Raw genomic sequence first — 115,343 nt, 5'->3', positions numbered from 1 at the left:
AGGCCATTCTGATACTGCGACCAATAGCCCACCGCTCTGGCGATTTCGGATGGGTCAATGCTCATTTGTTCGCGCCAGCCGACAATCATGGCGAAACCCGCCGCCCAGCAGGAGAAGCCTGTTTGTTGCGGCACCAGCTGCACGTTGTAGCGCACATCGAAAGACTGGTTCATCGCCATCGCCTGCCGGTGCGCAGCCAGCGCGTCGGTATAGTCAAAGGCGCGGCTGTGTCCAAAAGCCGCCGGCGCACTGAAGCTGCGGGACGGGGCTGGAAGACTGCGACCGTAGGACATCGCCCGCTGTTCGCTCACCGCGTCAGCCTGCCAGTGTACGACCTGAATGCGCATATAACCTGTGCGGCGCACTTCCTCTTCGTACTTGGGAATGAACACGGCGATCGATTCTTCATAGCGTCTGCCGCCCGCCGGATCGACAATCTTGAACTTGGTATTCTCCGGCGTGCCGTCGCCGTGAATGCCGGTAATAATGCGGGCGTGTATCGCCCAGGGCTCTCCCGGGGCTTCGTCGGTAGTCACCCACACCGGTCCGTAGTTGCGCAACAGACCTTCCCAGCCCTCCAGGCTATAGCTTTGCGGCGGCTCCGCCACCAGACCGGAGGTGGAGATAAAAGTGGGTTTATCGTCGCCAGCCAGACCGCCATTGGCGCGGAATATATTCACCCAGCGCTCGCCCACCGTCGCCAGCGCCTGCTCAATGGTCAACTGTCGTTGCGAACGCCAGCTTTTCAGCATGGTGAAGACCGTCGCCCAACAGGTCATCCCGGAAGGCTGCGCCATGACCCAGAAATTTCCGGGCACGTCATAGCTGATGGCGGAAAAGCTGCGCGCGGCGTGACGTCCCCGCCCCGGCCAACGGGATACCCGGGCGCTGAGCCCCTGCCCCACAGGCGGGGTACTGGGCGCCTGCGGAGTGGGTTGTGGCTGCTGCATACGATCCAGCGCGCTACGCATTTTCTGTTGCTTGTTGGGTTTGGAGCGAGCGGGCGCGCGCGGCGCCAGTGTTTGTTCCAGATCAGCCAGTCGGTTGCTCATTGTCGTCACCTGCTGTTTCTTCAGTGCGGTTTGCCTTGTTGTCTGTTTCGGTTTCCGTGATGGGGGGCTGCGGTGGGCACTCAGCGCCGATCTCCGCCAGTTCCGCCACCAGATCAAACTCATCCAGATTCATGGGGTCCACAAAAGGACTTTGCACAGTCGGCGGCGCCGACAGTTGCGATGGCTGCGGAGGCGCTCCCTGCAGCTCTCTCTCAAAATGATCGAAACGCTCCTTCAGGGGCACCGCCCCCAGGTCGAAGCTGTTCGCGTAACGCATGGCCAGCCCCATCTGATCAAAAACGTCATGAGTAGGATGGGCGGGCGCGGGCTCCTCGTTTGACGGCGTCCCCGGGGCGTTTGACGTCGGAGACGATGCGGGTTGCGCCTGCGACGTCAGCGGCGGCTCAGCAGGCGCGGAAGCGGCTGGCGCCGGTTGCCCGAGGATGGCGGCCAGATCCCGTTCAAAATCGTCTTTCGCCAACGCCAGTCCTGCATCCAGCGCCTGTTTGCTCGCCGCCGTCACCCGCTGCGGTTGCGACTCCGCCAGCCAGTTAAGGTCATCCTCTTCCTCCTGTCGGCTGACGACAGCGGGAGGCGCGGCTTGAACGCCATTGGGCGACTCTGTCCTTAAACTCGGCTGAGACGTTGGCGCGTAGGCGGGCGTGGAATTGGAAGGCGCTGGCGAGGCCACAGCGGGATCAGGCCGGAATAAGTCATCCGGTGAAGTGGGTCCGCTCAATGCCCGACTTTGAGACAGCGCCCGCGGCTCTTCAAAAGGCTCAACCCGAAAACGTCCGGTATCCGGAGCGGAGAATTCGGGAGCGTAAGCCAGAGAATCCACCGCCGGTTGAGGATAGTTCTGCGGATAGCTCTGCTGATGGCTTGTCTGGTAGCTTGCTTGATAGCTTGCCTGGTAATCGGGCTGATAACTTTGCGAAGCTCTCCTGGACTGCGCCGACGGCGTATTCACAGGAAGCGATGGCGCCTGCTCCTGATCCATTCGCAACATGGTGCGCTGCGGCGGTTTATCCGTCATCGCCGGCGCAGCGGGTCGGCGTCCCAGCACACGATCCTCCAGCGCTCTGAGGCTACGGGTCGGCTGCGCGACGCGTTGACCGCGCACGACCTCGATTTGCTCCCGATACCCAGAGGGCGGCGCTGACATGCCAGCACCCCGTCGTACGTCTTCACGTTTGAGTCGTCTGGCGTCGCTGCGTTCGGGATGGGCGTCCCGCGCCAACGATTGCTCCAGTGATCGCAGACTTCGTCCCATAGAGGCGTCCTCTCCGATGGTTCGTATCCAGTCAATAATTGTCTGGCGGGTATCGCTACCACGCCTCCGTTGGTCTTTTTCCTCTGAACGCAACGTTATCCTCAGGACTGCAGATTCAGTTGCATCACCGCATAGGGGTCCAGGGCGATGGCTAAGGCGTTGTCGCCGTCTTTAAGCGCCTGCCGCGGCACCTTCAGTCTCAACTCGCCGGCGTCCGCATGCAGCACTTCGGCTTTCTGGTTGTTTACCATGGCGGCCGGATAACTGGCGCTTTGCTGCAAAACAAAGTTGCTGCCGCGCAGGGTCAGCTCCACCGCTTCTTCCTGTTCTTTCGCGCTCAACGTCGACAGTTGCGGCGACAGTTTGCGCCGACGCGCCTTGTTGATCAGATTGGCGAGGTCGGAATAGTCGAGGCTTTTTTCGCCGCCGGTCTTCTCCTTCACCACGTTCTCAATATTCACATTGCGCTGATTCAATTTCTCCAGATCCCGAGTCGAGGTGACGCCCACCTTGCGCAGACTTTCCTTCACCTCGTCATCCACATCCTCCAGCGTATCCAGCTGCACGTCGTCCTTGCTGGGCGGCTCGTTGGCGTTTTCGCGAATCTGTCGATCGGTGATGGAGCCAAGTTGAAATGAGATGCGCGAGCCGCCGGTTTCCCCGGGCTTCGCCATCTGGAATTTCACCTTGCCGTCCTCCAGCACCGGGAAAATATTCAAGTCCAGCGCCACGTCTTTGACGGTGTAAGTCAGTTTGCGCGTCAACCCTTTCAGGGACAGGGTGTCTTGCGCCTTGTCCAGCTCCAGAATCAGGGAGTCCAGAAACTGCTCCAGATTCCAGGGTTTGGTTTCACGCGTCGTCATCGTCGTTTAACTCCAGAGTGACGCGAAGTCTGTGCAACACGGGCTGCACGCTGGTTTCGATCCATTGGGTCGGCGGCGCTACGCCCACAGTGAGAACGCCATGCTCATCCCGTCGCGGCTGCAGCTCAATGGGCAGATCCAGCGCCAGGCGTTCGACATACAACCCCAGCAACTGATCCGGCTGGGCCGGGTCGACATCCAGCGCCAGTTGCGGCGTCAGAAAATCCTCCAGCATGTCCGCCAGACCAGGAAACCGATCTTCCTCGACCAGCCCCTGCTGATCGGGCGCCAGCCAGGACTCCCGAGTCTCCTCTGGAGCATTGGTCGCCGCATTCGGGTCCGGGGCCATTGCGTCATTCATCGCCATTAAGCTCCAGCCTTAGTGCAGACTGCTTCTTAGTGAACGTCTGCGCTGCGGCGGCGTATTTCGCTCCACCTGCACGGGAAACAGCGTCACTTTGTCATTGAACTCCACTTCCAGTCCCTGGAATTGATCCGCGATATCGCGCTCGGATAACGACTTGGCGCGAAGCCGGGGGCGCGGCCGGGAATTGTTGTTCTTCATGCTTGTTTCACTCCCACAAAATGCACCATGGCGGGCATGGGAAAGCGTATGCGCTCTTCCGACAGGCCGCCGATCACGCCGTTTTCGTCGACATTTTCCGCCCTCACCATCACCAGGGTCTGCATCTTGAAGACGGGAAACGCCCACAATGCGGCGGACTCGCCGGGACGTCCGCGGATTTGACCTTGATGCTGCGCCGCCTGATTGAAGCGCTCGACAAAATCCGCGCCGTTAAGCGCCTCCAGCGCCGCGTCGCTCAGCGCTTCCTGATCCGGCTCCAGGCGCGTCATCAAATGATTCAGCGCATACAGGCTATATTCATAACCGCTGCGCAAACGGATAGTAGCCCGCGGCCCTTCCTGTTCCGTGCGCACGTCGGAATCCAGTCGGGCGTTGCGATTGCGTTCCGGGTTGAGGGTCAGGAAGTATCTGCTTTGGATATCCACTCGCCGCGTATCGCTGTCAAACGGCGCCTCCCACAGACGATGCCAGTAATCCCGATAGGTTTCCCGGTCGCTCAGGGGGATGAGTTCGCCGGTTTCCTCCACCCTGTCAAAACGATAATCCCCCATCAGACTGATGCTGTGCTGCACGGAGGTTCCCCGGCTCTGACCCTTGCTGTTGCGCCAGATCAGGGAGAGTACGACGATATAGTCTTTCTGCGGCGACAAGCGCGCCGAGACGTCCGCCTCCACTCGCGGAATGATCTCCAACGGGCCGGAGCTGACGTCGCCAATGGGCTCGGCGTCCTCGTGCACAATGCGCAGGTCGTCCGCCTGTTTGATCTGCAACATCAGCTCAGCGTCGCGAATAGACTGAGGCGTCTCCACGGACAGAGGAAACTGCAGCGGCGCGCCTTGCTGATACAGGGACACTTCCCGCCCGAACACCACTTGCGTCGGCGTATGATCCAACATCAGACGCACGCTGCTGACACGTTTATAGGCGCGCCCGCGTCGGGCGGTCATGCCCAGACTCAAACCCGCCAGCAATTGATGCAGCGCAGGATCGTCCACTCCCGGATTGAGCGCGCGCAGGTGTTCCTGCAATTGCTGGTCGGCCTGGAGCCCCAGGCGGGCGAAGTCGGTGATGCCGTTGATAATCTGGCCGGTCATGCGCTGCGGCGCGTCGATGATGCTCTGCACCGTCTGCGGGCTCAGCACCTGTTGCAGTAAAGGCATCAATGCAGGCAGCGCCGCCAGTAACGCCGGGGCGACTTGAGCCTGACTGTATTGAGAGCGCGCCAGACTCAGATGTCGACGTCTGGGCCCACGCCGCGATAGCCCACTGGCTCTGGCGGTCGCCCCGCCTTGCGCTGCGGCGCCGGCCTGAATCAACTGCATGATCTGGCGCATGTTTTCGGGAGTGAGTATTTGTTGCGAGGCAGGACCCGCCGCACGCAGAGCCTGTTCCGCCAGATTGGCGATTTGCGCTACGGCGGTCTGGGTTCCAGCGTCCGCACGCGGCGCGCCGCCGCCGGATACGCTGCGCACGACCTGTCCCGCCACTTGTCCCACTGCCGGCGCCACGCTGGCCAGTAATGAGCCGATCGCCGGCGCCAGCATAGGCAACAGGCTGGGCAACGCGCCCACAATCGCATCGATAAACATTGGTCGGCTCAAGCGCCTTTCCCGTAGATGAAAAGGCGCGTTATCCACTTGCCGCGCCATGGCTGTCTGTCTCTGATATGCAGGGGATACGGCTGTCATGATGCTGTCCTTTTTACTTGCCTGTGTCGCCCCTAACGCTAATCCCGCCGGTGGCGGCGGCTCACCGCCCAGGTCACTGAGCAGGGAGACCGGCAAGGTTTCCACCGCAGAGATAGCGGGACCGGCGCCGTTGTCATCCCGGTAGCTGGTGATTTGCAGCGCACGCTTCTCCCGCGACAGCATGGCGCGGGGGATCACGAACTCGCCGTGCCCCCTCGCCTCCGGCCGCAACGGACCAATCAGGCTGGAGCGCCCGGCCGCGCCGGTCAGACGCGGCAGTCCGTTGGCGGTCTCGCTCTCGCCCTCCCCCAGGCTCCAACGCAGATAACGGTTATGACCAATGTCGAACCGCACTGCGACGCCTTCGGGTCCGGGCTGTATCGCCAGGATCAGCGCCAGCGCCACGGTTTATCTTCCCGCTACCGGCGCTGGAGGAGCGGCTGCCGGCGCCGCACCGGGTTGCGCACCCGGTTGCGCAGCCACCTGCTGCGAGGGACCAAGGCGCGCGCCGCCGTCATTGCCGCCCTGATACAGCGCGGCGAAGTTATCCAGCTTGAAGTAGTCGGATTTGAAGGTGATATCCACCGAGCCCGCCACTTTCGCCGCCAGCTCCGTATTCGCCACGCTCTTGGCGCTGGCCACGGAGATTTTGGTTTTGCGCGTACTGGAGGTATGACCACCCTTGGGTCCGCCAAAGATAGCGCCGATCAGGCCGCCGCTGGCGCTGACGCTGTTGCTGGAGGACTTCAGTTCCTGCAACGCCGCCTTGTCCGCTTTTTGCACCTGTTCGGTGGCCTTGATGTCGAACAGCACGGAGGCCTTCACGTTGCCGCGCTCCACCACCAGACGGGTGATGCCCATCAGGATGGTCTCGCGCAGCATGGCGCGCTGTTCTTTCGCCATTTGAATCTTGGCGTCCATGATGCGGGCTTTGACCTGATTATCTCCCAGGTCCACCGGATCGCCATTCCTGTCGGTCAACACCACTTTGCGCGAGCCGTCGGCGTTTTCCTCATCGCTGAAGTCCAGGCCGAATTCATCGCTATTGTTCTCCGCCAGATAACCAAACGAAGCGGTATCGTCGATGGCGTTGATGAATTTAGAGACCGACTGGGTCGCCGCCTTCAACAGCTTCTGATAGGACTCCATCTGCGCCAGGGTGACTTCCAGGTTGGCGTCGAACACGCCTTTGAGCAGATCTTTGACGAAACCGGGAAAATCCACCTCGTCAATAAAGCCGCCCGCCAGTTCGCCAGCCTGATCGATGCGCTCGTTTTTATGGCGATCATCGTCGATCATGTCGCTGGCTTTTTTGGGATCGGCCATGGCCTGACTCTGCAGGCTTTGCTGACGGCCATAGGGCGCAGGATGATGCGCGCCGCCATTGGCGTTCAGCGCCAGCTGCTGATAGTTCTGCCGGTAAACGTCCAGATACAAGGCCTTTTGGTCTTCAATCCCCAACTGGTGAAATGTGGCCGACTGGGCCAAAGTCCTGCGCGTATATTCTCTTGCAATGTCTTTGATAGCCTGTTCACTCATGCGACTGGGCTCCCTGTTGGCCTGGGTTAGAAATCGTCGTCCTCGTCGGCGAACTCGAAGTCATCCTCTTCCGCAAACTCGTCAATTTCCTGATCCGACGCGGAGGTGAAGTTGAGGATGTAGGACTCAGCCGCCTGCAGGAAGGCGATGAAATCCTCCTGCCGCACCGCCGCTTCATTGAAGTTGGCGATCCACTGGAAGATGCGGTTGCCGTCCACCGCCAGAGAACGATGCGCGGCGATATTGGGGGAAGCGCCGAATTCTTCCTTGGACAGCCGTTCGATCACCGTCCACAGGCTCTTACGGCGATTGCCGCCGAAGTAGGACATGATTTCGTCATCCTTCAGGATTTCGAAGCACTCCTGCAGTTGCGCGTAAAATTCCCGCGCCTGCACGTGGGCCATGCCGGTGCAGTATTCGGTCAGGTTGTATTGCAGCTCGCGGGTAGCCTGGTAGATACGGGAGCGGGACACAGGAGAAAACTCCCCTGCGCCGTCATCGACTTTTTCGGTCTTGTCAATGTATTCCGCCACTTCCGCCATCAGGTTGCGCCACAGCAAGGGGAAAGGCTCGTTGACCACCATGCGCGACAGCACTTCGGTGGAGCCCTTACTCAGCACCCGGCGATACACCATGCCGCGTTCGTCGAGCGAGGCGCGCTCTTCCCGCAGCTTCCAGTAACGGTATAGACGGGCGGCCGCCGGACCTTCCACCACATCGATGGAGCCTGCGGCCCAATTCAGCACCAGCGCGTCCACCAGACGGAACACGCCGAGACGCTCGCCGAATTCGAAGATGTAATCCAACGCGCCCGCCGCCAGAATGTTCTCTTTGACGACGCCCTGTTCTTCGACGTCCTCAAAGTGATCGACGCTGAAGTCCCATTGTCCGAAACCGCGTCCGCCGCCTTTACGCCGCGCCGCGTCCAGGGGGTCTTCTTCGCCGCCGGCGGTGCTCAGCGCATAGTCATAGGCGAGCGCGAAATGTTCGTCGTAGCCACCTTTTTTGAGCTTGTCGATGTCGTCGATCTGTACGCCGCGATCCAGCAGATAGTCGATCATCGCGGCTTTAACTTCCGGCGTGAACCGGGACTTCTCGATCTCGTTGCTCTCGATGTAGATTTCGAGCAACGCCGGCAACTGCCCCTGCTCGTTCACCGAATTAATCAGTTTTAATACCGCGGCCTCCAAGGCGCCGGGGTTAAGCGAGATTTTTGTGTTGCTAGGCATGGTTGACGTCCCGTTCGCTGATTACAGGCCGGCGCGAACCTGATGCGCAATCAGGTCGCACAATACATTGTCTTCGGCAAAATTGATGCGGTGCTTGGCCCCCACCAGTTTCACCACCTCCTGGGCGAATCGGTCGAGGGGGCCGTCTTCGCGCTCCAGCTCGAACAACACCGAATCGGTGAATCCCATTTCGTCCTTCACTTCCTCATCCGCGCCGTTGCAACTCAGCAACTTGTTCAACAGCGCCGGATACACCGCCGCCAACACCACGCGTTTGCTTTCGCTGATGCGCAGGCTGTTGATGCGTTTGATCACCCGGTCCAGCTCCGTCGCCCAGCCCTTGCGGGTGATAAGCTTGCGCAGCGTGTTCTCATTGGTGGAATAGACTTCTTTCACCTTGCTGAGCGCCGCTTCCGCCAGCGGGTCGATCTTGCCGGCGCGGACGTTCACCTTGAGCAGGTTGCTCTCCGCGTCCGGCCGCTGCTTCTCCAGCAATTTGCTCCACTCGTTCTTCAAGTCGCCGAAGTCGAGAGCGGACGACGCCGTGACGGTGGTTCCCGCCGCAGTGCGGGCGGAGGACTCTTTCTTCTCTTCAGTGGTAGCCATATCGTTCTCTCCTTTGGCCAAGCTTGAACTCGAGATAACGCATCGCATCCGCCAGATTCAGTCTCCCGTATCCGGCTTTGCGGTGTTTGAAGCGATTGTCGATTTTGTCGCTGGTGTGCTTGAGGATATGTTTGATCTGCCCGTCGGACAGCGTGCGTCCGGCTTTGCGGGCATAGGATTTCAGCAACGCCACAGCGCCGGTTACGAAGGGCGCGGCGTGGGAGGTGCCGGTTGAAAACGCGTATTCGTTGTCCAGATAGGCGCTGTAGACGTCAACGCCCGGAGCGATAAAGGAGACTTGGTCTCCATAGGTGGAAAAGTCCGCAACGTGCCCTTGCGCGTCCATTGCGCCGACAGCGATGACTGTTTCAAACGCGCCGGGGTAATACATTTCCTGTAACCCGTCGTTGCCGGACGCCGCCACGATGGTGACTCCTTTCCGATAAGCGTAGTCGATAACTTCCTGGTGAGGTAGGCCGCCGCCCTCATGTCTTACGCCTAATGACATGTTGATCACATGCGCGCCTTGATCCACCGCATATTTAACGCCAGCGTTAATATTTTCGATGAGTCCGGCGCCGACCCGACGTCCCTGTTTTTCCATGGCGGCCAGCACGCGCACGGGGATCAGTTTGCAACGGGGCGCCACACCGCCCGGCATGCCCTGCCCTTTACCCACGATAATGCCCGCCACATGGGTGCCGTGGCCGACTTCGTCATCGGCGATGGCGTCCGCGTCGATATAGTCGCCGATAAACTCACTGGCGCCATCGAGTATGTTGACGAAGTCATAGCCGCCGCGGATAGCATGGCGCAGTTCGGGATGATCCAGCTCAACGCCGGTATCCAATACCGCCACCACAATGTCGCTGTCGCCCTGGCTGAACGCCTGCGCCTCTTCCAGGAATATGGCCTCCCGCGAGGAGCGGTCAGTGCGCGCGCTCATAGCTGCGCTGCGTGGATTCAGCTCCATTTGCCCGATATCGCCGGGCGCGGCTTCCTCCACCTCCGGCAGCAGACGAATTTCCGCGATCATGTCGGGAGGAATGTCGCCGTCGCGAGACAGGACCAACCGATAGACGCGGTTCAAGCCGCTGGCGATCTCGTCTTCAGACCAATTCGGCCCGGCGGGCTGATATTCCCGTGTGGCGAAAAAGGACAGTCGATGCCGATGAAAGATACGATCAACGTCCGGCAGAAAACGTTCATGCTCCAGCCGCCGATTGCCCAGCAACTGCTGCCAATGAGGCAGATCCTCCAGCGCCGCCACCGGCCGCCGCAATTTGATACGCACGTGGTTCTTCATTGTTATAGATTCGATCCGCTGAATTCTTGCGCATACGATCACTGATTTCGGTGAGCTATGCGTGAGCAAGCTTCATTCCACTTTTCCAGACAATCAGCAACGTCCGAATGCGCCGGGCGACACACGCGTTTCACGTTAAATCCAAGCAAAGATTTGGGACGAAAAGCGGGTCTATTCCGACCCGCAAAAACCAGACAGCTATCAGTATCCAGCCCCAACTTTCGACAGATTCGTCAAGCCAGAATCAGCATTGGAGTAACGCTGACCCGCACTGGGTGATTTTTCACCCAGACTGGGGCGCCAGTGCGCCAGTCTTTGCAGGATTAGAGAACAAGAACGCCTACAGAAAGTGGGATTGGAGACTCAAAATGAGTAAGATAGCGCCCTATCAGCGAACCGGCTCCTCGCCGGGAACACAATCGCCCAGCAACAGGACCATCCGGATACCCCCATGGACGAACATCCCATCAACAAAAACGGCGCCTTATTCAACGCTTTCCCTGACGCCGCGAACCTGTTCGCCTCCCCGACCCAATAATCGTTAGCAAAACAGTAGTAACAGGCAGTTGGAATTCCCCATGAACCTCTATGACCTTTTTCAAAACTTCAAAATCTCCCGAGCCCATGGCGAAGCGCGCAATGCCAAAACCAGGGCGGAAGGCATCGCCGTAGACGTGCGCCTGTTAGAGAAAAAAGTGGAAAAACTATCCCACCTTTGTCAGGCCATGTGGGAAATCATGGAAGAAGATGGCTGCTCCAGCGCCAGACTAAAAGCCAAACTGGCGGAAGTTGAAAAGAAATCCCAAACCTCAGCCGGGAAAACCTCCCTGGTTTGCGACGAATGCGGACGAAAAGTCAGCGCTCGGGCGATAAGTTGTTTTAACTGTGGGGCGAAGCTGAATGGCTAATCACGCACCCACTGGGCTTTTACTATGAATTACATACTCCATCGCCTCACACCTGAGGACTGCATAAGAATTCAACGTGACCTCAACGAAGATTTGCCAGAACACCTTTCTCATTTGGCCACTTCAGCAGGACCAACACCTGGAATAAGCTTTGAATATGCAACGCCCTATGGGGACGTCTGTCATCTCAATCCTTGGGTAACAGATACATCGAGAAATCACTATGCCGTAGAGATTGTTTATGTGTTGGGCGTGGGTAGAGTTTTCTTATATTTAGATGGCGAAAAATACCTCCTAGAAACCGAATATCAGACCCGCACCCTTAAACCGCTGGCAATCGAAGACAACGAGAAGAAGAATTGGGTTAAGACTGAAGCAGTTGAAGCCTTAGACGTGCTTAATCGTGGGAGGTATTATTTCGATGAGTGATAATCATAAATCAACACACATGGATGCAAGGGTACGGAATGCATAAGCTCAAAGATCGTCGCCAATAAAGCTCGGGATGAAGGAGATAACACTTTGTCCCTACGCTGCATAAGGAAAACTTTCCTATTTATCTCTGGCTTAAGTTGGGAGAACTTCATGGATACAGCGTCATAGTGCGACGCCCCCAAAGCAGACAGTACAGCAACACCGACTCCAGACCGGGCCAATGCCAGCTGTTGCGCCAGGCTCGAAACCTCAATTCCGATACTCATCCATGCCACCACATCCGAGCCGTTGACGCTAAGCAAATGATGAATACTGGTATCGTTACTTTCCTTAAGCAAAGGCAGGCTCGCCAGATCACTTACATCCACGTCAGTCCCAAGCTTGTACTGGGAGGGATCGGCAAGCAACCCCAGAGGAGCGCTTAACAACGGGGTGCACAACAACGCTCCAGTGTTTCCAACAGGGGTGCCAATACCGAAGTCCACTTCACTATTATCAACCCGTCGGGTAATCCCCTGACTGTTGTCATTGATGATCCTGACACGCACCCTTGGAAAGCTTTGGGCGAACACCTTAAGCACGGCTGGAAGCACTGTGCAGCCAAATGCCTCCCCCACCGCCAGACTTATCGAACCCTGCTGCCCTGTCGCTTCCCCTCGCACCATATCTATTGCAACAGTCATATCGTTGAGAAGCCGCTGGGCGACCGGCAGAAACCTTTCACCTTCCATGGTCAGATTAATTCTGCGGGTTGTGCGCTGAAACAGGGTGACGCCGAGCTGGCTTTCAAGCTCCTTCAAAGCCCGAGTCAACGCGGGCTGACTGATGTGCAGGGTTTCACTTGCCCGAGAGACATTACAATAAGCGGCAGTGGTAACGAACATCTGGAGATGACGCTGAGATAGATTCATAACTCTTAATTATTAATCAGCTCAATTAATGCATTAGACATCACTCAAACTGATTTTTAAAGTGGTGACGTCACTATTGGAGCTTGTATCGGAGCCGCGCCATGAAACTATCTCGCTTTCTTTTTGCCATGCTATATGCCTACGCCGTCCTTTCCCTGCAGGCGGAAGCCATAACACCACAGGGAGAAGTAAAGGGACATGCAAGCGCTCACGACGCTGCTTCATCCCGTAAGGCGATAAGTAACGCTCAGATAGCGCTGCCTGGCAGCGTCACTGGCGGCGATATCTATCTGGGATTATTAAAAAATGCGCCAAAGCTTTTGGACAAAAAGGTTCCCGTGGTGGTATTCCTGCATGGTTCCTCAGGTTTGGGTTTGCAAGCTATTGGTCAATGGCAACAGTGGCTGGCTGGCCTGGGAATCGCCAGTCTCGCCCCCGACTCTTACGCCCTGCCAGATAGACTGACCTATAAGTCGCCGGTCAGTAAGGATATCTACGAGAAAATCCATACCCTGCGCAGCTCAGAAATCAATCTGGCCATTCAGGCGTTGAAGACGATTCCCTGGGCTGACAATCAACGTCTGGCGCTGGCGGGAGCCAGTGAAGGATCGGTTGCGGTAGCCCGTTATAGCGGCGAGGCATTCGCAGGACGAATTATCTTTTCGTGGAGTTGCGAGAATAACTACTTTGTGGCTTCTCCCGATACTGCTGTGCTCGACGGGCGTCCCATCATTAACGTCATCAGCGCCAGCGACCCTTACTTCTCTTCCGCCAATGAATGGCTCGGAAATGCGTCCGCCAAGGGAAGTTGTATAGAGGCTTTCAAAGGGCACGCTAACGCCAGCGTCGTATTAATACCCGATGCGCCCCACACCCTGCTTAACCTGCCTATGGCCAGGCAACCGGTAGCCGCTTTTCTGGAGAATCTTTTCAGGCTCTAAGGCCCGTCACGATGGACACGGCTCACGCCAGGTCGATGAGCCGATGTCTGGGGTTTCGCTTTGTAATTGTCGGAGTATCCGCTGGCGGACTCATGATTGAATCTTTCTATTGGCGTACAAAGCCTTCATATGGGGCATTGTCTATGGCGTGGCGCTTTGGGGAAATTAGCCCCCAAAGCGCAGTATGTAAAATCCTTATGACTGTCTTGTTATGCTCTTAGCTTTCGGCCCAGACATAAACCAAGCCCCATTAACAGGAGGCCAATGGAAGATGGTTCTGGAACAGATACAGGATCTAATGCCCCAATACTAAAGTCAGTCGCTCTGTACGAGCCTGCAAACGAGGAAACAGTAAGACCTTGTGAAGCTAAATGCTTTACAACTCTACCGTCTCCTGGATAACGGTATGTGAAGCCTTGATAACTTCCCTCGCCCTCGTATGAATATTCACTGACTGTTGTTGAAGGTAAGAAGCCACTGATCGACTGGTCATGATAGCCGTATAAAATTATATCCGTAATATCAGTGACACCTAAACCAGAAATATTCCAATGTGTCGGTTCATACGAAGATAAAACAAGTGTAGTCGACTTACCATGTTGATCTCCAATTTCTACATTTGCATTACCCGTGGGGTGATAATCAAAAGAATGATCCTTTCTAGTCTCATATACACCGATAAAATATAGCGAGTAATCGCTATTAACTTCGGAAGACTCATAATAGCTAGTGCTATAACTTGGATCGTTAATAGTTATTGGGACCGCATGCGCCGCGGTTACAAAAAATACGGAAGATAGTGAAAACACTAATTTCTTTACGATACTCATTTTCAGTCCTTTTTTTACTGCTTAGTTTCATAAAATTTTGCCTGGCATCCGGCTCGCCAAGCAAAATTCCGGTATAGCCTTTGTTGAGGAAAATTACGCAAAAAAGCGATATCGGAATGGTATCCAATGGAAACATGAGGCATATAACTTCCCAGCATTATAATTCAATAAGCTGGCGCTTGCACTCATCAATACGTTTTTGAAGTTCAGATTCTCCTGTAAATCCCGTGGACATATAGTCAAAAGAAAGTAAAGTTAAGAACATCTTTTGATAGCGCGCCGCTCTCTCAAAAAAACCTTATTCTTGGCCAAATAACCATCAAGACTTGATAATTGTTATTCACCCACGCAAACCGTGGTCTGCAATGTACTTAGCCCCCCACAAAGAGCCTTTCGAACAAATTAATATGACGCCTAAAAAATAAGAAAGTGATATTTTAGTCCGATACGTTTATTATTTATGGCGCTCACAATGTATTCAAGATCGTCTTTAAATGTGGGCGTCGATGTTCATCGATTTGGCTACCTATTGTCTGCAAGTAAAATTTAGTTGTTATTCAACTTTCTGACGTGTAATCCTCAGTACTTACATAGCAGTTTATCCGCGAGCACAGTACAGTGCTCGCGACAGGTAGACATAGTAGCATCGGAGGTGAATTTGGGCTGATTTTGACATTCTTCTATCTCGAGTCATCATAGTAGAAAGGTAATTTTGGAGAGTCAAAGTCGCCTTCTCCATATTTTTCTTCAATGTGTTCTGGGAACATATTTCGCATTTTTTCGTAGATTGAGGTATGAAGCAGCTTAAAAGCGGCCTTATCATTTATAGACCCCATAAAACGATCAATATCTTCCGTATTTTGGTAGCGTAATGGCTGATGAAAGAACCGCAGGTATTCCTGTAAAGTAGAAAACACATACATCAGGTCTTTCAAGTTAACCTCTACCTTTTCATCAGGGTCGATCGCATCAAAGCCATAGGTTGCGATTTCTTCCAAATCCTCGGTGTACTCTTTATTCACTTACCACCTCGTGAAACGTGTGACTATTTAGTGCAGTTCGGCTTTACTGTTTACAAAAAGCTCCGGCGAATACAAATCCGCATGCGGCGCTTTATAGTAATTAGTCACTCTCCCAACAATTTAGCATTCTAACCTTGTCCGCTCCCACTAAGGCCATAAAAGATTCGTGGCATTCGGGGCATCTGACAATGCTGAAGCTGCAGCCATGTCTGGTTATAGAGCCATGATTTACATAAATAGAACCCCACTCTCCCTGAATAAAAATCTGCGCCAGCTCCTCAAGACGCTCTTCAGAAATAGATGCGCCATTTTCATAACGTAAATGATCGCCAATAAAATGGATGAGATATGGTGCTGCCTCTGAACCTTCTATCTGCTTATATTTCTCCATACATAGCTCGAAGGGCCAATCCCATGTTTTTAAAGGATTCATTTCATTGAACATTTTTAAAGCAGACTCTAATGATGCCTCTTTCAGTGAGATCTCATAGACCACGAAACACTCGTAATCGAGGTCTTCAGGATACTCCAGTAAGCTTGCCGTGCTTTTGAAAAAATCTGCTAGATGCTTCATAGCTCATTTCACTCAAAGCTTTGATAGGGAGGAAGGTCATTTTAAAGAAAATTACTAAAGCTACGCAGCAGTAGACCAACATAGCATGAAGTAGAGTGATTGCTCTTTCCACATTAAAGCCTTGCTATTCCAGTCGTTGCACACCAGCGTAAACTCTTTGCAGCGGTCTTGCCCCGAAATATCCAGTTTTTCTCTAAGTGATGCTGAAATATCTTTTACAAATCTCATATAAAAACCATAATCTCTTGGCGTCATTACTCTTTTCCCCCAAGCGTATTCCAAACATGCATCGGCAAATTCGTCTCCGGACTTCCAGCGATCCCACCTTGACTTTATTAACACTATTGCTTGCTCCGAACTCGCAGATTCAAAGCAATATTGATTGAACTCCTTAACTATCTTTATAGATGGCATATAAACTCTAATAGCTATCTTATTAACTCACAGGCGCTTCTCTAAGCGTAAAATACGACAAAACTACAACAGGTCCCATATCATTTTCAGCAATTCCAAATAGTTGCTATCTTTTTGTTATTATGAACCAGTAACACTCACCGTTCATACAGCCAAACGTCGGCTCCATCTCCAACTTAAGGGAGCAGCTTAAGCCCCCAGATAACAAAGCGGACTGCCTGTCAAGCATTACTGCTCGTACCCATCGCTTACTGATGCGGCAAGTTCCAATAGTTCCTGATAAGCCTCGTGATGATGGTCCGCTGATAGCATATTCTTGTCGAACTTTAAAAGCTGAGCTTGCATCTGCATTAGAGATTCAGGTGATGTAATTGAGTCTGCGATAATAGAAAATGCCGTGATAGACACCTCAAAGCTGCCAGTCAATACTATATCTACAAGAACTTCCACAAAAGCTTCGCAGTTGAATGCGCTTAAGGCGTATACAAGCGTTCCTCGGTGGTTAATATTCTCAGGCTTTGTGATTGCTCGAAAAAGCGGCTCGACTGCACGTTCATCACCAATATCCATTAGAGTTAACGCTGACCTGTCTCTAATTGAAGCGTCTGAAGACGCCAAATCGCGGATAAGTGCCCGGACTTCACACATAACTGATTAATACCTAAAAACTTGTACATTTCACCTTCAGCCCGCATAGAGTATACCGTAGAATTTCGGGCGGGCTAACTCACGAAACAACGTGCTTCCTGACTCAACAAAACTGATGGATTTCTGGACAAACCAGCAACATACTTGACTTCATTCAAAGGCTTTGTCATAGAGATCACAGCTTTAGTAGCACATATTCCTTAGCTAGCGCGCCACACGCCCCCATAACAGTGAATGACCTTCCATTAGAAGTTGCAGTTATTATCAAGCAGCTGATCTTTGAAAATATACTTTTCGAGTCTACTGACACTATTACTGAGTTATATACTGTCACTAGTGAACATTTATCAGTTTCAAAAATATGATCAGAATTTTGTAAAGGATTACATTTGAGCCTATGTATATACCTCGTCCCGATGCATCCAAAGCAATTATATTTGAGAGCCGCGAAGCTCCTTTATATAGGCCAATTCATTAAGCGCAGTATCATTCCCCGGCTCAATGGCCAAGGATTTTTGAAGGGCTTCTTCGGCCTCATCAAGCCTTTGCATTTCGATCAAAATAAATCCAATTCCACGCAGCGCCGCAGCCTTGTAAACAGATTGGCTTGAGTATCTGCCAGCTAGTTCAAGAGCATCTTGATAGGTTTCATGCGCCCGTGAAAGTTCATCCAACTGACCTAGTACGTATCCTTTCTCTATTTTTGCCCCAGCTGAGACTGGAGCTACAACATCTATTTTATCAAGCTCCGCCAAAGCCATTTCAAAATAGCGATTTGAAGAGTATATATACGCTTTAATTCGAAGTGCTTCTGTGTAAGACCAGTCTATTCTCTGAACAGATCCATCATTACGAGCGACAAACTCGGCATATTCCGCCTCTGACTTAAAAGCGTATTGTTTTAATTCTTCTTTAAATGTTTTTTCAATTTCTTATATCAACTCATCCGCAATAGCGAAGGCTTTTGAGTATTGTTCTTCACGAATGAGCTTCCATGCACTTACAATATCTTTTTGATACTGATTTCCTTCCAATTGTTCAGGAAAATGCTCTATATAAGTTGATACAGTTTCTGTACCTTCAAGAGCCATAGAGAGACCTGGATAAAGACACAAAACAAAGGCAAAAACACACAGCGATTTATTTACACTCATCAATTTACAACCAAAATTATTACTCACCAGCTTGGATTTTGAAAATTTTCTGACAATCTATCTTCAAACTCAGCATAATCGAATAGCAGACTTTGTGGTTCTTTAACTAGGGTTTCCGGGCCCATACTTCACCTATGTCTCTGTCAAATTCCATTAAGAGATTCCTTAGCTCTTTCGTCTTAGTGCTTGTATGCATCAATATCAACAAACGCACCGATTTCGCCTAAAAATCCTATAGTTTCAGCGTCAAAACCTATTGCCGGAGTTGAATGCTCTTCATTCATAGAAATCCACAAAACGACTTCCAATCTTGGCGAAACATTGAAAATCTCTTTTGCCTGAAGAATCAGATTCTTCTTGGGCTTGATCTTGTTAACAATTTCCGCAGACATTTCATAAATGTCAATGTAGTTGTTGACTATGTTCTCTGTTGACAATTCCCAAGAGTTTATTCTCGGAAGTATACCGGGAACCTTTGAACCTTTACGCGTGATCGAAGTAGGCTCTATCCCTAGAAATTCCGTCACTTTATCTGGATCAAAGTCATCTCCATCTAGAGCAAAGTATACTCTTCCTTCATTTGTTTCCACTCAGCACTCCCAGAGAATTACGTTTCTAACATCAGTTTGGTGAAGTTGGAGGCGATTTCTGGAGCAAAATAAGGACAACGGCATTGAAACCTCGTGTATTAACCTGTTATGTGCTTCTAACATGATCACCGGTATACCAAAGAACATCACAGGGTGCACATAGATATAGTATTGGAAGACCATCAATATCTTCGTGCTCTATTTTTCTTGGCAATACTTTTCTGCAGGTAGGGCAACTAAAATTGGCCCTCATATTTTCCGCGTAATCAGACAGCTTAACACCTTGCCTCTTATGATCTACACCTATAGAGAAAACGAGCACAAAGACACCAATGAAACCACACGAAGCTGCTACTAGCGGCTGATTTACATAGGCAAGCAAACCTATTGTTAGAGCTGAAAATATAAGTATCGTGAGTATACTGTAGATACTTAAAATTACAGGTGGTTTATATGCGCGCTTTACTTTCATAACCTCTCAACCAGTTCGCCATACGGATCAATTTTATCATCTTTCGGTCGCAGCGGTGCAAGAATGCTCTGGTGTTTACTCTCAATGCCACTTGACCTTGGAATGCAACTCCGTCTACATCCTTTGACAAATCAAACCAAGCAATCACTTAAGCGTCGTAAGGACCAATGTGCTTTTCGCCCTGCTTCGAGTCATAGTGCGGCTATGATGTCGTTTTTCAGCGCGTCGTCAACCCTGCCGCCGCTCCACATACGAGTAAAGCGAATCCTGATGATTTATTTAACACGGATTGCGCCTGTGCGCCGGCCAGCCACCGCCGGACACGGTTGGCCGCCATGGCGTATCCCGCCAGGATGAGGAAGACGATAACAAGGAACAGCGGCCCCAGCGTCATGAGTTGCGGGCCGACAGGCGTGTTGGCGTCGAGGAATTGAGGGAAAAACGCGATGAAAAAACCGATGATTTTAGGGTTCAGCAGGGTGACGCCCAAGCCTTGTTTGAATGGATTTTGTTTGGCGACTTCAGCGCCGGACAGATCTTCCGTTGAAGGCTGGCTGCAAAGCTGGCGTACTCCCAGATATGCGAGATAGGCTACTCCAAACCATTTCAGCAAATTGAACGCCAGTGCAGAAGTCTGCACCAACGCCCCCAAACCTGAGATAGTCAGGCACAGCAGCATTGCATCAGCGACCACCACGCCCAGACTGGTGAATATCCCCTGCCCCAGACCGCTGCGCAGCGTATTGGCGATGACCAATAGCATGGAGGGGCCTGGCGCCAATGTGATCAGCACTGTTGCGACAATAAAACTCACTAACATTTGGACTCCCCTTTGTTATTCGGGCCTTTGGATAGCATTTGCTGACGTCAGCGCAGCAGCCCCAGATTACCGGTGAATTTATTAACGATCTTTTTGGGTCCGCAAAGGGCGACGCCCAGATACTCGAGTTCATCAACCGGAGTGGAAAGCAACTTTTCCGCGTAGGCTTCATAGCTCTTGGTCGTCATGGTGGCGCTGGTGAGATCAATAACGGTCAATTGCGGCTCGTGCTCCTTCAATTCCTCCCGCAGACTGCGCAGGCGAACGCCTTCGGCGCGCAGTATTGGAATGGCGGTGGTGGTAATTCCCGCGCGAAGATGGCCGTTATGGTCCGGCAACGCGTCGCCAATTAATTCGGGAAAGGCTTTGCCCAGCGATAGCGCCAATACGGCGGCTGTATTGGCGATGGGGCCGATCGGCAGATTGGCGTCGATGACTATGACGCACTTCAGGTCGGCGATTTCGGTATCCGTCATTCGTTGTTTCCTCAGAAGATGTGATGATTAGTCGAGAAAACTATATGCGCACGGAATAGTGATGATAATATGGGCCAATTCATTTTCACTGATCGATAATATCGAATAATGATTGACGATTTACGCGCTCTGGCGGTTTTCGCCAAAACGGTGGAAGCCGGCTCTTTTCGCGCCGCGGCGAGTGCGCTGTCATTGTCGCCTTCCGTGGTCAGCCACCATATTTCAGGACTGGAGACACGGCTAGGCGTCGCCCTGCTCTATCGCTCCACTCGACGACTCTCGCTCACCAGCGAGGGCGAACGTCTGTTCGAACACGCCAAGGCCATGCTGGCGGCAGCGGAAGCTGGCTTGAACGCTATCGCCGAACAAGCGGCGGAGCCGACCGGCAAGTTGAGCATCACCGCTCCCGCCGTATTGGCGCGCGGCCCCTTTACCGAAGACGTCGCCGCTTTTGCATTGGCTTATCCCAGGGTTTCACTGTGCATTAACTACAGCGATATAAGACAGGACCTGATTCGCGACGGCATTGACTTGGCGATACGCATCGGCGCGATGCCCGACAGCGCCCTGAAATCGAAAAAGCTTTTCGACCTGACTCGACGTCTGGTGGCCTCGCCCCATTATCTTCAATCCAGAGCGACGCCCAGCAAACCGGAAGACTTGCTGGACTGGGAATGGATCGGACTGCAGATGCGGCCGAACTATAAGTTGCTGTACAACGCCACAGGAGAATGTCATCGCATTGACTATTCACCGCGCATTACCGTGGACAGTATTGATGCGGTTTGCCAGTTGGCCGCAGCAGGACTCGGCTTAGCCACACCGCCGGCTTTTCTGGTGAAGGAGGATCTGCGTGTCGGGCGATTATGCGATCCCCTGCCAGACTGGAACGTCGACGCCTTGGGCGTCTATGCGCTCTGGCCGCCCAACGCCGCCAGAGAAAGCCTGACCTATCGGTTTATTCAGTTTCTGCAGGAACGCCGCCAAGCCGATGCGAACACCGGCTAAATAGACAAAAGTCTATTTCCGCCAATTACTTATTGTTGCAAATGATCAGCACACTAATATCGAGACAAGGCTCCCCCCTTTTCCATTTCCCTGAGCCTGCTTGCGCTTAATAGCGCATTATTTTTTCTCTATATTATTTGATTGTTTGTTTAAGGAAGCTCCCATGAGGAACCTGTTATTTCTGCTCGTTTGCTTAGTCTTCTCTCATTCCACCCTCGCCGCAGGCTATGCGGAGACCACGTTCAAGATCATCAACGAGCGTTTGAGTTATATGAAGGATGTGGCGCTGTTTAAAGCCCAGAAAGGCGCGCCTATTGAAGACATTGAGCGGGAGCGCGTAGTGTTGGATAAAGCCAAAGACGGCGCCGCCGGACATGGGGTCGATCCAGAGTCCGTCAGCGCTTTCTTTACCGCACAGATCTCCGCCGCCAAAGCCATTCAGTTCCGATATCGCGCCGACTGGCTGTCAGATGCTGACGCCCTGAAGCAGCCCGCCCGTGATTTGCAGGCCGAAGTACGCCCGGCGCTGTTAAAGCTGGGTGACGCGATCATTATCGCTATCGCCGATAAACTGAAAAACGAAGGTCCCTTCACAGACGCTGAACGGGACCTGTTCAATGACACGCTGACCATCGAAAACCTGTCTCAACGCGACAAAGACATGATCTTCCAAGCGCTGAAACAGATTCGTCTGCAGCAATAAACCTGCGACCAGACGCCCCCCATGCAATGCGACAACGGGGGCGTCATATCAGACGGCCTTCCCTTATTTTTGTCCTTTGGTGATCTTGAACCAGTTCAGGTTCCAGCCGCCTGCAGGGGCGTAGATGCCGAAACGCTGCTTACCTGCTTCAAGCGTCACCTGATGCTTGATGGTTTTCCAGTTCTGCCAGCCGCCAGTATTCGGCACATCCACGCTGCCGTAAACGATATCGCCGCCGGCTTTCTCGAACTGCAGCACACCGCCGCCATACAGGCTCGCCACACGATATTCCACGGTATACACGCCGCTTTCCGGAATATCGACCTCTGGGTAGGACATCCAGTCATTGGCGTCGATGTAGCCCACGTTTTTGCCGCCGCCTGTGTCACTGGTGTCTTCCAGCTCCACACCGCTCATCACCAGATAATCTTCCGCCTGCACGGTAATGGCGTTTGGCGCCGGACCGCCTTTCTGAGTGACGTCAAACCAGTTGAGATTGAACCCGCCGGACACCGCCGCCAGTCCAATTCGTTGTTCACCCGCACTCAACTGAACGTCGTGTGAAATCGTTTTCCAGCTTTGCCAGCCGCCCGTGGATGGAATATCGATAGAGCCGTACACTGGCGAACCACCGGCCTTCTCCGCTTGTAAGATGCCGCTTCCGTTCAGACTCGCCACCCGATAGGAAAGCGTGTAAACCCCATCGCTGGGCACATTAATCTTATAAGTCATCCAGTCGCCGGAATCGATATAACCGAGATTCTGACCGCCGCCAGCATCAGAGGTATTTTCCTTTTTGACGCCTTCCATTTCACAGTAGTTTTCCGCCTGCACCTTGCCGGGCACGGAGACTGATCCGCAATCTGGACCAGGCCCTGGATCATCACCGCCAGGAATGGGGTCAGAGCTTTGGATAATGGATTTCACCAGCTTACCGGAAGGCGTCAGGTTTCCATCATTCCAACCGCCGGTTCCACTAGCCCCGGGCCAGAAAGTTGAAGCGCCTTCAGCTTTGTCATTCAGCGCCCAGTTGGCGTGGCTGATGCCGTGATTGCGCATGAAGTCGACCCAGGCCCAGGTTTCGCCCTCATTAACGCCGCCATCGCCGCTGGCGTCTACGGTTCCCCATTCCGTCACAAACAGAGCAATGCCGTTGTTCATGGCGCTTTGCGCTTTATCCCGCAGCCATTGTTTATGGGTTCCTGCATAAAAGTGCAGCGTATAGGCGATATTGTTCCTGTTAATAGGGTCCCAGGATGCTTCCTCCACTTCCTGAGACCACTGGCGCGTGCCGACGATAATCAGGTTATCTGGGTCAATTTGACGGATGGCGTCAATCACCGACTCGGCGTAGGGCTTGATAACGCCGCTCCAGGATACGTCCAGCGGTTCGTTATAGACCTCGTAAATAAGATTGTTTTTGTCGCCGTAACGGCGCGCCATGTCCTGGAAAAACTCGATAGCTTCGCTCTTGTGCTCATGAGCATGGTGTGAGTGCCAGTCGATGATGACATACATATCGTTGGCGATGGCGGCGTCCACCACGGAGATGACTTTATTACGATTGCCTTCGCGGTCCTGTATATAACCGCCGCCTTCATCCACGCCCATGGCGGCGCGTACGATGCTGGATTTCCAGTCGTTTTTGATAGCGCCTACCGCGCCAGAGTTATAAAAGCGCTCCCCTCCCCAGCCGTTGTTACTCCAAAACAGGCTGTTGCCTCCCAGACTGACTTGATTACCGCCACTGACGACTTTATTGCCCTGCACCGATAGCGGCGGCACAGCATGAGCCAACGTCGCGCAGCCGAACAACAAACCGAATATGAAAACGTTTTCATTTCGGCGCCAATTTTTACCAAGACGTTTTTTCAATGCGCCCTCCAACAGTCTGGAAAGCCTTTTTTCTGATCTCTTGCTCATAGTGATTTCCTGGATTCTTGTTGCTGTGGGCCAGAGCCGGCATGCAGGACCCGCCTCCGGTCTCCCTGACGCCTTCTCGAAACACATCCTTTTTCTGAAGACGTTGGAGAATTTTTAAGCGAATGCAACAGCGGGGTCAATCCCCCAATTTGCTTATCGTTTTCATCCGAATGGCAAGTGCGTCAGGTTTCTGGATTTGAGGGAAAAGCTAGAAGAAATGATTTTTAATCAGTCACCACGGGCCTCCAAAGGCAGCGTGAAACCAGCGACGCCCCGTCTTAAATAACGAAAAGGTTCGGTGTTTTATCTGTCTGAAACGTCATCAAAACGACCCATTCATGCGTTTCAACATGCACAATTTCTATTCTGCTGTTGTGTCATTTTTGAGAGTTTTTTATATGAAAAGGAATATTTTTCTTGCAGGTAGCGTTCTTTTTGCTTGCGCCGTAAACGCCCAGGCAGGCGTGATCACCCACTACGATGTCGACTTCAACTCCCCCATCCATACTCCTGGATCAACGCCGACCACTGGCTCAGGCGCCGACACTCCAACTAAAATTGGGTTCGGTTCACCAACGGTTAAAGAGCAATTCGGCGCTTTGGATGATCAACCTCTGGTGTTTAATTCAAACGGCAATACGGCTCCATATCTTTACGACCAAATTGGATTTCGGCTGGGTCGTGGCTATGACAATTACAGGTTCGAATACGATATCCTGGCGTCCAACCTTATCGGCTCCGAGTATCAAATGACGTTATTGTTGGATACGCCGACGGTTCAAAATGTTTACTTGCGACCAAATGGACAAATTGGACTGACCGGGCGCATACTCTCACCTCCCCCGGCCGCCGCCTATTTTGAAGAAGAGAGCATCCTTAAATTTGTCATCGACGTAGACCTGGCAGCATCCAGGTGGAACATTGCAGTAAACGGGTCTCACATAACCAGTTCTACTTTCCAAAGTTCAGGCGGAGACATAGATAACTTCCGGTTTTCGCTTGGGAAGAAAGGGTTCAATTCTCCAAGAAACGACGATGTATATGTCGCACTGGATAACCTCAAAGTCACCAGTTTTGTTGACGGTCCCGATCCCATTCCTGTCTCTGAACCTGGCGCGTTTGTGTTATTCGGGATGGCCTTATTGGGCTTATTTTCCAAAAAGCGACTCAGAACTCGTCTAACCGCCTAAACCGGACAATCGAAGAGTGGACCCCGTTTTTCACATCAGGGTTCACTCCTTGGAGGCATCGGGTTCAGATCTGCGCCAGACGAACGATTGAAAACGAACGCCGCCGTCAGGGCGTTCGTGAGAGGGAGAGAAAAGAGTGGTAAATCAGGCGTTGAGGCTTTTAAACAGCCGACGCGCCTCGGTGTAGGCGGAGCCCTGGCCATCCACCAGCACCTTGTCCGAGCGCAGCAAGGTTAAAACCTGCTCCGGTATATTGTCCTGCCCTATTTCCGCAATCAGATTATCGATTGCTTTTCTGAATCCGTCGCGCACTTGCGCCGCCTTTTCCGGCGAGGCGTCCGTCCAGTGTATTCCCTTATCGTTATACATCGCCATTGATCCTAACAGACCGATGATTTTTTCCTGTTCTTCAATATTCATCAAACAAATCCTGGTGTCGTACTAATCAAAAACAACCTGAACTACGATAAGCGTCCGTCGCCGGAAATCTCCGTAACAATTCTCGGAAGAACGGCATTGCAGCGGAGATAAACGGACGGCTTTCATTCGTGGTCGGGCACAATATGCACTATGCTCTCTTCCTGCAAGACGCCCAACACGGTTTCCGCTAAAAAACGGGCCCTCAGTTTGGTGATTTCTTTCAGAAGCGGCTCCTGCAGCGCCTCGTCGATTCCTTTCACTTCCGTCGCGGCGGTTTTGACGTAAACCTCCGCAAGACTTTTCAACGCGGCAAGATGTGGTTTGATACGAGGATCGGTCAGGCTCAATTCCAAGCCGTGAGCCTCATTGATCTCATGGAAGAAATAGCGCAGGACGTCTTCCGGAGAAATGTTGTCCTTGCGAAAGCTGATTACTACCCCCATCGATACATCTCCTTACGGGTTGCGCCGTTGCTTACTTCCATTCTATGCAGATTCGCAAGCGGCTGGGAACCATGCTGACGAGCTGCGCCCTCGTCTTTTGGTCTAATCCGCCTGAGTCTGGTCCTGATTGGGCACCAACAGTTGGTCCAAAACCGCGCCCAAGCGTACGCCCGCCTGATAGAGACGCATTTCAGCAACAGGGTATTCCCGCGCCAGCTCTTTTTTACTCCATTCGGAGCCTTGCGTTGGCAGCGATGCATAGACTTTTCGGGTAATGGCGAGCGACTCATTCGCCCAACTCTCCGCATCCTGTAGCGTCAGCGCGGTCACCGCCTCGCCACGATGCTTGCCGCGCACTTTCTTGCCCGCCTTGCGCCAATCCCGGGGCAAGCCTGACTCAGGGATATTCACATCCCATAAGCGGTGTAAATTGGTTTCTTCACCGGCGAGTTTATAGACAACCTTGTTGCCGCCGCGGTCATCGCCATAGGACACATGCAGGGGCTGATGAATATCTCCGATAAAATGCCCGATGAACATCAACGCCTGCGCAGGAGTGGCCTGGTAATCCGGGTGCGGCTTGCCTCTCAGGGCGTCCGCGTAGGCGTTGAGCGCCGTCAGCACGCAGCCTTCGCTTTGACAATCCTTAGCGGCGGACACTTCAGTGGCGGCGCGCTCGACATTCACGTAGTGATAGGAGCCTGTGTGCTTGAACTCTTTCTCGGACCTGACTTGATCCGGCCACAGGCAGGCCTCCGCGAAAGTACGCTTGCCCGCCTGCTGCAACAGCTTCTGCGCCTGATCACGCGCCGCCGGGGACAATTCCTTCCAGGCGACATCACACACTACACGGTGTCCCAGTTCGCCCCACGCCCAGGCGGAGGTTGGCGAAAGCGCCAGCGCCGCCATGACAACCATCGCCCGCCAGTTGAACCTGCGCCCGCCGATCAACCTCAACACGGACAACATTTGTTCTCTTTTCACGGCTAATTTCGCATTCATAAAACTGTTCATCATCCTGTCATAAACGGCGGATTAAGATGCCGCGATTTCCGCCTATCTGTGCGTCATCTATGAAAGTGGTACATTGGACTTACATCATTCTCGCATCCGCCTTGTTGATTGTTGGCGCAGTGCTTCTTCCGTTGCCAATTCCTCTGGGCCTGCCGCTGATTTTTATCGCGCTGACCGTTCTGGCGCGTTATTCGCCCAAGTTCAGGGCGCGGCTGCGCAAGCTCTCGCGAAAACACGCCTTTTTGCGCCGTTTTATACGACGAGGGAGACTTGATCACAAGCCCTAACGCTTCCATAAGTTACCGTAAAACAATACATTAGCCTAGGGTCTGTTGTGGTTTCCGCGTTATAGACAGACCAAGAATACGCTTCGCGCCGGTTGCGTATGAATTTCACTGCTGACACTATTTGGATATGCGTAGCTTTAGAATTACTCTCGTCATCCGTTTTATTGCATTAGTCCTGCTGACGTCTCTTTCACCAGTAAGAAGCGCCGTCGCGGACGCCCAACTGGAGCGTTGGACGGAAGCCGTCAGGCAGACGCCTTACCGATACAGCCTCAACTTTTACCGCAATCTGAGCATCATCCGCACCTGGGTTTTGTTATCCACCGGATTTTGCGAAAAGCCTGACCGGCACATCCTGTTCGACAACCAGGGCATCTTCAAAGGCTATCTCAACAATCGGGATGATGAGGCCGACACCCAGCAGGCCATCAACCAGCTGCGTAAAAAGCTGGCGGCCAAGCAGAAGGAGCCTTTCTGGGCGGAAGGTTCATTAAACGACGCCGGTTATCCTTTCGCGCTCGCCTGCGATCAACCCCACGTAGATCTGCAGGAGTCCGCGACGCGCATGTTGGGGCCGGATAAAGACGTATTAATCTGGGGCTCCTGGGACGGCTTAAAAGTCGGCGACAAGGATAAGCCTGTGCCGCTATATAAAGCCTTCATCGACATTTACGAAACACGCAAAGCCCAGGGACGCTATAGCTTCCCGGACTCCATCATGCGGGAAATCCTCGGCCAGGTTTTGATTGAAAGCGGCGGATTGAAAAACAGCCGCTCCGTCGCCAACGCCAATGGCATCATGCAATTGCGCACAACCGTTCTGAAGGATTGCGGCGTGCCCAAGCAGTATTACCTGCACCGCATGGCGCAGATTGACTGTGCGTTGAAGCTGTATCAGCAGAATCATCGCAATCTGGAAGAGCCTTTTAACGCCTTGTTCGGCAAGCTGCCGGAGAAGAAACGCAACGCCTTGTATGGCCTGCTACTGATTCAGGCCTACCATGGCGGCGTCGGCCGTATTACACGCTTACTGAATGACGAGGAGCTGAACCAGAGCGCCCTGTATTTCAGCAGCCACCACCAAAGCTATAGCGCGGAAGATATTGCGCTGGGCATGGTGTATCACAACATGGGCAGGGATCATTTCGGGCTGGCGTCTCTGTTTTATTTGGTGGACGTCGCCATCGCATCGGACAAACTTTGCGCGCATAAGGCGCTAAAAAACCTTAAATATTGCGCCGGATGACTTTCTAAGGTAAAAGTCAGCTTTGTCAGCAGCGATTCCTCCTCACCGACAACCCGAGGGGCGACGGAAACGCAGAGCCGGAAGCGACGCCGGCTGATCTTGCAGGGAGCGGACGAATAAGAACAAGACACCGGGAAACCTCATACCACACAACTAGACGCTATCATATGCGGTTGATAACTGTCCGAGCGACCAAAGAGCGACGCGGTCTGTCTGCGCTTGTTTTAGCTTGCGCCAGCTCTCTCGCCCATGCCGTCGAAAGCTCTTCGAACGATATGCTGGCGGCGGCCGACATCTCCATGACGGACTGGCAATCCGCCGAGATTCCGGTGGTGCTGACCCCGGCCCGACTCAAACAGCCCCGTTCGGAAACTCCCGCAACTGTGACAGTTCTGGATGCAGAGTTGCTGCATCGACTTGGCGTACGTAATCTGCACGACGCCTTTCGTCTGGTTCCCGGCATGACTGTCGGGTCCGTGTCCTCCAACCTTCCTTCCGTCAGCTACCATGGCACTAACGCCAACGAGCAGCGCCGTCTGCAGGTGCTGGTGGATGGGCGATCCGTCTACAACCCCAATCTGGCGGATGTGGACTGGCTCAATATTCCGGTCGCCCTGGAAGACATCGCACGCATAGAAATCACCCGCGGCCCTAACGCCGCCGCTTACGGCGCCAATTCGTTTCTGGCTATCGTCAATATCATCACCAAACATCCCTATGACACGCACGGAACCTCCCTCACCTACTGGGACGGCAGCAATGGCTATAACCGCTATCACGCCAGCTATGGCGGAGGCGGCGACACCCTCAACTACCGTCTTTCCGTGAACGGCAAGCAGGACGATGGTTTTGATCGTCGCGCCAATGGCGATCCCTTTATCGACAGCTACGATCTGGACGGATTTAACCTTTCCGCCAATGTGCAACTGGGGCCCCGAGATAGCCTGCAAGTGCAAGCCGGTCTGTTGAACGGCGACCATGACTATCACCCTGATACCGGCGACGGCCAGACCAGCGTCCCTGAGTCCGACGAACGGGACCGTTTCGCCTCGGTGAACTGGCGCCGGGAAGTGAACGCCAATCACTTTTTTCAGGTCCAGGCTTATGCACATCGACGCATCCGACGGCAGGACTGGACCAACTGTAATCACCCCATTCTATTCAGCGACAACCTGTCCGCCCTGTACGCGGCCAATCAACGTTTCGGCTCCATCCTGATCGGCGCTAACGGCGCAACCCTCACTGAGATCCGCGCCAATATTGTCTCTGCAGCAGGCTCGGGGCTTGGCTCCACAGAAGATGACGCTATCGCTCTCGCATTGATCGATGAAATGTTCGCCAGCGATCCCGACGCCATCGTCTGCGGCCGGATTAACCTGGATATCGCCGAAACCCGTCAGGACATCGAACTGCAGGACACTTACACCTTTTCTGATGAAGTCAGGCTGGTGTCCGGTTTGAGCTTTCGTAAAGACAGTTTTTACTCAGAAACTTACTTCAACGGCGGCGATGATAACTATCTGCAACGGGCGTTTTTCAACCTGGAATACCACCCTCAGCCAGACCTCGGCTTCAACCTGGGCGGCATGGCGGAGCATGATCAGGCTAACGGCGGTTATTTCTCCCCCCGGGGCGCCATGTTCTACCACCTGACGCCTAACCAGACGTTGCGTCTGGTGGTGTCCCATGCCGTGCGCACACCTGACACCTATGAGCAGTCCGTCGCCTGGAGCTTCGTCGCCAGGGATCTGGACCCGCCGCTGGATGGCGAGACCGAAGCCCGCAGTTTTCTGATCCGGTCGCCGGGAGGGCTGGATAACGAAAAAATCGTCTCCCGCGAAATCGGCTACTATCTCAACTATCCGGAATGGGGACTGGAAGCGGACATCAAGGTGTTTCGCGACAACATGTGGGACCTTATCAGCGCGCCATTGCAGTACTTTTCTTTCGAACCTGAAAACAACCTCAAGATTGAGCAAACCGGCTTCGAGGTCGAAACCACCTACTCTCCTTCCTTGCGCGACACCCTCAGAGCAACCTACGCTTATCTGGATCAGGATGAGGAATACACCGGCTCCGTGACGGACTTTTACACCGCCTACACCAGTTTCGACGTCAGTCGTTTGTTCCAGATCGAGTCCCGCATGTCCGCCCGCCATAGCGGCAGTTTCGCCTGGCTGCGACGGATCAGCGACCGATTTGATGCGGCGGCGGCTTACTATCTGGCTGACGCCATTGGCGACTACGTCTACGAACGCGCCGACCTGACCGTCAGTTATCATCGCCGCCTGGGTCGCGGCCAAATGGAACTATCCGCAAAACTGGAGCATTACCTGAACGATGACCCGATCATGTATCGCGACAACGTCCTGGACGACCGCACCCATCTGTTCTTGTCCGCGAACCTGAAGTTTTGAGGCGGGGACCAGGGATGGCCGGTATTATCTCATCGCTAGTCCTCTCTCTCATCGCCTCCCGGCGTTACGCGGTCTGGACAGCCTTGATGCTGGCGCTGTCTCTCGCCACCGCCGCAAGCGCCCAGGAGTTCAGTCTGAAAATCTATGTGGCGGGACCGGAAAGAACGCCAATCGCCGCCAAGTTCCTGGAGGAATTCAAAGCGCTGTCTCCCGCTCCCTGGCGCGCGGAGTTCATCAGCGACGCCAATATCCACTTTTCCACATTGGAGAACGACGCCGTCATTCTGGCGTTGGGCGAGCGGGCATTGCAGCAAAGTCTGGCGGGGGCTAAAGGACAACTGGTGATCAGTCTGTTTGTCAGTCGCAGCGACTATCTGAGATTAACCCGGGAATATCCCGGCGCAACGCCGCACACCGCTATCTTTTTGGATGCGCCGTTGCAGCGACAGGCGCGACTGGCGGGCTTGATACTGCCCACCGCCCGGACAGCAGGGGTACTCAGCGCCCAGCCATTGACGGATTTGCCCGCCACGCCAGTGGCCGGACAACTGCTCAGCAATTATCCCTTATCCCAATATGAAAGCGCGCAACGCATGCTCAGCGCCGCGCTGGACAATACCGACTATCTGTTGGGCATTCTGGACACTGACGTCTTCAACGGCTCGCAGATCAAACACATCTTGCTCACCGCCTACCGTCACAATCGCTTTTTGATCGGCCCTTCTCTCGCTTTCGTCAAAGCCGGGGCGCTCGCCACTACTTATTCAACCAGCGCCGACTTCGCCCGTCAGACGACGGAAATAGTCCAGCGCTATCTTACTGACAAAAAGCCAGCTCCGGCGGAGCATTCCCGCTACTTCTCCGTCGCCGTCAACATCCAGGTGGCGCGCTCGCTGAATTTAATCATTCCCGATGCCTACGAGTTGCAGCATCGCCTGGAAATGTCAGAGGCTGAACAATGAAACGCGGTTTTCAAGACTGGAGCGTTTACAAAAAGTCGTTACTGCTCGGCCTGTTGCCCAGCGGCTTGATGTTTGCGTGCCTGGTTTTCTTCTTCACCACCGTGCGGCTGAGCGAAGCCCGCACTGACCTGATCGCGCGGGGACAACTGATCGCCGACCAGCTCGCTCCGGCGGTGGAATATGACGTCATCTCCGGCAATACCGGCGCCCTGGAGAAGCTGCTTGGCAAGGTCGCTCAGTCTCCGCTGGTGCACCACATCACCATTCATGACTCCTTTGGCAACTTGATGGCGGAGATCGACGGCGCAGGCCGCAAACTGGCTGACGCCGATGAAACGCCCATCGTGCTGTCTGCGGATATTCTGCAGTCGCAGATCGAATTGGAGAACGACGCCTTCGCCAGTTTCGCCAGCGAGTTCCAGTTCACAACCGGTCCTTCACGGATCGGCAAGGTGGAAGTCGCTATTACTGAAAGCGTCATCATTGAGGGCCAGCATCGGATCATCTACAGTTCCTTCACTGTGGCCGCTCTACTCATGTTCCTCACCTATCTGCTAATCCGGAATATGGCCCGCTCCATAGCCAATCCCATTGAGCAGCTCACCGCCGGTGTGGAGTTAATTAAAAACGGCGACTACCGCACCCGGGCGCCGGACATCAGAGGGCTGGAGCTGAGCCGATTACGGGACAGCATCAATCAGTTAGCTGTGGCGCTGGAAAAAGCCAGCCTGGAGCAGACGGAACACCTGGGAATGATCGAAACCGCGCGCAACGAGGCAGAGAGCGCCAGCAAGGCCAAGAGCGAGTTTCTGGCCATTATGAGCCACGAGTTGCGCACCCCCATGAACGGCGTGTTGGGCATGTTGCAGTTATTGCAGGAAACCCAGCAGGACGAGGAACAGAAGGAATATACCCATGTCGCCATGCGCTCCACGGAACACTTGATCGCTATCATCGACGATATTCTGGATTTCTCCAAAATTGAGCGCGGACGTCTTTCCATCGACCCCATTGAATTCAATCTGCGCTCCCTGGTGGAGGAAACGCTCAATGCCTTCCGCCCTCAGGTCGAAGAAAAAGGCCTGTTATTGCATCAGGAGTACGAAGGCGAGCTGCAGGACGCGCTGGTCACCACCGACCCCGCCCGTATTCGCCAAGTGCTCGCTAACCTGATTAACAACGCCATCAAGTTTACCGCGGAGGGCTATATCCGCGTGCACGCCAATTGGGAAGAAATCGGAGCCGACAAAGTCTGCTTCACCTGCGAAGTGGAGGACAGCGGTATCGGCATCGCTCCCGAACAGCAGCGCCGCATGTTCAGCTCGTTCCAACAGGCGGACCAGTCCAATTCGCGGCGCTACGGAGGAACCGGCCTCGGTCTGGCGATCGCCAAGCGACTGCTGGAGTTGATGGAAGGGGAGATTTTCGTTGAAAGTGAGTCCGGCAAAGGCAGCTGCTTCAAATTCGCGCTAACGCTGCATTATCGGCGCTCACCGGACGGCGCCAGTTGGAGCGCTCCGGCGGCCGGACCGATTCCGCAGTTCCAGGGCCGGGTTTTGATTGTGGAGGATAATCAGGTCAACCAGAAAGTCACCTGCGGCATCCTCAACAAGCTGGGCGTGGAGACTGAAAATGCCGACAACGGCGAAGAAGCCCTGCAAAAAGTACGCGGGAGCAAATACGATCTGATCTTCATGGACTGTCAGATGCCAATCATGGACGGGTATCAGGCGACCGCCAAGATTCGGCAGATGGAATCCCGCGCAGGCGTCAAACCTACTCCCATTGTCGCGTTGACGGCCAACGCCCTGGAAGGCGCCGCCGACGCCTGTCGTAAGGCCGGTATGGATGATTACCTGAGCAAACCCATCAAGAAGCAACAGCTGGTGGATTGCCTGCAGACCTGGCTGGGCGAATCCGACGCGGAAAACCCCACGCCGGAAAACGCCGCCGCTCACGGCGATGAAGATCGCTAAAAGAAGCGTTCGAGGCGGCCCCTAAACAGGCTGCCGCATAGTGACGAACTCTTCCGCACTGGAAGGATGGATACCGATGGTGGTGTCAAATATCGCCTTGGTGGCGCCAGCTCGAATCGCCACCGCCAATCCCTGAATAATCTCCGCCGCTTCCGGGCCGACCATGTGCGCGCCAAGAACCACATCTGTATCCCCGTCCACAATCAGTTTCATCATGGTGCGCTCCTGATTGCCGCTGAGAGTGTTTTTCAAAGCGCGGAAGCTGGAGCGGAAAACTTTGATATGACTGTGCTTCGCCCTCGCCTCTTCCTCAGTTGGGCCTATCGTAGCGACGCTGGGCTGGGAGAACACCGCCGTGGGGATGCGTTCATAATCCACCGACACCGGATTCTCGCCAAACAGGTAGTTAGCAACGTACATGCCTTCTGACAGCGCCACCGGCGTGAGCTGATAACGGTCAATCACATCACCGACGGCGAATATGCCAGGCATATTGGTCTGGTAATCGTCATCCACCAGCACTTCGCCTCTGGCGCCCAGCTTGACGCCGCTTTCCTCCAATCCTAGTCCGGCTGTATTTGGCGTCCTGCCCGTCGCATGAAGCGTTAGTCCAACCTGCAGCGTGTCGCCGGATTTGAGCTTCACCAAATAAGGCGCAACGTCGTCGCTAGTCTTTTCGATGGCGACGACATCCTCTTCCAAGTGAAGATGAATGCCTTTCTTGACGATCTCATCGTGCAAGAAGTCGCGAATATCGCCGTCGAACTTCTTCAACAGGCGCGGACCGCGATATACCAAGTGAGTCTCTACGCCAAGGCCCGCGAGTATGCCGGCGAACTCCACAGCGATATAACCGCCGCCCACCACAATCGCCTTATTCGGCAGACGCTCCAGGTAGAACATAGCGTCGGAATCCAGACTATGTTCGCAACCTGGGAACTCCGGCATGAACGACTTGCTGCCGGTAGCCACCAGAATATGTTTTGTTTGCAGCACCTCGCCGTTCACTTCAACTTGGCCGGGGGCTTTAATCGTCCCGCGCCCGTCAATAATTTCCACGCCGGCATTTTTGAGAAGATTCTCATAAATACCGTTCAAGCGTTTGATTTCATTATCTTTGCTTTCCACCAGCCGACGCCAGTTGAAGGTTGGTGATCCTGTATCCCAGCCGAAGCCCTGGGCGTCGTGGAAGTCTTCACCGTAGTGGGAAGCGTAGACAAACAGCTTTTTCGGCACGCAACCTACGTTAACGCAGGTGCCGCCGTAGAAACGCTCTTCGATAATGGCGACTTTCGCCCCTGACTGAGCCGCGACGCGAGCCGCCCTCACGCCTCCAGAACCGGCCCCAATAACAACTAAATCATACATTTAAAGCGCCTTATTAAGCTTTTACGTTAGGTAAATTAATAAACCGGCGGACAGCGCTTCAGTGGCAAGGTTTGAACAACACCGTTTCGGTGACGTTGCCCAAACGCACCTCGCCTACTTTTTCATAGCCCAGCCCGAGATAAAAGCGCAGGTAACGCGCATTGCCAGTATCCAGCCCAATGCCGGAGGACAGCGGACTCTCCCGGCAGATGCCTTCAATCACCTGCATCAGCATACGTCCGTATCCCTTACTCTGGTATTTGGGGTGCACACCGATAAAAGGCAAGTGGTGATGGGTGTCTTTCGGCAAACAGGCGTGCACCTGCTCGTGGTAATCAATGTAACGTTTGGTGGAGGACAAACCCGCGGTCAGCATCATTCTGATGCGCCAGTTCAGTTGATCGGCGAGACTGAACCTGGCTTCCGGGCTGCCAATAAATGCAACCGCCACCAGCGTATCCTCATCCACCAGCCCCAGCGCATCCTGATTGTGCGCAAAGTGCAGCTCCAACCCTTCACGGATGGTGGCGCGAACTCTTTGGTCATAACCGGGGCGGGAAGAATCAAATAAATACTGAAAGGTGGGTTCATGGCGGTAGGCATGAAACAGAATGGACTTTGCTTCAGACAACGCGCTTCTGTCCAAGCGCACTAAAGCAGTGTCAGCGACGAGGTCCCCAGTCATTTTATGGTCTCCTGAGAGCTAGAAAGTATCATTATTTTTATATTTGTACTTCCAAGCGCGCTGAACAGGCGTTCTACAGGCCCAAGCCGGTTAATACCGGCCAGACGCACCGTTACCCGCAGGGGTCTCTCCAGGCGCTTGCCGACTGTATTACTGCTGTCGTTCCTTTTACTGCTTCAGCATTAAAAACCGCTTCCCTAGACGTTTTAACGCATGCCCAAAGAGGAAAGTTCCCGCCCCTGGGCTTCGGGTTATACAACCCGCTGACACGTCCTTGCGCCAGTCAACAAAATGGGTCCGTTATCTGAATTCTGACGAATTTTCCGGATAGCGTCAGCGGCTGATGAAAACAGCCGCATCCACTGATAATAAAGGGATTAAATGCTTAAGGAAAGCCTGGAGCTGACAACTCCGGGCGCATCGGCTTTATCTACGGTGATCTGCTCAACCGCGACGCCATAGTTCTTCTCAAGCTCGCCCAGCCACAGCATCAATTGGTTGAACGAGACTTTATCCAGCCACACATTGACCTTGTCTTCGCCACGCGGCTCGAAGCGCTGTAACTCCAACCCAAACTTGCGAGCGCTGCTACCCACGGTGGACAACAATGACTGGCCGCCGGAGATCGAACCTTTTCCAGCACCGCTTTGACGCGAAGAGGCGCGTGCACGGGCTTCATTTTCTTTCATCCAGGTCAAAGACTCGTGCGATGCTTCCGCACTGTTCTTTGAACTCTCGACAAAGTCCTGCACCGGAGCCCATACAAACATGTAAACACTGAACGCCGCCACGACCAGAATCATCCACTTCAGAGCGGTCTGATCACGCTGCGACAGGCCGTAAAACCAGCTCAGGCCCTTGCCCACGGCGGGGATCTTTTTAAGTTGCTGCATGCTTCCCATTGCTTAGCTCCCCTTAATGGTAATCTTGCCGCGGACGCCACTGGGCTCTTTGATTGCAGAGCCGATGTCCACCTGATAACCCGACTGCACCAGCGCCTGCTTGTAACGATCCAGCTGGTCCAAGGAAGGGGCTTTCACTTCCACCGCGAGCTCGCCGCGCTGGTTGCTGAACTGGAGGTTGTTGAAGCCCATATTCTGCTTGCCGGGCTGCACGGAGAGTTGATAACCCGCCTCACCCAATAGCAGCAAAAAGCCTCCGCCGCCCGTGTTGCTGGCGTTACGCAGTTTGCCTTCCATTTGTCGCTTGGGGCTGCTCACGTTTTTCTCATTGGGATACAGCGAACGGTATAGCTTGACCATTTTCTGATCGTATTCATCCGCCTGCTTCTGGTACATGAACCCTTGCGTCAGGTCCAGGCCGACCTGAATGGCGAACCATCCCGCCGCGACCGCCGCAACAGGCCACCATTTGCCGATGCCGGATGAACCGCTGCTTTCTTTAATCGCATAGGGGCCCTGACATAGGTTGGCGGCATGGCTGGTGTTGAAAAAAGATTCGCACAGCAAGTCGAAGGACGGTACGGAGAAAGTCTCCATCTGTACGATCGCGCCGTCAACGTGCTCAATTTGCGCCAACAGAACGCCCAGACTTTCTTTTTGATCTTCCGGCGTCAGCACGCGAATATTCCATGCCGGCGCCTCGTCGTCCTCAGAAGAAGCACGGCTGCGCGCGCAAATTTCCAGGTAGGGCAACAGGTTTTCATGATGGGTGCGCATACACACCAGACCAGGCTGAAACAGCAACACTTCATCGCCGTCAAACAGCACCGTTAATGCGCCCTCTTCGCCCGGGCACATTTGCGCGTCCACATACATACCATGTAGTGGAAACTCCAGCGCGCTCGCGGCTTCAAACCAGCGGTCCATCCGTTCGCGACGAATGACCAGCACCGGATACTCTTCTTTGCCGATACGTTCACCGGTCACCAAGTGCATGGATTCAACGTCTTCCGCGATGGCTTCTTCTATGGCGAAGGGCAACGCCTGCTGCACATAGCGCGCCTGTTTGGCGGCCACGTGGGCGACCGTGAAGGTAAAATGAGAGGCTGGCAGCACATACTGCACCCAGACATCCTGCAGATCGTGCTGAGCCACCAACTGCATCAGCTCTTCGGCGTCGTCAGCCCTTCCGGAACCAATCCGCTCGCCCGTATAACTATACAACGCCCATTCCAGCGCTGTGGCGGCGGCTTGGGTGACCGGAATCGGTCTAACAAATAACTTGATGGTCATAATTCACACATTTAATTATTTTCTTCCGAACAGTCCCGCGACGGAAAGCCAGAAACTGATCCTGTCCTTATTTGGGAACATACACTTCCTTGGTAATGTCTTCTTTCTTACCAAAATCCCGTCGCAAAACGCTGGTGTTACCTTCTTCAGCGTCACGATGAATTATAGATATTAACCGCGTTGTCCGTTCATTAAAAATAGCGCGCAACGTCGCTTGAAAATACTCGCTATTCACTCTAAACAATTTCTTGGGTATTTCCTTCTTGCCCGCTAACTCGGCCAGAGAAAGAAACTGATTCACGTCAGCGAAATGCCCTTCCTCTTTGCGAATGTCGACAATCTTATCCGCAGTCTGTTTATCCAGCCCGGGAATATACGCCATCAACACTTCCGCCGGCGCGGTGTTCACATTGAGCATGCCGGAGCTGTTGGGCAGGATCGCCACAAACTTTTTAAGCTCTTTATAAGTCGCCGCGTCCATGCCGTCGATCAGCCAAAATTCCGATATATCATTGAAATACGAGTTTGCGGCGCGATATGGCGGTTTTTTGAGCAGATAGGTTTCTTCTTCCGCGCCTTTGAGCTGATAGATCTGATCGTCCACGTCAATCCAGTCTACGAACTTCTCCGCCGTCACATCCGGATTGATGTCTTTTAGTGAACTCAACAAACGCTCAAACTGCTGGACCGCTTCTTTATTGACTGCGCTGGCGCCGTTTTTATTGGTGACCAGACTGTTAATATTGAAGCGCCCCATGAGATCGTCGATTTGCCCCTGAATACCGACATTGGTGTCGATGGGAATCTGAATCGCGTACTGCCCCCAGGGCTCATCAGTGTTATCGACCTCGTGGTCCACCATTTTGTTGGCTTTTTTATCCTGGGCGAAGTCCTCACGCAATATGGTTCTGGCATAGGTTTCCGCCGCCAGGGCGTACATCTTCGCCTGATCTTGCTCCAGAATATTAGAGGTGCGTCGAATATCCAGGTAATGAATATTAAAGAGGCCGGCCACCAGCACCATCACTAGCGCAACAATGAAGATAACGATAAGCGCCGCTATGCCGGACTGCTTGCGCAGCCCGCGATTTCCGCCACTAACCACGACCGCTACCTGAGTCGCCGCCACCATTGGGATCGGGTTTATCGCCACCGGAATTGTTACCGCCGCTACCACCACCTGAAGTGCCGCCATTACCACCGCCATTGGCGGAATCCTTAATCTCAGCCCAACCCGCCACCTGATATATGCGACGGATGCTGCCGAACTTTTCATGATCCAGGGTAATTTCCAGCGCCTTAGGCACTTTCAAATAGGCGGGTTCGTTCTGATTGGTCAACATCTCTTCCGTTGGCCATTCGTTATGCCACTGATTGTCTTTGTCCATAAATCTGAACTTCACGGATTTGACGTGCGTCAGCAGACGCTGCTTCAGCGGCTGAGAGTCCTGCGCCCGGTCCATGACCTCCCAGTACTCCCGATATAACGTATTCTCTTCCAGCTCATAGGAAACCCGCTGCAGATTACTGCGGCGACTGATTTCCTCTTCATCATCCGCGATCAGCTCCAGCAGATCGTTAGTGTCGCGCCAACCCGTGCGGGAAAACTCAATCAGCTTCAGCGCATTAAGGTTAGTGACAGAATAGAATTCATCGCCATATTCCCCGCGTACGCTACGGGCGACAATTTGACCGAGGTCCCCTTCCAGCACGCGCTGCGCCTTTTGAATTTCTTCCAAAGACTCGCTCTTGGTTTCCAGATTTTTTTTGTTGCGTATCCCCTGCCCCAAAAACTGAAACGCGGCCGTACCGATAATCGCCGTGATGGTGACGGCGATCAGCACCTCCAGCAAGGTAAAGCCTCGCTCCCGGGAGCGGGATGTTACGGCGGCGGATTTTGACGACATGACTGCGGGAGGCATCAGGAGTTATTACCTATAAACGAGGTGACCGAGATAACCTGCCTTTCCGACAGGTTCGCCGTATCGGCGATCAGGACCTGAATTTCCACTTTTCTCATCTGGGGGTTCGGCGTCGCGATGACTTTTTCGACAACACGCCAAGTACGGCTGGCGTACTCTATCGTTTTCTTCTTCTCACCAACGGCGGGGAAGTTTTCCGCGATGGCGAGCTCGGTGTATTCATTGTCTGCAATCCAGGCGGCGAAAGTTTTTAGCTCCAACTGCTCCGTCTGCTTCACAATCTGCGTCATACCACGCACCAAAGCGGCGACGCTGATGGAAAAAATGAGCAACGCCACCAGCACTTCCAGTAGCGTAAAGCCTTCTGCTCGGCTTCGCGGCGACCGCCGCAACGGTTTAAGCATCTTCATCATCCGCCAGCCCTTTCAACTCAAATCCGTTCAACCCATCGGACTTGATGATGAACTTAATGTCTTCATTACTTTTCAGCTTCAGCTCGATGTTGACTGGGGTATTTTCCCCGCTGGACAAAAACAGAATTTGAGGGAGGAACTTCTTGTCTTTGTCGTCCTTCTTGTCTTTCTTGCCTTCGTCCTTGTTTTTCAGCTCAATTTCTTTGTTCTTTTTGTCAAAGTCCAAAACCACCCATTCAGGCAGTTCTCTTTCTTTCAGAAATTCCTGCGGCAATTCAATCCAGGCAAGCGCCGTATCGTCAAATCCCATGAACGCATAGCCGTGATCGTCCAGGCGCAATCCAATGTCCACATTCTGAAAGATGGCTTCGTCGGATGTCATCTGCATGATGGCCAGAAGTTTTCTGGCCTCATTTTCCAACTCTCGGCGCTCACGATTGCCACTGACCACCAACGTGACCATACCGACCATTACCGAGATAATGACCAGCACGACCAGTATTTCAATCAGCGTAAAACCTTTGTGAGCGCGCTTCATAATGTCTCTATCCAACCGCCGCCCCAGACACAGGGGCCGCGTACTGATTATCTATCCCAGTTGGTGATGTCAGCGTCGTAACCTTCGCCGCCTTCTTTACCGTCAGCGCCTAATGAATACAGGTCAAACGGGCCATGAGTGCCGGGAGCAATGTAAACAAACTCTCTCTGCCAGCCGTCAACAGGCAGTTTGTCGATATAACCATCCGGGTTCCAGTTTTTGGCTTCGGGAAAACCGGAAGGCTTGTTCACCAGCGCTTCGATGCCCTGCTCACTACTGGGGAAATTGTAGTTATCCAGCTTGTACATATTCAGAGCATTGCTGATGGTTTTGATGTTGGTTTGCGTGGTCGTCACTTTCGCCTGATCAGCGCGCCCCAAAATCTTGGGCGCCACAGCAGCCACCAGCAATCCAAGGATAACCAATACAACCATGATTTCGATCAGGGTGAAGCCCTGTACGGATTTCCTGGTTTTGAATGACGCTTTAGGTTTCATTTTTTCCCTCTGTAACATTACTTCTTTTATTGATGTGTATTTTAACCAACCAGGTCGCTCATGCTCAAAATCGGCAACATGATCGCCATAACGATGATCAGTACGACGCCGCCCATGACCAAAAGCATCAAGGGCTCGAACAGTCCAACCATCGTTGCGATGCGGCTTTGCAGATCGTTTTCCTGGCTGCTGGCGGTCCTTTCCAGCATTTCCCCCAACTCGCCGCTGGCCTCGCCGCTGGCGATCATATGAATCATCATCGGCGGAAAATAACCGGTCTGCTCCAGGCACTTGTACAGACTGCCGCCTTCCCGCACTTTCTGCGCCGCTTCGGCGACCCGTAGTTTCAGCCATTGATTGCTCAACACCTCGCCAGCGATGCGCATGGCGTCCACCAGCGGCACGCCGCTGCTGTTGAGTATGCTGAGAGTACTGGCGAAACGGGCGGTATTAACTCCCCGCGACATCTTCGCGGTGAAGGGAAGGTGCAGCAATTGCCGATGCACCTGAAGTCGGAAGCCTTCTTTTTTCATCGCATAAGTGAAGGAGAAGAAGGCGATGATCAGAGCGGCCACAATTAACAGCGCATAGCTGGCGACGAAATCGCTCAACGCCAGGATCACCTGGGTCAATGCAGGCAGCTCCTGCCCTTTGCTGACGAACACTTTGATGATGTCAGGTACGACATAGCCCAGCAAAAAGCCGACGATGCCGAACGCCACAAAGGTAAGAATCACCGGGTAGATGGCGGCCAGCTGAATTTTTTGCCGACTCATCTGCCGTTGCTCGGTGTAGTCAGCGAGACGGTTCAATACCAAGTCCAAATGACCTGCGTGCTCACCCGCCGCTACCGTTGAACGGTAAAGCTCCGGAAACGCGCTGGGGAATTCGCTAAGGCTGTCCGCCAGCGAATACCCCTCCAGCACCTTCGCACGCACCGCCAGCATCATACTTCTGACTTTGGCTTTTTCACTTTGCGAAGCCACGGCGCTCAGCGTTTCCTCTACTGGAATGCCGGACTGAATCAGTGTGGCGATCTGACGGGTCAACAGCGCCAAATCAGAGGCGCTAAGCCGACTGCCGCGAGGACGAAAGGCGCCTCCGCCATTTTTGTTGCTCTGCTTGTCAGACGCCTGGGTGACTTCCAGCGGCGTCCAGCCTTTATCTCGAATCTGCTGCCTGACCTGACGGGCGCTATCCGCTTCAAGAACGCCTTTTTGCGGACGCCCCTTTTGGTCCAGGGCTTTAAAATCAAATGCTGCCATATGCGGTAATACTATGAAATTTAGACTGCCGTTCTGAAGTAAGCGCCCGCCGTCGAACCTTCTTCAATAATCGCCCTTTGCGCTTTACTCCCGGTGAGTTACCCGCACCACCTCTTCCACAGAGGTCAGGCCCTTCAACACCTTGGCGATGCCGTCCGCATGAATGCTGGGGCCACGCTTGCGCGCGCAGGCTTCCAGCTCCATTTCGCCGGCTTGTTTATGCACCAGGTGACGCAATTCCTCATCGACCTCAATCACCTCATAGATCCCCAAACGTCCGCGATAGCCGAGGTGGTTACATTCAGCGCAGCCTTTCGCGTGGTAGATATGCTGAGGATTTTGCGGATCAATGCCGAGGAACTCGCAAACTTCGTCGTCCGGCGTGTAAGCCTCTTTGCAGTGCTCGCATAATACGCGCACCAGACGCTGAGCTATTACGCCGATCAAACTGGAAGATATCAAAAATGGCTCCACGCCCATATCCATCAAACGGGTTACTGCCCCCACCGCACTGTTGGTGTGAAGGGTGGACAACACCAAGTGTCCGGTCAAACTCGCCTGTACTGCGATTTCGGCCGTTTCCAAGTCCCGGATCTCACCAATCATCACCACATCCGGGTCCTGACGCAGAATGGCGCGCAGACCTCGTGCAAAGGTCATATCGACTTTGGTGTTGACCTGAGTTTGACCGATGCCGGGCAGGTTGTACTCGATAGGGTCTTCGACCGTCAGGATATTGCGGCTGCGGTCATTGATTTCAGACAGTCCCGCGTACAAACTGGTGGTTTTACCGGAGCCCGTAGGACCCGTCACCAAAATAATGCCGTGGGGACGATGGATCAGTTTCTTGATCAGATTGAAGTCACGATCAGCCATACCAAGCTTTTCAAGCTTCAACCTGCCCGCCTGTTTATCCAACAAACGCAGTACGATACGTTCGCCGTTGGCGGAAGGCATGGTGGACACCCGGATATCTACTTCTTTACCTGCAACGCGCAGGGAAATCCGGCCGTCCTGTGGAATTCTTTTTTCCGCGATGTCCAACCTGGACATAACCTTGATACGAGACACCAACAGCGGCGCCAAAGCCCGCTTCGGTTTGACCATTTCCCGTAATACGCCGTCCACGCGGAAGCGCACGACGAGGTCTTTTTCAAAGGTTTCTATGTGAATATCCGAAGCGTTGGTTTTTACCGCTTCCGTCAGGATGGCGTTGATCAGACGAATGATAGGCGCGTCGTCCTCCTGCTCCAGCAGGTCTTCCGTTTCTGGAACGGAATCCGCCAGACTGGCCAGGTCCATGTCGTCACCCAGCCCCTCCACCATTTGCATCGCTTCGGTGGAGTCATTCTGATAAGCCTTCGCCAGACCATCCTCGAAGACGCCATCTTCTATCACTTCGAAGCGGCATTTACCTTCGACATATCGATTTACTTCCGCAAATATTTGCGGCTTCAGCGACTCTTTAAAATAAACAACTTGGCCATGATTCTCATCCGGCTGACCGACGAACACGCCATGACGCTTGGCGAATGAAAACGGCAGGCGGTAATAGGACCGCGGCTGATCCTCCTGATCTTCGGAATCGTCCGTCAATACTGGAATCGCGTCTTCAGTTGCTTCGAGTTGGCGCTCGTCCATATCTAACCTTTAGTCTATTGTAAACATTGTCATTCCGGCTTACGCTCAGGCCATACATGGAAGCCGGGAAGGTTTGAGAATCTACTTTATCTTTTCAAGAGATTCCAGACTACCTGGTCTCATTTCATTTATAGTTAATTATATGTAATAAAGGCCATTAAATACCCGTTTTTAGTATATTTTTGAGAATTCCGGACTTTTCTTTTAGAGCTGCTACAGCAAAAATACCGGGCACAGAATTACTTAACCGGGACAATGGTCGCACATAATAAAAAGCGAGCCATTAGAACACCGAGACAGATTCATCGTGAACAAAGACAAACTACTCAATTCCGCCCCCTCCATTACGGCGTCGCTACTGTTGATCGCCGCTACCGCAACGGTTGGTTGGCGCGGTTATCAGTTCTGGCTCGACTACAACACCAAGAAGGAAATTGTAGTCAAGGCAGCGCCAGCAACCCAGGTCAAACAGGAACGCACCGTACAACAGTTGGCGCCCCTCAATCTGTTCGGCAAAAATGAACCCGTCGCCCAGAAGAAAGAAACGGAAGACCTCCCCTCCACCAATCTGCGCCTGACTTTGCGGGGCGTGGCCGCCACCAACCTTGAAAAAGGCGAGTCCGGCGGCGCATTGATTGAGGGTCCGGATCGCAATACCGATTTCTTCCGCGTGGGCGAAAACATGCCCGGCAACGCAACGCTACACTCTGTCTACGCCAACCGCGTGGTCATTGATCGCCGGGGCAGCCTTGAAAATCTGTTCTTCCCGGAAGAGTCCAGTTCCGGCGCCAGTATAGAAAGCTACGCCAGCGTCTCTCGCGACGACGCCCCCGACTATACTGAGCCCGCCTACGAGGAACCCGTCTACGAAGAGCCGCAGTATCAAGAGCCTGAATACCCGGAGCCTCAATACGAAGAACCCAAGTATGAGCAGCCTGACAGCGGCGGCGAGCCGGTTCCCGTCGTAGATGCGCCCCATGATGACGGCTCTCAGCAGGCGATTTCAGAACCCGCCTATCAGGAAGAGCCGACTTACGCTATCGATCAGCCGCCGGAAGAGCTTTCCGAGCCCTCCAACGATAACAGTTCAGAGCTGAGCGAAATGGACGAACAACGTCGTCAGGAAATTCGTGATCGACTGCAAAAATTGCGCGAACAAATCCGTCAAAAGAACAACGGTTAGTCGCGCCCGATTTTAAGCGCCGAAACGTCAATATCGTTCCGGCGCCCCATCTCCCCTCCCTAAATTAACGATTTCTAATCCTTGCTTTTTCAAACCCTGGCCATTCCAGCGCAATCCACTTTATTTCCCTTGTATTTAAGCCACTTAGGGCTAGTCTTAAGATTCACCTTTCCTTACACAGTTTTACAAAACTCATCCAGTCATATTTCCGATTAATTCCTATACTTAAACTCATAAACATAACTACGACTCCGGTCTAACAGCCGGCATTAACCACACCAACGATATCGACGACGGGACGCCCCACCTATGCAGTGGACAAGAAAATTGCGTGTCAAAACAGCCATTACCCTGTTTTCATGCTGGGCTCTTGTTGCGTCTGCGGCCTTCGAAATCAGTCAACAGATTCTGACTCATGTGGAGCGCGAATACGGCGGCTCCGCCCGCGAGCGCCTGGAGCGCTGGCAAAAACTGCTCAACACCCCCAAAGACATCCCTGACGAACGTAAGTTAATGATGGTCAACGTCTTCTTTAACGAAACTCAGTTCGTTCCGGACATCAAACACTGGGGGCAGGAAGATTACTGGGCGACGCCCGTTGAGCTGCTGGTCACCAATGGCGGCGACTGTGAAGACTACTCCATCGCCAAATATTTCGCCTTGCGCGAAATGGGCGTGCCGGACGACAAATTACGCATCACCTACGTTAAGGCGCTAAAGCTCAATCAGGCGCATATGGTGCTTGCGTACTATCCTGACCAGGACAAAGAACCGCTGATACTGGACAATCTGATTCAGGAAATCCGCTCAGGCTCCGAACGCGATGACCTCTATCCCATCTACAGCTTCAATGGCGATGGGTTATGGCTGTCCAAGCAACGAGGATTGGGCAAGCGTGTAGGCCAAGCCAATCGACTGGATCAGTGGAACGATTTAAACACGCGTATGCTGCAACAATTGCAGACCCGCCTCTGATCTCATACCTCATTCAAGCAGGCGCGATTAACCGCGCCTGATTTCTGACTTCTTTGTGTTTTTCTTTTCCAGTCAAACACTTTTCCGCTGTTACTTTATTATTTTGCTTCAGCGCACCTTCTAGCCGCCGACCTATTTTCTTTTTATCCGCTTACTCAGGCATCACCTACTTCCCGTCTCTCCATGGCGGCGCATTATAACGTTGACGTAAACGTAAACTTGCTGCAATAATTTTGCTCAATTCAGACAGAGAACGCCCATGACAAAAAACTACAGCATCAGTGACCTAGCGAAGGAGTTCGACGTTACCACAAGGACAATCAGGTTTTACGAAGCGGAAGGGCTGCTCAGCCCGGAACGGCAGGGACAGACCCGCATCTACTCCGAAAAAGATCGCGTCTACCTCAAGCTTATTTTGCGAGGCAAACGACTCGGCTTCTCCCTGGCGGAATCCAAACAAATTATCTGCATGTACGACCCGGACAGCGGCAACCGGGTGCAGCTCCAACTGATGCTGAACAAGATTGCGGAAAAAAGAGACATCCTGAAGCAGCAGCTTTCTGATATCCGCCTCATGCAGGAGGAGTTGGATGAAGCAGAAGAGCGCTGCCAACAGGCGCTGGCGGACTTTGAAAAAGGCTGACTAAGCGTGTGCGCGGCGAGCGAACGCAACAAATCGCAGCAGGCCTTCTTCTGATGACATTGATTCAACGTTAAAAATAACAAAGGAACCATTATGGCCAATCACTATCACTCCCTGAACTTCGGACTGGGCGAAACTCTGGATATGCTGCGTGAACAGGTGGCGGGATTCGCGCAAAAAGAGATCGCGCCCATCGCCGCGCAGGTGGACAAAGACAACGCGTTCCCCAACCAATTGTGGCCGCGCCTGGGAGAAATGGGTCTGTTGGGCGTCACCGTCAGCGAAGAGTTCGGCGGCGCTGAACTGGGATATCTGGCTCATGTCCTCGTCATGGAAGAGATCAGCCGCGCATCCGCATCTGTCGCGCTCAGCTACGGCGCCCACTCTAACCTGTGCGTTAACCAGATTTACCGTAACGGCACGCCAGAGCAAAGACAGAAATACCTGCCTAAACTGATCTCCGGCGAACATATCGGCGCCCTCGCCATGAGCGAGCCCAACGCCGGCAGCGATGTCGTCAGCATGAAATTGCAGGCGGTAAAAAAAGGCGACAAATATGTGCTTAATGGCGCAAAAATGTGGATCACCAACGGCCCCGACGCGCACACTTACGTCATCTACGCCAAGACTGACGTTCAGGCAGGCCCCAGAGGCATCACCGCGTTCATCGTGGAGCGCGATTATCCCGGCTTCTCCCGCTCACCCAAACTCGACAAACTGGGCATGCGCGGCTCCAACACCTGCGAGCTGGTGTTCGATAACTGCGAAGTGCCGGAAGACAATATTCTCGGCGGCCTCAACCAGGGCGTGAAAGTCCTGATGAGCGGACTGGACTACGAGCGCGTCGTACTGGCCGCCGGCCCTATCGGCATCATGCAGGCCTGTATGGATGTCGTCGTTCCCTATATCCATGAGCGTGAGCAGTTCGGCCAGGCTATCGGCCAGTTCCAGCTCATTCAAGGCAAAGTGGCGGACATGTACACCACCCTGAACGCCTGCCGCGCCTACCTTTATGCAGTCGCCGCCGCCTGTGATCGTGGCGAAACCACACGCAAGGACGCCGCTGGCGTGATTCTATACTGCGCAGAAAAAGCCACCCAGATGGCCCTCGACGCCATTCAGATTCTGGGAGGCAACGGCTACATCAACGAATTCTCCACCGGCAGACTGCTGCGCGACGCTAAGCTATATGAGATCGGCGCCGGCACCTCTGAGATCCGCAGAATGCTGATCGGCCGCGAACTGTTCGAGGAGTCCCGGTAGCCTTCGGCTGCCGTTCTCTACACGGAATCCAAACAACCACCCAGCAAGACAGGACGAAGCTATGGCTGTTCTGAAATCCCAAACATCCACCGACAGCGAAAGCTATCAAAGCCAATATGCGGCGATGAGCAAACTGGTGGATGATCTCAAGACTGAAATCAGTTTTATCGAACAAGGCGGCGGTCACGCCGCTCAGGAAAAGCAGCGCGCAAAAGGAAAGTTGCTGCCCCGTGAGCGCGTCGCCAAGTTGCTCGATCCCGGTTCGCCGTTTCTTGAAATCGGCCAATTCGCCGCCTACAACGTCTACGCAGACAACGTGCCCGCCGCAGGGGTCATCGCTGGTATCGGACGGGTCGAGGGCATTGAATGCATGATCGTCGCCAACGATTCGACGGTCAAAGGCGGCACCTACTATCCACTGACGGTGAAGAAGCATATTCGCGCCCAGACGATCGCAGAAGAGAACAACCTGCCCTGTATCTATCTGGTGGATTCCGGCGGCGCCAACCTGCCGCAGCAGGATGAAGTCTTCCCCGACAAGGAAGACTTCGGGCACATTTTTTATCGTCAGGCGCGCATGTCCGCCCAGGGCATTCCTCAGATCGCCGTAGTAATGGGTCTTTGCACCGCTGGCGGCGCTTATGTGCCCGCCATGGCGGACGAAGCCATTATGGTGAAAGGACAGAGCTCTATTTTCCTGGCGGGACCGCCTTTGGTGAAAGCCGCTACCGGCGAAGAAGTTAGCGCCGAGGACCTGGGCGGCGCAGACGTTCATTGCAGAATCTCCGGGGTGGCGGACCATTACGCTCAAGACGAGTTCCACGCCCTCTTGCTGGCCAGACAGGCGGTTAAGCGCCTCAACCGCAAGAAAACTGTCACCATGGACATCCAGACGCCGGTGGAGCCGCTATATCCCGCTCAACAGCTGCGCGGCGTAGTCCCCACTGATCTGCGTACGCCTTATGACGTGCACGAAGTCATCGCCAGACTGGTGGACGGCTCCGAATTCGACGAGTTCAAGGCGCTCTATGGCGCGACGCTGGTGTGCGGTTTCGCTCGTATCAACGGCTACCCTGTGGGCATCATCGCCAACAATGGCATTTTGTTCAGCGAGTCCGCCGTCAAAGGCGCGCACTTTATCGAGCTGTGCTGCCAGCGCAAAATTCCTCTGGTGTTCCTGCAGAACATCACCGGTTTCATGGTCGGCAAGCAGTATGAAGAAGGCGGCATCGCCAAAAACGGTGCCAAGCTGGTCACCGCTGTCGCCTGCGCGGAAGTGCCCAAGTTCACTATAATCATTGGCGGCAGCTTTGGCGCTGGCAACTACGGCATGTGCGGCCGCGGCTACAACCCCCGCTTTCTGTGGATGTGGCCGAATGCGCGCATCGCAGTAATGGGCGGCGAGCAGGCGGCGGGCGTGCTGGCGCAGGTGCGCGAGGATAATCTACGCCGCAAAGGCGCGCTGTGGAGCGAAGAGGAGAAACAGGCGTTCAAGGCCCCCACTATTCAGCAGTTCAACGAGCAGTCACACCCCTATTACGCCTCCGCGCGCTTATGGGACGACGGCATCATCGACCCGGCGGACACCCGCATGGTGTTGAGTCTGGCGCTTTCCGCCGCGTTGAACGCCCCGATTAAAGACAGCAAATTCGGCGTGTTCCGCATGTAGGCGCGACAAGGACTTCACATGACGCCAACTCAGCCGACCACCAGACCAACAAGAGAGGTTACGCCGTGTCAGAACCCGTTTTATATCGCGTAAATCAGGGCGTTGCGGAAATAGTATTAAACCGGCCCGAAAAGCATAACGCCTTTAACGCAGACGTTATTCAGTCCCTGAATGAAATGATCGAGGAGACCGCCAACGACAGCGCCGTACGCATCGTCGTCCTGCGCAGCGAAGGCAAGCACTTCTCCGCCGGCGCGGACCTGGAATGGATGCGCGCCAACGCCAATGCAGACCATCAAGCCAACTTGGATGACGCCGCCGAACTGGCCAGACTCATGCGCGGCCTCTTTGAACTGCCCAAGCCGACTATCGCCCGAGTGCAAGGCAGCGCCTTCGGCGGAGCCCTGGGCCTGATCAGCTGCTGCGATATTGCTATCGCCAGCGCGCGCAGCAAGTTCTGTCTGAGCGAAGTAAAGCTGGGCATCCTGCCCGCGGTGATCAGCCCCTATGTACTCCGCGCCATCGGGCCTCGCGCCATGCAGCGCTACACCCTGACCGCCGAGCTGTTCGACGCCAAAGAGGCGCTACGCCTTGGCCTGATCCACGAAATCGTCGAAGAGACCAGTCTGGATGCGGAAGTGGAGCTTTTCACCCGCCTGTTCAAACAGAACGGCCCCAATGCCCTGTCCCGCGCCAAAGAGTTGCTGCACCGGGTCGAAGCAAGCCCCATTGACGATGCGCTGGTCGAACACACCACTCGCGCCATCGCCGACGTGCGCGTTTCTTCCGAAGGACAGGAAGGGCTCAGCGCATTTTTAGAAAAACGACCCGCCGCCTGGACCCTTTCCGATGGAGCCGCCGAGCATGATTGAGACGTTATTGATCGCCAATCGCGGCGAGATCGCCAGCCGCATTATCCGCACCGCCAGTCGCATGGGTGTGCGTACGATCGCCGTATATGCGGATGTGGACCGTAACATGCCCTTCGTGCAGGAAGCCGACGAGGCTTACCCCCTGCATGGCGTGACCGCGACAGAAACTTACCTGAATCAGGATAAAATCATCGCCGTCGCGAAAAAGTGCCGCGCTGACGCTATCCACCCCGGATACGGCTTCCTGTCGGAGAACGCGAGTTTCGCCGCGCTGTGCGCCAAGGAGTCTTTGATATTCATTGGCCCTCCCGCCAAAGCTATTGACGCTATGGGCGATAAAGCCCGCGCCAAGCATCTGATGGAACAGGCCAATGTTCCCCTGATCCCCGGCTATCACGGCGAAGACCAAAGCGTTGACGTCCTGCGCGCCCAGGCCGAGGTAGTCGGCTACCCGGTCCTGCTTAAAGCCAGCGCGGGCGGCGGCGGCAAAGGCATGCGCGCCGTGCGCGCGCCCTCTGAATTTGATGAACAGCTGGCGTCCGCGCAGCGTGAGGCGAAAAACGCCTTCGGTGACCAAACCATGCTGATCGAAAAGCTGATCGAACAGCCTCGTCACGTCGAAGTGCAAATCTTCTTCGACGCTCACGGCGAAGGCGTCTATCTGTTTGACCGCGACTGCTCCATCCAGCGTCGCCATCAGAAGATCATCGAAGAAGCGCCCGCCCCTCATCTCGCCGACGCGACCCGTCGCAAAATGGGAGAAACGGCGGTCGCCTGCGGCAAGGCGATTGGCTATGTCGGCGCCGGCACGGTGGAATTCCTGGTCGATAAAAATGAAAACTTCTATTTCATGGAAATGAACACCCGCCTGCAGGTGGAGCACCCGGTGACGGAAATGATCACGGGCCTCGACCTGGTGGAGTGGCAGATCAAAGTCGCTGGCGGCGAGCCTTTACCGGCGACCCAGGATCGCATTCGCAGCAATGGCTGCGCCATTGAAGCGCGCATCTACGCGGAAGATCCGGAGAATGGTTTTCTGCCCAGCGCCGGCGCGTTGCATTTTCTCTCCGCTCCCGCGAGCGGCGAGCATACTCGCATTGATTGCGGCGTCGCAGCGGGCTGCGAGATTTCGCCCTTCTACGACCCGATGATCGCCAAAGTCATCGGCTGGGGGCCCTCCCGCGAGATGGCGCGGCGACGCCTGAAAGACGCCCTGGCGGATTTCCTGGTGACCGGCGTCACCACCAACACCGGCTATCTGTGCCGCATCATCAACAGCGATGACTTCGTTCAGGCGCGTTTGACGACCGGCTTTCTGGAAGCCAACCCCGGCCTGGAAAAAGCAGATCGGGAGATCCCTTTCAACACCAAGTGCGCGCTGGCGGCGTTGTACTGGTCAAACCTCAAGGCAGCACCCAATGCCGCCGATCAGGACCCATTTTCGCCCTGGTCCCAGATCAGCAACTGGCGTTTGAATCTGGTGGAAGCCTCCGAATATGAGTTCTGGCTCAACGGCGAATCATTTTCCCTGCTACTTGAACAACATCATGACCAGTTAAAAATTGGCGATGGACAACACTGGGCGGACGTCAGCTTTAATCGCAACCACTCTCATGTGGACTTGTGGGTGGATGGCGTCAAGAGCTGCTTCCGTTTCGCCATTTCGGAGAGCTGCATCGACCTGTTCAAAGACGGCGCGCACTGGCGCTTCGAGACCCCTGACGATAATACGCTGACGGAACATCATGTGCAGGACGGCGGCTCCCTCAACGCCCCCATGGGCGGCACCATCGTCAAAACCGCCGTACAAGCGGGCCAGGAAGTGGTCAAAGGCGACATTCTGGTAGTGATGGAAGCCATGAAGATGGAGCACAGCATCCGCGCGCCCGGCGCAGGCACTGTCACGGAAGTGTTATGCAAAGAAGGCGAAGTGGTCACCGCCAACCAGATTCTGGTGGCGTTCGAAGCCAGCGGCGAAGGAGCCTGATATGTCCTCTGAAGTGAACGCCACGCATATCACCGGCGATCCGGATTTTGTTCGCATTGTAGAGGTAGGCCCTCGCGATGGCCTGCAGAACGAAAGCAAGCTGCTGAGCGTTGAAGAGAAAGTCCACCTCATCAAAGGGCTGATCGACGCAGGCGTCAGTTATATTGAGGCGGGAAGTTTCGTTTCCCCGAAATGGGTGCCGCAAATGGCCAGCTCCGCCGAAGTGATCCAGCAGCTGCCGGAACGCAAAGATGTAGTCTACGCCGCCCTGACGCCAAACCTGAAAGGCATGGAAGCGGCGCTACAGACTCAGGTCAACGAAGTGGCGGTGTTCACCGCCGCTTCCGAGGCGTTCAACCAGCGCAACATCAACTGCTCCATCCAAGAGAGCATTGAGCGCTTTCAACCGGTATTCGCATTGGCGCAGGAGCGCAACATCCCTGTTCGCGGCTATGTCAGCTGCGTGCTGGGCTGTCCCTACGAGGGACGCATCGAGATAGCCCAGGTTCTGAAAACCACTAAACTGCTGCTGGAAGCAGGCTGTTACGAAGTGTCTCTGGGAGACACCATCGGCGTCGGCTCCACCCATCAAGTGGCCAACCTGCTCAAAGCCCTGCTGTCCGAAATACAGAGCGACCTGCTGGCGGTGCATTTCCACGACACCTACGGCCAGGCTCTGGCCAACATCGACACAGCCCTTAACCTCGGAATTCGCACGGTCGACGCCTCCGTCGCCGGATTGGGCGGCTGCCCCTACGCAAAAGGCGCCTCCGGCAACGTCGCAACGGAAGACGTGGTGTACATGCTGCACGGCAACGGCCTGAAAACAAACATTGATTTGAATCGCCTCGCCATGGTAGGTAATGAGATTTCCACCCTGCTGGCGCGCAACAACGGCTCTAAAGCCGGTCTGGCGTTGTCGCAGGCGTATTCTTCACAATAAGGATAATATTGGAGTCTTTATGACCGCGCTCCCTTTATGGCGCCCCGGACACGAGCGAATACAACAAGCACGACTCACCGACTTCGTCGCATTTTTAAAAACCAGAAAGCTGTCGCCGCCATCTCACTATGACGCGCTACATGCCTGGTCGGTGGACAATAAAGAGGCTTTCTGGCTGGCGATATGGGAGTACTTTCAGGTCAAAGGCGACCTCGGCGGGGCTCCGTATCTGCGCAATGCCAACAAGATGCCTGGCGCACAGTGGTTCCCTGAAGCCAAAATCAACTTTGCGGAAAATCTGCTTAAACATCGCAACGGCAAGCACGGCGACGAACCCGCCATTATTGTCAGAGGCGAAGACGGCCGTCGTGAAGAACTTAGTTTCAACGAACTGTATCGCCAAGTCGCCAAACTGGCGCAATTTCTGAAGGCCAATGGCGTTGGTCCCGGCGATCGCGTCGCCGCGTTCATTCCAAACTGCGCCGAAGCGGTTATCGGTATGCTGGCCACCGCCAGTCTGGGTGGCGTCTGGTCTTCCTGCTCCCCCGACTTCGGGCTTAACGGCGTGATTGACCGCTTTGGCCAGATCGCTCCGAAACTGCTGATCGCCTGTCGCGGTTACAACTACAACGGCAAAGTGATCGACACTACGGATCGAGTGCAGGATATCGTCGGCAAGCTTCCCGCTTTGCATGGGGTGGTCTGGGTTAACTATCTGAAGAACCCGCAGGCGGCGCCGACGGACTTGTCAGGCGTCACGGCGACTTCCTGGGAAGACATAGTGAACACGCCTGGCGAAAGCGCCATCGAGTTTGTCCGGCGCGGGTTCGCCGAACCGCTCTACATCATGTACTCCTCCGGCACCACCGGTCAGCCCAAGTGCATCGTGCACGGCCAGGGCGGCACGCTGTTGCAGCACCTGAAAGAGCTGGGATTGCATACCGACCTCAAACCCGGCGACCGCATATTCTATTACACCACTTGCGGCTGGATGATGTGGAACTGGCTGGTGAGCAGTCTGGCGATCGGCGCGACGCTGGTGCTATATGACGGCTCCCCATTTCATCCGTCACCCTCTCACCTGTTCGACATCGCCCAGGAAGAGAATATCAACGTATTCGGCTCCAGCGCCAAGTTCTACGCCGCCTGCGAGAAGAATCACCTCAAACCGGCGCAGACCCATCGTCTGGACAGTCTCAGGGCCATGCTTTCGACCGGCTCCCCGCTGGCTCATGAGAGCTTCGACTATATCTATCGAGACGTGAAGGCGGACGTCTGTCTGAGTAGCATCTCCGGCGGCACTGACATTGTGTCCTGCTTCGCCCTGGGATGCCCCACACTGCCCGTTTATCGAGGCGAACTACAGTGCATCGGCCTGGGCATGGATGTCGAGTTTGTCGACGACTCAGGCCGCTCTCTGGCGCAAGGCAAAGGCGAGCTGGTCTGCAAGTCGCCCTTCCCTTCCATGCCGGTTGGATTTTGGAACGACGAGGATGGCGCGCGCTTCCACAGCGCTTATTTTTCCTCGATCGACAACATCTGGGCCCATGGAGACTACGGCGAATTCATCAACCATGCGGAAAACGGCGAAGTGGTGCAGAAAGGCGTCATCATTCACGGCCGCTCTGACGCCGTACTTAATCCTGGCGGCGTGCGCATCGGCACCGCCGAAATCTATCGTCAGGTGGAGAAGATCGAGGAAGTGCTGGAAAGCATCGCGGTCGGACAAGCCTGGGGAGACGACGAGAGAGTCATTCTATTCGTCAAAACCCGCCCCGGCGTTGATCTGAACGACGAGCTATGCAGCCGCATCACCCAGACGATTCGCAAGAACACCACGCCCCGACATGTGCCGGCGAAGATCATTCAGATCGCCGACATTCCCCGCACCATCAGCGGCAAAATCGTTGAGCTGGCGGTGAAGAACGTCATTCACGGCAAGGAAGTTAAAAACAAGGACGCGCTCGCCAATCCGGAAGCGTTGCAGTTGTTTGAAGATCTTGAGGAATTGCGCGGCTAGAACAGCCTGTATAAGAGATCCCTCCCCGGATTGGGGAGGGAGTATTCGTAAACTGGCTTAGAGAACTTTATCCAGTTCAGCTTCCAGTTGCGGAACCGCTTCGAACAAGTCCGCCACCAGACCGTAATCGGCTACCTGGAAGATTGGCGCTTCTTCGTCTTTGTTGATCGCAACGATTACTTTACTGTCGGACATACCCGCCAAGTGCTGGATCGCGCCGGAGATACCAACGGCGATATACAGTTGCGGAGCCACGATTTTACCAGTTTGACCGACCTGCATATCGTTGGGAACGAAGCCTGCGTCAACCGCCGCGCGAGATGCGCCAACCGCTGCGCCCAACTTGTCAGCCACTTTGTACAGCATTTCGAAGTTGTCGCCGTTCTGCATGCCGCGACCACCGGAAACAACGATGTTCGCACTGGTCAATTCAGGACGGTCGGACTTAGCCAGCTCTTCTTTCACGAAAGAAGAAATGCCTGCGTCGTGAGCCGCGCCAACAGATTCCACTGCAGCAGAGCCGCCTTCCGCCGCAACCGGGTCGAAACCGGTAGGACGCACGGTGATGACTTTGATTGCATCAGAGGTTTGCACAGTGGCGATCGCGTTGCCCGCGTAGATAGGACGCACGAAGGTGTCAGCGGAATCAACGCGGATGATGTCGGAAATCTGAGCTACGTCCAGCAGCGCTGCAACGCGAGGCATGAAGTCCTTACCGGTGGTGCCGGCGGAAGTCAGCACATGGCTGTAGCCTTTACCCAGTTCAGCGACCAGCAAGCCCAGGTTTTCAGCCAGAAAGTGGCCGTAGGCGGCGTTGTCGGCGTGCAGCACTTTCGCTACGCCAGACACTTTGGAAGCCGCTTCAGCAACCGCGCCGCAATCAGCGCCGGCAACCAGAACGTGAACGTCTCCGCCGATTTTCTGAGCGGCTGCGACAACGTTCAACGTAGCGGGTTTCAGAACCTTGTTATCGTGATCTGCAATTACCAGAATGCTCATCTTAAATCACCTTCGCTTCGTTCTTCAGCTTGTCCACCAGCTCAGCTACGCTGCCCACTTTAATGCCCGCCTGACGTTGCGCAGGGGCTTCCACTTTCAAGGTGGTCAGTCTGGGAGCGATTTCCGCGCCAAGATCCGCAGGGGAAACAGTGTCCAGCGGCTTCTTCTTGGCTTTCATGATGTTGGGAAGAGAAGCGTAACGGGGCTCGTTCAGACGCAGGTCGGTGGTCACGATAGCAGGCAGATTCAACGCCACGGTCAGCAGACCGCCGTCGATTTCGCGAGTCACGTTGACTTTATCGCCCTCAACAACCACTTCGGATGCGAAGGTGCCCTGCGCGTAACCGCACAGCGCCGCCAGCATCTGGCCAGTCTGGTTGTTGTCGGTGTCAATGGACTGTTTGCCCAGAATCACCAGCTTGGGTTGCTCTTTTTCTACAACCGCTTTCAGCAGTTTGGCGGCCGCCAGAGATTGAATCTCTTCGTCGGTCTCCACGTGAATGCCGCGGTCAGCGCCCAGCGCCAATGCGGTGCGGATTTGTTCCTGGGCGGCTTTAGGGCCGATGGATACAACGACGACTTCGGTAGCGACGCCTTTCTCTTTCAGGCGTACGGCTTCTTCCACTGCGATTTCGCAGAATGGATTCATGGCCATTTTTACGTTTGTCAGGTCTACACCGGTATTATCCGGCTTTACTCGTACTTTAACGTTGTAATCAATTACTCGTTTTACAGCGACCAGAACCTTCATAGATTCCTCGTTTGTGTTGTGATGTGTAATTAACGAAGCATATCCTCGCGGCTCTGGATTTTTATCCCGATAACCACCCTGTCGAAAACCGGGTTCTCGGCCAAAAACTTCAGCCGAAACGCCAGGATATGGTCCAAACAAAGCAGGCTAATACTGAACGCTTATCCCACTCAGGTCAATATTCAGGGACGCGCCTGACGCGTCCGAAAAGGACCTGCGATCAAAGGACGATCGATTTATTGTTAACGCCGAAAAAGATTCGGGTTTACTCCGTCCCGGAATTCAGGAAGCGGCCTTGCAGGCGACGCCTGAGGCCCCGCCGCTCAACGCCGGAAACGCTCTTCTTAACTGCGTGCCGCTTATTAAAGGCGATTTTCCGCAAAAATTCAAACAAACGTTTGTTTGAGTGGGCGAATGATATATGCTACCTGGACTTAATCCATTATACTTCTGACGATTTTTAATAACTGCAGCACAGCGTAGTCGGAAAAATAAGACAGGATAAAATCAGTCAGGGACGCAGCTCGACCGCTTCCGCGGGACAGCATCGTCGCAGCTTTTCGCGACCCCCAAAAGCCGTGTTGCCTATAAACTTTTTAGACTGAGAGTTGTGAAGCTAAAAGGAGATCAATGGTGGAACGCGAATCGATGGAGTTTGACGTACTAATCGTGGGCGCAGGACCGGCGGGCTTGTCAGCCGCCTGCAAAATTCTCCAGTTGGCCAAGGATAAAGGGCAGGAACTGACCGTATGCGTCGTGGAGAAAGGATCGGAAGTCGGCGCGCATATTCTGGCCGGCACCGTTTTCGAGCCTACAGCTCTGAACGAGCTCTTCCCTAATTGGAAAGAAGAAGGCGCTCCCCTCAATACTCCCGTCACCCGAGACGACATTTTCGTATTACGCAGCCAGGAAAACGCCATCAAGGTTCCCAATGCGTTCGTGCCCCGCAATATGCACAACGAAGGCAACTTCATCATCAGCCTGGGCAACCTGTGCCGCTGGCTGGCGGAGCAGGCGGAAGGCCTTGGCGCGGAAATCTATCCCGGCTTCCCCGCCGCCGAAATTCTGTATCATGAAGACGGCAGCGTAAAAGGCATCGTTACCGGCGACATGGGCGTCGGCCACAATGGCGAGCATAAAGATTCCTACACTCCCGGTATGGAATTACACGCCAAGTACACCCTGTTCTGCGAAGGCTGCCGCGGTCATCTGGGCAAACAGCTGATCGAAAAATTCAAGCTGGACGAAGGCAAAGACCCGCAACATTACGGCATCGGCATTAAAGAGCTGTGGGATATCGATCCCGCCAAGCACGAGCCTGGCCTGGTCGTTCACACGACGGGTTGGCCATTAGCCGAAAGCAGTTCTACCGGCGGTTCTTTCCTTTACCACCTGGAGAACAATCAGGTTTACGTCGGTCTGATCACCGACCTGGGTTACAGCAACCCGCACGTTTCTCCATTCGAAGAATTTCAGCGCCTGAAGCTGCATCCGGAAATCAGTAAATATCTGGAAGGCGGCAAGCGCGTATCCTACGGCGCGCGCGCCATCACCAAAGGCGGCTTCAATTCCCTGCCCAAGCAGTCCTTCCCTGGCGGCCTGCTGCTGGGTTGCGACGCTGGCACCTTGAACTTCTCCAAGATCAAGGGCTCTCATACCGCCATGAAGTCCGGCATGCTGGGCGCGGAAGCAGTGTTTGAAGCGCTTCAGAAAGGCTCTGAAGGCAAAGAAGACCTCACCGCTTTTACTGATAAGTTCAAAACGTCCTGGCTCTACAAAGAGCTGTACGAAGAGAGAAACTTCGGACCGGGCATGCACAAGTTCGGCAACATCCTGGGCGGCGCTCTGGCGTTCTTCGAGCAGAACATTCTGCGTGGAAGCCTGCCGATCACTCTGCGTGATCTGAAGAAAGACCACGAGGCTCTCAAGCCCGCCAGCGAGTGTCCGAAAATCAGCTATCCGAAGCCGGACAACAAGCTGACGTTCGACCGTCTGACTTCGGTGTTCCTGTCGAACACCAACCATGAAGAGGATCAGCCCTGTCATTTGACCCTCAAGGACAAAGACGTGCCGATCAACTACAACCTGCCCAAGTACGACGAGCCCGCGCAGCGCTACTGCCCTGCCGGCGTTTACGAAGTGGTGGAGAATGACGACGGCGGCAAGCGCTTCCAGATCAACGCGCAAAACTGCGTACACTGCAAAACCTGCGATATCAAAGACCCCACCCAGAACATCATCTGGGTCACCCCGGAAGGCGGCGGCGGTCCCAACTATCCGAACATGTAGTGCAAAAAAGCCGGCTTACGCCGGCTTTTTTATTCAGTACGCTATCAATAATAGCGAGCATTGCGAAGCTGCTTAATATCTAAATTAGACCATACAGAAACAGGTCCTACATTGTGGTATCTAAGATTACGGTATATCCAGCTTGTTTTCTCTGCATCAACTCGCCTGAAATATAGCCCATAACTAAGCTCATACAGCAGCTCGACTTGTGGCGCACTCCCTTGCCTCCCAACTTCAGAGAGTCCACTCTGATAAATCGCCCCATTGACTATTTCAGATAATCTACTGAGTAATCTGGGCCTGTTTTTGAAGCAGACTAAAGGGACGGATGAGAGCACACCGTCGCTATATACGATCATCCTATCCGATCCGACATCAATAGATGTCAGCTGGGTAATACGAATAGTCCGGGCTCCGGATTTACCAATGAGTACAAGCTCATGCCCATTAATAGTCAGAGTTTCTGGTAAGTCAAAATAGTAAGGCCAATTTTTTATAATGACATATACCCCAACCAACACTGGCAGGGTATATGCAACCCAAAAGCAGCTAAATATATTTAATGAGCAGTTAGAGTTACTCCACGAGCAACTAAAGTTAACTGGATTTTCGCTTATGAATAAACGCCAAATAATAACGCACGTTATGGATAAGAATAAAAAAGCTGCAATAACCATACGCCATGCAACCATCCATCGGTCAATTTGAAATACTTCTTTCAATGATAGTCCTTAACAAGAAACCGCCCACCACACTTTTACCGACGACAATTTTATCTATTGTCAATCCACCTGCAACCGTACTCTGACCTTCATGGTGTTTTTCTTATCAGGTCTGGCGGCCAGGGCTTCCAGGCTGGGCCAATAGGGCATTTGCTTGTCGCCGCTGTATTCGTAGGTCAGGGTCAGACTGTCCTGGCTCTGCTCTGTGATCAGACCAGTGCGGATTTCGCCTAACACCGGAGCGTCAGGCAGTTGTTGCAGGGATTGCCAGGCTTCCTGCTCAATCTTCTTTATCCCTTCTTTGATTTCTGCTGGATCATCACTGCTCGCCAGGGGATAGTCATTGATGCCGTCCGCATTGAGTGTGGGATATAAGCGCAGCTTGATAGACTCATTGCTGGAGCCGCTTTCGTCCAGCACCTGATCAGCGCCTTTACGATCAGTCAGCGTGGCGATATCCCTGACATTCAAGGACGGCTCCCATTCCGCATAGAGTTCGTAGCCCTGCCCGTACAGCGAGGGCTGCAGGGTTTTGATGGTCAAACCGGTGACCTTCCCCGATGCAGATACTTCGCGCCTGGTGCGCACATAATCCGATGCATCAGGCGTTTGCGAGTCGAAGTACAGACTGACTTTCACGTCGCCCTGCACGACCAGCTCGCTGTTATCATTCAACGGCATATAGGGTTCTGATTCCCAGCTGCTGCGACCGTATTCAGGGTCCATGTCCGGGATCAGTTTATCCAGAGCCGGCCGAATCCAGACCGCCTGATCGCCGTTGGCGACCAAGCTGTATGTCCAATCAATTTGTGTGGTTTCCGGGCCGCTCAAGCCTTGATGCACTTTGTGCTCGACTTTGGAAGCCTCCTGCTCGATCTTCAGCTCCACGAACAATCGCCCTTTGCGCCAGCCATCGTCGGCGGGATTCCAGTCGAGGGCGTCGTCCTGGATATCCTCACTACTCTCTACGCTATAGTCCGACGGCGTATCTACACCACCATCGTCTGGAGATCCTGCGTCGGAAGAGGAGTCAGAGCAGGCGCTCAGGAGCGTGACGCCCGCCAGCGTCAAGCAACGGAACAGTAACGGAAAGGCTGCGACTATTTTCTTATTTTTCATAAGGGTGGACGACTTCCTGAAAATGAGGTGGACGTCATCGCATGCTATCAGGGAGCGATTAAATTAGAAATGTGGAGAGATCACATCTTAGAGGATGATTAATGCAGGAGCGTCACACTCGCAGCGCCTCCATCAAGGCGGACCGAGCCAGCAAGCGAGTAGAGTCCAACGTCGGCAGCGGACAGTCATCAGGATCGACGAGCAGCGGAATCTCAGTGCAGCCCAGCACCACCGCATCGCAACCGCGCTCTTGCAGTCGCTGGATCGCGGCATTGAAACGTAACCTGGATTCTTCCTTAAACACCCCATTCACCAGCTCATTGAAAATCACCTGATCAATGAGTTCGCGATCCGCCTCATCCGGAATCAGGCTGTCGATGTCGAACCTGCTCAAGGCTTGAGGATAGACTGGCCCGGTCATCAGAAAGCGCGTACCGGTGATTCCCAGCTTGCGATAGCCTTGCGTTTGCGCCGCCTGCGCCACGGTTTCCGCGATATGCAGCCAGGGAATGGGCGATTCGGCCTGCACCATCTGAAACGCCTGATGAATAGTGTTATCCGGACAGATGGCGAAGTCCGCGCCCATCATCGCCAATTTTCGGGCGGACGACAGCATCAAATCCGCCACTCCGCGCCAATCGCCCTGATTCAGATAAGGCATGTAATCCGCCACGGGATGCGTATGCAGCGATACTTCCGGATGCCGATGCTCTCCCATCAACGCGGGCGCTTCCGCGCAGATAGTGCGATAACAGAGCGCAGCACCCTCAGCGCTACATGCAACAATGCCGATGTGTCTGGACATTTTCCTTACCTCGTTGCTTGCGGTCAGCACTTTGGGACATGAGCCATGCCCCAAAAGTGCTTGCTCTTTCCTTACGCCAGCATCTTCATCGCAAGATAGATGAGTATGCCGATAGCCAGCATGATCCACCCTGTTTTTGCGTGAGATTCGCCCTCAGGACCTGGCGCGGCAGGTTGCGCTTGCTGTTGCGGGCGCGCCGGCTCAGGCGCTTGCGCTGGCTCAGCGTCTACAGACGATGGGACAGGAGTCGCCTGCGCCTGCTGCGCTGCTTTCTCCGACTTGCGCTCTTCCTTCACCTGCTCCGCTGTCTTCTCCTGTTCCGGAGCGGCGGCCGCTTGCGCCTGCCACCAGTCTTCGCGGGGCGCTTCGCCTTTCGCCGCCTTCAGACGCATGCGTTTTTTATTCAACGCCAACACCCGGGACGACTTCACTTTCACACCGTACTTAAGCTTCAGCTGCGCCACTTTCTGTTGCAGCGGCACGCCTTTTTCAGGGTTCACCATCGCCACATAGTTAGCGAATCCGTCAATGGCGGCGAACAGCTCTCCCCGCCCCCAGGTTTTACCAGCGGGACCGTCTCTATCGATTTGAAACAACAGTGCACGAAACCGCTTCAGCTGTTTTCTTTCCACCGAAGCCTTGTCATTTACGACGACGCCGGTGACTTCCTGTCTGCGATGTTTGCGCATAATCCGGGTTTTGTCCGGGTGCACCACAAAACCCTCATCCTTGATGATGCTACGGCAGCGCCACAACAGACGCTTGACGTCATCGTCGGATTTGCCGTCAGCGGAGAAGGTCACATCATCCGCGTAACGGGTATAGGTGAATCCAAGTTTGGCGGCCATGCTTTGCAGACGGCGATCGAGCTTTCGGCAAATGACATTACTGATCGCCGGACTGGTGGGCGCGCCTTGGGGCAGAAAGCGTTCACCTTCGCTGACAAACCATTTCTGGCCGTCCATTTCCACTTCCTGCACTTTCTGCTGCGAACACAGCAACCCCAGAATAGTGGCGACTTGCTCGCTGTAGCCGAGATGGCGAAACGCGCCTTTGATGCGCGCATAGGAAACCGTTGGGAAGAAGTCCTTCAAGTCCAGGTTAATGACCACGTCTTTGCCCACGTGAGGCTGCGCATTAGACACAATGGAGCGCTCGACGACAAAGCCATGAGCGGCGTCATGCAGAGACAGCGGCGCCAATATATTGTCCAGAATCCAGTATTGCGCTCTCTTCATACGCGGCATGGGAGCGGAAATTTCGCGCACGCCGCCGGTTTTCTTGGCGATAGCGAATTGCTGATAGTGGCTGAGCTTGGATACCTCTTTGTTGTAGGCGAGGAAACGCAATTCGTTCAACGTCACGCCCATCGCCGCCGCCAACTCCTCAGCGGCGTTTATGACTGGCAGGTTCTGACTGCGCAGACGCGCGTCATCTGAGGCTGCATCACCCAATCCCCCTGACACGTTTTCACCAAGGTAGGTGATCTGTTGCGCCTGCACTTCGCGCCAGTGTTGCGCCCGCTGGAATCGCTCTTCGTTGCGCTTGCGACGCGTCTCTTCCCGCTTGGCCAGCGCCGCCTTCTTGCGCTGTTTGTGCATTTCCTTCAGCGCGTCCTCTGGATCGGAGTACAGCATCTGTTGCCGCCCCAATTCCCGCAATGCGGCCTGTAACTCAGCGCGTTTTTTGATAAACGCTTCCGACAAAGAAGGCTTTTCCGAGTTGTCCGGCCAAAAGCCCAGGCGCACCATTTCGGAGAGAATGTACTCGTCCTTGCTGGTTTCACGGATGCGTTGGTAGATTTCCTGACGGGTCAGTTTTTTCTCTTCGCTCATCTCAACGCCCTCCTCTCAATGCCGATGACAACCGCTTACTGCAACTACCAACGCGCACGGCGGCGGACCGACTTGCAACAGTGACGGATAACGATTTGAGTGCGGGGAATGATAATGAGGACGCAAAGGAGCGCACTGAGGCGGCGCAAAAAGAAGGCGGTAGCGCGACATGGTTTCCCTTCGTAGAATTCTCAGAACTGGACTGATCAACTCGACGCCGTACGCACCACCTATCGCTCATTGGTTTCGTAGAAACCAAACCGCAATAGCGATAGGTGGTGCAGTACGGCCCAGTAAAGATCTGGCCAGTGAAGCGTGATAAGTCTAATAGCAAGAACGGCGATCCACCGCTCGGATTGCAAGGTAGTTTTGTCGCGCTACCGCCGTCGGGCAGTATAACAACCTGGGCGGAGCAAGCAAACCCCGCCGTTGATTTAACAGGAAAAATTGCGTTCATCGCCCTGCCTCCTCTGCGCCGGCGAGCACATAAGGATGCTGTATCTGATGTTGCTTACGCAGCGCCAGCATGTGTTCACAGGGGCCTTTGCGCAGACGATTGTGCACATAGAAGTGACACTGGCATTCACCCTGACGCAGTCTCTGATCGGCGTCGATCGCCACTTTGGGTCGGTAAGCGACGGCGTTGTCGGTCACTTCTCCCTGCAATGACAGCACGCCGTCGTTGACGTCTACCGCGTTCAGTTTCACCAGATTGGCTTTGTTGAAATTCTCCGCCATCTCCTCACGCTCATTGGCGAAACGCAACTGCGTCATCGGCAACGGCTCGCGACTCAACTCGCGGATACGGTAAACCCCTTCCGCCAGATCGAACAGGACCTGTCCCTGCTGGCTATAAATGGACAACGCGGATTGCACCACGGTGTCGTCCAGCCCCAAGCGGGCGGCCAGACTACCGGCGCTTTCCAGCCAGTTTTCCTGCAGTCCGTGATAGACGCGACGCAGCGTGATCTCATCTACCTCCGCTCGCGGCGCCATCAGGTCAAAGTTACCCATACGCGACCAGTCGTTGGCGCTCCAGCCGGACAACCCCAAGGTAAAGGTCAGATCTCCCATTTCCGCCACATAGAAACTGGGCAGGCCATCCCCCATGAGGTGCACGACAAACTTGTCCGCAACCGGAATCAAGCGCTCCAGAATATGCAGGCGACGACGCCCCCATACCCGAATGCTGCGCGCTTCATGGCCCTGGTAGATTGAGCGGCTACACACCACCTCTTCGCCCCAGGGCTCGAATATCACCCGCACCGGCTTGCCGGGCTCCAGCTCGTAACGCATCGCCCGCGGCCCGACACGTTCTTTCTTGCGACGCAGCACATAACACAGGTTATGCACGTCCATGGGCTGCAATTCGACCTTCACCATCGGCAACGTCATCGCCGAACTGACCTGTAGAAAACCGCGCACCCAGCTTTCCGGCAGATCGATTTTCTTCTCATCGAACTGATCGTCATCGCCGGTCTGCACGCTAAAGCCGCCGGGGTCCACCTGCAGCAGCGTTTCCCGATAATCGCGAATTTTCTGAAATTCGTTATACAGCCCTTGGGAGTAATCAATGTTCGTGGTGCCGCAGGCGGTGTCGCTGATGGTTTCAAACACCTCGTAACCGCAGCTCAACTTGCCATAGCTGGATTCATCTTCAGAAAAACATTCGAAGAATACCTGGTCCGGATGCACCGTGATCACCGGGTCCAGCACATACCAGGCGTCCAGGTCATGCTTGTATAGATAGTTAAAGTAATTGCGCTGTGCGTCGTAATACGGCTTGAGCACTTTGTCGCTCTGCTTGTTCAGATCGTCCAGCTCGCTGCGCAGAGAGCGAATCTCCGTCTGCAGCGATTCTTTGCGGGACATGAACTCGGCCAGCATGTTCTGTTCTTCCTGAGCCAGCCAGCGCTTGTATTCTTCTTTGTCTTTGGGCTGAAAACGCATGTCGGAAATGACCACGTTATGCAGCGCAGAAATCGCTTCGCGAAAGGCGATATGTTTTCTCAGTTTGCCGACGAAATGGGTCGGCGGGCGCAGGCTGTCCGGGGCGAAGGACAGATCCGTCTTGCCCGCATTGCTGTCCACGCGGCTGTGTCCGTGATAACGGTAACGAAACTCCATCAACGGCTCCTTAATATTCTCTTACTTCGGCGGGCTTGACGCTGAGCGGCGTTCCCAGTTGCGGATAGTGGCGGCGCAGATCCAACAGGGCCTTGATCAACGCGGCTTTGTCTTTGTGCACGACGGTCAGGGAAATGCGGGCGAACAAATCCGCCGCCATATTGGCCACCTGCTCATTGAGCAGCGACTGTTCAGATAAAAACGCCAGGATGCGATCCTTACAGACCCGACTGCGATTCACCTGCGACAGCACCGTGGTGAAGTAGCCTTGCAGACTGAGAATACGCTCTGGGTATCCGGCGGCGTATTCATTGAGGAAGTTGCTCACGAAAAACTGCACATTAGCCGAAGGGTGCTGACTGAGCTTCAACAGATACTCGACGCCATTCTGTTCCCGGAAGAAGCGCTGCAGCAGCTCCATGCCATAGCGCTGCACGTCCGGCCGCACGCTGTCGCACAGGTAGATCACCAGCTCAGGCGTCCACAGGGTTTCGCCCGCTTCCTCATAATGGCTGCGGAAGAAGGCGAAGCCGAACTCGCGGCAGTCATCCCAGTCTGAGTCCAGAATGCGCAATGCGTCGCGAATCTCCGCCAGAATACGATCCGGGTTGGCTTCATAGGCGTCAAAGGCGTACTTACGCACCGCCACGTCTGGATGCTTGGCCAACTGGGCCCACTGACGGACGCTAAACTGCAATGGACTGCGCGCCTGCAACAACAGCGCGCCTATCTGCTGCGCGCCGGTGGATTGCGCCTGCAACAGGCGCCAGCAAGTATTGTCGTCCACAGCGTCGAACGCGGCGCTGAGCGCGTCTTTGAAGAACACCAGCCATTCTTCCCGCTGACCGTCCTGCTTTTCGCTGCGGAACGTATACGGCAACAAGTGATGCAGAATCACCTCCGCCCATTCCCGCTGCGCCAGCGCCAAACGTTTCAGAATAGCGGAGGCGGCAATGCGATCATCCGCTTCGCCTTCAAAGAACTGCAGGGCGAGCACGCCCGCCTGTTTGACCAGCTCGGCATCCGGCTGCTTGCCCAGCAACAAGGTCTGACATGCGCGCACCGCCGACGAGTCCGACTGCATGATGTGTTGCAGCAGACGTTCGGGAATATCGCCAAAACCAACGCCATGAGCCACCAGCAAACGCGCGCCGAATAATTGCAATGCTGTGTTGCGCTCCGCCAGCAGACGGTCGATCAAGTGCAGGGACAATTCCCGGCAGGCGTCGGCGAAGCGGGCGATACAGAAGTCCGCCAGCCAGACGGCATGGGATTCCTGGCTCAGGGCAGGCGGCAGTTCAGCGGGCGTTTGCAACGCCTGCTCAATCAGGGTGTGCAGGCACTGCGCCTGATCCGACGCCGTCCAGGGATATTGCGCGGTCTTGTCCGCCGCATACCGGCGCACTTCTTCGTATTGCGACAGCAATAACGCCGCCAGTAACGGAGCTTCGACCAGGGTCGCCTGTGGCATTTGCGCTAGAATTTCCATCCCTAACGCCCGCGCTTCATCCAGACCGCTGTTCAGCAGCGCCAGCAACAAGCCGTGTTCGATATGGCCGTCCAGGCGGGTCCGCGCCAACTGCAAGGCAAATCGCTGAGTCGCTTCATAGCGGCTGCGCAGCAGACGCTCAATATCAGAGACAGCGATCTCCGCGCAAAAAGACGTGTTCGCAGCCAATACCTTGCTTGCAAACTCATGCACCGGCTCACACTGGCTCTCCAACATTAAGCGCAAAGCGCAGTCAAGACGCTGATCCCACAAATGAGAGAAGGCTTCCTCACGGGCGTCCGCCGCGCGCTCATCGGAAACTTTCAACCAGGCTCGTCCGCTGGGGGCCAATTTATACTGCGCGCTATCGCCTCGTAGAATGTGATTGAACGCAATCAGGCCCGCGTAATGATCATAGAAATTACGCGCGACCAGCTTGTGCTCATAACGTCGACCATTACGCTCCCAGCGATAGATATCCGCTTTGCGGGTTTCTCCCGCGTCCGCATCCGAAACGGTAAGCAGCATTTCCGTGGCCATGTCGACATAGCGTAAATCGCCCACCTGCCCGATGCGCTTGATGCTGCGCCAGCTACGACGACGCAGGTAATTGCGGGTCTTATTCGAGTAGGCGACTTTGGGATCGGGCTTTTTCAGCTCGCTTTTTGGTTTGAAACTGCCCACGCCCGGCAACCAGGCCCAGTCCCACTGGTACTGGAAGAATTCACGACTGGTTTCAAAACGACGCGCCAGCAGGGCGAACATCGGGGCGTCCAGACGGAACTCGGCGGCTTTATAGATATAACGTACGCCACTGAATACGCCAGGCGCCAGCTTGCATTGACTGAGCCAGCCGTACAGCGCCTGATAGAGCGCAGGATAATACAGCGCCAGCAGATAAGCGTTTTTCAATAGATCATTGGCGCCGGCGGGCGCGGCGTTCAAACCGTTTTCCAATTGCAGACGCACGCCCACGTCGTCGCCGGAAGTCAGCGCCTGTTGCAATGGCGACGGCATCTGATTCCATTGCGTTTGCAACAGCGTCATTCTTTGCGAGGGGTCAGTCAGGGCTAGTATCGACTCAAACGCCATGGCGCTGACGGTGTTGTTTTTCGAGTTCTGCAAACGATGCAGATCTTCCATGTAATCTGTCGCGCGAATACGGCCCAGCGCCCAGGCCACCGCGAAGTCCTGTAGCCAGTCCCCTTTGCCGACGCACGCCGCCAATTCTTGCCCGGCTTCAGAGCGCCCCAATTCTCCCAAACGCCATATCAGACGGGCGCGCTTGCCGTTATCCCACTCCTGACGCAGCTTTTCCAGTAACTTCACCAACAGACTGGTCGGTCCTTCCGGCATGGCGGGTTTGACCTGGGCGTCGTTCGTTGAGGCCGCTGGCGCGCCGCGATTGACGTCGTAATAGCCTTTGTTGGTTTTGGAGACAACGACACTGTCGAACAGCCGTTCCGCCTCTTCCAGCGTCACCGGCGCAGGCGTTTTTGTGCCTTCGCGCAGCGCGCCGCCCTGGCGGCCATAACGGAAATTGACGAGGAAGCGGTCGTCCTTGCGGCTGGCGACTTCACTCAGCTCAACCTCGTAAACTTTGTTGGAGTTTCCTTCCTGAAAATGCAGGCTGGCCTTTTTAATCAGCTTCATATCGGCTTTATCCTTACGGGATAACGGGATGCGTCGCTCCGAATTAGTATTGCGGCCCTCACTGGCGAAGCCTTGCGCTGATCAAAACGAGCGTCCCATCTCGCTTTCGAGAGTCACCCGGACATCGCCATGATTCACACGCGATGAACGGAAATTTCAGCCGCAGGCGCTTAGGAGCGGAGAATGAAAGGGACTAAGAATAACATAGCGAAACGAAAAGTTTAGACGTTTTTTATCCTTTGGCGACAGAGGGTTGCGCCCTGTTATTAACAGGGCGAATGAGGTCGCCGGCGGAACTTCAGGACAGCCTCAGCCTCTGTCCTGCTCGCACTCCTGGGAACTCACGCCGCCGCCAACAATAGCCGCGCCGGCGGCGCCCGCCATGCCTTTGACAATATCCCATTCCGCCTTGATGAGATTAAGAACGCGCTCCCATTGTTCTTCGGTCTCCGGTTCGGAGATATGGGACAGCCGCTGCAAACTCTCGTAATGCCGCAAGGCGGCTTCGGCGGTGGCGCTCAGACAAAAGCTCTCCGCCGTCAGCCGCGCGCATTCCTGCATACGCCGACGCTCTACCCGACTCTGCGCGCCGAAATGTTGCAGTGCGCCAATAAAGTCCACGATAGAGGGCTCTTTAATCAGATAGCCGTTTTCCTGATCTATCACCACCTCCCGCACCCCTGCACCGTCGAGGGCGACCACCGGAACCCCCGCCGCCATCGCCTCAGTAAGCACCATGCCCTGAGTTTCACTTTGCGAGCTGAACGCAAACACATCCATGGCGTGATAGGCGTCAGCCAGATCAGGCAGTTGTAGCTGACCGGCGAAATGCAGTCGATCGGCGAGACCGTAGCGCTGAAAGACATCGCGCATCTCGGCTTCCGAGGGCCCTTCTCCCACCACCAGAAAGTGCGCATAGCGGTTGAGCAACATAAAGGCCGCTACCGCTTCCGCCAGGAACTTCAAATTCTTCTCCGGCGCCAGCCGTCCCACGTGGCCAATGACATAGGCCTCCTGAGAGATGCCCACGGAATGCCGAAACAGACCGCCCTCGCCCCGTTGGAAATCCAGCAATTTCACACCCGTGGGAACGATACTGATGGGCATGCGCACGCCGCGCTCCCGAATCAGGCTGGCGACACTGTCGCTGGGGGCGAACACACGGTCGGTCATGTTGGCGTAGATGGTGGCCAGCTCAATCACGAAACGTTTGAACAGGGGCCTGTCCGCCGGCACGTAATGGGTGTACTCCTCATACAGCGTGTGATGAGTGAACACCAGCGGCGTCTCCCGATACCGGGCGACTCGTAGTGCGGTCATCCCCAGCAGATAGGGATGGTGCGAATGCACGATATCCGGCTGAAAGGCGTCCAGAGCTTCCCCCAGCAGGCCGGGAATGGGCAGCACCATAGAGAAGTCGCTGCCGTTGAAATTCTGAATGGCGGGAACCCTGATAACGCCCTCTTCCTCCTGAGGCTGATTGGGAAACTCAGGCGCAATCACCAACACCTTATGACCGCGTCGCCGATATTCCCGCGTAAAGCTCTCCACCGACCGGGCCACGCCGCCCACATGAGGCAGATACGTGTTGGTGACCATGACGATATTCATCGAGAATCCTCCAGATTGATATCAACGAAATTACGTTCCTGAGGCGCTTCAATAGGTGAAACGCCCGGAAGTCTCACTTCCATCAGCGGCGCGGCGTCAAACCACTCCGCCTCCCAACTGACCCGCACCATGCCCGCGCCACTGGCGCCGACGCCCTCGCCGATCAGTTTGAGACTGATCGGGCCAAACCGGGTCGGCGCAGGCCCGAAGGTGACGGGTTGATCGTCCTCCAGCCAGCGCAGAGGCACGCCGGACACCAAAATCAGCCTGTCCTCTTCTTCCCGCACGAAACAGTTGCGCAGCAACAAAATCCATTCCACCGCCGCCCAGGCGTGCTGTCCGTCCCCCATACAACCTCCGCCGGTCGCCGGGTGCACGGCCTCCGGCCATTGTCCGGTAGGCGAAGCCAGGTCCGCCGCCGCCTGCATCAGCGCCTCGTAGCGGGAATCTCCAGCGCGCAGCAACACCTGCGCCACGTGCAGGGTCAGGTAAATATTCACGCCGGAGTGAATCACGTCCTGAAAGAACCCGCCCTTGTAAAAACAGTTGGCCAGCAGGAACTCCACCGTATCCAGCAGGCGGGGATCGTCCGCCGCGCAAAGCTGTAATGGATACCCAGCGGCTACCGATCCAATAGCCCCCGCGTCCAGGCGTCGATACGGCGACGCCGGCATGCCCGGTCGACCCAGTCGCTCCGAGGCGCGATGCAGACTTATGTCGATGGCCTGCTGAAAGACTTCCGCCTCACGTTCGAATTCTTCCGCCGCCAATTTGTCATAGCCATCCATCATGCTCGCTGCGGCGCGTAAACCAGCCACGCCCCAAAAGTCATCCCAGTAATAATAGTCATTGGGTCCCAGATGTTCCGCGCTGAATCCGGCTGGCAATAGTCCAGCGTGAGGCGCGCCGTCGTTGGGTTCGCGTTTGCGCAGAATCCAGCGCGCGCCAGAGCGGGCGGCGTCGCGCCAAGTGTTTTTTGGTTGGGTTCCGGTCAGCTCGCAGAAGCGCTGCATGATCCAGATCGCTTCGCCGTTGGAATCCCACTCTCCCGCCTGGGAATGAAAATAACCGTTGAGATCCTGCAGTTTGGGGAAACGGTCCAACGCCCGCTCCGCTCGCTGGGTCAGCCCCAGGCTCAGCAGGCCATGAATGATGAACGCCGCATCCCGGAACCAGAAACGCTTGTAGGTATAGGGACCGGCGTACACGTCCCCGGGAGACAACAGAGTCAGGGTCCGCACGGCGGCGTCGTAGAGAAACTGCACCTGTTCATCCGAGGTTTGCAGCTGGCAGCATTCGCTCAGACTTTCCCGCCAGTCTCCCGGTTTCTCATCTCCCGATTCCGGCAGCGAAATCCGCGCCTGCACATTGCGGGCGCCGCCTGCGGGAATCGCGAACATGGCGGCGGCGGTGACCATGCCGATATCGCATTCCCCGGACTCCTGATCTTTGGCGTCGCGCAGATGAATATAGACATCTCCTTGTCGATAATCCGAGACATGATGGCGATCGACGGGTTCGCTGAACGCCACCTGGCGCTCATTATCCACCGTCCAGCCATTGCGCTGCGGGTTCAACGTCACTTCATGAATAAAGCGCACGCCTTCCGGGTTGTACGGACGCAACGCCAACACCAGCCAGGCGTCGCGACCGGCATTCCCGGTCATGTCCAACAGGCACACCGGGGCTCCGTCGCGCATGACCACTTGCGCCTCAACGCGCAAGCGCATGTCCAGTTCTTCCGTTTCCGTCACTACGCTTAAGCCCTCGGTGTGCAGCGCCTGCCGGGTCTCTGTCGAGCGCGAGGGCGCCAGAATGTCGCCATCGGCGGTGACGATCCAGGCGTCCAGCGACCAGCCGTCCCACAGCGGCGTCAACAACCCGCGGGGATCGACCAGCGGCGTTTCCTGCAAATCCGGCAGCCCCACAGCGGTCCAGTTGCGGTGGGTCAGGTTAACGTGAGTGAGACTGAACGCGCGGGGCACGAAAGACGGGTCCGCCGGGTCAAACTGACGGGTGATCCAATACGGCCACACCCAGTCCAGGTTGTGCTGAATAACCCGGCTGTTAATGAATCCCCGGGCATGAAAAACCGCTCCCGCCCGCAGCAGTTCAATTGGCTCCGTCACCTCCGAGGGCTGGGAGAACCTGTGTAAATGCGACAGCACCGCCACCGGGTCCAGGAACCCGTGTGCGCGGGCGAAGCGGCTAATGATGTAACGCCAGGGTAACCATTTCATCCACGGCATCGTTCTTCTCCTTCATTCACAGGCGACTCCTGCGCTGCGCGCGGGAGGTGCGGCGCATCCCGCTGCTGCAACTCATAGGTCGCCAGAATCCGTTTGGCCATGCGATTCAGATAGACAAGAAACACCGCCAACGCCGCGAAACCGCCTAGATATATCGCCCACTGCCAGGGACTGCGCTGCGCGGCGCCCACGGAGACACTGAGCGCGTCCGCCGCAAGCGAGCCGACATACACGTTATGCACGGAGTACGGGATGATTCCGATGGTGTTGCCGATGGCGAAGTCCCTGAGGGAGAACCGGCTGAGGCCAAACAGATAATTGGACACTTTGAAAGGAAAGAGAGGCACAAGCCGGGTCAACATCACCAGTTTCCAGCCCTGGTGGCTGACTTCCGCGTCGACCAGTCTGATTTTGGCGTGGGAGCGCACATAGGCCGTCGCCTTTTCACCGAAGCCGCGCCGAGCGATGACAAACGCGGCGATGGAGCCCAACGCCGTGCCGACGATCACGTAAATGGAGCCGGTGACGACTCCGAAAACAAATCCCGCGCCAGTAGTGAAAAATACGCCAGGAGCCAACAGCACTACCGCAGCGGCCATCAGCGCGACGAAGATCGCTCCCGCCGCCGGACCCTGTCGGTTCATCCACTCCAATAAGCGCACGATATCGCGGTGTACGTCGAAGGCGTACAGCAACGCTACGATCACGGTAACCCCGACAATTCCCAGAATCATCGAGACTTTTAAAGACAATCCGCGCGTCATTGCGGCCCCAGTCACATTAGATTGGGTTTGACGCGCCGTTCCACAGCAGACGCTCACACGCCCGACATCCCGCAGTTTGGTTGCTTTGTACGGTTATCGTCTGATACCGCGCCATTGCAATCCTCCCTTTTTCATAAGGCGTCGCGTCGGTTATTTATCGCCTGAAAACCTCATTGGCGATAAAGACGAAGAGCCAAACCGGCTCCTCCCGAACACGCGACACCCTTTGCATGTTTAACCGGCGACTGGCGCCGATCATTTATTGACCATACTTACTTTAACCATCAGTCACAAGGGCGGAAGTCCTCGCCACGCCCTGGATTACCCTTTGGTCATCTCGCCGTAAGCTCAGTCCGCAAGCGCCTCAACGCAGGCCTCATCGCCCCCGCCGCCATATATCAACGCCTCCCATTGCTCAGGATGTTCATGCATGATCAGCGCCCGCAAACGTCCCACGGAAAGCCGATCAATAGGCTTGCCGTCGGTGCTGCTGCGCCCCCTTATCCGCAAGTCCTGCGTGGGGTACACCGATAACTCCACGGGAAACTCCATATCCAGATAGACATGGGTGAACTCCATAAAACGGCCCTCTTTGCGTATGCAAATGCTCTTGGTTTCATAGGGCCACCCCATGTCATCAAGGTAGACAAACAACGTCTCCGGCCTATCGACGAAAACATGCAGATCAATATCGCTGCTGGCGCGAATGCGACCGCTGCTGACTGAGCCGATCAGTCGCGGATTAAACGGCGTCAGTTGCTCCATCACATCCATCGCCAGAACCCGCATATCAAATAAGCGCTGCGTCACCGCATCCGGTTCCTCAAAACGCGCCATGCGATATATTTCCTCGGATATCTCCCCATTGGAGGGCAAATGCAGCGTATAGCCGCCCACCAGCCGCTTCGCCGCCTTACGTTTGGCGTCCAGGTATTGGTCCACGCCTTCTTCATACATCAGGCGCGCCGCCTCAATCACCAGCAGGCGGCGAATGCGGTTATTACGTTTACTTTTCATAAATGGACCGGCGCGGATCTGCGCCGTGAAAGTCAGATTGATATCTAAATAAATCGGCGCATCAAAGCGCCTGCGCGGCGATACGCCACAGGATCAGGGTTGCTGTGCGCCAGCGGCGATCAAAGCATCCAGCGTCAACTGCAGCGCCTGCTCCGGGTTGCGCACTTTTGCGGTGAGCGAGCGTCCGCCCAGGTCCCAGCGCCGCAAAGAGATTAAGTCCTGCAGACGCGTAGAGTCGCCCAAGCGTCGGCGCGTGCGTTGCGGGGCGAGCAGCAGGTCCAGGTGATGAGCGATCAGCCACTCCACCCGGCTGGACAGCACGCCCCGCACCATGGCGGCGCCGATTGCGCAGTGATCTTTCTGGTCCACGCTTTTGCCCAGGTCGTGAAAGAGCGCCGCCGCCCAAAGCTCCGGGTCCCGGGTCTCGGCGTACGCCAGCTCGAACACTTGCAGCGAGTGATAGAGGGCGTCTTCTTCAGGGTGATAACGCAATGGTTGGCGCACGCCGTCCAGATCCCATAACAGGCCTGACAGGTATTCTTGAGTCGCTGGATTCGCCGCGATCTCGGCGGCTTGTTGCAAGGTGACTTCGGATGAAGTCGTTGAGGAGGTGGAAGAAAAGAAAGAGGTCGAAAAATCGAAAACGTCTTTGGTGTTTCCCAATATTTTTCCGGTTGAACCGGCTGTCCGATACTTGATTTTTAGCGGAGCGAACCGCACTGAGTTGTTATCCGCCATCATTCGGCGTTGAACGCCGACGCGCCATTATAGCGGAATATTGTGACAGGTGAACCCAGGATGTCTTTCGTACTGCTTATCGCCGTTTCAGGCGATTCTCCAAAGTATGGGTTACACTCAAGCAGTGTGTGGCGGTACTTGCGGCGGAATGCCGCACCAGCGATTGCTTATTAAAACCGTTAACCAGAGGAGTTTTTATGACTACATGGGTACTAGCGGCGGACACCACCCACGCCAGACTGTTTTCCTGCGACACCCCGAAAGGCGCATTACAGGAACTGGAAACCCTCACCCACCCGATCAACCGACTGATGGAACAGGAAATCGTCTCAGACCGCAACGGCGGGATGATGAACGGCTCAGGCAATCACTCCTACGGCGAAGCGGATCGTAAAAAACATGAAGAAGTGGAGAGATTCGCCAAGCGCGTCAACGAGCGCCTGAATGAAGGGCTCAACAAAAAGCAGTACGACAAGTTGTACATTCTCTCCGAACCCACCTTTCTGGGCGTGTTAAGACGTCAGATGAACGCCAACGTGCGTCATTGCGTGGCGGCGGAGGTCGATAAAAATCTCACCGTGCACCCGGTCAAGGACATCCGGGGACATCTGCCGGACTACCTGTAGTATTACAAACGCTTGTAGTATTACAAACGCTTGAAGTATTACAAACGCTTGTAGCGTTACAGCGTCTTAAACGTTACTCGTCATTACGCTCCTGGGCGAGCGCCAGGCGACTAATGGGTCGCCTGGGAGCTGCTGCGGCGCGCCAGCGGCATGTTCAGATGATGCGCCACAAACATGTCATGAGCGCGGGTGTCAGAGAGACAGCTCATGCACTGCATCGCACTGGAGTTGGTGGCGGGCTCACTGAAACGCGCCAAATATTCGCAGGCGATGTTCAGCACTTTGTTGGACTCCACTTCATCGCCCATGTGGTGAAACACATTGGACAGATAAATACCGGATAAGGTCAGCAACGTAATCGCCGTCTTGCGCTCTTCGCCTTGTCGCGACAGCAGCAGCCGGGCCAGATCGAAAGAGCTGCCGATATAGGGCAAGGCCCGGTTCCATTGGGAGTTTTGATAGTAGCAACCGGACAAATGCATCCAGTGCATCCAGTTATTCACCAGCTCCTCTTCAGGTTGCAGCGAATACCATTCTTCATGTGTGGGACATAGAAAACGCATGGGTGTGAAAGCCTCCGTCTTTTTGCAAAATCCTAAATGATAATTATTATCATTTGCAACAATAATTGACGCAGTTCTGATTCCTGTCAAATCGTCCATTTTCACGCCCCCCAAAACCGACCATTTGGCCGAAGCGCAGACTATCCCGCCCGACTAGAATATTGTCTTCGCATTGATCTCCCCGACTCCTGGCGCAGGCTTTGCGGTAAATGGAACTCACAACCGGATTCATATAGACACGGCAATCACTATGACCAAAACCAAAGCGCTTCTGCTAAGCCTCCCTCTGGCCTTCTCCGCCCTTCAGGCGCATGCTCACCCCAACCACGACAGGCTGCAGGCAATCCCTGAGGAAACCGCTCAGGATCGCGGAGATTTCGTCATGAAGAAGATGGTCGGCGCCAAACGTCTGGACGCAAGCTGGACCCATGCGGAAAGAGTCGAGACTCTGTATATGGACAAAGGAGAAGAGCATCTGTGGCGGGTGAGCTATAAAAACTCCAGCGCCGCCGATGCGGTCAAGCAGACGTTTTTTATCTTCCTTGACGACAATGGTAATTACGTCACGTCTAACTACACGGGTCAGCCTTAAGCTCTCGCTTTCCATGGGGCGCAGGCGAGCCCCTTCCTTCTAAAGTAGCCGTCAATTCGCTGATAAAAAAAGCCCCGGCGCACGCAGCAACCGGGGCTTGAAATCAGGAATCGGAATTTCCTTAGTCGATTACTTCACCAGCTCCCAGGCGTCGCTCCAGTAAGCGCCCACGCCAGGCTCATAGTGGTTGGCGTTGTCGCTGTATACGGTGCACCAGCCGCTGTACGGGAATGGTTTACAACGATAGATCTTGCCGTCTTTGGCCAGAACGGTGGTTCCCGCCTTGTAGGCGCTCAGGCTTTCCGGGAAGACGTAATCGTAATCACCGCTCGGAGGCGTATCGCCGCCATCTTCCTTCAACAGGAAGCCCTGGGTTTTCTGCACCACTTTACCGTCTTCGCTTTCCCCTTTGACCACCAGGGAATAAGCGCCGGCTTCGGCTTTGTCGATATCGATACGGAAGTTGTGAGAGGCGTTATCCACCTTGGCTTCACCGAAGCCGGCGGCGGAACCGTCAGGCGCATACACATAGCTGCTTACGTTCATCGCCGCGTTGGTGGACACGGTGAAGTCGATGGTAGCCATACCATTTTCGATCATGTACTCGCCCTGCAATCCGCTCAACTCAACAGCCGGATCAACGGGGCCATCATCGCCTTTGACGATTTCAATCTCAACGCGATCAACATCACTGTCCGCCTTGCCGAATACGTCATTGCGTCCATAGGCCGGAACGATGTCGCCTTTGGCGTTCATCTTACCGGCGCGCAGCGCGTCGGACTCTTTGTTGATGGCGGTGGCCAGCAGGAACGGCCATTTGTCTTTCTTGCCGTCATCCGCAGAGTTGATATTCAGCACGGTTTGCAGTCCGGGATTCTCGCCGTTGCGATCAAAAACGCGGGTTTTCACTTGATCGCCAGTCTGCAGATCGATAGACGGGTTGATGTCGCCAATGTCGCGCCATTCTTGCGGTTCTGACGGATCACCGCCGCCACCGCCGAAATCAACGTCGACTACCTGATAGAAACTGTTGACGGTATCCCCCACATCCCATACGCCCAGGATGACCTGATAGCCGCTGCGGCTGGGCACGTTACATTCATGGGACAATTCCGTAGGTGGACGCTGGTTGTTTCCGTCATAGCTACAAAACGGCTGCGCTTCAAACGAATTGCGGGTCAGCGGCGCATTGGGATTCCAGCCCTCTTTGGTGATGTAGTAACGCCAGTCACGGGTAGCGTGATTGGCGGTAAAGCGCCACATAAAGGTATTGGAGCCGGCCTGAATCGGCGTTTTCTTCCAGCGGTTGACGGACTGCTCATCCAACTCGGAAAAATGGGACACCCCTGCGCTGGCGATCTTGCCGTCGGCAGGGCCGCCTTCCGGATAGCGGTCGGGACCTTCGACACTCTGCGGCTCCCACTGAATAGCGCCGCAGTTAAGGTTTTCCCCCAGTTTACATTGGTAGGAACGGGACGCCGGCTTGGAGATGTAGCCGTGCGCGAGAACGTTTTGGGCGATGAAAGGCAAAGTTACCAGACACCCAAGAACGAGTTTCTTGGTATGTGCTCGGTTCATATTAGAGCTCCCCTTATTATCAATTGGTATAGTCCTTTCTTCAAGGAAGAGCGGGGATTTTATTACGCGTATATTTTGCGCAATATCGGCTATTTACCTCATATTTGTAAGCCTCTAAAACTAAAGGACTAATAAAATCGCATTATGCTATTGGCATGCTTTTGGTATGCATTTAGATCATAAAACGACCGTTACTGGTATTTAATTTTGCCGTTACACGGCGCCGAGCCCAAGCGTTAGCGCCTCCCGCGCGCCAAGCTTTGTTTGAGCGATTCTGTTTCCCATATACGGGACAATAAACCCCTGTTTTCACATTGCTTTCGACATATCGAGCCGGTAATTTTTTAAACCAATCTGACGTCAAACAGAATGTTGAGCCACTACCGGAAACGACGCCTTCGTCGCCCGGGCATGGACGGCATAAACACCCGGTTAACCAGTGTTTCCTTAACCTGAAATTAAAATACGAGGAGTATTTATGTTCGATAAAGTGAAACGCCAGGCAGGCATGAGTTTCATGCTGTTGGCCGGGTTGAGCGCGGGCGCGGCTAATGTTTACGCAGACTCCGACTCCTACGGTGAACGTCATCGTCATCGTTACTTTGAAGCGGAGTTCGGCTTCACCACCGACCAGACCTGCGTGCGCAGTTTGCCGCAGGCGCCGGGAACCGTATCCATTGATCCGGATACCCGTCAATTGCTGGTGGACGCCCAGGTGGTCGACATGAGCGGAACCGGCGTCATGACGTTCAGCAAGGACGGCACCATGACTCTCGAACAGGGCTTCGCTTCCGAGATGAACAAGGGCAATCTCAGCGTCGGCGCCATGCCGATTCAGGACGGCTTTTCGCCCTACTGCGAAGGCACTTACGAGCTGAAAGCGCAGAACCGCATCTCGGTGGCGTTCAACTGCATCATCGACGTTCCCGCCCAGGGCGCGACCATTCATGCAGGACCGGTGTTCGCAGACGGCTTTATCGCCCGCGGCGGCCGCAGCATGTCGCTTAACCTCAAGCAAAACGTGCAGACGCTGACCGTCGACTTGCCGGAAACCTCCATCGAGTTCCAGCGTATGTGCCTGCAACGCTTTGCTTTAGAAAAAATTAAGTAGCAGTGGATTAACGAATAGAAATGAGCCGGTAATTCATTTCCTGCTCAAAAAACGACATAGTCCAAGTCCCGACAGAGGCGTATGATCGAACTGTAGTTCGGGAAATGAGCGGTCAGGACAACAACGCAGCCCCGCCGGATAGTCACTCTCCTCGACGACAAGAGGCGCGTGGCGATTCGGCGGGGCGTCATAGCAAACAAGGAGACTGTCATGGACACAGGACCAAAAACGCGGGTGCTGGTTACCGGCGCGACTGGCTTTTTGGGAAGCAACGTTATCAAGGCGCTGATGGCTCGCCCGGATGTTGAGCCCATCGCGGCCTGTCGCACCCCGTCGAAACTGATTCCCCAATTCAAAGGCGAGATACGCAGCGGCGACCTGCTGGATGCGTCCTACCGCAAAGCCATGGTGCAGGACGTCGATGTGGTTTGCCACACCGGCACCTGGGGAGCCTTCTGGGGACACGCCGCTCTGGAGCGCACCCACTTTTTCGAACCTGCAGTGGACATCGTTGACCAATGCATCAACGCAGGAGTGAAGCGCTTTCTGCTCGCCAGCACCGTCGCCATCGCAGGCATTCGCAAGGACGGCAAACCCCAGGACGATTTTTCCGAACCCCGCTACACCGGCTACTGGCCGCATGTCGACAAACTGATCGACGTGGATAATTACATGCGCGAAAACAGCCAGCGCGGCACGCAGATGGTCAATATGCGTCTGGGCCACTTCGTCGGCAAGGGCAATCACCTTGGCATGGTGCCTGCGCTGGTGCCGCGTCTGCGTACCTACATGGTGCCCTGGCTGTCCGGCGGACGCAGTCGTATGGCGCTGGTGGCGGATACGGATCTCGGCGAATCCTTCGCCCTGGCTTCCATGGCGCAGGGGTTGGACAACTATGAGTCTTTCAATATTTGCGGCAAGGACTTCCCCACCACCCGGGAAGTATTTGAATTTATCTGCAAAGAAACCAACTCGCCCAAGCCGATTTATAGCGTGCCGTATTTTGCAGGCTACGCCTTTGGCTGGTTGATGGAGACGCTGCTGCCCATTCTGCCGGGTTCTTCCCCGTTCCTCACCCGATCGCTGGTGCACGTGGCGGAAGACTGGCTGTGCCCCTCCGACTACGCCCATAAAAAAATCGGCTATACGCCACAAAAAAACTGGCGCGTCGCAGTGAGCGAAGCGCTCGCGGAACTCAAGCAACAAGGCTACCCCTGGCCGCATCTGTCCCAGGCCGCCTGATTCCACAGCATGTCGGACAATAAGGAACACACCGCCGTGAAACCAGGATTAAAAAACAAAATCCAGGCGGGCGATCTCGTCGCCCCCAAAACCTTAACCACCATCAAAGGCCAGCCCACGCAATGGCCGGACCCGGAACGACTGGTTCATTTACAGTTCCGCCGCTTCGCCGGCTGCCCCTTTTGCAACATGCATATGCGCGCCATGACGTTAAGGCATGCGGAGCTGGTCGCCGCAGGGATCCGGGAAATCGTCATTTTTCACTCCAGCGAAGCCTCCATGCAGCCCTTCCAGGGAAACGCGCCATTTGACGTCATCTCCGATCCAGAGAAGAAGCTTTATCAGGAGTTTGGCGTGGAGAAGTCCTTACGCGCCCTGATGGACCCACGCGCCATCGCCGCCGCGATCAAAGGCGGCGCGCGCAAGATGAAAACCGCCAACCCGGATAAAGGTGAAAGTCCGCTGGGATTGCCAGCGGATTTCCTGATCGCGCCGGATGGCTCCGTGGTCGCCAGCAAATACGGCGTCCATGCATACGATCAGTGGTCCGTAGACGATGTCTTGGAGATGGCTCGCCGTTTCTATGCCGGCGCATCAGCGCAGTCGGAGCCGGCAGCGTCCCCTGCGCCCAAGAATGCAACCGCTCATTGATGCGGCGATGACGCTAACGCTGCTGCGAACACACTAGAAGATCGCTATTGATCTGCAGGAAATAAGGAGGGACAAATCATGCGCATCCCAACATGGAAGCAAGCCAGACTCTTTGCGCAACTCGTCGTAGCAGGCTGTCTGGCGACGCTAAGCATCACAACAGCCCAGGCGGCGGATACGCCCACCGGTTCGATCGAAGTGCAGCTGCAACATTTGCAGAACAACGAGGGCGGCTTGATGGTGCATTTATATAACAACGCCGACGGCTTTCCCGACACGCCTGCCAAGGCGTCCATCAAGCTGTATGTGAAACCCACAGACGCCGGCGCTCACGCCACATTCGCCAATGTGCCTTATGGCGTCTATGCAGTGGCGGTGTGTCACGACGCCAACAGCAATGACGACTGCGACGCTAACTTTCTGGGCATCCCCAAAGAAGGCGTCGGCGTTTCCAACAACGCGAAAGGCTTTATGGGCCCGCCCAGTTTCGACAAGAGCAAGTTCACCTTGCAGGAGCCGTCCAAGTTGGTGTCCATAGATCTGGACTACTAACCCAGAGAGGTTTTTACGTCGCCCTTTCTTTTAAGCCAGCCCGGCTGCTCAGCGCCGGGCTCACTCCTCGCCTCCTCGCTCGGCGCAGCCTTTTTCAGCGCCAATCAGAGCGTCGGCGCGCATTAAACTTTCCTAATAATCCGCTTATTCCGCCGTCTTTTTCCTGTTCTGCAACGGGCCTAGTCTGATTGGCGTCTGGCGAAATTACGTTAACGGGCCAAACTATAAGTATCGTAGCGGTTTCTGAAGCGGCGCCCGGCGACCTCCAGCGTTGTCTAGTCGCAAAGAAGACCCAGGCGATTAACGCCGTTGGCGCTTATGCCCCTGTATTTAAAATGAATTATTGATGAATACCCTAATATTAATTCGCGAGAAAATGTTGCAGGCTGTGAGCTTTCACCCAGATCAACATCAGCGTTAAAAATAGAGAGGATAAAGAGCCGCAAAATGCTGGAAAGTTTCAAAAGTCTGATCGATATTGCGTCCACACGAGGAGTCCCCGCCACGGTAACGCTACTGATTGCGTTAGCGTTGTTGCGATGGGTGATTCACCGTCAGATCAAGCGCAATAACTCGCTGTCCGAAGACTTCAAGCTGCGCTGGTCCAACATCCTCAAAAACTCAACTTATCTGATTCTGATCATCGGCCTGATCCTGATCTGGGCGCCGCAGATTCAGACCTTCGCCCTGTCGCTGACCGCCTTCGCCGTGGCCATTGTCATCGCCACCAAGGAGCTGATTCTGTGCGTCAGCGGCACGCTGCTGCGAGCGGGCAACCGTCAGTTCGCCGTGGGGGATATTATCGAAGCCGGCGATTATCTGGGCTACGTGGTGGACCAGAACCTGATCACCACCACGCTGAAAGAGCTGAACCGGGACTTCTACTCCAGCACGGGCAAGACGGTGGTCATCCCGAACAGTCTGTATCTGAGTTCGGCCATCAAGAACCACTCGGTGCTGCGTCCTTATGTGATCCATAGTTTCTGCATCACCACAGAGCCGGATTTCCAGCGCTCCTATGAATACTCATTGCGAATGAAGGAAGCGTTGGACAAATACTGGAGCGAGTTTCAAAAAGAGAACAAAGATTTCATTCCTTTGATTCGCAGTCGACGCCTGATATTGCAGGACGTGATTCCGAAATTCCGCTTCACCACGACGGACGTGGCCAAGCACAAATTCGTGGTGACGCTACCGTGCCGCGCCGACGCCCGGCTGCAGCAGGAGCAGATGATCAATATGGTTCTGTTTGCGCCGCCGGCAGAGAGCAATGAGGAGACGAGTACGGAATCGTCTCAGACAGAAGCGCTGCCGGCTCCAGATCAGAATACGCCAGAATCGCTGCCTGACGCGGCGCTGGTCCGCACCACTATCTAGACGGCTTCCGCGCTAGACTTCCATCACCGCCCCCAGATTTCTATCCCGGGGCGGAGCGCCAAACAGACGCTTAAACTCCCTGCTGAACTGCGACGGGCTTACATAGCCCACCTTCATCGCCGCTGTGCTGGCGTTAATGCCGCCTCTCGCCAACAGATTACGAGCCTGATGCAGGCGAATGCTCTTCAGATATTGCAGCGGCGAACAGTCCGTCACCGCCTTGAAGTTATGGTGCAAAGTGGAGGGACTCATATTGGCCGCACGCGCCATCGTATCGATGTCCAAAGGCTGGTCGTATTGCTGATGGATCATGTTCAGCACTTTGGCGATCTGGGCCACGCGACTGTTGTGATTGGCCGCCGCGCGCAGCGTCTCACCGCGATCGCCGCATAACACCCGATAATAGATTTCACGCAGAATCTGCGGCCCCAGGATCTTGGCTTCCGCCGGGTCCGAGAGCACCTTCACCAGACGGATACAGGCTTCAATCAAGGTATCGTTGAGGGGCGTCGAGTAAATACTTTTGGGGATGTCGCCGGAGGTTCGGGAGGGCGGCTCGCCCATATCGATCAACAGATCATTCAGCGCCAGAGCGTCCACCAGGATGCGCAGCCCCAGCAAAGGCGACTCCGGCGAGGCGTCATAGATTTCGCACTCAAACGGCAGCGGCACGGACAGCACCAGATAGTTATAGGCGTCATAAGTGTACGTCTGCTCGCCCACATAACCGCGCTTACCGCCCTGCCCCACGATGACGATAGCCGGCTCGTACACTACAGGCTGCCGTGGCGACGGCTTAACGACTCTGAAGCTGGAGACTTCCGGCAGCGGGGTCTGATTCACGCCGACCTGCGTGGCGTGCTGATCCAGCAGCTCGACGAACAGGCTCTTGTTATGGGCGTCCAGACACGCTTCGATGCTGGGCTTCGACTCACGGTTGAAAATGATTTTATCGCTCATCGCCATCTCTCCCATGCCATCCTCCGGGATGCGCCATCGTTGAATTCGGTATGAAAATTCTATCAGGCCCGAAGGGCCTGCGCTCCTGTTGATCACAACATACGACAGAATCAGGCAAGGACGCCGTAGAATCGTGCATTCAGTTTACTCCTCCCATCTCCTAGCATGAATATACGCCGTCAGCTAAACGGGCCCTTTAGCGACGACGCCCCATCCATGAGTGAACAACCGCACAGGGAGACAGATATGAACGATTCATCACGATTAGGCAAGGTCCAGTTAGGCTCCAGCAACCTGTTTGTTTCCCGCCTGGGATTAGGATGTATGGGACTAAACGCCTTCTACCGGCCGTTTGACGGCTCTGGCGCGCACGATGAAAAGGAATCCGAACACTTTCTGCGCCAGGCGCTGGAAATGGGCATGAACTTCTTCGACACCTCAGATTTCTACGCCGCAGGCCGCAACGAATCACTCGTGGGCCGCGCATTGAAACCCGTGCGCGAACAGGCCGTCATCGCCACCAAATTCGGAATCACCTGGGATGAAGCCACTCAGGCTCGCGGCATTAACGGACGCCCTGAGTATGTGCGCCAATGCTGCGAAGACAGCCTGCGCAGATTGGGCGTAGATGTTATCGATCTCTATTACTACCACCGCATCGACCCGGAAACGCCTCTGGAAGACACCCTTGGCGCTATGGCGGAACTCGTCAAAGAAGGCAAAGTGCGTCATCTGGGCATCAGTGAAGCGACCGGAGAGCAAATCCGCCGCGCTCACGCCGTGCACCCGATCGCTGCCGTACAAAACGAGTATTCGTTGTGGAGCCGCGAACCGGAAGCGGACGCCCTGCCCGCCTGTCGGGAACTAGGCGTGGCCCTCGTGCCCTACAGTCCTCTCGGACGAGGTTTCCTGACCGGAAAAATCGCAACAGGCAACGCGCTGAGCGAAGAAGACTGGCGCCGCAACAACCCCCGTTTCAGCGACGAAGCCATTGAGGCCAACAAGAAGTTTGTGGATGTACTGGCCGCCATCGCCCAGCGCCATAACGCCACCGCCGCGCAAATCGCACTGGCCTGGCTGCTGCGCCAGGGCGAAGACATCATCCCCATCCCCGGCAGCAGCCGCCTGAGCCGCTTACAGGAAAACCTCGCCGCCGCATCCCTGCAACTGGATGCGGAAGACGTAGACCTGATCAACGCAAAACTGCCCATGGGCTCGACGGCGGGTTCCAGGTACTAACCTTAGCTCCATGCCCGATAGTTTCGTCAAAGTAAACTATCGGGCCTGCCACTCAACCCTACCGTCTATTCATAAGCAGTCTGCGAGGATTAAATTAAACACAACCAACTCTCTTCTTCCGGAATAGCGCCTCTACTGATACATTTCACTGGCCCATTTTTAACGATCAATGTCAGTCAAAATACGGCTCAAGGAGCGCACATGCAGGGCTACAGAATCAGTACGAATCTGGATGAGATGGATTTGGATGTCATCCACAGCTTTATCTCCACCAGTTATTGGGCCAGCGGCATTCCCAAAGAGCTATTGGGCAAAGCCATCGCCAATTCTCTCTGCTTCGGCGTTTTTGATCCGGAAGGCAAACAGGTTGGCTTCGCCCGCCTGATCACCGACAAAGCCACTTTTGCTTATCTTGCGGACGTTTTCATACTGGACGCCCACCGCGGCAAAGGCTTGAGCAAACTCCTGATGACCCAGGTCATGGACCACCCCGATCTGCAGGGATTGAGGCGCATGATGCTGGCGACGCGAGACGCCCATGGTCTCTACTCCCAGTTTGGTTTCACCCAAGTGCCGAATCCGGACATCCTGATGCAGGTTTGGAAGCCTGAAATTTATCAGGGACTGTAAGCAGTAGCCCTGACCCTGCTTCCAATTGAGACTTTCCACGCTCACACCCTTGGTGTGGGCGCACAGCATAAAAAGGCGACCGTCATGAATCTGGAATACATCGATAGCCCTGGCGAAGACTTCCTGTGCGAACGCTACCGCGTCACTGACATCAACAGCTTCGAAGAACTGCTCACTGCGTATCGTGAATTGTCAGCCAGCCACCCTGACCACCGCTTCCTGCTGACTTTGGATGACCTCGGACAAGCCTGCTACACATCCATGCATTCAAAGCTGTCCCATGACCTGGACAATACGGATGGCTTTGATTTATCCAAACTCCCGCCGGAATGTTTCGAGGAGGGTGAGCACAAAGGCTATCTGAGCCACAAAGACGAGTTTCCGATTCGCCGACGCAACATGGAAGCCAAGCTCAAAGAACACACCCTTGCCGACGTCATCGCCAAAGGCGTCAGCCTGAATGAAGACGCCCCCGAAGACATCGAAGACGTTAATGCAGACCCGTTATCCATCCTCGACGCAGAAACTTACTTGCTGAAAGTCCCAGTCACCGCCAACCACGAAACGCTCTTCGCCTTTCCCAACGGCTACTTCACCAGCGACCTGAATCCATTCGAAAACGCCATCCTCGCCAAACACCTGGACGACCATTTCGGATACCAACTGATCGGACTCGGCGCCTCCTACCTTGCATTCCTGAAAACCAAACCGCTCGACGACAACGCCATACAAAAACTGATCGACACTCTGGATCAAATCTATCGCGACGAGTTTGATGAAGAAATGAGGGAAATGCTTCGTGGTTTTATTGTTGGCAATCCGGTTTTGGTTTTGAAATATACGGAGTAGATATTTCTTGCGTTCAACCGCCTATATTCTCCAGAAGCGTAGGCGCTCCGGGGTCAATCGTGCGCGAATATATGAAGATGAAGAGGCCTACATCTCTATCTATACATCCACACAGCCGAGGTTACTTACCTCACTTCGAAGGTGCGGAGTATCAGATGATCACCTATCGCCTCAATGATGCACTGCCCAGAGAGGTAATAACCAGCCTGCGAGAAATACCAGAGAAAAAGCAGCGATTGGAATTTGAAAACGCTCTGGATGCGGGATATGGACGCTGTTGGCTGGAGCGCCCGGAAATCGCCAGACTTATCGTCGATAATTTTCGTCACTTCGATAGTCAGCGATATGAGTTAATCGCTTATGTTGTCATGCCTAACCACACCCATGTCTTGATACGCATATTTGACGGTATGACGCTATCGAGCATTGTTCATGGGTGGAAATCCTATACCGCTAAAAAAATAGCCTCAGCGCTCCGTGCTGCGGGCGAGCCGCCCGCGCTCCCGATTTGGCAACCCGAATACTGGGACAGATATATTCGTAATGAGTCCCATTTCAATGCCGCTATCTCCTATATTCACAACAACCCGGTCAAAGCCGGACTAGTAAACCATGAGTCTGATTGGCAATGGAGCAGTGCGCCTGGAAGCGCGGGCGGCCCGCCCGCTGACAACCAAAGATGAAAGCGCTCTCCATCTCAACATTTCAGAGATGATAAGTCCGCTCCCTCACCCACCCAACATCGCCAGATGAGACATCGCGCCGGTAAAGCCTTCATGCAGAGAGTGGCCCGGCAGTTTGCCTTCTACCGCGCGGCGAATGGCGGCGACGGTTCCTACTACGTCGCCGTTGCGGAGGTGATCGCGGAGGTTGACGCCGGCTTCCGCGAACAGGCAGAGGTGGAGTTTACCTTGAGAGGAGACGCGCAGCCGATTGCAGGTGGCGCAGAAGTCTTTGCTGTAGGGCATGATCAGGCCGATGCGGCCGCGATAATCGGGGTGCTGATATTCCTGCGCGGGACCGGCGTCAATGTCTTTGGGGACCAATGACCAGCCCTGTTGCTCCAGTCGCTCTGCGATTTCCGCGCCCGATATATGGTTGGCGCGAAAGAATACAGCGTTGTCGCCCGTTTGCATTAGTTCAATGAAACGCACCGCCACAGGCTTGTCCTTCACCCAATCAAGAAACGGCGTCAATTGGTCGCCATTGTAGTCCCGCAGCAGCACAGAGTTGAGCTTAACCTGCATTGTCCCTAATTCCAGCGCACGATCCACGCCGTTGAGCACCGCATGCAAACGATCATGGCCGGTGATGGCGTGAAACCGTTGCGGGTCCAAACTGTCCACGCTGACGTTCAATGCGCTCAATCCGGCGTCCGCCCATGTATCGACTTGCTTACGCAGGTTATAGCCATTGGTGGTCAGGGCGACTTTGCGAATCCCATCCGTCTTTGCACAGGCGTGGATGATCTGCGGCAAGTCGCGGCGAATGGCCGGCTCGCCGCCCGTGATGCGCACTTTGCGGGTTCCCAAGGCGGCGAAGGCGGTAGTGAGAGTCTGAATCTCGCCAAGAGACAACGGCAACGTTTCCGTCTTGCATTGGTATCCGTCCGGCAAACAGTAATTACAGCGGAAGTTACAGATGTCAGTGATGGACAGACGCAAATAGCGCAATCGCCGCCCAAACCTGTCCTGCAATACAGAGCCGTCCTGCTTGGAGTCTTGCAGCTGGTCCGTCACAGGCATGACGTGAAGACGATCTTTGAAAGAAGCGGAGGCGTTCATTGTGCGTCCAGCCCGGCTTGCGCGATGGCGACCTGAATCTGTTCGACGACGTCCTCCAGATCACCCTCAGAGCAATCCTCGCCGTAGCGTTTCCGATAACCCTGCTCATCCAGACGCACATAGACCTTTGGCGTCACATTCACGTTGTTCAGACATTGCTTGACGCAGCCGAGCAGACAGCCGTCTACAGCGATGATCGGACGTCCGCTGCAGGCGACTTTGACCAGAGATTTCACACCGCCGCCAACACCGGAGATACAGGACATTTCCGCTAAGCCCCGACGGTCCATCGCCACAGCGGCATTGTTGGCCAACTGCGCAACATTGGAGCAGCCGGAGCAGGCGTAAATAAGGGGGAGATCGGTGCGGCGGTTCAAAACGGCTTACCTCGGTCAGTGATCAGACAGCCTCATTGTAGGAGGCTTGCCGCCCGCGATCCCTTGACCCTCGTCAAATGCCCTCGCCGCACCGCAAGGGCATTGGTGGTACCTATTTATTGGTAGGCCCTGTCGTTGCGACAAATAGAAGGAATCTATTTGTCTGCCTGATTAATAGTCCTCGTCGTCATCGTCCATGTTCTGCTGCGCCATTTTCACCACCGCATCCATATATTCATTCATAGGGCGTCCGACATATTGTCTGGCGAGTTCATCGAACTGACGGCATTCTTCGACGACATTGGCCATTTCAAACCGACAGCCGCCAACAGCATGCTTCAGTACGTCTGGATGATTTTCCAGGGTCAGCAATACGCGGTTCAGGATAGCCGTCTGTTCCACCTCCTCATATTCGCCCAAAAATGAAGAGTGCAGTTGCCCCAGGCTGGTAGTGAAGCCGTCGTCATAGTGTTCATTAAGAATGATTCCCGGAAAGCTGCCCATCCAAAAGTTGAAGTGCGTCAACCTGCTATCGCTGTGCGAATTTAAGATTTCCTTCTGCTGATTGAAGTAGACCTCCAGATAACGAATACAGTATTCAACCGCCTTGGCCTCCGCGCGCTCCGCACTCACCCAGGGCGCGTCCGAGTCGGGGAAAGGCTTTTCTTCATCGTAGCCAATCCAGAAATAGGTCTCGTCGTCGACTTCCGCCAGTTTTCTGAAGCAGGGAAACCCCAGTTTTCGTCCCAAAGCCGCGAAGGCGCGCTCGGCGTCATCCGCTGATTCCGCTACAGCATCCACTGGCGTCAGATTGCCGGCGTAGAGGGTTCCTGCATTTTCAATGATGATCTGTAGGCCGCGGGCGGAAAATATGGCTGGCGTCTGCATTGCTTCATCCGCCTCAGCGCCGTCAAATTCAGGCAGAATCAGCCCCAATTCCCGATCCGTTTTACCCCAGCGCAAAATAACATTCTCACTGAAGTTCTCAGCGAACGCTTCTTTATATGCCTCCAGCAAGGCATCCAGTAATTGATCGGATTGCGTCATAACTCCCCCAATTCGAATGATTAAACCTGTTTACAACGGCGTCGCCAACAAACTGGCTCCGCGATACCCGGTGGCGTCAGCGATTTTCTCTTTGATATGTCGCGCCACAGCGTCTGTCGCCGGATTGAATAAACCGCATTTCTGCAAGGCCTCCCGTTTGCCAATGGAGCGCCCCAGGTATTCCAACACGACCTTCACGCACACCGGTTCACGTCTGTCGCTGGCGGAGACTCCCAGCTTCAGGCCAGACAAGTAACTCACCCTGCTCTTATAGGTTGGATAAAGAATCGTCTGTGCAATCTCATTGTGGGTCAGGGTTTCGTATCCCACCAGAAAGATGCGCTCGGAGAGAAACATGGCCGCCCCTTCATAGCGGGACTTGTATTTCTCCTCCTTGTTGGGCGGACGCATGCGCTCCAGGCGACGGAAGTAATAATCGCTCCCGCTCATATCAATCTGCAGCAGGCTGCGAATAATCTGATCCGGAAAGGTCATGGAGAAGTGGTATTCGTAGTAGTAGCCCAGATACTTATCCAGCCGTCCTTCCGACTGCTTCTGTAAACCCTCCAGTTTCTCCGCATAAGGCTTTTCCGACGGACTCACGCGCCTTTCATTGGTAACGCGGGATTGAGCCAATTGCATGAAGCGATCATGCGGCAGAGCCAGCTCATGGGGCTCCACGCCAAAGAAGTCGCAGATTTTACGTAAAACGAAGCGCGAGGGCTGGCTGGTTCCGTTCAGATATTTATTGAATTGGGCGCGGTGGATCTCCATTCGCCGACAGACTTCGGCGGTGGATTTATAGTGGCTGCACAGCAACTTCAGATTGCTGCAGAAGTCCTCGGTCATGTTATTCCTAGCGGTTCCCGTTTGTCGCCCACCCGCGTCATGAATCTCAACATGACGCCGGCGAAACGATCAAAACGGTTCTTAATATATTGATATAACCGCTAATTTTAGCTGGGAATAACCGGTGCGCCTACTCTTGGCGACACAGAAAGCTCTTCATTCTGCTCTTCGCTCTCGTCTCGCGTGGAGGGCGTCCAGGCGGAATGATCAATATCCAGGTCAGCGAACTTGTCTGGATCGAATACCGGACTCTTCACCCCGGATTGAATCTGCTCATCATAGTCACGCAGCAGGCGCAACCCGACTTTCAGCAGCATAAACAACGCCACCAGATTCACCAGCGCCAGCAAGCCCATAGTGATGTCGGCGAACGCAAACACCGCCGCCAGGTTCTGCAGGGCGCCCCACATCACCAATCCGAGCGTGAACATACGGTATATGGCGACAGCTTTCTCATTAGAGGAGTTCAGATATCTGAGGCTGTTTTCCCCCAGATAGTAGTTGTAAATGATGGAGGTGAAAGCGAACAACATCAGCGCCAGACTGATCAGTCCACGTCCCAGCTCTCCCATCTGCTTGGCCAGCGCCAACTGGGTCAACTCAACACCGTTCAAAACGCCGCCCAGATCCAGAGAGTTGGACATCAGAATGATCATCGCGGTGCAGGTGCACAGCACCATGGTATCCATGAACACGCTGAACGCCTGCACAATACCCTGGTCCGCCGGGTGCCCTACTTTAGCCGCCGCAGATACGTTAGGCGCGCTGCCCAAACCCGCCTCGTTGGAGAACATACCCTGCTTCACTCCCATCATGATGGCGGTGCCAATCAAGCCGGAAAACGCAGGCTCCAACGCAAAGGCGCTCTTGAAGATCAGCAGGAAGGTCGCTGGCGCCGCATGATAGTTTATGCCGATGACGTATAGGCCAATGCCGAAATACGCCAGCACCATAATAGGCACAATCACTTCCGCCACCTCGGCGATACGACGCACGCCGCCAAAAATAATCAGCCCGATAAACACCACCAGCACAGAGCCGGTAATCGGCGTGGCGATGCCGAAAGTATGTTTAAGCGTGGACGCGACGGTATGCGCCTGCAAAGCATTAAAGGCAAAACCGAACGTCACCAGCAACAGTACGGAAAAAAGAACGGCGAGCCATTTAAGACCCAGACCACGATGAATGTAATAGGCGGGACCGCCGCGGAAGCTGCCATCAGAATCTTTGCGCTTGAACAGCTGCGCCAGAGAGCATTCAAAAAAGCTCAGCCCCATGCCAATCAAACCAATCAACCACATCCAGAACACAGCGCCGGGGCCACCCAAGGCGATAGCAATGGCGACGCCAGCGATGTTGCCCGCCCCCACTCGACCGGCGAGCGTCAGGGATAACGCCTGAAATGAGTTGATCTGATCGGGAGATTCTTTCATCGAACGGCGGACGAGACGAAACATCCGACCGAAATAGCGGAACTGTACGAAGCGCGAGGTAATGGTGAGCAATAATCCCAGCGCGATGAGGACGGCGACAAGCACCTTACCCCATATCAATTGAGTCAGGAAATCCAACATCTCAACCCTCTTTTATTTTTATATTGGAGTCTCGAAAGATTGAATGAATAGTCCAGTTAAACACCTGAGTTTTATAATTTCTGCATTAGATTTATACACAGAGCCAACCTGCGCGCCGAGTCCGGGTTCCCCATGAAAATGACACCGAATTCAAGTCGCTGATCGAGTGACGAAAACAGGCTTTAGGCAGGGTGGGAATTTTGCTGTATATACGTGTTTATTGCAATTTCGCTGACAGGCGCAAAATGAAGCTAGTTGATGCTACATAGGCATCAACTCGATAAAATCCTCCATTTTTTGGCGATAACTACGACCAATGTCGCCGTTTAACCGCTAAAAAACTCGGGGAACACCCTGTTTATCGGGCTTTGGAGGGCGGAGATGGAAGTGTGAAACTTTGAAAAATGTATGTTTGTGAGTGGTTGTTGTGCTGCGTTTCGGGGTCAATGGAGTAAGCTAACACGCCAAGCTCTGCTGCAAAGTTGAGGCGCTACAGTGAGGCAATCTAACATTGCGTTTGCTAGGTGATTTACGCCACACTCTCTCGTTCCTTGCAGGTAACCAGACGGCCTGTATTGCTAATTAACTTTTCTTTGGTTTCTTCGGATGATAACTGCTTAGCGGCCTGCAATTCTGACGGAGTGATACCGACAACCTGTATCAAATCGACATTGCCCGATTTTATGGAAAAGCGGCAGGGAAAGTGCACAGGTTGGATAAACATCATCGTTTTAACTGATTCAGACAAAACCAACGGCACTCGGTCTCCGTAGTACAGCGGTGGAAAATCCCCCATTCGACCAGCGGCAAGCAGTAGGTTATAGCCCATTAGTGTTTGGAGAACTTCAACTGCCCATTGCTCTTCATTTTCCGTTTCCATTAGAAACTCTACGCCAAGCCCTGAGTATTCTTCTCGTTTATCTGTCTCCCAAGGGTTAGACATTCCCGAGGTAACATAAGCCCACGTATCTCTATCTCGTGCTGGCGGACACTTAAAAACTCCATGAGAGAGCCATCGTGGATCAACACTATTAGCATTCAGCCCATTAAATATCTCTACAGACAACGGGTATATCCCTGGTCCAATATTCCCAAATATCTCCTTATACAAAATCTCCTCCCTTTCTTCCCATGACTCCTCAAGGAAACTCATACACCCTCCATTGTATACACCTCAACTATCCGCACAGCATCCTATTAAAAGGCTACTCCCCATACGTTTCAATAGTAGGATCACATGGAGACAAGAGGGTATCCTTCATTTTAGTAATCTTGCCTTTCGCCATTCGCCACACTTGAAACTCGTTGCCGTAATCTGGATTTTCTTGATCTCTGACATACAAAAGCCCATGCGAGCCTTTGGCAATTTCGCCAATGCGTATAAACAATTCGAGCACCCATGCTTGATAATGGTTTCTATCACCGTCAAACCTTACATAGGGCGAACCATTTTGGTGATAGAATTCAACCCTTGACATATTATCTCTATATTTTTCAACCAATAGCTGAATTTCACGGCAGTTTTTCTCGCGAAGAGCTAAATCGTCTTCAACCTCGCAAGCGCCTTCCCAAACAGTAACCCAACCGTGATATTCGAACATTTCTAATTTCCCAGAGTATTCCTAACAATTTAAACATAATATAAATTCACACAAGACTAAAGATAATCAATGAAGCTAAAAAAAGAAGAAATACAATATCATTACGAATAGACGTCCGGCACTTTTCCATATTCTTCAAAAACTCTCTTCTTTCTAGCGAAGCCAACTGAGATACAGTCACCTTTAAGTCCCTTCGTAAAGCTAAAAGCTCTCGTTCAGAATTGGAGAATTCAATTCTCTCACTGATGCTCGCAACGAGCTTTCTAAGCCTCTTGAGATCGGGGTGCTCGTTATTCTCCCTAATTTTTTTAAAAATAAACCTTTGAAATTGCTCGTAAGTCTCATTTCTTCCAAATAGAGTCAGAGTTAATTTTTTATTTTTCTGCTTAAAGCGTTGAGACTGAAACATGCGACTTCTTCCATCACTAAAAGTCAAGACAGCAATTCCTTTCCTCTCCCGAAAGCACTTGATTTCTTCCCATAAATAATATCTTCCTTTACTCCACATGCCGTTTTCATCAAGTATAAAAAGGTCAAAATAGAAGAAAAATAACCGGTACTCAAACACTCCCACCATACTTCAAATCACTTACTTTTATACAACATATATCGTTTTATTAAAGTTAGGGCCAGCACAAAATCACGCCAATTCTGCTGATCTTTTATACGTTATCAAGATTAATAAAAGCATCCCGCTTCCAATAGAAATTCAGCGCAAAATATAACTCATTATCAGCGCAATCCGTTTTCTGCGCCTCTAGATTTAACAAGATGTCTTCCAACTGATCTTTACAAAAGAGACAAGACAAGCCACTTTCCTCTAGAAGCACATCTCGTTGATCCTGCTCTTCAACACTTAAATCAATATCCTCATCTACGATATAGCAAATGGTTTCTGGCGTAAGTGTTTTAGTTTCGCTTGGTATCCATAGCCAAATTTCACGAGACATCTCATGAAAGTTTTTCATCCACCAAGCTAGTGGTTTTGACTCAAACCCAACTTTCATTGCGACTTTGGACAAGATAAATTATTGGCCTCATGCGTGCTTTTACTCCCCTTAGCCCGACTTCTCGTATCCAAGCTGGGTCATATCCAATACCTACCAGATCCTCGCAGAAAGATTCCAAAGCCCATGTAATCTCACCACAACCATCAGGGTGAGAAATTGCGCACCTTAACGCCCCTTTAGTGTATGGACTAATATTCTGAGCCCCTTGGTCAATATCTTCGTCTCCATATAATAGGCTAAAAACTAAGGAAAAATTCTTCTCTGTTGGTTCATCAATCCAAGCTTCAAGTACTTTAATCGCGTATTCGTCGCCCGGAAAGCTATCTAACCCATCCGAACACGCAATTACCCTTTTAACAATTGAGAGAGAAGCACAGACAGCAAGAGTAATACCTATCGAGCAATTTTTTGCGCGATCTAGAGCATCACACCAATTTACAGACTCATCATTGCTATCTATCAATTCAACAATCTTAGGATTTTCTTTTGGGTCCCATACCCATCTTTTCGGCATTAGTCTTTTAGCGCCTTTCATTAAGTTTCAATGTATACGATACTAAAGCCATCAAACAGACGCTTAGTGACTCATTAAAATAATGGAGAGATAAATCCACCAAGCTCCGTGCGCCTTTTTTCGTCATGGGTAGACCGTCTCATGCTTTTCTCTGAAAACCCCAGACCGAACGGAAGGCGTTATTATACCTTTTCCGTGCACACGTGTTTCATAGTCAATACAGATATCAGGACCATCCAGAATTCACCCATATATTTTTTACATATGAAATCCACACCACAAAAACCAGTACAAAGTCTATAGCATAGCGCTGTAAATCACTTCGCACATTGCGCAATTTCGTACATTTGCTTATTAATAGATAACGATACACTTTGCAACATGCAACCAACCAAACTGCCTCTTTTCATATATTCATTCATATTCGATACCAAAGGGCTTTTTTCCAACTTAATCCTACACGATGCCTCTGCTTCTGAAAATTCAGCATCACACATGACAGTGTCAACCCCCAAGCAGCTTGTAAAACCAGAATCATTACACTGTTCATACTCTGAAGTAAAACTCGCCGTATCTGAAGTACAGCCAAAAATAGCAATACAAACTAACACAAGAATAAGTTTTTTCATTTACACCTTATTTTTCAAAGAGATTATATTTCAATATATTATGGGAGCCGGAGATAAAGCGCCATGCCTGACCTTAAACCATCAGCCTAGAGAGAAACTCACAAAATTAAGCGAATTGCTCGCCTCAGACGGATTTTCTCCTTCTGCTTCGAGTATATACGTCCCTTGGGGGCAATCACATTGCGCATATTTTTGAGAAATTATTTATATATATTCATTCACAAAACGCTTAAAATCTTCGTTGTTGTCTACCCAGAAACAATACTTAGCGTATCGCTTGACAACAGATTCAATTATTGGCGACAGATACTCATATACTTCCGGACTGATTTCCCGGCTCATAGTCCCTGGCTCCAACCAGCCATGTGTAGACTGCCCTTGCTTAAGCTCTTTAGGTAAGTTTCGAATATCTATCCCCCACCGTCCAGGAGAAAGGCGGTATATAGCCCCACAAATAATCACTTCCGAAGTTAGAGCTTTTACCCACATAAACCAATCAGGCACCAATGGAAAAGGCTGCCTGTCAGCGACAACGCCTCCGCTCCGTATAATTTCCCTAGCTATTTCTTCAAACAGCTCATTCATTAATCTGTCGGTATCATCCACTTTTTCATCGATACCAAACACATATACTTTACGCATACTCATGATTAGATAAAAATAAATCTTTTTGAACATCTCAATACTTGAGAGGCGCCAACGTGATTTAGAAGAGGTCCGCATATTCCAATAGAAAAGGTTTTCCTAACTTATCCTCTGTTGCCTGCCACTATTCCTCTCTTATACTTAGCCTTCTAAAACAGCCCCCCGTAAAAGGCATATATTAACTCCCATCTCATTTACGCCATTAGGGATTATCGTGAAGTCTTTTAAGCGCCTTTTCTTCTATTTTTCTAATTTTTTCCCTAGTAATTTCAAACTGACAGTCAACACTATTCGTACGATTATTACCAAATAGATCCGCTATGAATTTCTCACGAAGAATCTTAAGCTCCCTTACTGACATGTTTTCAAGCATATCCTCAGTAACTCCTTTAAGCCCAGCATCTATTAACTGCTTAGCCAACTCCTTTCCTTTATCGTTTTTATCGCTCATTAAAGACCTTTAGCAAAAAACTCGGGACAACCACTGCGAAAGTTGACCACGCGACCATCGAATGTGCTGCCTCCATTAACACAAACGCCATAATCTAATAGATGTCCATTACCATCTATTGGCGCATAATACTTACACTCCGAACAAGCCTCGCCACGCGGTTGCCTCTCTGGAACGCCCCATCTTGCGGCAGCAGCTTCTGCAATTAAAAAAGCCTCTTTTTCTCCCTCTGTTAGATATGGTACTGCATTCTCATCACTTAGCTTGCCATCGATAGACGAAATCCACTCTCCAGTTAGAAGCCTGATTGACCACCCAGGATCACCGGTAACCATTATCATGGACCTTAGACAGCTTTTATCAGAGAAGACAACTTCCAGCTCAGGTACATTACCACTGATTTCTATGCTCTCTATACGGCAGTGCATTAAAGATTGAATACCGCGAGCGACTTCAACATTGGAGTTAGAGCTCCCAAACAGCACTCTACCCTCTCGCTCAACCCGCCAGTCCCATTCAATCGCAATACAAGCCTCGCCTTTTTCCTTTAGTCCCCGTCTTGTTTTAACTGAAGACAACGTCCCAATCTCAAGAAAAATTGTCGACCCATACCCTTTCCGAGGCAAGGAAACTTCCAAACCTATTAACTTCTGTATTTCTGCCTCAAAGTCCATGATTTCCTACAACCCAAGAATATCTTATGGTCTGCTCACAAAGCGGATTGTTAATAGCTAACTTTTAACAATATTTTACAAGAGCTAGCTACATAGAGTTGTACGGGCTAGCGGTTCGTTGTATTCACACGTCAAATACAACTAACCTCCCATAAAAATTAGCGCAACCAGAAAACCAATTGCAGCGCCTATTTTTAAAGCGGAAAATATAGTCAAAGCCTTAGCGCCTGATACCAGCCACCATACAAACCCATCTAACACCCCACTTATAATACTTGAGAAGACAAAAAGAACACATATTCCTGCAGCCTTAATCAAGGACACATTCTTTTCTTTTGGAGTAAATTCATTAGCGAATTTCATCGGTAAGTATCCGACCAAAAAAGTCACTGATAGAACATAGGTCAGCACCGCAGGAATTGAACACACATACCCAAACGCAGCTTGATCAATATAACGCAAGGCGCCAGCCCCGATCATCGTTATGACAAAAACAAACAGGACAACATATTTCCCAAAAAAACTCTCTGCAATTTATCAGCTAAAAAAAACATATAATACATATCCCTATACATGAGCCTCGTCAAGTGGGTATACGGTGATATAAATATCAAACCCATACATTGCCACTTTTGCCAAGTTGGCGCCGGCCAGTACATTCTTGATCACACATCCTTCGCCACTAACATAGCCTATATCCAAAATTTTTCTGTGTGAGTTTAATAGTTTTTCCTTGGCTAAAGGACTTAGGAGGTCGATAAGGCGTAGAAATTCCTCGATTACGGAGTTAGCATCGGTTCCATTAAATATGCATTCAAAAGAAAGGAAATACTCATCATCTTCAAAGCTATTTTTAAGCAGGACCACCCTATCAGCCAACTCATCTACCACTGAAGACAGGCTTTCGTATGAAGAAAGCTCTAAATCCACATTGATAAACGATGTTTTACTCATAATCACAATTAGGTCTCACCAGGCCAGTGCAATCTCTGGAGCATAATCAGTATATTCCATATAGAAAATGCAGGACCGTAGGGTTCTGGAGATACAAATATTTCATTGCCGCTGGATAGTTTAATGACTAGCCGAGAAAGGTCGGCCTTGTCTTCATCTTCTGTGATTGGCGCATCGCGAACCTCTTCGATGTTTTCGTAACTAAATGAGGCCTCTTGCCCATTACTCTTAACCGCCGCGCCTCGAGTGCATAAAACAATCAAGTCAGCTTCGCTACTGGAAGATATCAGGATCGGCTTACCAAGCTCTTTGGGCAGATGGATTTGGGGTGTACTTTTAACATCCTCCCAAAAATGAGTGCTCTGCTTTGGAATTCCGTGTTCACGCGCTCTCCACCTTATTCTATTTTCGATGAACTCATCCGTTTTCATATGACGCAATCATCCATACTGATACGCTGCAGATAGCGCCATAATGCAAAAATAAGGTGACAGCCTCGCCCAAGCTATCATGCTCCGACTCTTCAGGCGCAAGCCAAGTTGTACTCACTTTCAGCGAGCTCTACGAGCTTCCAGTCAAACTTTGTCGTAATCAGTGTGAGCGACATACCGCCATACAGATGCACTTCCCATACAGGATCGTCATCTTGTAGATCATTCATTCTATGTTGAACTGAAGGCGTTATTTTACTTTTGGTTGTTTCTTTTACACGGGTTTCCAAGACCACAAATAAGTCATTGCTTGATGAGTCATCGTCAAGCTCGGCATCCATGTAGACGACCTGGCCACATTCAAAAACAGCCTTCCAATACTTATCGTCCATGGTTCCATAGACCAGTATATCCAGGGTAACTTTTGGGAAGGCGCTCAAGTCAATACGCATATCAGCGTTGTCTAAGAGTGTTTCACATACCTGCTTTAGATTCATACACAGCGCGCCCAATGTCGAATTGCAGCGCAGCTTTCCCCTAAGGATGCTTTGTTAAGCCTTAACTTGCTGAATAATTTTGCGAATTTCATTAAATTTCGTGTCTTTCTTTGATTCGAGTAATTCAAGATACTGGAGTGCATTAAATCCATCGTATTCTCTTCCGGGGCGCTCAATCTTTATATCAAGGCTCGCGCCGGCGTCCAGTAATACTTTTAAATACTTTGCATTACGAAAGAGAATCGCCTCATGCACCGGAGCCATACCATCGGTTAGCTTATTAACGTCTTCACCACGCGAGATAAAATAGCTCAACAGGCGATAACCACGCTCTGTTTGCACAGGTCCATGCATATCCAGTGCACGACCAACCCAGGTAATTAGAGAGGTATTACAAATTTCTATTATTTCAGAAATGCTCGAGCACCTTCTGTAGGGATACTCGAATTTTTCCAGTAAGAGCAAGGCGATTTCTGGATTAATAAACAGTCCGTCTTTGCTATACGGATTATATGTCATTTCATTCGGATTGAGAGTGGCAAGTATAACCAGACCATGTGCGTCCGACGCCAACTTCCAGGTTCTGCTGATACATGGAAGCAAGCTTAAAACAAAAATAAGTATGATTGTAATTGAGACTTTTTTCTTCATCTCGACTGTCTACAAAAGGCTACTCAAACTCGCCTGGGTTTGGCGTCCCAAATTCTATTAAGCTCAGTTCCGACCTCCCTGCAGCCAGACATCCCAAGCAGGGCTAGCGATCCACGCGTTCACTCCCCCTCCAAGAATACCGCAAATTTGCAGTTCAATTCCCTCCAATCTCAATCATCCAACAAAAAGTTATGCTCCCTCGCTTCCCGCACCCGGCGTCGGCTGCGTTCATTGCGGATGGCTGCGTACATGGCCACCATGCAGGCTGCCAGTACGCCGTAGAGGACCATGAAGCTGGCGGAGTGGACGCCTAACGCTTGCACCGCCAGGGCGAAGGCGATGGGCAGGGTGAAACCGCCGGCGGCGCCGAGTGTGGCCACGGTTCCGCCGACGCTGCCCATATGATCTGGGAAGTAGTCATGGATGATTTTGTAGACTGAAGCGCGGCCGAAGCCCTGCGCCACGCCGATAATCAGCATAAGTAGAGTAAACACCCACACGTTGACGCGAATTTCCAGTTGTACGTCACGATCGACCCCATGAATGGTCATGCTGGTGGGCGGATAACTCAGAAAGAACAGACAAACCAGGCATATCCAGAACACGCTCCAGTTCACCGCCCTGCCTCCATATCGGTCCGCGAACCAGCCTCCCAGCGCCCGCACCATGCTGGAGGTGGTGACGAACAGCAGCGTCAACAGCATGGCGTTCTGTAACGACAGCCCATATGCGTTGACGTAGTAGTGCGGTAACCACATCAACAACGCCAGGAAGCTGCCGAATACGAAGTAATAATACAGGCTGAAACGCCACACCTGGGGCTCTTTCAGCGGCTGTAGATGATACACCAGATCCGCCCGCCGCCGGATTTGCATATAGCGGGTGTCCTCCGGCGCCAGCGCCCAGAACAGCACCAGAATAACCAGCATCCCCACGCCATAAGCGGGCCCGATAAACTCCGCGCTCCACACCCGTTCGATGACCGGCGCCAGCGCCAGGGTCACCGCCGCGCCGGCGTTGCCTGCGCCGAATACACCCATGGCGAAGCCCTGACGGCGACTTTCAAACCAGGCGGTGACGTAACGAATGCCGATAGTGAAAGATACGCCGGAGACACCCAGCCATAGTCCCGCCAGCAGATATCCTTGATAGCTGGATATCAGCGGCAATAAAAACAGCGCTGGCGGCAGCAACGCCATCTGCCAGACAAACAACTTACGACAGGACATCACCTCGCTTAGCACGCCGGCGGGAAAGCGCAGCAGCGCGCCGCTGAACATCGGCGCCGCCAACAACAATCCGAACTGGAGAATGCTGAGATCCAGCTGCTCTCGAATACGCAGCCCCAGCACCGCATATAGCGTCCATACCGAGAAGTTGGCGGCGAACGCCAGCGTCGCCGCGACGAGCGCGCGTTGTCCCAGTTTTTCGGTATAGAGCATTGGCGTTTCCCCATGCAGCAGTTTGCGTCGAGTTGAATCGGCCTTTGTTGCAAGAATACTGGTTAAAAACACCAAGAAGACCCTTCTTACCCAAATAAGCCACGGCTTCCCCTACGCTGGCGTTTGGCTACCTACTTATAGGTAGGTCTTCTCTGCATACCCCATGGACACCGCAATCCAAGTTCTCACGGGCGCTATCTCTTTGGAGGTAGCGCCCTTCGCCACGACCGAATCGGCCGCTGAAGCAATTTGATACTGGTCAATTCAGTTGGACCGCACAGGTGAAATATTGCAGTCATCCATGGTCCCTAACGAAAGCCAATGCTTTCCCATGTCTTTTCCAACCCTATGCGAAGGGGAGATGTATGAGTACCGACAGCAAACTCAATTTATTCAACTTCAGCGACGGCAAGATAAAGACGCTCCATGTCACTTGGTTTGCGTTCTTTCTGACCTTTGTGGTGTGGTTCAGCCACGCGCCGTTAATGGTGTTCATTAAGGAAGCGCTGGATCTGAGCAGCCAGCAGGTTAAAGCCTTGCTGATTCTCAATGTCGCGCTGACGATTCCGGCGCGGATTCTGATCGGCATTCTGGTCGACAAATACGGCCCACGACTGGTTTATAGCGGCTTGCTGATCTCCTCTTCATTTATCTGCGCCGGATTCGCCATGGCGGACACCTATGAATCCCTGGCCTTGTTCCGCTTCCTGCTCGGCTTCGTCGGCGCGGGCTTCGTGATCGGCATTCGCATGGTGGGCGAATGGTTTCCGGCCAAACAGGTCGGCATCGCTGAAGGCATTTACGGCGGCTGGGGCAACTTCGGCTCCGCCGCCGGGGCCATGACGCTACCCACTCTCGCCCTGCTGTTCGGAGGCGATGACGGCTGGCGCTATGCGCTGGGCCTGACCGGCGTATTCACTTTTCTCTACGGCATCATTTACTACAAAGTGGCCCGCAACACGCCTAAAGGTTCAACCTACTTCAAACCGAAAAAATCCGGCGGCCTGGAGGTTACCAGCAAAGGCGACTTTATCTTCTACCTGGTGATGAACGTGCCCATGTATCTGGCCTTGGCGGTGCTAGCCTGGAAACTGTCTCCCGCCGGCGTCGCCCTGCTCACCGACAACACCATGTACATTCTGTGGATAGCTCTCGGGATACTCTTCCTGTTCCAGACCAGCCAGATCTGGAAGGTCAACAAGGAAAACCTGACTCACGGCGCGCCGGAGTATGAGCGCTACAAGTTCAAACAGGTCGCGCTGCTGGATCTGGCTTACTTTGTGACCTTTGGTTCAGAATTGGCGGTGGTGTCCATGCTGCCGCTGTTCTTCCTGGAGACCTTCGATGGTCTGGACCCGGTCAAAGCAGGCCTGCTGGCCTCCGGTTTCGCATTCATGAATCTGGTGGCCCGTCCCACTGGAGGACACTTCAGCGATAAGATCGGTCGCCGCAAGAGCCTGATGCTGTTGATCGGCGGACTGGCTGGCGGCTACTTCGTGCTCAGCATGATTGACGGCGGCTGGTGGTTGCCTCTCGCAGTCGCCGCCACCATGTGCTGCTCTTTCTTCGTGCAGGCGGGCGAAGGCGCAGTGTTCGCCATCGTACCCCTGGTGAAACGTCGCATGACCGGACAGATTGCAGGCATGGCCGGCGCTTACGGCAACGTGGGCGGGGTTGCCTACCTCACCGTACTGTCATTCGTCGATTACAGCACTTTCTTCCAGGTGATCGCCGTCTCTGCGGCGGTGGTGTTCGTCGCCTGCTGGTTCCTGGACGAGCCCAGCGGACAGATTGCGGAAGTCATGCCTGACGGCAGTGTACATATGATCGATGTGAGCTGAACCGACATGAGTCAAACATGCCTCTGAGCGTCCACCACGGCTCTATCACCGCCGCCGGCGTCAAAGCCCTCAATGAAGACGCAGTGGCGGTATGCGTCCCCTCTGAAGAACGACGCCTGCACAGTAAAGGCGTCGTCGCCGCGCTGGCGGACGGCGTCAGCTCCGCGGAAGCTGGCAAGGAAGCCAGCGCTACGGCGGTGGATCTGTTTATCGCCGACTATCTGAAGACGCCGGACACCTGGGCTGTCAGTCACGCAGGCCAGAAGATACTCTCCTCCCTCAACCTCAGGCTGTATCGCAAAAGCCAGGAATTCGTGCATGAGGCCAAGGGTTATCTGTGCACCTTTTCCGCCTTGATTATCAAGTCCCGCACAGCCCATATTTTTCACGTAGGAGACAGCCGCATCTATCTGTTGCGTCATGGCGAACTGACCCGTCTGACCCGGGACCATATCGTCAGCCTGGGCGGCGGTAGAAAGATGCTCGCCCGGGCGGTGGGCATGGACAACAATCTGCCCATTGATTACGGCAAAACCCCGTTGGAAATTGGCGATATTCTGATCCTTACCTCCGACGGCGTGCATGATTTTCTTGATGACGATCGGATCAAAGACATCGTCGATCATGCGCCCACCGCTCAGGAAGCGGTGGATGAGTTGCTGCAACAGTCTCTACATGCCGGGAGCAATGACAACCTCAGCGCTATCGTGTTGGCGGTGGATGATTTGCCGGACACCACGCTGGAAGATTACAGCAACCAGTTAACCCGTCTGCCCTTTCCTCCCGAATTGGAACCCGGCATGAAGCTGGACGGGCTTGTCGTCGAAAAAGAGATCTTTGCTTCTTCGCGCAGTCAGCTGTACCTGGTGAAAGATCAGGACAGCGGTGAGCGCTGGGTAATGAAGACGCCTTCGCGGAACTATTTGGGAGACGTCAGCTATATCGACCGCTTCATTCAGGAAGAGTGGATCGGCAAGCGCATCGACAATCCGCATGTGGTGCGCATTATTGAGCAGCCGCAGCCACGGACCTGTCTTTATTATTTGATGGAGCACGCGGAGGGAATCACGCTGCAACAATGGATCAAGGAACACCCCTTTCCCAAACCCAAAGTCGCCTTTGCGCTGATCGAACAGATCGCCAACGGATTGTCCGCGCTGCATAGCCAGGACACGATTCATCAGGACCTGAAACCCGCCAATATCATCGTCAGCGCCGATAACCGGGCGACGATCATCGACTTCGGCTCCGTTTACGTGGCGGGAGTCGCCGAGGTTTTCCGTCCCCTGGAGCACGTCGCCGCGCTGGGCACCGCCTCCTATTCAGACCCGCTGTATCTGCTGGGGCAAAACACCGGCGCACGAGGCGATCTCTACGCCCTGGCGACCATCGCCTACGAAATGTTCACGGGCGAACTGCCCTACGGCGACCCCATCAACGAATGTCGCTCCCGTTTTGACTACGACCGTCTGCGCTATCGCTCCGCCATGCAGTTCAACCCGGTGATTCCTCTTTGGTTTGACCGGGCGCTGCAAAAAGGCGTGGCGTTCGATCTGGACCAGCGTTATCAGACCATGGATGAGCTGCTGCAGGACCTGAAAAACCCAAATCCGGCGTTCCTGCAAGACAACCCCCTTGAAATGGAGGACCGCAGCCCGGTCATGTTCTGGCAGATGCTGTCAGGGTTCTGGGCGCTGATTTTGCTGCTGGTGCTGATTCTGTTTTCCTGTCAGGGACCTTCGTGAACGCGCTCGCCATCCACCAGGCCGTTTTCCTTCAGAATCCGCTCAAACTCGCCACTCTCCTTGATAATGGCCAGGCCCCGATTGAAGGCGTCGATGTATTGCTGGTGACGGGGATTTTCCAGGCCGCTGATAACGTACAGCTTGTTGGCGCTCAGAGGCGGCTCCACGAATTCCAGCATCGGCAATAGCGCAGGCTCCTCCCGTTGGATGCGATAACGGGCCACCAGCTCGTCCTCCAGAGTCAGATTGATGCGCCGTTGCGACAACATCAAAACGCTCTGCATGAACTGCGTGACTTCCAGACGGGTGAAGTAATCGGCCTCCATGAACGCATCGTTGTAGGCATAGCCGCGTACTACGCCGATCACTCTGCCGCGCAGGCTCGGCAACCCCGTGAATTCGAACAGGTCGCCCTTGAGCTTGATGAATTTGACTTCGTTAGTGAGATAAGGGGCGCTGTAGGCGAACAGCGCAGTGCGTTCCTGACTCCACCATGCGTCGAGAATCAGGTCGAAGGTTCCGCGCCGGGTTCCTTCCACCGCTCGCGCCCAGGGGACGAAAAGCTGCTTTACCTTGTAGCCCTGGGTGGCGAAAGCGGCGTTGGCGATTTCAACGGAGACGCCGCCCTGAGGGTGTTCGGGGTCAATAAAAGGGGGCCAGGGGTCTGCTGCGGCCTTAAGTTCAATGAGGTCCGCGGCGGCCGCCCCTTTACCGCCCAGTAGAGCGGCGATAGCGATCAACAGCAACAACGCCTTCGCCATTTTCGTTTGCTCCGCCAATAAGAAAACATTGCATGAGAATGAAGTAAGTATGCATCAAAAACGAAAAAGCGCATCCAGATCAAGTTTCCGTTAAAAAACGCTAACTAGAGGATTTATATAGCGGTTTGTCCTAAGTCATTTTACCTACTCTTTTGTTTTTTAAACCAGTATATTTACGCCCGCGTGGTTAAAGGGGTATCTAACCGCGCCAACATCAAAACTAAGGAAGGAATGACATGAATAACAAATTAGCGAAAAGCTACTCCCGGCTAACCTCTTCACTCACCCTCGGCGCTCTCATCGTTGCCGCCCCAGCAGGCGCAGCCAGCTTCCAAGTCACCAAATTCACTGACGGCTATGACGGCGTATGCGACAGCGACTGTTCATTACGCGAAGCTATCCAACAGGCTAACGAGAATGCAGGCCCGGATAAAATCATCCTGGACGCAGGCGTCTACAAATTATCCATCCCCGCCGATAGCGCCATGGATGAAGAAGACGAAAACCTGAACGGCGACCTGGACATTCTGGATGATCTGGTTATCGAGGGTCAGGGCATCGACATCAGCATCATCGACGCGGACGGTCTGGACCGCGCCATCGAAGTGTTGAAAGAAGTCAAAGTGGAAATGCGCGGCTTCACCATCCGTAACGGCAACGTGCGTGATTACGGCGGCGGCATCGAGAACTACGGCGAACTGATGCTGCGTCAAATGCGCATCACCGGCAACGTCACCAAGGGCGAACTGAATCCCGGCAACGGCGGCGGCATCTCCAACGAAGGCATGCTCGACATCTATCAGTCCATCCTTGACGACAACCGTGCGCAAGGCGATGAAGCTCACGGCGGCGCAATCTACAACACCGGTTCCCTGTTCGTGCGTGAAACCACTTTCGAAAACAACTCTTCCGAGAACGAGAGCCTGACCGGCGCGGGCGGCGCGATCTACAACCGCGGCGTAGCGGACATTTCCCGCACCACTTTCGCCAATAACGTCGCTGACTCCACCGGTTCCGCGTTCCTGAACGATGACGCAGCTGATCTGTGGCTGAGCAACAGCACACTGAGCGGCAACATCGCTCTGGGTGAAAATGGCGCAACCTTGGTGAACGGCGTCACCAACCCGACTCTGCAAGGCGTCGCCACCATGAAAGTCGTCCACGTCACCCTGGCTGACAACACGGGCCACGGCTTCTACAACTACGGCGACGTCAACGTTCGCAACAGCCTGATGCTCGGCAACCACCTGCTCGACAACAGCGGCTTCGCCGACTGTGCGGACTACGGCGTGTCCTACCGCAACAAGGGCCTGATGACCGGCATCGGCGCAGGCAACTGTAAGGCGGATATGGAAGTGGCCAGCGAAGACGTGTTCACCCAGGTGCTCTATCCTTTGATGGATAACAGCGGCCTGACCAAAACTCACCGTCTGCGTGAAACCAGCCCGGCGATTGACGCGGGCATGGGCCTTTGCGCCAGAACCGATCAGCGTCGCGTAGTGCGTCCAAAAGACGGCAATGGCGACGGCGTTGAGAACTGCGATTTAGGCTCTTTCGAATTCGTCATGCCCTAATACGCATCGGTTGAGATGAACAGCCAACGGGGGAGCGCTTCACACGCTCCCTTTTTTCATTCCCCTGCCCTCGCCCTCACTCTTACCATCCGCAATCTTCCCTCTTGACGCTCAGGACTGATTAAAAATACGCTTCGCCTTATGCCGTAAATAACCACTAACTTAATGAAATTACGAAAATTTACTGCATAAAAGCCCATTTAGGGTTTATGATCCGGGTCCCACATTTTTATATATTGCGGAAAACTGGAGCGCCGTCTGAAGCGGCAATATCCGCAGTCGGTTACAACACCAGGACAGTAGTTGTGAACAAAATATCCCCAAACCAACTCTTGTGCGCGCGGCCCCGCCGCATGCTGAACTCCCTGACGCGGCTCGCCCGTCTGGTTCCGTCTGCGTTAATTCTGGCAGGCGCAACTTCATCGGCGTTGGCGGCTGAGAGCAAATACTACGGCGTCATCGATCAGTACCCGATCACCATGACGCTGTCGATTGAAGAAAACGGTTCCATAAAAGGCGGCTACTTTTACGACCGCTACAAAACGGCCATCGAACTGCATGGGGGCATTCAGGGCTCGAATATTCATCTGGAAAGCAGCGCCCCCAAGGGCAAAGATGAAGAGAACTTTGACGGCAGCTTCACCACTACCATCATCGCTGGCCACAGCTACAACGCTGGCGCGGTGATCCCCAACGAAATCAAGGGATACTGGACTCATTCGGGCAAGAAGCTGCCTTTTACTCTTACCCTGGGACCCTACGAAGATGGCAAACTGACCTGCGAGGAAATGCGGGCGCAACCAGCGCGCGTGTTTTCTGAAGACCCGGATCTAGGGTCTGGCGGCGGCAGCCCGTTGGATGTGGATTACCAGTGTCCGGAGAGCCTGGCTGAACAGCCATTTTTGCAGTCTCTTAAGACATTGAGCGCCGCTTTTCGCAGCGAACAGGGATCTCAGCTCTGCACCGGCACCATTATTCACGCCCAGTGGCGCTTTTATCACTTTGAACTGCTGGAGGCGGGTTTCGCGCCGGAAGTGAATCTGGCCCGCATCGAACCAAATGACAGAGCGCGCAATCGCGCGGCGACTTTGGACTATCTACGCTACTGGTCCCTGGAAAGCATCTACAACCTGCCCTATTACCATGAATACCTGCAAGTGATGCAGCAGGCGGAGTCCGATCTGGCCGCTCATTACGCCAGCCGCTTCGATATGGACGACGCCAAAGCGCACGCCGCCGCGCAAGCCGGTGTGGACCTGTTCCTGCAACGTGCGGCGGGAGCCTATCCCAGCAGCCAGGATCATACCGTTGCGCCGCTGGCTTCCTTGATGTTCAACAAGGAAGCGCCAACCTTGGACACTGTGCGTGAACTTATCATCGACGCCGACCAAAGCGCGCGCCTGCAAGCATTAAACGCCGCTTTAGGATTAGAGCTGCCGACAGAGATCGTCAAAGCGCTACTGGACTCCGTTGAGGACGTCAATCAGGGCGATGAGCCGCCTTTGTTCTTCGCCGTGCATAATCCCGACAATGTGCGTTTGTTGCTTAACAAAGGCGCGGACGTCAACTATCAGAACGGCTTCGGCAAGACGGCGCTGTATTACGCTATTCAGTTCAATTTGCCTGAGTCTGCGCAAACCTTGCTGGACGCTGGTGCGGAGGTGAATCATCGCTATAAATCCGGGCCTGAGGTGCAGTACGATTGCCGCTACAACATCACCCGCACTTTGCGCAGTCCGTTGATGCACGCCGCCCAGCATGCTGACGCCGCCATGCTGGAACTATTGATCAAGGCCGGCGCCGATCCCTCATTGGTGGACGGCCTTGGCGACACGGCACTGACCTATGCAGAAGAAAACGACAAGCCGGAGAATGCGGCCTATCTGAAGAACCTCGCTACGCAATCTCAGGCGAGCGCGAATCAGTAACGTCTCCACAAGACGATCTAAGCCGCCCCAAAGCGGCTTTTTTATGCCTGAAATTCGCCCATAAAAAAAGGGTCGCAGTAGCAACCCTTTTCATGTCTTCAGCGGCGCTTTTTGCTTACCGCACAACAGCCATTACATACGTTTTTTATCCAGCCCCAACACAGACAGGGTTCTGGCGCGTACGCTGTGCAGCAGCTCTGCATTGTCCACCAGCGACTCGCCGTAAGAAGGAATCATCTCCTTCAGTTTGGCGTTCCAGTCTGCGCTGCTCAAACGGTCCTTGAAGCACCGCTCGATCACGTCGACCATCGCCTTCACCGCCACAGAAGCGCCTGGCGAGGCGCCCAGCAGCGCCGCCAGCGAGCCGTCTTTGGAAGCCACCAGCTCGGTGCCGAATTCCAGTTTGCCGCGGCCTTGCGCGTCACGTTTGATGATCTGCACGCGCTGTCCGGCTTCCGCCAGCGTCCAGTCGTCTTCTTTCGCTTCAGGGAAGTAGTTCAGCAATGATTTCACGCGATCTGAGTGCGACTGCATCGCTTCTTTAATCAGGTAACGGGTCAGGTCCATGTTGTTGATGCCCACGGACATGATCGGACCAAAGTTGTTGGCGCGGATGGAGCCAAACAGGTCAAAGGAAGAGCCGGTTTTCAGGAATTTGGTGGTAAATCCGGCGTAGGGCCCAAACAGTAACGCAGGCTCGCCGTTGATGATGCGGGTGTCCAGATGCGGAACCGACATGGGCGGCGCGCCGATGGCCGCTTTACCATACACCTTGGCGTAATGGCGTTTGACGATATCCGGTTTTTTGCACACCAGCCACTGGCCGCTGACCGGGAAACCGCCGTAGCCGTCGCCTTCCGGGATGCCGGATTTCTGCAGCAACGGTAGCGCGCCGCCGCCGGCGCCCAGGAATACGAATCCGGTGTCGATGGTTTTGCTTCCGCCATTACGACTGTCGGATAACTGCACAGTCCAGCGTCCGTCCTGCTTTTGCTTGAGGCTCTTCACCGGATGGCTCAGCAGCAACTCAAAGTTGGCGTTCTTTTGCAGATGCTCCACCATGTTGCGGGTCAGAGAGCCGAAGTCCACGTCGGAACCGTAGCGAACGCGCGTCGCCGCCACTTTCTGCATGGGATCGCGATGCTCCATGACCAGCGGCATCCAATCCTGCAGCGTGCGGGGATCGTCGCTGAACTCCATGTCTTTGAACAGATGATGAGCGCTCAATAATTGATGGCGCTTGCGCAAAAACGCGATGTCCGACTCGCCCCAGACAAAGCTTTCGTGCGGACAGGTGTTGATGAATTCATTTGGACTTGGCAGTCCGCCGCGCTCCACCAGATAACTCCAGAACTGCAGCGAAACTTCGAAAGAAGCGTTGATGGCGAGCGCCCGGGTGATTTCGATATTGCCGTCGCCGCTTTCCGGGGTGTAGTTCAGCTCACAATATCCAGCGTGGCCTGTGCCTGCATTATTCCAGCCGTATGTGCTTTCGTGAGCGACATGATCGAGTCTTTCCACCATGACGATATTTAAGGATGGGTCTAACTGCATCAGCATCGTCCCAAGGGTCGTGCTCATAACACCGCCGCCAACTAGCAGCACATCCGCCTTTTTTACAGTCATTACAATCGCGCCTTTGCAAGAAAATCAAAATCTGGTGACAAGCGATAAAACCGCCGCCGATTATGGAGGATTTGGGCGAAAGGTCAAAGATAAGTGCGTCCGCCCCTGGCGAGAAGCGTTTGCTTTTCTGCTCTGTCGAGGGCTATGTTCCTGTCGCCTCGATATTGGAAGAGAACCCGAAAAGCCAAACGTACCTGGCCACGGGGTCGCAATTATACCTTAATTTAATCGCTAAACGAGCGTTTAATTGCTTACGGATAATTTATTGTGACGAGCCCCGCTGCATCAGGGCCAGCCCCACCCGGCATGACGAGACATAACCCTTTGTAATAAATAAGAAATATTACTGAAGCAATGGAGATCCGTCCTGCGCAAAACGGTAACCGTGAATTTCCGCCGCCTCCACCAGTCTGTGCAAATAATCCACAATCGCCCGGCGCTCAGCCAGCTCCCGCAAATAACTGCGCAATTTTTCTTCAACATAAGAAAACGGTAAAAGGTCGCCAGGAATGTTGCGCTCCACCCAGACCACATGAACGCCGTATCGGCTCTCTATGGGACTGGCGAGCAAACCATGATCATGACGGAACACCGCCGCCTCAAACTCAGCCACGGTTTGCCCACGCGACAACTGCCCCAGGGAGCCGCCCTGCTCTTTGGAAGGACAGGCTGAAAACTTCTGCGCCAGCATGGCGAACTGTTCTGGGTTTGATTGCAATCGCTCAATCAGCGCCTTGGCCTGCTCCAGTTTCAATGAGCGCTCCTTGACGTCATCAGGAGCCGCCGCCAGCAGAATATGCCTGGCCTCCACCAACGGAGACGAAGAGAACTGTTCTGGGTGGCCGCGATAGAACCGCTCACATTCCTCCGCTGTCGGCTCACGGACTGAGGCTTCTCGTTGCAACAGTTGATCAATGACTTCATCCTGTGACAGCCCTTCTGTATCCATCTCCAGCGCCTGCGCACGCTGGCGCAACAGTTCGCTGACGATCAAGGCGCGAGCCGCCTGATTCAATGCGTCCTCCTGGCTTTCCGAAGGAAAATACTGCATTTCCTGAAACATCGCCGCCTCAGAGATTGCAACGCCGTTTACGCTGATGTCTGTGTTCATGGTCTTCCTCACTGTGCTTCTTGCAGGTCGCCCCTTGCCCTCCACAATTCAGGAAGGGTCGGGGCGGGCGTTGCGGAAAGGATCTCTATCTCGCCCGAACGACTTGATAGTTGCGGGTAAAGTAGCGCACCGGAACGCTCCACACATGCACCAGCCGGCTGAACGGAAACAGCAGGAACAGGGTCATGCCCAGGAAGATATGCAGCTTATAGATCACATGCACGCTGCTGACCGCCGCCGCCGCATCCGCGGCATTAAAGGTCACCAGAGATTGCGCCCAGCTCATCAGCTTGAGCATTTCGGTCCCGTCCATGTGACCTGAGGACACGAAGATACTGAGCAATCCCAGAATCAGTTGCGCATAAAGCAGCAACAAAATCGCGATGTCCATTTTGCTGGAGTTGGCGCGTACCCGCGGATTGGTCAGACGGCGCTTGATCAGAATGGTCAGCCCGGCGAAGCAGATAATCCCAAACAGCCCGCCAATGCCCATCGCCATGGCCTGCTTGAAACTGGCGGAAATACCCAGCACATGCCATACCGCTTTCGGCGTCAGCAAACCGACGAAGTGTCCCGCCAGGATGGCGATGACGCCGATATGAAACAGGATGCTGCCGATGCGCAATTGACGACTTTCAAAAATCTGACTGGAGCTGGTTTTCCATGTGTACTGATCCCTGTCATAACGAATCAGACTGCCTACGAAAAAGACCGCCAGCGCGATGTAGGGATAAACGGAAAACAGAAGTGTATTGATATAGTTCATGATATTTCTCCTCAACCCAGATTGGACTGGCGCTCGGCCAGCGCTGCAGGGTCCAGTAACTGCACCGGCATGACGTCGTCTTTGCGTTGACTCGCCGCCGGACGATAACGCGCGTCGCCGCAACTGTTCATGGCGCTGTCCTGGGTGAAGGTCACCGCTTCTTCCTCCCAGATTTTATCCAGGGCTTCCGGTGTGTCGTCACGCTCCTCGCCCTTGATCTGTTCACGCAGCGACGCCAGATTCACGTCCACCTCGGCAAGCTCGATCAGCGCATGAACCAACAGAGCATAAGGACTGTCACGCTCTTCCAGACGCGCCGCCAGCAGAGCGAGAATATGCGCCACGTCCTGCAGCCATCCTCGCGCCTGTTCGCCCTGCGTCGCGGCGAACTCAAGGTAGACCGGCAGATAATCCGGCAATTCGCGCACACTGATTTCCAGGCCCGCCTCACGATATTGTTGCAGCAGGTTGACCATGGCCTGCCCGCGGTCCCGGGATTCGCCATGCACGTGCTCAAACAGATGCAGGGATACCGCCCGACCGCGTTCGAACAGGCCATCGTATTCACTCTGCAAATCCAGTAAATCGCGACTGAAAAAATCGTCGATAAAATTTTCCAGCCGTCGCCGGGTTAAGGTTGTCAGAAGCTGGTCATCCTTAACCAAGCCTCTGACAAGCGCCGAACTTGCATACAGTTCCTCGGTGGGGTAATCCAACA

General features: G+C 54.0%; 113 protein-coding genes (2 of these 113 cut by a window edge). 36 read left to right on the top strand and 77 right to left on the bottom strand.

The annotated features are described in order from the left end of the window. The 10 genes from ONV78_RS25130 to ONV78_RS25085 form a co-directional block, all read right to left on the bottom strand. Window positions 1-1,052 carry the 5' portion of a papain-like cysteine protease family protein gene (locus ONV78_RS25130; RefSeq protein ID WP_216738360.1) on the bottom strand. It extends 751 nt beyond the left edge of the window, so 1,052 of the gene's 1,803 nt are visible here — the first part of the coding sequence; it begins with the start codon at window positions 1,050-1,052; its stop codon lies beyond the left edge, outside the window. Then, window positions 1,033-2,325, bottom strand: a complete 1,293-nt coding sequence (locus tag ONV78_RS25125; protein ID WP_279507176.1) for a hypothetical protein — start codon at window positions 2,323-2,325, stop codon at window positions 1,033-1,035. The genes ONV78_RS25130 and ONV78_RS25125 overlap by 20 nt, the downstream gene beginning before the upstream one ends. 101 nt (window positions 2,326-2,426) lie before the next feature. Further along, the gene (locus ONV78_RS25120; protein WP_216738358.1) at window positions 2,427-3,188 is read right to left on the bottom strand and encodes a hypothetical protein; all 762 of its coding nucleotides are present in this window, start codon (window positions 3,186-3,188) and stop codon (window positions 2,427-2,429) included. Then, on the bottom strand, window positions 3,175-3,549 hold the full coding sequence (locus ONV78_RS25115; protein WP_279507175.1) for a hypothetical protein: 375 nt from the start codon (window positions 3,547-3,549) through the stop codon (window positions 3,175-3,177). Before ONV78_RS25115 ends, ONV78_RS25120 begins: the two co-directional genes overlap by 14 nt. 18 nt (window positions 3,550-3,567) lie before the next feature. Beyond that, window positions 3,568-3,753 (bottom strand): hypothetical protein, encoded by a 186-nt coding sequence (locus tag ONV78_RS25110; protein ID WP_279507174.1) that lies wholly within the window; start codon window positions 3,751-3,753, stop codon window positions 3,568-3,570. Then, window positions 3,750-5,867 (bottom strand): hypothetical protein, encoded by a 2,118-nt coding sequence (locus ONV78_RS25105; RefSeq protein WP_279507173.1) that lies wholly within the window; start codon window positions 5,865-5,867, stop codon window positions 3,750-3,752. The genes ONV78_RS25110 and ONV78_RS25105 overlap by 4 nt, the downstream gene beginning before the upstream one ends. A gap of 3 nt (window positions 5,868-5,870) precedes the next feature. Continuing rightward, a complete protein-coding gene (locus tag ONV78_RS25100) occupies window positions 5,871-7,001 on the bottom strand; it encodes a hypothetical protein (RefSeq protein WP_279507172.1) in 1,131 nt (376 codons plus the stop codon). Window positions 7,002-7,027: 26 nt separating this feature from the next. Continuing rightward, window positions 7,028-8,230, bottom strand: coding sequence for a hypothetical protein (locus ONV78_RS25095; protein ID WP_279507171.1), 1,203 nt, complete (start codon window positions 8,228-8,230; stop codon window positions 7,028-7,030). 21 nt (window positions 8,231-8,251) lie between these two features. Next, on the bottom strand, window positions 8,252-8,836 hold the full coding sequence (locus ONV78_RS25090; RefSeq protein WP_216738352.1) for a hypothetical protein: 585 nt from the start codon (window positions 8,834-8,836) through the stop codon (window positions 8,252-8,254). Beyond that, window positions 8,823-10,130 carry a S8 family serine peptidase gene (locus ONV78_RS25085; protein ID WP_279507170.1) on the bottom strand — a complete coding sequence of 436 codons (1,308 nt, stop codon included), beginning with the start codon at window positions 10,128-10,130 and terminating at the stop codon, window positions 8,823-8,825. The genes ONV78_RS25090 and ONV78_RS25085 overlap by 14 nt, the downstream gene beginning before the upstream one ends. 590 nt (window positions 10,131-10,720) lie before the next feature. Between ONV78_RS25085 and ONV78_RS25080 the strand changes: the two genes are divergently transcribed. Together ONV78_RS25080 and ONV78_RS25075 are read left to right on the top strand one after the other, a co-directional pair. Further along, window positions 10,721-11,050, top strand: a complete 330-nt coding sequence (locus tag ONV78_RS25080; protein WP_279507169.1) for a hypothetical protein — start codon at window positions 10,721-10,723, stop codon at window positions 11,048-11,050. Between the two features lie 24 nt (window positions 11,051-11,074). Beyond that, on the top strand, window positions 11,075-11,479 hold the full coding sequence (locus ONV78_RS25075) for a hypothetical protein (RefSeq protein ID WP_279507168.1): 405 nt from the start codon (window positions 11,075-11,077) through the stop codon (window positions 11,477-11,479). On the opposite strand, the gene ONV78_RS25070 is transcribed toward ONV78_RS25075, so the two are convergent. Further along, window positions 11,464-12,396 carry a LysR family transcriptional regulator gene (locus ONV78_RS25070; protein WP_279507167.1) on the bottom strand — a complete coding sequence of 311 codons (933 nt, stop codon included), beginning with the start codon at window positions 12,394-12,396 and terminating at the stop codon, window positions 11,464-11,466. The two genes, ONV78_RS25075 and ONV78_RS25070, sit on opposite strands and share 16 nt — an antisense overlap. 101 nt (window positions 12,397-12,497) lie before the next feature. On the opposite strand from ONV78_RS25070, the gene ONV78_RS25065 reads away from it, so the two are divergent. Beyond that, window positions 12,498-13,337, top strand: coding sequence for an alpha/beta hydrolase (locus ONV78_RS25065; protein WP_279507166.1), 840 nt, complete (start codon window positions 12,498-12,500; stop codon window positions 13,335-13,337). 209 nt (window positions 13,338-13,546) lie between these two features. Here ONV78_RS25065 and ONV78_RS25060 read toward each other — a convergent pair whose 3' ends face one another. The 10 genes from ONV78_RS25060 to ONV78_RS25015 form a co-directional block, all read right to left on the bottom strand. Continuing rightward, window positions 13,547-14,167, bottom strand: coding sequence for a PEP-CTERM sorting domain-containing protein (locus tag ONV78_RS25060; protein WP_279507165.1), 621 nt, complete (start codon window positions 14,165-14,167; stop codon window positions 13,547-13,549). Window positions 14,168-14,847: 680 nt separating this feature from the next. Next, complete coding sequence (locus tag ONV78_RS25055) at window positions 14,848-15,189, bottom strand: hypothetical protein (RefSeq protein ID WP_279507164.1); 342 nt, start codon at window positions 15,187-15,189, stop codon at window positions 14,848-14,850. Window positions 15,190-15,289: 100 nt separating this feature from the next. Then, window positions 15,290-15,763 carry a hypothetical protein gene (locus tag ONV78_RS25050; protein ID WP_279507163.1) on the bottom strand — a complete coding sequence of 158 codons (474 nt, stop codon included), beginning with the start codon at window positions 15,761-15,763 and terminating at the stop codon, window positions 15,290-15,292. 60 nt (window positions 15,764-15,823) lie between these two features. Continuing rightward, a complete protein-coding gene (locus ONV78_RS25045; RefSeq protein WP_216737970.1) occupies window positions 15,824-16,177 on the bottom strand; it encodes a hypothetical protein in 354 nt (117 codons plus the stop codon). A 228-nt stretch (window positions 16,178-16,405) separates the two neighbouring features. Then, window positions 16,406-16,825: a HEAT repeat domain-containing protein gene (locus ONV78_RS25040; RefSeq protein WP_347815429.1), complete on the bottom strand. Its 420-nt coding sequence runs from the start codon at window positions 16,823-16,825 to the stop codon at window positions 16,406-16,408. A 431-nt stretch (window positions 16,826-17,256) separates the two neighbouring features. After that, window positions 17,257-17,613, bottom strand: a complete 357-nt coding sequence (locus ONV78_RS25035) for a tetratricopeptide repeat protein (RefSeq protein ID WP_347815431.1) — start codon at window positions 17,611-17,613, stop codon at window positions 17,257-17,259. Between the two features lie 144 nt (window positions 17,614-17,757). Continuing rightward, on the bottom strand, window positions 17,758-17,979 hold the full coding sequence (locus ONV78_RS25030) for a hypothetical protein (RefSeq protein ID WP_279507160.1): 222 nt from the start codon (window positions 17,977-17,979) through the stop codon (window positions 17,758-17,760). A 179-nt stretch (window positions 17,980-18,158) separates the two neighbouring features. Then, on the bottom strand, window positions 18,159-18,569 hold the full coding sequence (locus ONV78_RS25025) for a DUF4279 domain-containing protein (RefSeq protein WP_279507159.1): 411 nt from the start codon (window positions 18,567-18,569) through the stop codon (window positions 18,159-18,161). Between the two features lie 689 nt (window positions 18,570-19,258). Then, complete coding sequence (locus tag ONV78_RS25020; protein ID WP_279507158.1) at window positions 19,259-19,861, bottom strand: LysE family translocator; 603 nt, start codon at window positions 19,859-19,861, stop codon at window positions 19,259-19,261. Window positions 19,862-19,908: 47 nt separating this feature from the next. After that, window positions 19,909-20,337, bottom strand: coding sequence for a DUF2000 domain-containing protein (locus ONV78_RS25015; RefSeq protein WP_279507157.1), 429 nt, complete (start codon window positions 20,335-20,337; stop codon window positions 19,909-19,911). A 108-nt stretch (window positions 20,338-20,445) separates the two neighbouring features. Here ONV78_RS25015 and ONV78_RS25010 point away from each other — a divergent pair, with 108 nt between their 5' ends. Beyond that, window positions 20,446-21,345, top strand: coding sequence for a LysR family transcriptional regulator (locus ONV78_RS25010; protein ID WP_279507156.1), 900 nt, complete (start codon window positions 20,446-20,448; stop codon window positions 21,343-21,345). A gap of 163 nt (window positions 21,346-21,508) precedes the next feature. After that, window positions 21,509-22,048: a chorismate mutase gene (locus tag ONV78_RS25005; protein WP_279507155.1), complete on the top strand. Its 540-nt coding sequence runs from the start codon at window positions 21,509-21,511 to the stop codon at window positions 22,046-22,048. 63 nt (window positions 22,049-22,111) lie between these two features. Here the strand turns inward: ONV78_RS25005 and ONV78_RS25000 are convergent, their stop codons facing one another. Next, complete coding sequence (locus tag ONV78_RS25000) at window positions 22,112-23,971, bottom strand: cellulase family glycosylhydrolase (RefSeq protein WP_279507154.1); 1,860 nt, start codon at window positions 23,969-23,971, stop codon at window positions 22,112-22,114. Window positions 23,972-24,309: 338 nt separating this feature from the next. Here ONV78_RS25000 and ONV78_RS24995 point away from each other — a divergent pair, with 338 nt between their 5' ends. Then, entirely contained in the window at window positions 24,310-25,161 is an 852-nt protein-coding gene (locus ONV78_RS24995) for a PEP-CTERM sorting domain-containing protein (protein WP_279507153.1), read from the top strand. A 144-nt stretch (window positions 25,162-25,305) separates the two neighbouring features. On the opposite strand, the gene ONV78_RS24990 is transcribed toward ONV78_RS24995, so the two are convergent. From ONV78_RS24990 to ONV78_RS24980, 3 genes are all read right to left on the bottom strand, one after another. Then, window positions 25,306-25,581, bottom strand: coding sequence for a hypothetical protein (locus tag ONV78_RS24990; protein ID WP_011397705.1), 276 nt, complete (start codon window positions 25,579-25,581; stop codon window positions 25,306-25,308). Window positions 25,582-25,703: 122 nt separating this feature from the next. Next, window positions 25,704-26,024: a hypothetical protein gene (locus ONV78_RS24985; RefSeq protein WP_216737981.1), complete on the bottom strand. Its 321-nt coding sequence runs from the start codon at window positions 26,022-26,024 to the stop codon at window positions 25,704-25,706. A gap of 102 nt (window positions 26,025-26,126) precedes the next feature. Next, window positions 26,127-27,026, bottom strand: coding sequence for a S1/P1 nuclease (locus tag ONV78_RS24980; RefSeq protein ID WP_279507152.1), 900 nt, complete (start codon window positions 27,024-27,026; stop codon window positions 26,127-26,129). Window positions 27,027-27,097: 71 nt separating this feature from the next. Here ONV78_RS24980 and ONV78_RS24975 point away from each other — a divergent pair, with 71 nt between their 5' ends. The 5 genes from ONV78_RS24975 to ONV78_RS24955 all read left to right on the top strand — a co-directional run bounded on the left by ONV78_RS24975 (window position 27,098) and on the right by ONV78_RS24955 (window position 33,926). After that, the gene (locus tag ONV78_RS24975; protein ID WP_279507151.1) at window positions 27,098-27,325 is read left to right on the top strand and encodes a hypothetical protein; all 228 of its coding nucleotides are present in this window, start codon (window positions 27,098-27,100) and stop codon (window positions 27,323-27,325) included. A gap of 127 nt (window positions 27,326-27,452) precedes the next feature. After that, window positions 27,453-28,571: a hypothetical protein gene (locus tag ONV78_RS24970; protein ID WP_279507150.1), complete on the top strand. Its 1,119-nt coding sequence runs from the start codon at window positions 27,453-27,455 to the stop codon at window positions 28,569-28,571. Between the two features lie 167 nt (window positions 28,572-28,738). Continuing rightward, a complete protein-coding gene (locus ONV78_RS24965) occupies window positions 28,739-30,988 on the top strand; it encodes a TonB-dependent receptor (RefSeq protein ID WP_279507149.1) in 2,250 nt (749 codons plus the stop codon). Between the two features lie 14 nt (window positions 30,989-31,002). Then, window positions 31,003-31,950: a hypothetical protein gene (locus ONV78_RS24960; RefSeq protein ID WP_279507148.1), complete on the top strand. Its 948-nt coding sequence runs from the start codon at window positions 31,003-31,005 to the stop codon at window positions 31,948-31,950. Then, window positions 31,947-33,926: an ATP-binding protein gene (locus ONV78_RS24955; RefSeq protein WP_279507147.1), complete on the top strand. Its 1,980-nt coding sequence runs from the start codon at window positions 31,947-31,949 to the stop codon at window positions 33,924-33,926. The genes ONV78_RS24960 and ONV78_RS24955 overlap by 4 nt, the downstream gene beginning before the upstream one ends. A 21-nt stretch (window positions 33,927-33,947) precedes the next feature. On the opposite strand, the gene gorA is transcribed toward ONV78_RS24955, so the two are convergent. From gorA to gspE, 11 genes are all read right to left on the bottom strand, one after another. Beyond that, the gene (gene gorA, locus ONV78_RS24950; RefSeq protein ID WP_279507146.1) at window positions 33,948-35,294 is read right to left on the bottom strand and encodes a glutathione-disulfide reductase; all 1,347 of its coding nucleotides are present in this window, start codon (window positions 35,292-35,294) and stop codon (window positions 33,948-33,950) included. A gap of 58 nt (window positions 35,295-35,352) precedes the next feature. After that, window positions 35,353-35,979, bottom strand: a complete 627-nt coding sequence (locus tag ONV78_RS24945) for a GNAT family N-acetyltransferase (RefSeq protein WP_127970117.1) — start codon at window positions 35,977-35,979, stop codon at window positions 35,353-35,355. 377 nt (window positions 35,980-36,356) lie between these two features. Next, window positions 36,357-36,881, bottom strand: coding sequence for a type II secretion system protein M (locus ONV78_RS24940; RefSeq protein WP_279507145.1), 525 nt, complete (start codon window positions 36,879-36,881; stop codon window positions 36,357-36,359). 3 nt (window positions 36,882-36,884) lie between these two features. Then, window positions 36,885-38,174: a type II secretion system protein GspL gene (gene gspL / locus ONV78_RS24935; RefSeq protein ID WP_279507144.1), complete on the bottom strand. Its 1,290-nt coding sequence runs from the start codon at window positions 38,172-38,174 to the stop codon at window positions 36,885-36,887. A 67-nt stretch (window positions 38,175-38,241) separates the two neighbouring features. Continuing rightward, complete coding sequence (gspK, locus tag ONV78_RS24930) at window positions 38,242-39,369, bottom strand: type II secretion system minor pseudopilin GspK (RefSeq protein ID WP_253938455.1); 1,128 nt, start codon at window positions 39,367-39,369, stop codon at window positions 38,242-38,244. Beyond that, a complete protein-coding gene (gspJ, locus tag ONV78_RS24925) occupies window positions 39,272-40,096 on the bottom strand; it encodes a type II secretion system minor pseudopilin GspJ (protein WP_279507143.1) in 825 nt (274 codons plus the stop codon). The genes gspK and gspJ overlap by 98 nt, the downstream gene beginning before the upstream one ends. Then, on the bottom strand, window positions 40,096-40,509 hold the full coding sequence (gspI, locus tag ONV78_RS24920) for a type II secretion system minor pseudopilin GspI (protein ID WP_216737991.1): 414 nt from the start codon (window positions 40,507-40,509) through the stop codon (window positions 40,096-40,098). The genes gspJ and gspI overlap by 1 nt, the downstream gene beginning before the upstream one ends. Next, on the bottom strand, window positions 40,493-41,047 hold the full coding sequence (gspH, locus tag ONV78_RS24915; protein ID WP_216737992.1) for a type II secretion system minor pseudopilin GspH: 555 nt from the start codon (window positions 41,045-41,047) through the stop codon (window positions 40,493-40,495). Before gspH ends, gspI begins: the two co-directional genes overlap by 17 nt. 47 nt (window positions 41,048-41,094) lie before the next feature. Continuing rightward, window positions 41,095-41,544: a type II secretion system major pseudopilin GspG gene (gene gspG / locus ONV78_RS24910; protein WP_279507142.1), complete on the bottom strand. Its 450-nt coding sequence runs from the start codon at window positions 41,542-41,544 to the stop codon at window positions 41,095-41,097. 41 nt (window positions 41,545-41,585) lie between these two features. Beyond that, complete coding sequence (gene gspF, locus ONV78_RS24905) at window positions 41,586-42,809, bottom strand: type II secretion system inner membrane protein GspF (RefSeq protein WP_279507141.1); 1,224 nt, start codon at window positions 42,807-42,809, stop codon at window positions 41,586-41,588. Window positions 42,810-42,893: 84 nt separating this feature from the next. Then, the gene (gene gspE / locus ONV78_RS24900) at window positions 42,894-44,450 is read right to left on the bottom strand and encodes a type II secretion system ATPase GspE (RefSeq protein ID WP_279507140.1); all 1,557 of its coding nucleotides are present in this window, start codon (window positions 44,448-44,450) and stop codon (window positions 42,894-42,896) included. A 307-nt stretch (window positions 44,451-44,757) separates the two neighbouring features. Between gspE and ONV78_RS24895 the strand changes: the two genes are divergently transcribed. The 9 genes from ONV78_RS24895 (at window position 44,758) to ONV78_RS24855 (ending at window position 56,005) form a co-directional block, all read left to right on the top strand. Beyond that, a complete protein-coding gene (locus tag ONV78_RS24895) occupies window positions 44,758-45,633 on the top strand; it encodes a type II secretion system protein N (RefSeq protein ID WP_279507139.1) in 876 nt (291 codons plus the stop codon). Window positions 45,634-45,942: 309 nt separating this feature from the next. Then, the gene (locus ONV78_RS24890; RefSeq protein ID WP_279507138.1) at window positions 45,943-46,608 is read left to right on the top strand and encodes a transglutaminase-like cysteine peptidase; all 666 of its coding nucleotides are present in this window, start codon (window positions 45,943-45,945) and stop codon (window positions 46,606-46,608) included. A 259-nt stretch (window positions 46,609-46,867) separates the two neighbouring features. Further along, a complete protein-coding gene (locus ONV78_RS24885; protein ID WP_216737996.1) occupies window positions 46,868-47,251 on the top strand; it encodes a MerR family DNA-binding transcriptional regulator in 384 nt (127 codons plus the stop codon). 93 nt (window positions 47,252-47,344) lie between these two features. Continuing rightward, window positions 47,345-48,514, top strand: coding sequence for an isovaleryl-CoA dehydrogenase (locus tag ONV78_RS24880; RefSeq protein ID WP_279507137.1), 1,170 nt, complete (start codon window positions 47,345-47,347; stop codon window positions 48,512-48,514). Window positions 48,515-48,575: 61 nt separating this feature from the next. Beyond that, on the top strand, window positions 48,576-50,183 hold the full coding sequence (locus ONV78_RS24875) for a carboxyl transferase domain-containing protein (protein ID WP_279507136.1): 1,608 nt from the start codon (window positions 48,576-48,578) through the stop codon (window positions 50,181-50,183). Window positions 50,184-50,248: 65 nt separating this feature from the next. Further along, window positions 50,249-51,055, top strand: a complete 807-nt coding sequence (locus ONV78_RS24870; protein WP_279507135.1) for an enoyl-CoA hydratase/isomerase family protein — start codon at window positions 50,249-50,251, stop codon at window positions 51,053-51,055. Continuing rightward, on the top strand, window positions 51,048-53,042 hold the full coding sequence (locus ONV78_RS24865; RefSeq protein WP_279507134.1) for an acetyl/propionyl/methylcrotonyl-CoA carboxylase subunit alpha: 1,995 nt from the start codon (window positions 51,048-51,050) through the stop codon (window positions 53,040-53,042). The genes ONV78_RS24870 and ONV78_RS24865 overlap by 8 nt, the downstream gene beginning before the upstream one ends. A 1-nt stretch (window position 53,043) precedes the next feature. Continuing rightward, window positions 53,044-53,985, top strand: coding sequence for a hydroxymethylglutaryl-CoA lyase (locus tag ONV78_RS24860; RefSeq protein WP_279507133.1), 942 nt, complete (start codon window positions 53,044-53,046; stop codon window positions 53,983-53,985). Between the two features lie 19 nt (window positions 53,986-54,004). Further along, entirely contained in the window at window positions 54,005-56,005 is a 2,001-nt protein-coding gene (locus ONV78_RS24855; protein WP_279507132.1) for an acetoacetate--CoA ligase, read from the top strand. Window positions 56,006-56,062: 57 nt separating this feature from the next. On the opposite strand, the gene ONV78_RS24850 is transcribed toward ONV78_RS24855, so the two are convergent. Further along, entirely contained in the window at window positions 56,063-57,004 is a 942-nt protein-coding gene (locus ONV78_RS24850) for an FAD-binding protein (RefSeq protein ID WP_279507131.1), read from the bottom strand. A gap of 1 nt (window position 57,005) precedes the next feature. After that, complete coding sequence (locus tag ONV78_RS24845) at window positions 57,006-57,755, bottom strand: electron transfer flavoprotein subunit beta/FixA family protein (RefSeq protein ID WP_216738004.1); 750 nt, start codon at window positions 57,753-57,755, stop codon at window positions 57,006-57,008. Window positions 57,756-58,385: 630 nt separating this feature from the next. Here ONV78_RS24845 and ONV78_RS24840 point away from each other — a divergent pair. After that, window positions 58,386-60,044 carry an electron transfer flavoprotein-ubiquinone oxidoreductase gene (locus ONV78_RS24840; RefSeq protein WP_279507130.1) on the top strand — a complete coding sequence of 553 codons (1,659 nt, stop codon included), beginning with the start codon at window positions 58,386-58,388 and terminating at the stop codon, window positions 60,042-60,044. Between the two features lie 44 nt (window positions 60,045-60,088). Here the strand turns inward: ONV78_RS24840 and ONV78_RS24835 are convergent, their stop codons facing one another. The 11 genes from ONV78_RS24835 to ONV78_RS24785 form a co-directional block, all read right to left on the bottom strand. Continuing rightward, a complete protein-coding gene (locus tag ONV78_RS24835; RefSeq protein WP_279507129.1) occupies window positions 60,089-60,766 on the bottom strand; it encodes a hypothetical protein in 678 nt (225 codons plus the stop codon). A gap of 60 nt (window positions 60,767-60,826) precedes the next feature. Beyond that, window positions 60,827-61,885 (bottom strand): hypothetical protein, encoded by a 1,059-nt coding sequence (locus ONV78_RS24830; RefSeq protein WP_279507128.1) that lies wholly within the window; start codon window positions 61,883-61,885, stop codon window positions 60,827-60,829. A 112-nt stretch (window positions 61,886-61,997) separates the two neighbouring features. Further along, entirely contained in the window at window positions 61,998-62,690 is a 693-nt protein-coding gene (locus ONV78_RS24825) for an amino acid racemase (protein WP_279507127.1), read from the bottom strand. A 71-nt stretch (window positions 62,691-62,761) separates the two neighbouring features. Then, on the bottom strand, window positions 62,762-64,525 hold the full coding sequence (locus tag ONV78_RS24820; RefSeq protein ID WP_279507126.1) for a reverse transcriptase family protein: 1,764 nt from the start codon (window positions 64,523-64,525) through the stop codon (window positions 62,762-62,764). Window positions 64,526-64,978: 453 nt separating this feature from the next. Then, window positions 64,979-66,652, bottom strand: a complete 1,674-nt coding sequence (locus tag ONV78_RS24815) for an SWIM zinc finger family protein (protein ID WP_279507125.1) — start codon at window positions 66,650-66,652, stop codon at window positions 64,979-64,981. Window positions 66,653-66,662: 10 nt separating this feature from the next. Then, entirely contained in the window at window positions 66,663-69,794 is a 3,132-nt protein-coding gene (locus tag ONV78_RS24810; protein ID WP_279507124.1) for a WGR domain-containing protein, read from the bottom strand. Between the two features lie 309 nt (window positions 69,795-70,103). Continuing rightward, window positions 70,104-71,405 (bottom strand): glycosyltransferase, encoded by a 1,302-nt coding sequence (locus tag ONV78_RS24805; protein ID WP_279507123.1) that lies wholly within the window; start codon window positions 71,403-71,405, stop codon window positions 70,104-70,106. After that, the gene (locus ONV78_RS24800) at window positions 71,402-73,654 is read right to left on the bottom strand and encodes a hypothetical protein (RefSeq protein ID WP_279507122.1); all 2,253 of its coding nucleotides are present in this window, start codon (window positions 73,652-73,654) and stop codon (window positions 71,402-71,404) included. The genes ONV78_RS24805 and ONV78_RS24800 overlap by 4 nt, the downstream gene beginning before the upstream one ends. Continuing rightward, window positions 73,642-74,418, bottom strand: a complete 777-nt coding sequence (locus ONV78_RS24795; protein WP_279507121.1) for a TVP38/TMEM64 family protein — start codon at window positions 74,416-74,418, stop codon at window positions 73,642-73,644. The genes ONV78_RS24800 and ONV78_RS24795 overlap by 13 nt, the downstream gene beginning before the upstream one ends. A 348-nt stretch (window positions 74,419-74,766) precedes the next feature. Further along, complete coding sequence (locus ONV78_RS24790; protein WP_279507120.1) at window positions 74,767-75,435, bottom strand: nucleotidyltransferase; 669 nt, start codon at window positions 75,433-75,435, stop codon at window positions 74,767-74,769. Window positions 75,436-75,528: 93 nt separating this feature from the next. Further along, window positions 75,529-76,098 carry an HD domain-containing protein gene (locus ONV78_RS24785; protein WP_279507119.1) on the bottom strand — a complete coding sequence of 190 codons (570 nt, stop codon included), beginning with the start codon at window positions 76,096-76,098 and terminating at the stop codon, window positions 75,529-75,531. A 272-nt stretch (window positions 76,099-76,370) separates the two neighbouring features. Between ONV78_RS24785 and ONV78_RS24780 the strand changes: the two genes are divergently transcribed. Then, window positions 76,371-76,799: a host attachment protein gene (locus ONV78_RS24780; RefSeq protein ID WP_127970088.1), complete on the top strand. Its 429-nt coding sequence runs from the start codon at window positions 76,371-76,373 to the stop codon at window positions 76,797-76,799. Between the two features lie 110 nt (window positions 76,800-76,909). On the opposite strand, the gene ONV78_RS24775 is transcribed toward ONV78_RS24780, so the two are convergent. After that, on the bottom strand, window positions 76,910-77,362 hold the full coding sequence (locus ONV78_RS24775; protein ID WP_279507118.1) for a hypothetical protein: 453 nt from the start codon (window positions 77,360-77,362) through the stop codon (window positions 76,910-76,912). Window positions 77,363-77,612: 250 nt separating this feature from the next. On the opposite strand from ONV78_RS24775, the gene ONV78_RS24770 reads away from it, so the two are divergent. Beyond that, on the top strand, window positions 77,613-77,954 hold the full coding sequence (locus ONV78_RS24770) for a DUF6488 family protein (RefSeq protein WP_279507116.1): 342 nt from the start codon (window positions 77,613-77,615) through the stop codon (window positions 77,952-77,954). Window positions 77,955-78,083: 129 nt separating this feature from the next. On the opposite strand, the gene gbpA is transcribed toward ONV78_RS24770, so the two are convergent. Beyond that, complete coding sequence (gene gbpA, locus ONV78_RS24765) at window positions 78,084-79,532, bottom strand: N-acetylglucosamine-binding protein GbpA (RefSeq protein WP_279507115.1); 1,449 nt, start codon at window positions 79,530-79,532, stop codon at window positions 78,084-78,086. Window positions 79,533-80,010: 478 nt separating this feature from the next. Between gbpA and ONV78_RS24760 the strand changes: the two genes are divergently transcribed. From ONV78_RS24760 to ONV78_RS24740, 5 genes are all read left to right on the top strand, one after another. Continuing rightward, the gene (locus ONV78_RS24760; RefSeq protein ID WP_279507114.1) at window positions 80,011-80,643 is read left to right on the top strand and encodes a hypothetical protein; all 633 of its coding nucleotides are present in this window, start codon (window positions 80,011-80,013) and stop codon (window positions 80,641-80,643) included. A 210-nt stretch (window positions 80,644-80,853) separates the two neighbouring features. Next, window positions 80,854-81,885 (top strand): NAD(P)-dependent oxidoreductase, encoded by a 1,032-nt coding sequence (locus ONV78_RS24755; protein ID WP_279507113.1) that lies wholly within the window; start codon window positions 80,854-80,856, stop codon window positions 81,883-81,885. A 36-nt stretch (window positions 81,886-81,921) separates the two neighbouring features. Then, window positions 81,922-82,536: a peroxiredoxin-like family protein gene (locus tag ONV78_RS24750; RefSeq protein WP_279507112.1), complete on the top strand. Its 615-nt coding sequence runs from the start codon at window positions 81,922-81,924 to the stop codon at window positions 82,534-82,536. A 78-nt stretch (window positions 82,537-82,614) separates the two neighbouring features. Further along, window positions 82,615-83,088: a DUF2141 domain-containing protein gene (locus ONV78_RS24745; RefSeq protein ID WP_216738018.1), complete on the top strand. Its 474-nt coding sequence runs from the start codon at window positions 82,615-82,617 to the stop codon at window positions 83,086-83,088. 447 nt (window positions 83,089-83,535) lie between these two features. Beyond that, window positions 83,536-84,465 carry a mechanosensitive ion channel family protein gene (locus ONV78_RS24740; protein WP_216738019.1) on the top strand — a complete coding sequence of 310 codons (930 nt, stop codon included), beginning with the start codon at window positions 83,536-83,538 and terminating at the stop codon, window positions 84,463-84,465. 12 nt (window positions 84,466-84,477) lie between these two features. Here the strand turns inward: ONV78_RS24740 and ONV78_RS24735 are convergent, their stop codons facing one another. Further along, on the bottom strand, window positions 84,478-85,425 hold the full coding sequence (locus tag ONV78_RS24735) for an AraC family transcriptional regulator (RefSeq protein ID WP_279507111.1): 948 nt from the start codon (window positions 85,423-85,425) through the stop codon (window positions 84,478-84,480). A 246-nt stretch (window positions 85,426-85,671) separates the two neighbouring features. Here ONV78_RS24735 and ONV78_RS24730 point away from each other — a divergent pair, with 246 nt between their 5' ends. The 4 genes from ONV78_RS24730 (at window position 85,672) to ONV78_RS24715 (ending at window position 88,826) form a co-directional block, all read left to right on the top strand. After that, window positions 85,672-86,664: an aldo/keto reductase gene (locus tag ONV78_RS24730; protein WP_279507110.1), complete on the top strand. Its 993-nt coding sequence runs from the start codon at window positions 85,672-85,674 to the stop codon at window positions 86,662-86,664. Window positions 86,665-86,865: 201 nt separating this feature from the next. Beyond that, window positions 86,866-87,294, top strand: a complete 429-nt coding sequence (locus ONV78_RS24725; protein ID WP_279507109.1) for a GNAT family N-acetyltransferase — start codon at window positions 86,866-86,868, stop codon at window positions 87,292-87,294. An 84-nt stretch (window positions 87,295-87,378) separates the two neighbouring features. After that, window positions 87,379-88,143, top strand: coding sequence for a hypothetical protein (locus tag ONV78_RS24720; RefSeq protein ID WP_279507108.1), 765 nt, complete (start codon window positions 87,379-87,381; stop codon window positions 88,141-88,143). Window positions 88,144-88,202: 59 nt separating this feature from the next. After that, the gene (locus tag ONV78_RS24715) at window positions 88,203-88,826 is read left to right on the top strand and encodes a transposase (RefSeq protein ID WP_279507107.1); all 624 of its coding nucleotides are present in this window, start codon (window positions 88,203-88,205) and stop codon (window positions 88,824-88,826) included. A 45-nt stretch (window positions 88,827-88,871) separates the two neighbouring features. Here ONV78_RS24715 and moaA read toward each other — a convergent pair whose 3' ends face one another. From moaA to ONV78_RS24615, 20 genes are all read right to left on the bottom strand, one after another. Further along, on the bottom strand, window positions 88,872-89,927 hold the full coding sequence (gene moaA, locus ONV78_RS24710) for a GTP 3',8-cyclase MoaA (RefSeq protein WP_347815428.1): 1,056 nt from the start codon (window positions 89,925-89,927) through the stop codon (window positions 88,872-88,874). Next, window positions 89,924-90,304 (bottom strand): putative zinc-binding protein, encoded by a 381-nt coding sequence (locus tag ONV78_RS24705; RefSeq protein WP_279507106.1) that lies wholly within the window; start codon window positions 90,302-90,304, stop codon window positions 89,924-89,926. The genes moaA and ONV78_RS24705 overlap by 4 nt, the downstream gene beginning before the upstream one ends. 171 nt (window positions 90,305-90,475) lie before the next feature. Further along, window positions 90,476-91,351 carry a hypothetical protein gene (locus tag ONV78_RS24700; RefSeq protein WP_279507105.1) on the bottom strand — a complete coding sequence of 292 codons (876 nt, stop codon included), beginning with the start codon at window positions 91,349-91,351 and terminating at the stop codon, window positions 90,476-90,478. Window positions 91,352-91,381: 30 nt separating this feature from the next. Further along, a complete protein-coding gene (locus ONV78_RS24695; RefSeq protein ID WP_279507104.1) occupies window positions 91,382-92,200 on the bottom strand; it encodes a helix-turn-helix transcriptional regulator in 819 nt (272 codons plus the stop codon). Window positions 92,201-92,307: 107 nt separating this feature from the next. Continuing rightward, entirely contained in the window at window positions 92,308-93,774 is a 1,467-nt protein-coding gene (locus tag ONV78_RS24690) for an alanine/glycine:cation symporter family protein (protein ID WP_279507103.1), read from the bottom strand. Between the two features lie 529 nt (window positions 93,775-94,303). Continuing rightward, window positions 94,304-94,927, bottom strand: coding sequence for a suppressor of fused domain protein (locus ONV78_RS24685; protein WP_279507102.1), 624 nt, complete (start codon window positions 94,925-94,927; stop codon window positions 94,304-94,306). A 52-nt stretch (window positions 94,928-94,979) separates the two neighbouring features. Beyond that, window positions 94,980-95,375, bottom strand: a complete 396-nt coding sequence (locus ONV78_RS24680; RefSeq protein WP_279507101.1) for an Imm7 family immunity protein — start codon at window positions 95,373-95,375, stop codon at window positions 94,980-94,982. A gap of 46 nt (window positions 95,376-95,421) precedes the next feature. Next, window positions 95,422-95,952 carry a hypothetical protein gene (locus tag ONV78_RS24675; protein ID WP_279507100.1) on the bottom strand — a complete coding sequence of 177 codons (531 nt, stop codon included), beginning with the start codon at window positions 95,950-95,952 and terminating at the stop codon, window positions 95,422-95,424. Between the two features lie 85 nt (window positions 95,953-96,037). After that, the gene (locus ONV78_RS24670; RefSeq protein WP_279507099.1) at window positions 96,038-96,382 is read right to left on the bottom strand and encodes a hypothetical protein; all 345 of its coding nucleotides are present in this window, start codon (window positions 96,380-96,382) and stop codon (window positions 96,038-96,040) included. Beyond that, window positions 96,366-96,920 (bottom strand): hypothetical protein, encoded by a 555-nt coding sequence (locus ONV78_RS24665; protein ID WP_279507098.1) that lies wholly within the window; start codon window positions 96,918-96,920, stop codon window positions 96,366-96,368. The genes ONV78_RS24670 and ONV78_RS24665 overlap by 17 nt, the downstream gene beginning before the upstream one ends. A gap of 296 nt (window positions 96,921-97,216) precedes the next feature. After that, the gene (locus ONV78_RS24660) at window positions 97,217-97,528 is read right to left on the bottom strand and encodes a hypothetical protein (RefSeq protein WP_279507097.1); all 312 of its coding nucleotides are present in this window, start codon (window positions 97,526-97,528) and stop codon (window positions 97,217-97,219) included. 204 nt (window positions 97,529-97,732) lie between these two features. Next, complete coding sequence (locus tag ONV78_RS24655; RefSeq protein WP_279507096.1) at window positions 97,733-98,206, bottom strand: hypothetical protein; 474 nt, start codon at window positions 98,204-98,206, stop codon at window positions 97,733-97,735. A gap of 169 nt (window positions 98,207-98,375) precedes the next feature. Further along, complete coding sequence (locus ONV78_RS24650; RefSeq protein WP_279507095.1) at window positions 98,376-98,624, bottom strand: hypothetical protein; 249 nt, start codon at window positions 98,622-98,624, stop codon at window positions 98,376-98,378. Beyond that, on the bottom strand, window positions 98,624-99,298 hold the full coding sequence (locus tag ONV78_RS24645) for a DUF3027 domain-containing protein (protein ID WP_279507094.1): 675 nt from the start codon (window positions 99,296-99,298) through the stop codon (window positions 98,624-98,626). The genes ONV78_RS24650 and ONV78_RS24645 overlap by 1 nt, the downstream gene beginning before the upstream one ends. A gap of 141 nt (window positions 99,299-99,439) precedes the next feature. Next, window positions 99,440-99,760 (bottom strand): hypothetical protein, encoded by a 321-nt coding sequence (locus ONV78_RS24640; protein WP_279507093.1) that lies wholly within the window; start codon window positions 99,758-99,760, stop codon window positions 99,440-99,442. A gap of 105 nt (window positions 99,761-99,865) precedes the next feature. Beyond that, window positions 99,866-100,252, bottom strand: a complete 387-nt coding sequence (locus tag ONV78_RS24635; RefSeq protein WP_279507092.1) for a hypothetical protein — start codon at window positions 100,250-100,252, stop codon at window positions 99,866-99,868. A gap of 8 nt (window positions 100,253-100,260) precedes the next feature. Then, a complete protein-coding gene (locus ONV78_RS24630; protein ID WP_279507091.1) occupies window positions 100,261-100,683 on the bottom strand; it encodes a hypothetical protein in 423 nt (140 codons plus the stop codon). Window positions 100,684-100,775: 92 nt separating this feature from the next. Continuing rightward, window positions 100,776-101,180: a hypothetical protein gene (locus ONV78_RS24625; RefSeq protein WP_279507090.1), complete on the bottom strand. Its 405-nt coding sequence runs from the start codon at window positions 101,178-101,180 to the stop codon at window positions 100,776-100,778. A 54-nt stretch (window positions 101,181-101,234) separates the two neighbouring features. Next, on the bottom strand, window positions 101,235-101,831 hold the full coding sequence (locus ONV78_RS24620; RefSeq protein WP_279507089.1) for a hypothetical protein: 597 nt from the start codon (window positions 101,829-101,831) through the stop codon (window positions 101,235-101,237). A 170-nt stretch (window positions 101,832-102,001) separates the two neighbouring features. Beyond that, window positions 102,002-103,273 carry an MFS transporter gene (locus ONV78_RS24615; protein ID WP_279507088.1) on the bottom strand — a complete coding sequence of 424 codons (1,272 nt, stop codon included), beginning with the start codon at window positions 103,271-103,273 and terminating at the stop codon, window positions 102,002-102,004. Window positions 103,274-103,638: 365 nt separating this feature from the next. Between ONV78_RS24615 and ONV78_RS24610 the strand changes: the two genes are divergently transcribed. Beyond that, on the top strand, window positions 103,639-105,114 hold the full coding sequence (locus ONV78_RS24610) for a NarK family nitrate/nitrite MFS transporter (protein ID WP_279507087.1): 1,476 nt from the start codon (window positions 103,639-103,641) through the stop codon (window positions 105,112-105,114). A gap of 17 nt (window positions 105,115-105,131) precedes the next feature. Then, window positions 105,132-106,859 carry a bifunctional protein-serine/threonine kinase/phosphatase gene (locus ONV78_RS24605; RefSeq protein ID WP_279507086.1) on the top strand — a complete coding sequence of 576 codons (1,728 nt, stop codon included), beginning with the start codon at window positions 105,132-105,134 and terminating at the stop codon, window positions 106,857-106,859. On the opposite strand, the gene ONV78_RS24600 is transcribed toward ONV78_RS24605, so the two are convergent. Beyond that, window positions 106,844-107,620 (bottom strand): transporter substrate-binding domain-containing protein, encoded by a 777-nt coding sequence (locus ONV78_RS24600; RefSeq protein WP_216738042.1) that lies wholly within the window; start codon window positions 107,618-107,620, stop codon window positions 106,844-106,846. The two genes, ONV78_RS24605 and ONV78_RS24600, sit on opposite strands and share 16 nt — an antisense overlap. Window positions 107,621-107,856: 236 nt before the next feature. Here ONV78_RS24600 and ONV78_RS24595 point away from each other — a divergent pair, with 236 nt between their 5' ends. Further along, complete coding sequence (locus ONV78_RS24595) at window positions 107,857-109,194, top strand: choice-of-anchor Q domain-containing protein (RefSeq protein ID WP_279507085.1); 1,338 nt, start codon at window positions 107,857-107,859, stop codon at window positions 109,192-109,194. 305 nt (window positions 109,195-109,499) lie between these two features. Continuing rightward, window positions 109,500-111,122 (top strand): ankyrin repeat domain-containing protein, encoded by a 1,623-nt coding sequence (locus tag ONV78_RS24590; protein ID WP_279507084.1) that lies wholly within the window; start codon window positions 109,500-109,502, stop codon window positions 111,120-111,122. 132 nt (window positions 111,123-111,254) lie between these two features. Here ONV78_RS24590 and mqo read toward each other — a convergent pair whose 3' ends face one another. The 4 genes from mqo to narJ form a co-directional block, all read right to left on the bottom strand. Next, complete coding sequence (gene mqo / locus ONV78_RS24585) at window positions 111,255-112,748, bottom strand: malate dehydrogenase (quinone) (protein ID WP_216738045.1); 1,494 nt, start codon at window positions 112,746-112,748, stop codon at window positions 111,255-111,257. A gap of 343 nt (window positions 112,749-113,091) precedes the next feature. Continuing rightward, on the bottom strand, window positions 113,092-113,859 hold the full coding sequence (locus tag ONV78_RS24580) for a peptidylprolyl isomerase (protein ID WP_279507083.1): 768 nt from the start codon (window positions 113,857-113,859) through the stop codon (window positions 113,092-113,094). 85 nt (window positions 113,860-113,944) lie between these two features. Then, complete coding sequence (gene narI, locus ONV78_RS24575; RefSeq protein ID WP_216738047.1) at window positions 113,945-114,625, bottom strand: respiratory nitrate reductase subunit gamma; 681 nt, start codon at window positions 114,623-114,625, stop codon at window positions 113,945-113,947. An 11-nt stretch (window positions 114,626-114,636) separates the two neighbouring features. Then, window positions 114,637-115,343 carry the 3' portion of a nitrate reductase molybdenum cofactor assembly chaperone gene (narJ, locus tag ONV78_RS24570; protein WP_279507082.1) on the bottom strand. The gene runs 28 nt beyond the window's last position, so only the last 707 of its 735 coding nucleotides appear in the window; the start codon falls outside the window, past its right edge; the stop codon is at window positions 114,637-114,639.

It is taken from the genome of Hahella sp. CR1 (assembly GCF_029813005.1).
Taxonomy (GTDB): Bacteria; Pseudomonadota; Gammaproteobacteria; order Pseudomonadales; family Oleiphilaceae; genus Hahella.
This window is presented reverse-complemented; position numbering and strand designations above follow the sequence as displayed.

Bases quoted from the DNA above. Each gene is read 5' to 3' on its own strand.
- ONV78_RS25125 (WP_279507176.1), bottom strand. From the start codon at position 2,325: ATGGGACGAAGTCTGCGATCACTGGAGCAATCGTTGGCGCGGGACGCC.
- ONV78_RS25120 (WP_216738358.1), bottom strand. From the start codon at position 3,188: ATGACGACGCGTGAAACCAAACCCTGGAATCTGGAGCAGTTTCTGGAC.
- ONV78_RS25115 (WP_279507175.1), bottom strand. From the start codon at position 3,549: ATGAATGACGCAATGGCCCCGGACCCGAATGCGGCGACCAATGCTCCA.
- ONV78_RS25110 (WP_279507174.1), bottom strand. From the start codon at position 3,753: ATGAAGAACAACAATTCCCGGCCGCGCCCCCGGCTTCGCGCCAAGTCG.
- ONV78_RS25100 (WP_279507172.1), bottom strand. From the start codon at position 7,001: ATGAGTGAACAGGCTATCAAAGACATTGCAAGAGAATATACGCGCAGG.
- ONV78_RS25095 (WP_279507171.1), bottom strand. From the start codon at position 8,230: ATGCCTAGCAACACAAAAATCTCGCTTAACCCCGGCGCCTTGGAGGCC.
- ONV78_RS25090 (WP_216738352.1), bottom strand. From the start codon at position 8,836: ATGGCTACCACTGAAGAGAAGAAAGAGTCCTCCGCCCGCACTGCGGCG.
- ONV78_RS25080 (WP_279507169.1), top strand. From the start codon at position 10,721: ATGAACCTCTATGACCTTTTTCAAAACTTCAAAATCTCCCGAGCCCAT.
- ONV78_RS25075 (WP_279507168.1), top strand. From the start codon at position 11,075: ATGAATTACATACTCCATCGCCTCACACCTGAGGACTGCATAAGAATT.
- ONV78_RS25070 (WP_279507167.1), bottom strand. From the start codon at position 12,396: ATGAATCTATCTCAGCGTCATCTCCAGATGTTCGTTACCACTGCCGCT.
- ONV78_RS25065 (WP_279507166.1), top strand. From the start codon at position 12,498: ATGAAACTATCTCGCTTTCTTTTTGCCATGCTATATGCCTACGCCGTC.
- ONV78_RS25060 (WP_279507165.1), bottom strand. From the start codon at position 14,167: ATGAGTATCGTAAAGAAATTAGTGTTTTCACTATCTTCCGTATTTTTT.
- ONV78_RS25050 (WP_279507163.1), bottom strand. From the start codon at position 15,763: ATGAAGCATCTAGCAGATTTTTTCAAAAGCACGGCAAGCTTACTGGAG.
- ONV78_RS25045 (WP_216737970.1), bottom strand. From the start codon at position 16,177: ATGCCATCTATAAAGATAGTTAAGGAGTTCAATCAATATTGCTTTGAA.
- ONV78_RS25040 (WP_347815429.1), bottom strand. From the start codon at position 16,825: ATGTGTGAAGTCCGGGCACTTATCCGCGATTTGGCGTCTTCAGACGCT.
- ONV78_RS25030 (WP_279507160.1), bottom strand. From the start codon at position 17,979: ATGAGTGTAAATAAATCGCTGTGTGTTTTTGCCTTTGTTTTGTGTCTT.
- ONV78_RS25020 (WP_279507158.1), bottom strand. From the start codon at position 19,861: ATGTTAGTGAGTTTTATTGTCGCAACAGTGCTGATCACATTGGCGCCA.
- ONV78_RS25015 (WP_279507157.1), bottom strand. From the start codon at position 20,337: ATGACGGATACCGAAATCGCCGACCTGAAGTGCGTCATAGTCATCGAC.
- ONV78_RS25010 (WP_279507156.1), top strand. From the start codon at position 20,446: ATGATTGACGATTTACGCGCTCTGGCGGTTTTCGCCAAAACGGTGGAA.
- ONV78_RS25005 (WP_279507155.1), top strand. From the start codon at position 21,509: ATGAGGAACCTGTTATTTCTGCTCGTTTGCTTAGTCTTCTCTCATTCC.
- ONV78_RS25000 (WP_279507154.1), bottom strand. From the start codon at position 23,971: ATGAGCAAGAGATCAGAAAAAAGGCTTTCCAGACTGTTGGAGGGCGCA.
- ONV78_RS24995 (WP_279507153.1), top strand. From the start codon at position 24,310: ATGCGTTTCAACATGCACAATTTCTATTCTGCTGTTGTGTCATTTTTG.
- ONV78_RS24990 (WP_011397705.1), bottom strand. From the start codon at position 25,581: ATGAATATTGAAGAACAGGAAAAAATCATCGGTCTGTTAGGATCAATG.
- ONV78_RS24985 (WP_216737981.1), bottom strand. From the start codon at position 26,024: ATGGGGGTAGTAATCAGCTTTCGCAAGGACAACATTTCTCCGGAAGAC.
- ONV78_RS24980 (WP_279507152.1), bottom strand. From the start codon at position 27,026: ATGAATGCGAAATTAGCCGTGAAAAGAGAACAAATGTTGTCCGTGTTG.
- ONV78_RS24975 (WP_279507151.1), top strand. From the start codon at position 27,098: ATGAAAGTGGTACATTGGACTTACATCATTCTCGCATCCGCCTTGTTG.
- ONV78_RS24970 (WP_279507150.1), top strand. From the start codon at position 27,453: ATGCGTAGCTTTAGAATTACTCTCGTCATCCGTTTTATTGCATTAGTC.
- ONV78_RS24965 (WP_279507149.1), top strand. From the start codon at position 28,739: ATGCGGTTGATAACTGTCCGAGCGACCAAAGAGCGACGCGGTCTGTCT.
- ONV78_RS24960 (WP_279507148.1), top strand. From the start codon at position 31,003: ATGGCCGGTATTATCTCATCGCTAGTCCTCTCTCTCATCGCCTCCCGG.
- ONV78_RS24955 (WP_279507147.1), top strand. From the start codon at position 31,947: ATGAAACGCGGTTTTCAAGACTGGAGCGTTTACAAAAAGTCGTTACTG.
- gorA (WP_279507146.1), bottom strand. From the start codon at position 35,294: ATGTATGATTTAGTTGTTATTGGGGCCGGTTCTGGAGGCGTGAGGGCG.
- ONV78_RS24945 (WP_127970117.1), bottom strand. From the start codon at position 35,979: ATGACTGGGGACCTCGTCGCTGACACTGCTTTAGTGCGCTTGGACAGA.
- ONV78_RS24940 (WP_279507145.1), bottom strand. From the start codon at position 36,881: ATGGGAAGCATGCAGCAACTTAAAAAGATCCCCGCCGTGGGCAAGGGC.
- gspL (WP_279507144.1), bottom strand. From the start codon at position 38,174: ATGACCATCAAGTTATTTGTTAGACCGATTCCGGTCACCCAAGCCGCC.
- gspK (WP_253938455.1), bottom strand. From the start codon at position 39,369: ATGGCGGCACTTCAGGTGGTGGTAGCGGCGGTAACAATTCCGGTGGCG.
- gspJ (WP_279507143.1), bottom strand. From the start codon at position 40,096: ATGCCTCCCGCAGTCATGTCGTCAAAATCCGCCGCCGTAACATCCCGC.
- gspI (WP_216737991.1), bottom strand. From the start codon at position 40,509: ATGATGAAGATGCTTAAACCGTTGCGGCGGTCGCCGCGAAGCCGAGCA.
- gspH (WP_216737992.1), bottom strand. From the start codon at position 41,047: ATGAAGCGCGCTCACAAAGGTTTTACGCTGATTGAAATACTGGTCGTG.
- gspG (WP_279507142.1), bottom strand. From the start codon at position 41,544: ATGAAACCTAAAGCGTCATTCAAAACCAGGAAATCCGTACAGGGCTTC.
- gspF (WP_279507141.1), bottom strand. From the start codon at position 42,809: ATGGCAGCATTTGATTTTAAAGCCCTGGACCAAAAGGGGCGTCCGCAA.
- gspE (WP_279507140.1), bottom strand. From the start codon at position 44,450: ATGGACGAGCGCCAACTCGAAGCAACTGAAGACGCGATTCCAGTATTG.
- ONV78_RS24890 (WP_279507138.1), top strand. From the start codon at position 45,943: ATGCAGTGGACAAGAAAATTGCGTGTCAAAACAGCCATTACCCTGTTT.
- ONV78_RS24885 (WP_216737996.1), top strand. From the start codon at position 46,868: ATGACAAAAAACTACAGCATCAGTGACCTAGCGAAGGAGTTCGACGTT.
- ONV78_RS24880 (WP_279507137.1), top strand. From the start codon at position 47,345: ATGGCCAATCACTATCACTCCCTGAACTTCGGACTGGGCGAAACTCTG.
- ONV78_RS24875 (WP_279507136.1), top strand. From the start codon at position 48,576: ATGGCTGTTCTGAAATCCCAAACATCCACCGACAGCGAAAGCTATCAA.
- ONV78_RS24865 (WP_279507134.1), top strand. From the start codon at position 51,048: ATGATTGAGACGTTATTGATCGCCAATCGCGGCGAGATCGCCAGCCGC.
- ONV78_RS24860 (WP_279507133.1), top strand. From the start codon at position 53,044: ATGTCCTCTGAAGTGAACGCCACGCATATCACCGGCGATCCGGATTTT.
- ONV78_RS24855 (WP_279507132.1), top strand. From the start codon at position 54,005: ATGACCGCGCTCCCTTTATGGCGCCCCGGACACGAGCGAATACAACAA.
- ONV78_RS24850 (WP_279507131.1), bottom strand. From the start codon at position 57,004: ATGAGCATTCTGGTAATTGCAGATCACGATAACAAGGTTCTGAAACCC.
- ONV78_RS24845 (WP_216738004.1), bottom strand. From the start codon at position 57,755: ATGAAGGTTCTGGTCGCTGTAAAACGAGTAATTGATTACAACGTTAAA.
- ONV78_RS24840 (WP_279507130.1), top strand. From the start codon at position 58,386: ATGGTGGAACGCGAATCGATGGAGTTTGACGTACTAATCGTGGGCGCA.
- ONV78_RS24830 (WP_279507128.1), bottom strand. From the start codon at position 61,885: ATGAAAAATAAGAAAATAGTCGCAGCCTTTCCGTTACTGTTCCGTTGC.
- ONV78_RS24825 (WP_279507127.1), bottom strand. From the start codon at position 62,690: ATGTCCAGACACATCGGCATTGTTGCATGTAGCGCTGAGGGTGCTGCG.
- ONV78_RS24820 (WP_279507126.1), bottom strand. From the start codon at position 64,525: ATGAGCGAAGAGAAAAAACTGACCCGTCAGGAAATCTACCAACGCATC.
- ONV78_RS24815 (WP_279507125.1), bottom strand. From the start codon at position 66,652: ATGGAGTTTCGTTACCGTTATCACGGACACAGCCGCGTGGACAGCAAT.
- ONV78_RS24810 (WP_279507124.1), bottom strand. From the start codon at position 69,794: ATGAAGCTGATTAAAAAGGCCAGCCTGCATTTTCAGGAAGGAAACTCC.
- ONV78_RS24805 (WP_279507123.1), bottom strand. From the start codon at position 71,405: ATGAATATCGTCATGGTCACCAACACGTATCTGCCTCATGTGGGCGGC.
- ONV78_RS24800 (WP_279507122.1), bottom strand. From the start codon at position 73,654: ATGCCGTGGATGAAATGGTTACCCTGGCGTTACATCATTAGCCGCTTC.
- ONV78_RS24795 (WP_279507121.1), bottom strand. From the start codon at position 74,418: ATGACGCGCGGATTGTCTTTAAAAGTCTCGATGATTCTGGGAATTGTC.
- ONV78_RS24790 (WP_279507120.1), bottom strand. From the start codon at position 75,435: ATGAAAAGTAAACGTAATAACCGCATTCGCCGCCTGCTGGTGATTGAG.
- ONV78_RS24780 (WP_127970088.1), top strand. From the start codon at position 76,371: ATGACTACATGGGTACTAGCGGCGGACACCACCCACGCCAGACTGTTT.
- ONV78_RS24775 (WP_279507118.1), bottom strand. From the start codon at position 77,362: ATGCGTTTTCTATGTCCCACACATGAAGAATGGTATTCGCTGCAACCT.
- ONV78_RS24770 (WP_279507116.1), top strand. From the start codon at position 77,613: ATGACCAAAACCAAAGCGCTTCTGCTAAGCCTCCCTCTGGCCTTCTCC.
- gbpA (WP_279507115.1), bottom strand. From the start codon at position 79,532: ATGAACCGAGCACATACCAAGAAACTCGTTCTTGGGTGTCTGGTAACT.
- ONV78_RS24760 (WP_279507114.1), top strand. From the start codon at position 80,011: ATGTTCGATAAAGTGAAACGCCAGGCAGGCATGAGTTTCATGCTGTTG.
- ONV78_RS24755 (WP_279507113.1), top strand. From the start codon at position 80,854: ATGGACACAGGACCAAAAACGCGGGTGCTGGTTACCGGCGCGACTGGC.
- ONV78_RS24745 (WP_216738018.1), top strand. From the start codon at position 82,615: ATGCGCATCCCAACATGGAAGCAAGCCAGACTCTTTGCGCAACTCGTC.
- ONV78_RS24740 (WP_216738019.1), top strand. From the start codon at position 83,536: ATGCTGGAAAGTTTCAAAAGTCTGATCGATATTGCGTCCACACGAGGA.
- ONV78_RS24735 (WP_279507111.1), bottom strand. From the start codon at position 85,425: ATGAGCGATAAAATCATTTTCAACCGTGAGTCGAAGCCCAGCATCGAA.
- ONV78_RS24730 (WP_279507110.1), top strand. From the start codon at position 85,672: ATGAACGATTCATCACGATTAGGCAAGGTCCAGTTAGGCTCCAGCAAC.
- ONV78_RS24725 (WP_279507109.1), top strand. From the start codon at position 86,866: ATGCAGGGCTACAGAATCAGTACGAATCTGGATGAGATGGATTTGGAT.
- ONV78_RS24720 (WP_279507108.1), top strand. From the start codon at position 87,379: ATGAATCTGGAATACATCGATAGCCCTGGCGAAGACTTCCTGTGCGAA.
- moaA (WP_347815428.1), bottom strand. From the start codon at position 89,927: ATGAACGCCTCCGCTTCTTTCAAAGATCGTCTTCACGTCATGCCTGTG.
- ONV78_RS24700 (WP_279507105.1), bottom strand. From the start codon at position 91,351: ATGACGCAATCCGATCAATTACTGGATGCCTTGCTGGAGGCATATAAA.
- ONV78_RS24695 (WP_279507104.1), bottom strand. From the start codon at position 92,200: ATGACCGAGGACTTCTGCAGCAATCTGAAGTTGCTGTGCAGCCACTAT.
- ONV78_RS24690 (WP_279507103.1), bottom strand. From the start codon at position 93,774: ATGTTGGATTTCCTGACTCAATTGATATGGGGTAAGGTGCTTGTCGCC.
- ONV78_RS24685 (WP_279507102.1), bottom strand. From the start codon at position 94,927: ATGAGTTTCCTTGAGGAGTCATGGGAAGAAAGGGAGGAGATTTTGTAT.
- ONV78_RS24680 (WP_279507101.1), bottom strand. From the start codon at position 95,375: ATGTTCGAATATCACGGTTGGGTTACTGTTTGGGAAGGCGCTTGCGAG.
- ONV78_RS24675 (WP_279507100.1), bottom strand. From the start codon at position 95,952: ATGGTGGGAGTGTTTGAGTACCGGTTATTTTTCTTCTATTTTGACCTT.
- ONV78_RS24670 (WP_279507099.1), bottom strand. From the start codon at position 96,382: ATGAAAGTTGGGTTTGAGTCAAAACCACTAGCTTGGTGGATGAAAAAC.
- ONV78_RS24665 (WP_279507098.1), bottom strand. From the start codon at position 96,920: ATGAAAGGCGCTAAAAGACTAATGCCGAAAAGATGGGTATGGGACCCA.
- ONV78_RS24660 (WP_279507097.1), bottom strand. From the start codon at position 97,528: ATGAAAAAACTTATTCTTGTGTTAGTTTGTATTGCTATTTTTGGCTGT.
- ONV78_RS24655 (WP_279507096.1), bottom strand. From the start codon at position 98,206: ATGTTCAAAAAGATTTATTTTTATCTAATCATGAGTATGCGTAAAGTA.
- ONV78_RS24650 (WP_279507095.1), bottom strand. From the start codon at position 98,624: ATGAGCGATAAAAACGATAAAGGAAAGGAGTTGGCTAAGCAGTTAATA.
- ONV78_RS24645 (WP_279507094.1), bottom strand. From the start codon at position 99,298: ATGGACTTTGAGGCAGAAATACAGAAGTTAATAGGTTTGGAAGTTTCC.
- ONV78_RS24635 (WP_279507092.1), bottom strand. From the start codon at position 100,252: ATGAGTAAAACATCGTTTATCAATGTGGATTTAGAGCTTTCTTCATAC.
- ONV78_RS24630 (WP_279507091.1), bottom strand. From the start codon at position 100,683: ATGAAAACGGATGAGTTCATCGAAAATAGAATAAGGTGGAGAGCGCGT.
- ONV78_RS24625 (WP_279507090.1), bottom strand. From the start codon at position 101,180: ATGAATCTAAAGCAGGTATGTGAAACACTCTTAGACAACGCTGATATG.
- ONV78_RS24620 (WP_279507089.1), bottom strand. From the start codon at position 101,831: ATGAAGAAAAAAGTCTCAATTACAATCATACTTATTTTTGTTTTAAGC.
- ONV78_RS24615 (WP_279507088.1), bottom strand. From the start codon at position 103,273: ATGCTCTATACCGAAAAACTGGGACAACGCGCGCTCGTCGCGGCGACG.
- ONV78_RS24610 (WP_279507087.1), top strand. From the start codon at position 103,639: ATGAGTACCGACAGCAAACTCAATTTATTCAACTTCAGCGACGGCAAG.
- ONV78_RS24605 (WP_279507086.1), top strand. From the start codon at position 105,132: ATGCCTCTGAGCGTCCACCACGGCTCTATCACCGCCGCCGGCGTCAAA.
- ONV78_RS24600 (WP_216738042.1), bottom strand. From the start codon at position 107,620: ATGGCGAAGGCGTTGTTGCTGTTGATCGCTATCGCCGCTCTACTGGGC.
- ONV78_RS24595 (WP_279507085.1), top strand. From the start codon at position 107,857: ATGAATAACAAATTAGCGAAAAGCTACTCCCGGCTAACCTCTTCACTC.
- mqo (WP_216738045.1), bottom strand. From the start codon at position 112,748: ATGACTGTAAAAAAGGCGGATGTGCTGCTAGTTGGCGGCGGTGTTATG.
- ONV78_RS24580 (WP_279507083.1), bottom strand. From the start codon at position 113,859: ATGAACACAGACATCAGCGTAAACGGCGTTGCAATCTCTGAGGCGGCG.
- narI (WP_216738047.1), bottom strand. From the start codon at position 114,625: ATGAACTATATCAATACACTTCTGTTTTCCGTTTATCCCTACATCGCG.